Source organism: Pseudomonas sp. NY8896 (assembly GCF_039634505.1).
This window is the reverse complement of record NZ_CP132350.1, coordinates 5,713,252-5,827,215: the sequence shown is the minus strand read 5'-3', so window position 1 is coordinate 5,827,215 and position 113,964 is coordinate 5,713,252. Positions and strand designations below refer to the sequence as shown.

Below are 113,964 nucleotides of genomic sequence, written 5' to 3'. Positions count from 1 at the left end.
CTGGGCCGCCGAATGGGTGGAAGGCCGCCTGCTGCATGAAGGTGTCTCCATTGGCCCGGACGAGAAGGCCGCGATCTGGTCGGCACTCGGCAGCCTCGCCGGCGCGCCGGTGGAGCAGCGCACGCTGACGGGCCTCTCGGTGCTGCTGCAATCGAACGCACTGCGCCAGGCGCTCGCGCCCTATGTGCTGGGTGGTGCCCACGGCAAGCTGCTGGACGCCGATTCTGATCGGCTGGGTTCCGGCAGCGTGCAGGGCTTCGAGATGGAAGAGCTGATGCACAGCAAGGCGGCAGTGCTGGCCGTGCTGGGCTACCTGTTCGCCCGCTTCGATGAACGCTTCGACGGCGCGCCCACGCTGTTGATCCTCGATGAAGCCTGGCTGTTCCTCGATGATCCGGTGTTCGCTGCCCGCATCCGCCAGTGGCTCAAAACGCTGCGCAAGAAGAACGTCAGCGTCATCTTCGCCACGCAGTCGCTGGCCGACATCAAGGATTCAAGTATTGCACCGGCAGTGATCGAAAGCTGCGCCAGCCGGATTTTTCTCCCTAACCCACAGGCGACCGAGCCTCAGATCCGCACGATCTACGAGGGCTTCGGCCTCAACAGCCGCCAGATCGAGATCGTGGCGACCGCGCAGCCCAAGCGTGACTACTACTACCAATCGCGCCTGGGCAATCGCCTGTTCGACCTCGACCTGGGGCCAGCAACTTTGGCCTTCGCCGGGGCATCCACTCCGCAAGACCAACGCGACATGGATCGCGTGCTGCTGGACGCAGGCACACCGGGCTTCGCCGGTGCCTGGCTGCGTCATCGTGGCCTCGATTGGGCCGCTGATCTGCTGCCGTCCTCGCCGGCGGCAGCGTCCTTCCTCGCTTCTCAACCCCAGGAGGTTTCACCATGAAAACCCAACCCCGTTTGCGGTCCGTCTCGCTCGCCGCCGTGCTGTCGGCATCGCTGCTGGCCGTGCAGCCTGCATCCGCGCTGACGGTGTTCGACCCGTCCAACTTCGTGCAGAACACGCTGACCGCCGTGCGCACGCTGGAGCAGATCAATAATCAGATCAACCAGCTTCAGAACGAAGCGCAGATGCTGATGAACCAGGCGCGCAATCTGACGAATCTGGACTTCAACATCGTCAATCGCCTGCGCTCGACGCTGGCGACCACCGAGCGGCTGATCGCCGAGGCTCGCGGCCTGGCCTACGACGTGCAGAGCATGGATGCCACCTTCGCCCGGCTGTACCCGGAGCAGTACGCCGCGACCGTCAGCGGCGACCAGATGCTGCGCGACGCGCAGGAACGCTGGAAGAACACCTTGAACGGCCTGCATACCGCGATGCGGATGCAGGCGCAGGTGTCGCAGAACCTGGCGCAAGACGAAAGCGCGCTGTCCGACCTGGTCAGCCAGAGTCAGTCCGCCACCGGCGCACTGCAAGCCATGCAGGCGACCAATCAGCTTCTGGCCTTGCAGGCCAAGCAGTCGATCCAGGCGCAGCAGCTCCAGATCACGCAGGAACGCGCCGCCGCGCTGGAACTGGCACGCCAAGCAGCGGCTGTCGAACGCGGCCGGGAAGTGACGCGCCGCTTCCTAGGCGACGGCACGCCATACACGCCGCAGCGCGTGGATTTCTACGGCAACTGACGGGAGACGGCCATGCGATGCGTTTCCTTGCTGCTGCCCGTGCTGCTGGTCGCTTGCAGCCAGCAGCCGACCGAAGACCTGGCCGCAGCCTTGGCTGCCAATCCCGCGCGGCTCAAGGTTTTGCGTGCGCAGTGTGCAGCCGACCGGGCTACGGCAGGCGAAGACGCTTGCCTGGCTGCGGCTGAAGCCTTCCGGCGGCGCTTCTTCGCCGGTGAAACCGGGCCTGACGAGTTCCACACGCTGGCCGATCTGCCGCCGATCCCACCGAGCTTCGACACACCCATCAGTGACCAGGACGCCATGCCCTTCGAGGGGGACGTGCCATGAATGACGTGACAGTGATCGACCGATTCCTCGCTACCTTCTCGCGCTACATCGACTCGGGCTTTGGGCTGCTGCAGGGCGAAGTCGCGTTCCTGACCGCCACGCTGATCGTCATCGACATGACCATCGCTGGGCTGTACTGGGCGATGAGCCACGCCACCGGCCAGGGCGATGACTTGATCGCAAAACTGCTGCGCAAGGTGCTTTACGTCGGCGCCTTCGCCTACATCATCAACAACTTCAACTGGCTGGCCAGCATCGTCTTCCGCTCGTTCGCGGGCCTGGGCCTAACGGCCAGCGGCTCGACGATGAGCATGGGCGAATTTCTGCAACCGGGCCGCCTGGCCAAGACCGGCATCGACGCGGCAGCGCCGATTCTTGAGCAGATCAGCGACATGGCGGGCTTCCCCGAGGTGTTCGTGAACATGACGCCCATCGTGGTCATGTTCCTGGCCTGGGCCGTGGTGATCCTGTGCTTCTTCGTGCTGGCGATCCAGCTTTTCATCACGTTGATCGAGTTCAAGCTGACCACGCTGGCGGGCTTCGTGCTGGTGCCTTTCGCCTTGTGGAACAAGACCTCGTTCCTCGCCGAAAAGGTGCTGGGCAACGTGGTGTCCTCGGGCATCAAGGTGCTGGTGCTGGCCGTCATCGTTGGCATCGGCTCGGGCCTGTTTGCCGAGTTCCAAGTGCATCCGGCCGAGCCGTCCATCGACCATGCGGTGGTCATCATGCTGGCCTCGCTCACGCTGCTGGCGTTGGGGATCTTCGGGCCGGGCATTGCCACCGGGCTGGTATCCGGTGCACCGCAGCTTGGCGCAGGCGCGATGGCTGGTGCTGCGATTGGTGCCGCAGGCGCGGCGGTTGCCGTAGGTGCCGCAGCCACCGGCGTGGGCGGTGCTGTGATGGCCGGTGCGCGCATGGCACCGGCTGCCGCCAAGCTCGCCGGGTCTGGTGCGCGGGCTGCAACCTCGGCGGCTGGCAGCGCGAAGTCGGCTTTCCAGGCCGGTTCCGCCGCTGCGGGCGGCGGAGCCAAGGGCGCGATGGCCGGGCTGGGCAGTGTTGCCAAGGGCGGCGCACAGGCCGCTGGCCAGCGCGCTGGTGCTGGCATCAAGGCAGCAGCGGCCAAGGCTGCAGCGCCATTCAAAGCAGGCTGGCAAGGCTCTGGTGCCGATGGCGGCTCAGGCGGTGGCACTGCGGGGCCAGCCGCCGCAGGCGATGCCGCTGGCAACACAGCCAACGCGCAAAAACAAGAGCAGCCCGGTTGGGCCAAAAACCTGCAACGCCGCCAACGACTCATCCAGGCCACCACTACGGCCGCGCACACGCTGCGCGGTGGCGACGGCGGCGGTTCGGGCCAAGGCCCGAGCCTGCGGGATTCCGATAGCTGACTTTCAAGGAGAACTCCATGCGATTCAAAAGACCGCAGGTGCGCTATGCCGATACGCCGCAGCCTGCCACTCCGTATCAAGCCGCTGCCCAGGTGTGGGACGAGCGCATCGGCTCGGCCCGCGTGCAGGCCAAGAACTGGCGGCTGATGGCCTTCGGCTGCCTGGTGCTCGCATTGCTGATGGCCGGCGGCCTGGTGTGGCGCTCGGCCCAATCCATCGTCACGCCCTATGTCATCGAGGTCGATCAGTCCGGCCAGGTGCGCACCGTGGGCGAAGCGGCCACGCCGTATCGGCTCACCGATGCGCAGACGGCACACCACATCGCGCGCTTCGTGACGCTGGTGCGCTCGCTGTCCATTGACCCCATCGTCGTGCGCCAGAACTGGCTCGATGCTTACGACTACACCACCGATCGTGGCGCGGCGGTGCTCAACGACTATGCGCGGGTGAATGACCCGTTTGCCCGCATCGGCAAGGAATCGGTGACGGTGCAGATCACCAGTGTGGTTCGCGCCAGCGAGGCGTCGTTCAACGTGCGCTGGACAGAGCGCCGCTACGTCAATGGCGCGGCGACCGGGCTGGAGCGATGGACGGCGGTGGTGTCCATCGTGCAGCAGACCCCGCGCACCGAAGAACGCCTGCGCCGCAACCCGCTGGGCATCTACGTCAATGGCTTGTCGTGGAGCCGTGAACTGGATTCTTCTGAAGGAGCCAAACCATGAATGCACGTTTCCGTAAAACCGCATTGCCGGTGATCCTGCTGGCATCGACTGTCCTGTTTGCGGGCTGCGCCACGCAGGGCAAGCCGCCGCCGGTGATCTCGCTCGATGAGCCGGTGCAGGCTCAGCCATTGCCCGAGCCGCCCACGCCCATCGAAGTGGTGGCAGTGCCCGAACCGTTGGCATTGCCCGGACAGTTGAAACCGCTGCCGGACGTTGATGCGACCCCGGCTTCACCGGAGCCTGCCGACGAGAAGGTGCGCGTTTCGCGTGCCAATGCCGAGGCGCGCATTGCGCCGACCCGTGAGGGCTACGTCAATGCGATCCAGGTCTGGCCCTTCACTGACGGCGCGCTGTATCAGGTCTATGCGTCCGTGGGCCGCGTGACCGTGATCGCGCTCCAGCCCGGCGAGGAACTGGTGACGGTCGCTGCGGGCGATACCGTGCGCTGGATCGTGGGCGACACCTCCAGCGGCAGCGGGGCCGATCTGCGCGTCAATGTGCTGGTCAAGCCTATCCGTTCCGGGTTGAAGACCAATCTGGTCATCACCACCAGCCGCAGGACGTACCTGCTGGAACTGACTTCGACCGACAAGGCATGGATGGCGTCCGTGTCCTGGGACTATCCCAAGGATCGAATGCTGGCCTTGCAGCGCCAGGCCCAAGCCGCCAACGCTGCCGCGCCGGTCGATGCAGGCTTGTCGCTGGAGAACATCCGGTTTCGCTATGCAATCAGCGGCAGCAATCCACCGTGGAAGCCGCTGCGCGCCTTCGACGATGGCGAGAAGGTCTATATCCAGTTTCCTGCAGGCATCGCCCAGGGCGAGCTGCCGCCGCTGTTTGTCATCGGCGCGCAGGGCCATGGGCAACTGGTGAACTACCGCTTCCGCTCGCCGTACTACATCGTGGATCGGCTGTTCGGTGCGGCCGAACTGCGCCTAGGGGCCGACAAGGGCGACGTGGTGCGCATCGAGCGCACGGATGGCATTGCTGGGAGGAACTGAGCATGAGCCAGGACGATACCCCCGACCTTGACGCGCCGCAGGCGGACAAGGTGGCACCCGAGGCGGTGGCGCTGCGCGCCCAACCGCGCCCGGTCACGCGCCTGAACCGGCGCACGCTGGCCATCCTCTCCGGCGGGCTGTCGGTCGGCCTGATGGGCGCACTGATCTGGTCGCTGCAACCGCAGCAACGCAGCGCGAGCGAGTCTACCGAGCTGTACAACGTGGATCGCGTGTCCAAGTCGGAAGGGCTGGATGCGCTGCCGACGGACTATTCCAAGCTGCCAGCGCTGCCGCCCGACGTGCCGGAGCTCGGGCCACCGCTGCCGGGCGATTTAGGGCCAGCCATCGTCAATTCGCAGCAGCCAGTTGCCGCCACCTATGCCGCGCCCGGCTACGACCCCAACGATGCGCTACGCAAGGAAGAAGAAGCAGCGGCAGCTTCATCGGTGTTCTTCCGCACGGGTTCCCCGCAGGCTGCGCCCGTGGCGCAGTCGCAGGTCGCTGCCGCGGCAGGCTTCGCTGCCAATGCCGCTTTCGATCCGCTGGCCGCTGGCCCAGCCTCGACGGCGGCCCAGCCTGCTGATCCGACTGCCGTGCAGAACCGGCAAGACCAGAAAGAGGCGTTCCTGACAGGCGGCTCTAGGGAAACCCGTAACTCCGGCAACCTGCAAATGCCCGCATCGCCGTACCAAGTCATGGCAGGAACGGTGATCGCAGGTGCGCTGGTGACGGGCATCAAGTCAGACCTGCCGGGCGACGTGATCGCCACGGTGACGGAGCCGATCTACGACACGGCCACAGGCAAGTTCCTGCTGATCCCGCAGGGTTCGCGCATCCTGGGCAAGTACAACAGCCAGGTCAGCTACGGCCAGAGCCGCGTGCAGGTGGTGTGGAACCGCATCATCCTGCCGGACACGTCTTCGCTCACGCTCGACAACCTGATCGGCACCGACCCGGCGGGCTATGCCGGTCTGGAAGACGACGTGGACTGGCATTGGGATCGGATTTTTGCCGGTGCCGTGCTGACGACGCTGCTGGGCGTCGGTGCCGAACTGGCCGCACCCGAGAACCGCCAGGACGGTGATCGCGTCATCATCGCCGGGCGCGACAGCCTGCAGGACACGGTGAACCAAGTCGGCCAGGAAGTGACCCGGCGCAACCTCAACATCCAACCCACGCTGACCAGCCGTCCCGGCTTGCCAGTGCGCATCATCGTGAACCGCGATCTGGTGCTGCGGCCCTATCAGCCGCTGTTCTTCAACAAGGGGACTTCGCGATGAGCTCGACCAGGAAACTGCGGCTGGGGCCGCTGCCCAAGACCGAAAGCGTCAAGCTGACCTTCGCTTGCTCGGCCAGCTTGAAAGCCGATCTCGACCGCTACGCCGCGCTGCATGCGCAGGCGTATGGCGAGGCGGTCGATGCCTCGACGCTGATCCCGCACATGCTGGAGGCGTTCATGGCGGGGGATCGGGGATTCAGGAAAGGAAACGCCAACAAGTCCTTGCCGCCGAACCCAAGCTGAAGGTGCACCGGAACCAGATTGACCATCACTCGAACGCGCAGCCCAACGCTGCGCGTTCTTCGTTCTGGATAGGCTGCGAGGGAATGGGCTAAAGTGACCGAGCAGGCCTGCCAGTTCTTGGCAATCTCCATCGCTACAACGCGACTCGGCTTGCTTTCTACAGGCTCTTATGTGGCCCCCAGTCCACAACACCGCATCCCCTGCAAGCGGCATAAAACAGAGCTAACCTATTGCCCCATATATGGTTTCAAGCCTCCCGTGTTTTGCACGAAAGGCTTGACGCTGGCCATTTTTTATGGGTGTTTTCCAGTGTCGGCCTCTTCGCGGATGAACCAGAGGTCAGTCCTGAAACATAGATTTCGTATTTTCAAAAAATACGTCTGAAAAAATATATATAAACAGGAAATCTTCCTTTACAGATATCCTGTTTCGGCATTATCTTCTGATTCAGGCCGCCACATCGGCCAGCGTCGCTCGGACGGTTCCGGGCGCTTACGTACTCAGAGGAAGCCATGGCCATCCCAGGTTCGCCGCGCCGCTTTGCGCGCATCGATCGTCTCCCCCCTTACGTCTTCAACATCACTGCCGAACTCAAGATGGCTGCCCGCCGCCGTGGCGAGGACATCATCGACCTGAGCATGGGCAACCCCGATGGCGCCACCCCGCCGCACATCGTCGAGAAGCTGGTGCAGGTTGCCCAGCGTGAAGACACCCACGGCTACTCCACCTCTCGTGGCATTCCGCGCCTGCGTCGGGCCATTTCCAACTGGTACAAGGAACGCTACGAGGTCGACATCGACCCGGAAAGCGAAGCCATTGTCACCATTGGCTCCAAAGAAGGCCTGGCCCACCTGATGCTGGCCACCCTTGACCAGGGCGACACGGTGCTGGTGCCCAACCCCAGCTACCCGATCCACATCTACGGTGCGGTCATTGCCGGCGCTCAGGTGCGTTCGGTACCACTGGTGCCGGGTGTGGACTTCTTCAACGAACTCGAACGGGCCATCCGCGAGTCGATTCCCAAGCCGAAGATGATGATTCTCGGTTTCCCGTCCAACCCCACCGCCCAGTGCGTGGAGCTGGACTTCTTCGAGCGCGTGGTGGCCCTGGCCAAGCAGTACAACGTGCTGGTGGTACACGACCTGGCTTACGCCGACATCGTCTACGACGGTTGGAAGGCCCCGTCGATCATGCAGGTGCCTGGTGCCAAGGACATTGCGGTGGAATTCTTCACCCTGTCCAAGAGCTACAACATGGCAGGCTGGCGGATCGGCTTCATGGTCGGCAACCCCGAATTGGTCAACGCCCTGGCGCGGATCAAGAGTTACCACGACTACGGCACCTTCACCCCGCTGCAGGTGGCAGCCATCGCTGCGTTGGAAGGCGACCAGCAGTGTGTACGCGACATTGCCGAGCAGTACCGCCAGCGCCGCAACCTGTTGGTGAAAGGTCTGCACGAGCTGGGCTGGATGGTCGAGAACCCCAAGGCATCGATGTATGTGTGGGCGAAGATCCCCGAGCAATACGCGCACCTGGGTTCGCTGGAGTTTTCCAAGAAGCTGCTGGCCGAGGCCAAGGTCTGCGTCTCGCCGGGGATCGGCTTTGGTGACTATGGCGATGACCATGTGCGCTTCGCCCTGATCGAGAACCAGGACCGTATTCGCCAGGCCATTCGCGGGATCCGGCAGATGTTCCGGGCTGACGGGCTGACCAACAAGTAATTTTCAGGGGGCCGCTTTGCGGCCCCCTTTCTTCAGGTGAGAGCTTTCCGCCTGCATTCCATCGATCTGCCTACCTATCTTCAGCACTCATTTCTCACCACAGAGATCTACGAATGAGTGTCTTCACCGCCTATTTCTGCGGCACCGGCTCCCACCGCTTCGACGATACCAACCCCAACTTCTGGAACGGCGAGCTGGTCTCGACCCTGGCCAGCAACGACCAGGGCCGCGAATTCGCCCACTGGATCGCCGTAGACGGCCCTGGCAGCGGCAACCTGCAGGATGACAACCTGTTCGTCGAGCCCGGCGGCTACTTCAACTGGACGGGCCAGCTGTTCGGACGCGGCTGGGAAGAGAACGTCAACCATGTGCTGCAGGTGATTAGAGGGGAGAGCAGCTGGCAGCGCACCAAACTCAGCGAAGAGGATTACGAGCGGCTGAAGAGCGCCGGCGTACCCATCCCGGACCCTTCCTCCACAGCCTCCTGGTTCTGGCGCACTTACGACTACGGCGAGCGCCACCCAACCCCGCAGGAACTGCAAGAGCGCATCATCAGCATGTTCCGCAAACCACGCATTCCAACCCAGGTCAACCTGGTCGGCTGGAGCAGGGGAGGAATCAGTTGCCACATGCTGGCCAATGCCATGGCGCAAGACCCTGTACTGCGCGCCATCCCGGTGAACATATTTGCCATCGACCCGGTGCCTGGGGTCGGCAATGTGCAAACCGAGCGCGTCACTTTGGCTGATAACGTCAAAGAGTACGTCGGCTTCTACTCGCGGGATGAACGGTCCAAAGGGTTTGCCTGCGTGATCCCGTCAATTGCCAGTGGCACGCGGATCTGCGTTTACCCGATGCCGGGGCGCCATGCCACGCTGGTGGGTAATGCATCCGGCGATGGTGCGAGCGACGGCAAAGTGCTCAAGGAACCGGGGCTGATCGTTCGCCATCTCGCCGAAGTCTGCCTGACCCGTTGGGGTGTTCAGCTGGGCAAGCGGCTGGCCTTGAACGACACGCAACTGATGGCGTACCACCAGGCCATGGCCGCTGCCGAGGGGCAGTACCAAGCCATGCGAAGTAAGTCGTACACCGTACTGACCGAGGGTGACAAGCACGACCGGTTGGTACATTGCGGCGAGACCCGCACGGGTTTCAGCAAGGTGTGTGGTGATGACTACGATCCGATCGAGGGCCTAGCCCTGCAGCGTTGGGATACCACGACCTACAAGGCACTGCGATAAATGAAACGGGCGGCCGGATCAGTGGCAATTTTTTTTGCAGGCGCCCTCTATCCAGCCGCCCCGGATTCGATTGAAAATGGCGCAGCGGGCCAGCCCCGATAACAACAACCTTCCCTCCGTGACATCATGTCTGAATATAACCCTTGCCTTGACTGCGGCGCCTGCTGCGGGTACTTCCGTGTGTCCTTCTTCTGGGGCGAATGCCAGTCTGCCGGGGGCGTTGTGCCGGATGACCTGGTGGTGCAGATCAACCCCACCCGCGTTGCCATGATCGGCACCGATGCCAAGCCATGCCGCTGCGTCAGCCTTGATGGCGAGATCGGCAAGGAAGTGGCTTGTACCATTTATGCCAACCGTTCCAGCCCTTGCCGTGAGTTCGAGGCGTCGTGGGAAGGCGGGGTGCACAACCCAAGCTGCGACGATGCACGGGCGGCGTATGGGCTGCCACCGCTCACGCCGCCAGGGGCCAACGAGCCGCATTGGCCGGATGATGGCGCTGAGGTGGCCTGATACTGCAAGGTTGCCAGTAACGGCTGGCATGTGCATGTCGGAACGTTTGCGGGGATTTTGAAATCGAGCGCCGCCCGCGCGACGCTCGATCTCTGCATCACCAAAAGACCCAAGCCATGCCCATCCACCCCCGCATGTAGTTAAACTGTCATCTCCCCAGCAATGGACAGGAGATCCGGCGTGACCCCACCCCGCAGTTTCCCCAGTGACCTCTGCCTCGACAGCCCGCGCCTGCAATTGCGCCCCATGCGCCATGCCGATGCCGCGCAGTGGCTGGCGATCATGGCCGACCCCGAGGTCATGCGTTATTGGCACCATGCCCCCTGGCAAGACCTGGCCGAGGCCGAAAGCGCTCTGGCCGCAGACCGTGAAGCCTATGCCAATGGCGACCAGCTCAAGCTCGGCATGTACCGCCGTGACAACGGCGAGCTGATCGGCATGGTCCAGCTGTTCAACATCGATGACGTCTCCCGCCGTGGCGAAATCGGCTATTGCCTGGCCAGCGCGGTGCAGGGCAGGGGCTACATGGACGAAGCATTGACTTGCTTCATCGACTACCTTGCCCACACCCTGCACATGCGCCGCCTTGAAGGCGAAATCGACCCGCGCAACCAGGGCTCGGCCCGCACCCTGGAGCGCCAGGGCTTCGTGCTCGAAGGCACCCTGCGGGCGCGCTGGTGCGTGGCCGGCGAGCTGTCCGACTCGGGTATCTACGGCTTGTTGCTCGAACCACCTGTTGCATAGTCTTACGGCGAATAGCTACTATTCGGGAACAATTCTCACTTGTGTCCCGGTGCCCCATGCCCGTAGCCGACTCACCGAGCCCGTACCCGCTCGAACAGCTGTACAGCGAGCACCACGGCTGGCTGTTCAGCTGGCTGCGGCGCAAGCTGCGCTGTTCGCATAGCGCAGCCGACCTTGCCCAGGACACCTTCGTGCGTATCCTGGCCTCGCGCGATGCCCTGCTGGGCATGCGCGAGCCTCGCGCCTACCTCAGTACCACCGCGCGCCGCCTGCTGATTGACCAGGCCCGTCGGCGGCAGATCGAAGAGGCCTATCTCAGCGAGCTGGCCCTGACTGCCGAGTTGCTGGAAGGGCATCAGCCCCCCGAAAACATCCTCATCACGCTCGAGGCGCTGGAACAGATCGCCTTCCTGCTTGAAGGCCTGCATGTAAACGCACGCGAAGCATTCGTGGGTTACTACCTGGACGAGCTGACCCAGCCACAGATCGCCCAGCGCCTGCAGATTTCCCCGCGTATGGTGCGCAAGTACCTGGCCCAAGCCCTGATTCATTGCCACCGCACGCTGGACATTGCCGCACCGTGAACCCGTCCCGTATCGAGCAGGAGGCCGCCGAGTGGGCCCTGTGCCTGGGGGAGGGCGAACTGGGTGCCACCGAGGCGCGTGAGTTCGAGGCCTGGCTGCAGGCCGACCCGCGCCACGGTGCGACCTTGCGGCGCATGCAAGGGGTGATCAGCCAGATGCATGCCCTGCGCCAGCAACGCGGGCCGGTTGGCGCAGGGTTACGCGCCGGCATGCAGCCCTCGGCGCCACGCTCGGTGGCGCGGCGCACCTTGCTCGGCCTGGTGCTGGCGGGTTCGTTGCTGGGCACCTTGCCGCTTGCCGGTGTGTCGCCACGAGACTGGCTAGCCGACCTGCACACCGCGCCGGCCGAGTGGCACAGTCAAACCCTGAGCGATGGCTCGCAACTGACTTTGGCGGGCAATTCCGCCGTGGATGTCGAGTTCAGTGCTGGCGAGCGGCGTATCCGCCTGCTGCACGGCCAGGTACTGGTGGATGTCAGCCATGACCCGGCGCGGCCGTTCGTGGTGCAAACCGACGAGGGCAGCTTCAAGGCCTTGGGTACTCGCTTCGTGGTCGGCCAAGGGCGCGAACGCAGCGAGCTGACCATGCTCGAATCCCGTGTCGAGGCGCGCAGTGCCGTGTCCGGCGATCAACTGGTCGCGGGGCGCGGTGAGCGGGCCTGGGTGGCACGCGACGGGCTTGGCCCGCTGCCGGCTATCGATCCGGCACGTGTGGACCAAGCCTGGCAGCGTCACCAATTGGTGGCCGAAGGCGTGCCGCTCGATCAGGTGTTGGACGCGTTGTCGCAGCAAAGGCGCGGCGTGCTGCGCTTCGACCGCCAGGCAATGCAGGCCATCAAGGTGTCGGCGGTACTGCCGCTGGATGACAGCGAACGCGCCCTGAGACTGCTGGCCGAAGCGCTGCCGATTCGCATCGGTGGTTTTGGTCGCTGGTGGACCACGGTCGAGCCAGCGCCGCGAGAAAATTGATCAAGGTGGTTCCGCTTCTGTGCGCTGGCCCGTCAAACAAGAGGCCAACCGATCAAGAACAAGGAGCCGATCCACCATGCGCCGATTTCCTGGCCACCCCGTCCTCAGCCCGCTAGCCCTGGCCTTGCGCCTGTCCTGCGCCGGGCTGGTCTTCTCCGTTGCGGCCTTGCCGGCCGTGGCCGAGGAGGCCGCCCGCCGTAGCTTCGATGTGCCTGCCGGCAACCTGGCCGAGGCCCTTGGCAGCTATGCCCAGCAAGCCGCCGTGTCGCTGGCCTTCACCCCCGAAGCGCTGGCCGGTTTGCAAAGCAATGGCCTGCATGGCCTGTATTCGGTGGACAGCGGTTTTGCCGTGCTGCTGGCTGGCAGCGGCTACCGGGTGGCACGCAGCGACAACGGCTACCGGCTGGTGGCAGAGCCGCTGGTGGCCGTGAGTGGTGACGCGCTGGAACTGGGCGTGACCACCGTGGCCGGGCAGGGCATGGGCGAGAGTACCGAGAACACCGGCTCGTATGCGCCAGGCTTGATCAGCGTCGGCTCCAAGAGCCCCACCAGCCTGCGCCAGACGCCGCAATCGGTGTCGACGGTGACCCGCCAACTGATCGAAGACCAGCAACTGACCGACATCAACCAGGCGATGAAAGTAACGCCGGGCATCGTCACCCAGAGCACCACCTTCCGTACCCAGGACTTCCTTTCACGCGGTTTCAGCATCCAGAACCTGCAGATCGACGGCGCTGCGCCGCAGGCGTTGGGCACCGCCATGGGCTCGTTCTACTCGTCGAACATCTTCGAGTTGGCCGAGTTCGACCACATCGAAGTGCTGCGAGGTACCGCTGCACTGTATGGCGGCTCGGGTGACCCGGGCGGCATCATCAACATGGTGCGCAAGCGGCCCACCGTCTACAACCAGCTCAAGCTGACCCTGTCGGCCGGCAGTTGGGACAACTATCGCCAGGAGTTCGACCTGTCCGGCCCGCTGGGCTGGGATGGCCGCCTACGTGGGCGCTTGGTGATGTCCAATACCGACCGACAGTACTTCACCGACAACCGCGCCACCGAGCGGCCGCTGGTGTATGGCGTGCTTGAGGCGGACGTTACCGACGACACCATGCTTACCTTCGGCGCCCGTTACAACAAGTCCCACGAAACCGGCAGCAACAGCGCGGTGCCGCGCTATAGCAACGGTGCTGATCTGAACCTGCCGCGGCACACTGGCCTGACCAAGAACTGGGCCTACCTGGATGCCACCGCGCGCGAGTACTTCGCCAAGGTAGACCACCGCTTCAACGACGATTGGAAGCTCAATCTCAGTTACACCAACACTTGGGACCTCGGGCTGTTCAAGACCGCCACCACCCTGAACGCGGTGGACCCGGTGACCAATACCGGCGCGACCTGGTACGGCACGTCGACCCGCCAGGAGAACGAGCAGCACCTGTACGACGCTAACGTGTCCGGGCACTTCCAGGCCTTTGGCCTGGACCACGAAGTGGTTTTCGGGGCCGACTACCAGAAGATCGACAGCCGTTGGCTGGGCACCGCCCCCTACGCTGCATCGGGCTCGCCGGCCAACGTGTTCGACCCCGACAGCTCGGCGTTCGACGACCCTGGCAACGGGCGTGACTACAAACGTGACTACAGCCCCAATTCGCAACGCCAGTATGGTTTGTATGGCAGCCTGCGCCTGCAACTGGCCGAGCCGCTGCACCTGATCGTCGGGGCGCGTGCCCAGCGCTTCCACTTCTGGCAGACCTACACCAATGCCTTGACCACTAATGTGTCCAGGACCAGCCCCGAGCAGCGCATTGGCACCAAGGTCACGCCGTTCGGTGGCCTGGTGTACGACCTGGACGATCAATGGTCGGCCTATGCCAGCTATTCGGAGATCTACCGGCCGCAGTCCAGCAAGATCAGCGGCCCCGCCGAAACCGGTACGGCGCTTGAGCCTATGACCGGAAAAACCTACGAGACCGGCCTAAAGGGCGAGTTGTTCAATGGTGCGCTCAATGCCAGCGTGGCGCTGTACTACACCACCCGCGAAAACGAAGCGGTCCAGGACCCGAACTTCCCGGCGAGTTTCGCCGGCTTCTCCGGTAGCTGCTGCTATGTGCCCAACGGCAAGGTCGTGAGCAAGGGCATCGACATGGAGCTGTCCGGCGAGCTGTTGCCTGACTGGATGCTGGTGGGTGGCTACACCTTCAACCTCAACCGTAACCGCAGCTCCGACGCCCCGCTGAGCACGGTAATGCCCAAGCACCTGTTCAAGCTGTACACCACTTACCGCCTACCGGGCCTCTTCAGCGACTTCAAAGTGGGTGGAGGTGTGCAGGTGCAAAGCGCTACCTACGCCACTGGTGAAGTCAACCGCTACGACAGCAGCGGCAAGCTGGTGCAACAGAATGTGCCCTTCGATTTCGACCAGAGCGGCTACGCCATCTGGAACGCCCTGGTCGAATACCGTGTCGACGACCATTGGAACGTCACGCTCAACGGCAACAACCTGTTCGACAAGAAGTACTACGAAACCGTGGGTACTTCGACCTACGGTAATTACTATGGCGAGCCACGCAACTTCATGGTGACCCTGCGCGGCACTTATTGAAGGTTTGGAAGCGGGGCAGGGCCTGAGTTAAGGTCGTAGGCTGTCCCGCTTCCCCAGGTATGTCCCTTGCCCGTTTTCTACTTGAGCATCAGCCTGCTGCTGTATCTGCTCGCCCTGTTTTTCGATGGCGCGCTGCTGAGCGGCGAGCGCCACATGCCGGCCTTGCAGATGCTGCTGTACGGGCCATGGGGCATGCCCTTCGGTTTGTACCAATGGTTCGCCAACCCGCTGCTGGCCCTGGCGGTTCTTGCCCACCGACGGTTCCGCAGGCTGGCCTTGCTGGCAGGGCTGGCTGCTGTCTACCTGGCCGCCAGCAGTTTCGGAATTGACCGCTTGCCGGACAACCAGAGCTACGCGTTTCATGAGCGGGTCGGCTTTGGCGCCGGTTTCTACCTGTGGCTGGCGGCAATGGGGGTGTTCTGCCTGGGCCAGGCCTGGCATTGCTGGAAGGCGCGCAGCGCCGACGACATGCCGGGCTGGAATTGGCTCGATGTGGCGTTGATTGCGGCGCTGGCCGTTGCGCTCTACTGGGCAACGCAGATACCGTCGCTGCGCTTCGAGCCGGGCAAGGTGTTGATGCCGCCAGAACAGCCGCAGTCGCTTTGATTCCCACAAGGAGGGTTAGCATGATCAAGCATTACCTGGCAGGCCTGGCACTGGCCTGCGTGCTGCCGCTGGCCGTGGCAGAAGATTATACGGCGGCCTACGGGCAATGCATGGACAAGGCTTCCAGCACGGTGGCCATGAGCGCGTGCATCAACGCTGAAACGCAAGTACAGGACCAGCGCCTGAACCGGGTGTACAAGCAATTGATGGGCAAGCTGGAGGCCGGGCAGCAGAAGAACCTGCGGGAGGTACAACGCAAGTGGATGGCCTACCGCGATGGCAATTGCCAGTTCCATGTGCAGGCCAGTGGCGGGACCCTGGCGCAGCTCGAAGGCGGTACCTGCGTAATGAGCATGACCCGCGACCGGGCTGCGGAGCTGGAACGGGTGCTCAGCCCGGGGCAATGAGGTGGCCTGCACCGGCCTCTTCGCGGGTAAACCCGCTCCCACAGGTAGGGTGCAGTTCTCAAGTGCAGCGCGGTCCCTGTGGGAGCGGGTTTACCCGCGAAGCAGGCGACGCGGTTGATGAGTTCGGCTCTACCGGTGTTAATGGTGAGGTTGTCGCCGCGCCCGTGCCTTCAGGTACTCGCGCACTTCCACTGCATCCCCGGCAAACTCGATGCGCTCGGCCTTCGCCGCACGCTGGTAGGCATACATCGGGTCGTAGTACTCGTTCAGCAAACCTTCGATCCAGCCCCGGTGCAGGTCCACAGCACCGCTGCGCTGCTGTTCTTCCAAGGCCAGGCGCAGGATCTCCGACAGCCGCTGATAACGTTCGCCACCCAAGCGCTTGTAGATGTTGGCCATGCTTTGCAGCATGCGCTCGGCGAACAAGCGGCGGCCATCTTCCTCGCCATGCACGGCGATAAACTCGGCACTCAGGTTGACCACGTAGTCGCGCAAGATGCGCTCAACGCGGTTGGCAAAGCTGTCCTCAAGCCACACCAGCGGGTATTGCTGCATGCCTTGGTACAACTCCAGCGGCACAGTGCAACTGCCGACGATGCGGCCTTCATCTTCCAGCACGAACTGCTCGCAGCCGCGGGCGCGTTTTTTCAGTACATCGATGGCCAGCTGGTTTTCGAAATCGATCTGCGCCGGCTGCGCAGTGGCGCGCTTGCCGAAGCTGGAACCGCGATGGTTGGCGTGGCCTTCCAAGTCGAGCACGTTGTCCAACTGGTGCAATACATCGGTCTTGCCGGTACCCGTCAGGCCGCCCAGCAATACGAAATCGCATTGCGCCACTGCCTGTTGGGTGGTCTCCAGCAAGAAGGTGCGCATGGCCTTGTAGCCACCTTTGACACGGGGGTACTGAATGCCCGCCTCATCGCGTAGCCAACCTTGCACGATCTGCGATCGCAGGCCACCACGGAAACAGTACAGGTAACCTTGCGGGTTGGCCTGGGTGAACGCCACCCAGGCGTCCATGCGTGCCTGTTTGGTGGTGCCGCTGACCAGCTGGTGGCCAAGGGCGATGGCGGCGGCCTGGCCCTGCTGTTTGTAGCAGGTGCCGACCTTTTGCCGCTCCTGGTCGTTCATCAGCGGCAGGTTGACGACACCGGGGAAGGCGCCCTTGGCGAATTCGACGGGGGCACGCATGTCCATCATCGGCACGTCGTCGAGGAATAGCTGACGGAAGTCGGTGCAGTCGGGGCGCATCAGATCACCTCGACCGCGTGGCTCTGTCGCTCGACCAGCTTGCCGATCGGCGACAACTGCAGGCCCAGTTCGGCGGCCACGGCAAGGAACTCGGCTTCGCCCTTCGGGGTAACGGCCACCAACAGGCCACCGCTGGTTTGCGGGTCGCACAGCAGGTGCTTCTGCTCGTCGCTGAGGGCGCCGATCTTGTGCCCGTAACTGTCGTAATTGCGCAGGGTTCCGCCGGGGATGCAGCCTTCGGTCAGGTAGTGCTCGACGCTGGGTAGACGCGGCACGGCGGTGTAGTCCAGGTGTGCGGTGAGGCCACTGCCTTCGGCCAGTTCCACCAGGTGGCCGAGCAGGCCGAAACCGGTGACGTCGGTCATGGCCTTGACCCCGTCGAGCTTGCCGAAGCGGCTGCCGGGGGTGTTGAGGGTGCACATCCAGTCGCGGGCCAGGCCCTGGTCCTGCGCGCGCAGCTTGGCCTTTTTCTCGGCGGTGGTGAGGATGCCGATGCCCAGCGGTTTGGTCAGGTACAGCTGGCAGCCGGCGCTGGCGGTGTCGTTGCGCTTGAGATGGCGCTTGCTGACCACACCGGTGACGGCCAGGCCGAAGATGGGCTCAGGGGCGTCGATGGAGTGGCCGCCGGCCAGCGGGATACCGGCTTCGGCACATACCGCTCGGCCGCCGCGGATCACTTCGCGCGCCACTTCCGGTGGCAGCACGTTGACCGGCCAGCCAAGGATGGCGATGGCCATCAACGGGTCGCCGCCCATGGCGTAGATGTCGCTGATGGCGTTGGTGGCGGCGATGCGGCCGAAGTCGTACGGGTCATCGACGATCGGCATGAAGAAGTCGGTGGTCGAGACCACGCCGCGCTCGTCGTCCAGCGCGTACACGGCCGCGTCGTCGCGCGAGGCGTTGCCAACCCACAGGTTCGGGTCCAGGGCCTGGGCACCGCTTTCGGCGAGGATCACGTCCAGCACCTTGGGGGAGATCTTGCAGCCACAGCCGGCACCGTGGCTGTACTGGGTCAGGCGAATCGGCTCGCTCATACGTACCTCAGCAGGTCAAATTGTTGCGCGATTGTAGCAAAGCTGGCCTTTGGGCCTTTGCCTCTTATAATTCCCACTGTCGGCGGACTTGTCGGCGGATTTGTTGGCATCGTCCCGTTATTGAACCGGAGAACACCCATGCTCAAACGCCCCCTGGCGCTCGCCGCCGGCCTTGTGTTGTCTTGCTGCGCCGTTGTCGTTCAGGCCGCTGAAACCTTGCGGGTCAGCGCCATACCCGACGAAGCACCGACCGAATTGCAGCGCAAGTTCAAGCCCTTGGGCGAATACCTGGCCAAGCAGTTGGGCATGGACGTGAAGTTCGTACCGGTGGCCGATTACCCGGCGGTGGTCGAGTCGCTGGCCGCGGACCGCCTCGACCTGGCCTGGCTGGGCGGCTTCACGTTCGTCCAGGTGCACTTGAAGGACCCAACCGCCACACCGCTGGTGCAGCGTGAACAGGACGCGCAGTTCACCTCCAAGTTCATCACTGCCAACCCCGACGTGAAAAGCTTGGCGGACCTTAAGGGCAAGTCGTTTGCTTTTGGTTCCATTTCGTCCACGTCGGGCAGCCTGATGCCGCGTTACTTCATGCTCAAGCAAGACAACATCAAGCCTGAAGAGTACTTCAGCCGCGTGGCCTATTCCGGCGCCCATGACGCCACCGTGGCCTGGGTACAGGCTGGCAAGGTCGATGGTGGCGTGCTCAACGCCAGTGTGTGGCAGAAGCTGGTGGATGCAGGCAAGGTCGATACCAGCAAGGTGAAAGTGTTCGCCACCACCCCGACCTACTTCGACTACAACTGGACCGTGCGTGGCAACATGGACCCGGCGTTGAAAGAGAAGATCAAGCAAGCCTTCCTTGGCCTCGACCCGGCCAACCCGGAGCACAAGGCGATCCTCGACCTGCAGGCCGCCAGCCGCTTCATCGAAACCAAGCCTGAGAACTACGTGGGCACCGAACAAGCCGCACGCGAGGCCGGCCTGCTCAAGTGACCGCTTCGAACGTGGCAATCCATCTGCACGCTGCCAGCCTGCGCCATGGCCAGGTACGTGCGCTTGAAGCGATCAGCCTGCGCATCGGGCAGGGCGAACGCATCGCCATCATCGGGCCGTCGGGGGCGGGCAAGTCCAGCTTGCTGCATGTGATGGCCACGGCCATCCAGCCCAGCGGCGGGCGCCTGGAACTGCTCGGTGAGCAGCCTTGGGCGTTGTCGGCAAGGGCTCGTCAGCGCCTGCGCGCGCGGGTTGGCCTGGTGCATCAGGCGCCGCCTTTGCCGCCGCGTCAGCGGGTGGTGACAGCGGTGTTGGCTGGCCGCCTGGGGCAGTGGGGTGTGCTGCGCGGTTTGCTTAACCTGCTATACCCCAGCGATGTGCCGGGTGCGCGCCAGGTGTTGGCCGAGCTGGGCCTGGCCGACAAGCTGTTCGTGCAGTGTGGGCAATTGTCGGGTGGCCAGTTGCAGCGGGTGGGCATTGCCCGCGCGTTGTATCAGCGGCCGCAGGTGTTGTTGACCGACGAGCCGGTGTCGGCCATGGACCCGGTGCTGGCCGATCACAGCCTGGCCTTGCTCAATCGCCATGCCCAGGCTAACGGCGTGACCCTGGTGGCAAGCCTGCATGCCGTCGAGTTGGCGCTGGCGCATTTCCCGCGGGTGATCGGTATTCGTGAAGGTCAGGTGGTATTCGACTGCCCGGCCCAAGCGGTTACCGAGCACATGCTCGATGCACTGTACGCCAACGAACAACTGGCTTCGCCACCAACCCAGGGGCCTACCCTGACCGTGCAGATCCCGAGATGTTGAGGGCCGACGCCCGCGACCCGGCATCGTTGCCACGGTTGCTGCTGGCCTTGCTGGCCGTGGCGGTGCTATGGCCGGGTATCCAGTTGAGCGAACTGAACCCTTGGGTGCTGTTGCAGGCGGACAACCGTCAGCAGATCGCCAGTTTCACTAGCGCCTTCTGGCCGCCGGCACATGATGCTGATTTTATCGCGCTGTTGTATGAAGCCACGCTGCAGACCCTGGCCGTGGCCACCGCTGGCATGGCGTTGGCGTTGCTGCTTGCAGTCCCGACAGGGCTGCTGGCCAGCCGCGCCTTGTCGTTGCGCGCCGCCTCTCGTGGAGGTCGCGCTGGGTTGTGGTCGCGGCTGCTGCGCCTGCCGGTGCGCGGGTTGTTGATTTTCCTGCGTAGCGTGCCGGAAATTGTCTGGGCGCTGTTGTTCGTACGGGCCGTGGGGCTGGGGCCGACGGCGGGTGTTCTGGCGATCGCCATCACCTATAGCGGCATGCTCGGCAAGGTTTACGCCGAGATTTTTGAATCGGTGGACCAGCGTCCGGCCCACGCGTTGTTGCAGGCGGGCAGTGGCCGGCTGGCGGCGTTTCTATACGGCATCCTGCCCAATGCCGCTTCCGAAGTTGTGTCGTACACCGTGTACCGCTGGGAATGCGCGGTGCGGGCTTCGGTGGTGATGGGCTTTGTCGGCGCTGGCGGCCTGGGGCAGCAGATCGACCTGTCGATGCGCATGTTCGCGGGTGCGGAGGTAGCCAGCATGCTGCTGACGTTCCTGCTGTTGGTGATTCTGGCCGACCTGCTGAGCCGCCTGTTGCGCTGGAGGCTGGCATGAACCGGGTGATCAACCTGTTGCTGCTGGCTGCAATCGTGGCGTCGGTGGTGGCTTCGTTCACTTACCTGGAGCTGGACCTGCAAGCCCTGGTCGGCAACGGCGGGCTGGGGCAGATGGGCGAATACGCCGGGCGTTTTCTGCACCCGGACCTGTCTGCCGGGCACCTGAAGGCAGTATGGCGTGGGGCGCTGGAGACACTGGCCATGTCTGGCCTGGGCACCTTGTTGGCGATGGTATTGGGGATGTTGCTGGCGCTGCCGGCGGCTGGCCGCTTCGGTTGGCCGTTGCAGGGCGCCGCGCGGTTGCTGCTGAATGCTCTGCGCGCCATTCCAGAGCTGGTGTGGGCCGCGCTGACGGTATTGGCGGCCGGCCTTGGGCCCAATGCCGGTACCCTGGCTTTGGCGCTGCACACCGCTGGTGTGCTGGGGCGCTTGTTTGCCGAGGCCTTGGAAAATGCGCCGCCGGAGCCTGCGGCGGCGATCCGCCTGCAGGGCGGTAGCCAGGTGGCGGCGTTCTGCTTTGGTACCTTGCCCAACCTGTGGCCGCAATTGCTGGCCTACAGCTTGTACCGCTGGGAAAACAACATCCGCATGGCCAGCGTGCTGGGGTTTGTCGGTGCCGGTGGGTTGGGGCAGATGTTGTACACCACCTTGAGCCTTTTCCAGGAGGCCCAGGCCAGCACGGTGATTATCGGGATGCTGGTGCTGGTGTTGCTGGTGGACGCGTTGAGCGATGTGCTGCGCCAGCGTTACGTGCGGGCCTGACCAATAACCGGGCCCTAAGCCAGCTCCCCATGCTGCGCCTCCCGCTGCATCGACTCCAGGTTGCGCTCGATCGTTTCGCAAATGGTGTCCATCTGAATCTGGTGCTCACTGAACCTGAACGGGCTCTGCAAATCAGTCCCGATCCGCTCGATAGCCAGCAGCATGAAGCCAACTACCGTCGACGCCAGGGGGGTGAACCAGCCCAGCGACTCCACGAGCCCCACCGGCACGATCAAGCAGAACAGGGTGATGAAAAGCCGTGGGAAATACACATAGGGGTAGGGCAGCGGTGTGTTGGCAATCCGCTCCATGCCACCCTGGGCATTGGACAGGTCCACCAGGGTCGATTCCAGCCGGGCCAGGCGGATGCTGTCCAGCCGCCCGGCCTGGTATTCCCGCGCCAGCAAGGCCGCCGAGCCGCCGAGGATGTCGTTGGCGAAGTTGTTCGAGCGGTTGCGCCGTTCGAACTCCCCTGGCGGTATGAAGGCCATCAGTTCGTCCGGGCATTTTTCGCCCTTCAAGTGCGCCGCCAGGCAGTTCACATAAGCGATATGCCGGCGCAGCAGGGTAGCTTTGACCGGGTTCGGGCCTTCATCCGGGTCATCGATCAGGGTCAATGTCTGCCGGGCGAAGCTGCGCGAACCGTTCACCAACGCCCCCCACAGCGTGCGGGCTTCCCACCAGCGGTTGTAGGCGCTGCTGTTGCGAAAGCTCACCAGTACCACCAGCGCTGAGCCCAGCAAGGTCAACGGGATCAGCGGCAGGGTGAACTTGCTGTTGAAGAACAGCATGAAATCGATGGTGACCAGCACATCCCAGATCAACAGCCAGAACAGCGACCAGCCGATGTAGCCGATGGTCTTCACGACCAGGCGGTACTTGCGAGTGATGATGTCTTTCACGCGGAGGGCCTCGAAACGCGGGGGATGCAGGATCGGACGTCGAGGCGGGGGCATGGTTCGGTGCTGTTCGTCGAGGTGTGTGAGCAAACGTATCTTCTAGCTGAATATTTGTTTCATCTGCACCAATGCCACCCGTGTGCCGTCCCACGCTTGCCGCTGCTCGATGCCGCACGGCACAAAGCCCAGTTGTGGATAAAGCAGCAAGCCCGCTGTGTTGTGGTTGAAGCAGGACACCCACAGTTCTTGGGCTGCGAATTGCTCCCGAGCCAGATCGACCATGGCGGTCACCAAGTAGCGTGCTACACCGTGGCCACGGGCGCCAGGTGCCACTACCACGTTGCCCAATGCACATACGCCGCCATGTTCGGCTTTGTAGAAGTTGGCAAAGGCCAGAATTGCGCCGTTGCCTTCCACCACTGTGGAGCCGCTGCGTTGGGCGACGGCGTCGCTCAACTGTGCGGGAGTGAGTGGGTAGGTGGCTTTGGGGAACATGTAGAACAGTTCGTCCGGGCTCTGCGGGAAGCCGCAGATGACAGGGATGTCCTCAGGCCGGACAGGGCGGTGGGTCAGATGCATGGCAGGTCCTTCGTGCGCTGGCGGGTAGGCCCTATTGGCGGGCAAGCCCACGAACAGGTCATCAGCCTTGCATCATAAGCCGCTTTGCATCGGCATATTCAACTCAAGGTTTGGCCGCCACCGCCACGTAGCCTTTGACCGAAGCCGGTGCCTGGGGCTTGGCCTTGTGCGCCAGCAGGTACTGATAGCGCCGCCATTCCTTGTCGATTTCGTTGAACGACATGAATACGCTGATGCGCGCCTTGCCGGCCAGGTCCGGGCGCTTGCCGGCGTCGATCTCGCGGGTGGGAATGATGGCGACGTTGATGCCCACCACCTTGCCATCATCGGCGAACACCGGCCCGCCCGACATGCCCTTGGTGATCGGGCCGTCATGCACCGAGTAGAAGACGCTGCCCGGTGTACCTTCCAGCCGAACCAACGACGGCAGGGCATGGCCCTTGCCCTGCATCGGCATCATCAAACTGTTGAAACCTACCGCCGTCACCGCTTCCCCCGGCACGTACTGCCGCCACAGCGGCACGCTGCTGGCCTTGTGCTTGAAGAACACCACATCGCCGAGGCCCTCGTGGACCACGTTGCGCAGGAAGGGGGTGTGTTTGGCGGTTACTGCGTAATCCTCGTTCCACTGGATGGCGCTGGCCATCAGCAACATCGGCAGTGGGGCACCGGAGGTGACCACGAAAGCCTGGTTGTAGACAGGATCTGAAACGTACGACGTTGGCACTCCATTGCACCCACTGAGCAGCATCATTGCCGCCATGCAGGGCGCGATTGTTTTCATGAGACACACGGGGGTGGAGAAATGGGAGCGCAACTATGGCTAAGTGCTATTACGCTAACAATACTTTCGGCATATATCCGATGAATGACAGCTTAAGAGCTAATCCTGTGTGCGACCAATAGATTGCAGGTATGGCTGCAAGCCCTGAAGTCATTGGTGCGGCGTCAAATCCTGATGGCGCTGCGGCCGCTGTGAAGGCGCATTCAATGAATAATTGATCTGATAATCGTTATCATCTAAGGTGCTGTCCTCGCCCGGAGGGATACCCGTGATGAACGACGATCTGAGTCAGGTCTATGTCGAGCACAATGGATGGCTCAAGCAATGGCTCTACCGCCGGTTGGGCTGCTCGGCGCAAGCTGCCGACCTGGCCCAAGATACCTTCCTGCGTATTCTTCAGGCCCAGCAGAAGGCCGGCGCCAAGCTGAGCCTGCAGCGCCCCCGCGCCTACCTGGCAACGGTGAGCCGGCGGTTGGTCTACGACCATTTCCGCCGTCAGTCACTGGAACGCGCCTACCTGGAAATGCTCGAGCAACTTCCCGAGCTGTTCGCGCTGTCCGCCGAAGAGCAGTGGTCCATGCGCGAAACCCTGCAGCAACTGGACGCACTGCTCGACACCTTCAAACCGGTGGTGCGCTCGGTGTTCCTGCTGGTGCAGTTGGAGGGCTTGACCTACATCGAGGTGGCACGCCGCCTGGGCATTGGCGAGCGCACGGTCAAGCGGCACATGGCCAACGCCCTGCAAGCCTGCATCCTGTTCGAAGAAGACTTCTGATGCCCAACCAACAGCCTCGAATCACTGCGCAAGTGGCTCGGCAAGCAGCCAATTGGCACATGCTGATGCTCGAAGACGCCGTCAGCCCGGCCCAGCGTGCTGCCTGCAACCGCTGGCGTTCGGCTGCGCCCGAGCATGAGCGGGCCTGGCAGAAAGCGTTGCGGGTGCAAGCGCAGCTGGGCCTGCTGCCGCCACAACTGGCCATGGGCACCTTGAACCGCGAGCGCCGCCAGGTGATGAAACAGTTGTTGGCGTTGGCCATCGTCGCGCCACTTGGCTATGTGGGTTATCGCCAGCTTGCACCGCAGAACGCTTATGCAACCGACGTGGGCCAGCACAAACAGCTGACGCTGGCCGACGGCACATTGCTCGACCTCAATACCGATACTGCGGTGGATGTGAATTTCGATGCGCATCAGCGCCTGATCAGTCTGCGTCGTGGTGAGATCCTGATAGACAGCGGGCGCGACAGCAGCAGCCCTCAGCATCGGCCACTAAGGGTTGCCTGCGAGCAGGGGTTGCTGGAGGCCTTGGGTACGCGCTTCCTGGTCCGCCAGCGCGAGGGGGCGACCCAATTGACCGTATTTCAAGGGGCGGTGCTGGTCACGCCCAGCCATGGCCCACGGCAAACCCTCGACGCCGGCCAGCAAGTCACTTTCGATGCAGCAGGGCAGGGGGCCGTGACCCCTGCGCGGGAACAAGACAGCCAATGGATTCGTGGGCAACTGCTGGTCGACGAGATGCCGCTGCGCGAGTTCCTCGGTGAGCTGGGGCGTTATCGGCCAGGTTGGCTGCGCTGCCAATCCGATGTGGCGCAACTACTGATCAGCGGCGCTTTCCAGCTGGAAAACACCGACGCCATCCTGGCTGCGCTGCCCGCCACGTTGCCGGTTCAGGTGGATTACCGCACCCGCTACTGGGTTACCGTGAACAAACGTTAATGAGAATTGGCCCGATCTTGAAACTCATCAGTCCTTACCTGTGGAACTGCCACACATAAAGGGACAATTTCTCAATGATTCGCTCTTCTTCAGCGGTCGTCATGACCGATCGCAGCATGGGCAACGCTCGCGTGCCTGGTTATCGACGTGCGCTCGCCCTGAGTGCGCTGGCCATCGCCTTGCTGGGTGCTGGCGTGCACGCCCAGGCCGCATCCGTCCAGGCGCCACAAGCCTATAGCATCGCTTCTGGCAGCCTGGCCCAGGTGCTTGCCCGCTTCGCCAGTGAGGGAGGGTTTACCCTGCAATATACCTCGGAGCTGACCCGTGGCCTTTCTAGCCCTGGGTTGCAGGGGCAATACGGTATCGAGGAAGGTTTCCAGCATTTGTTGGCGGGCACCGGCCTGCAAGCCGTGCGTCGCGGCAATAACGTCTATGGCCTGCAGCCCTTGCCGCTGAGCGCGGCTTCTGGTGGCGAGGCGCTTAACCTGGAGCCGCTGAATATCAACGGTATCCAGGACAATGCAACCACCGAGGGCTCGGGCAGCTATACCGCCAATGCCGTCACCATCGGCAAAGGCACCCACCGCCTCAAGGATATTCCGCAGTCGGTCAGCGTGGTCACGCGCAAGGCCATGGACGACCAGCGCCTGGACACGCTGGATGAAGTGCTGGAAAAGACCACTGGCATCACCACCCTGCAGAGCCCATCGGGCGGCAAGTACATCTACTCCCGTGGTTTCGAGGTGGAAACCATTCAGTACGACGGCGTGCCGCTCGATCGCCGCTACTATGCAATCGGCAGCAGCTTCACCTCCGACACCTTGCTGTACGACCGTGTCGAAATCTTGCGCGGCGCCAACGGGCTGCTGCAGGGCAGCGGCAACCCTGGTGCGGCCATCAACCTGGTGCGCAAGCGGCCGAAAGCCGAGCCTTCGTTGTCGGTAACCGCCAGCGCCGGTTCGTGGGACACCTACCGGCAGACCATCGACGGCAGTGCCCCGCTCAACGCCGACGGCTCGCTACGCGGCCGCCTGGTGGCAGGCCATGAAGACCAGAACTACTTCTACGACACTGCCGAGAGCCGCAAGAACGTACTCTACGGCATCCTTGAATACGACCTCAGCGACCGCACCACGGTAGCGGCGGGCGCCAGCGTGGAAGACCTGCACTCAACGCCGTTCTTCAGCGGCCTGCCGCGCAACAAGGATGGCAGTGCGGTCAACGTCAGCCGGTCCACCTACACCGGTGCCGACTGGAACAAGTGGGATAACAAACAGACCACCTACTTCGCCGATGTTACCCACGATTTCAACGAAGACTGGCGCCTGAAAGCTTCTGGCAGCTACATGCGCGAAACCAACTACATCCTCTACAGCTTTGGCCGCGGCGCTGTAGACCCGGCTACCGGTAACGGCATGCGTTCGCGTGCCTACCTGTACGACTTCGAAAACATCAACAAGGGCGGCGACATCAACCTGACCGGCAAGTGGCGTGCATTTGGCCGCGAGCACGAAGTGGTGGTGGGGGCCAATGCCAGCGATCTGCAGACTGACGACCTGCAAGGCGGCTTCATCAACCTGGGCCCGATGAACATCTACGACCCGGTTTCGCCACAGCGCCCGACCATGGATCAGCTATTGGGTGCCGAAGGGACCAACACCTACCCCGGTACTTCCAAGGCCAAGATCCGCCAGAGCGGCATTTATGCGGTGACTCGCTACAAACTCAGCGACCCGCTGACGTTGGTGCTCGGTGGGCGTAGCAGCAACTACAGCTACGACTATGAGCTAAACCGGTTCAACGGTGTGTCGCCAACCCCGGCTCATTCGCGGGAAAGCGGCGAGTTCACCCCCTATGGTGGCCTGATCTATGCGCTGAACGAGCAATGGTCGGCTTATCTGAGCTACGCCGATATCTTCAAGCCGCAGACCGAGCTGAGCGTGGACAACGCGCCGCTGAAACCTATCGTGGGCTCCAATTATGAGATGGGGCTGAAGGGCGAACTGTTCGACGGCCGCGTCAATACCAGCTTCGCGTTGTTCCAGGTCGACCAGGAAAATCGCGCCCAGGCCACTCTGTGCGGCGATAATGGCGGCGAGAATTGCTACGTAGCGGGTGGCAAGGTGCGCACCCAAGGTTTCGATGCCGAAATCAGCGGTGAAGTGCTGGACCGCATGCAATTGTTCGCTGGCTACACCTACACCCATACCGAGTACCGCAACGACCCAGCCGATGGCGAGTCGGAGGCCGGCGGCACCTTCAACACCTATACGCCCAAGCACCTGTTCCGGTTTTGGGCGGATTACAACTTGCCTGGCGAACTGGACCCGTGGACCGTCGGTGCTGGCGCCAACATCCAGAGCCGCAACTACCACGGCAACTTTGGTGGTACGGACGGGGTAGGGAAGATCGAGCAGGCGGGGTACGCCATCTGGAACGCTCGGGTGGCCTACCAGATCAACAAGAACCTCAGCGTTTCGTTGAACGGCAACAACCTGTTCGACAAGAAGTACTTCTCCAGCGTCGGTTGGCTGTATGCGGCCAACTACTACGGAGATCCGCGTAATTACACCTTGACCCTGCGAGCGGATTTCTAAAGCCAGCCACGATTGAGCTGTGGGAGTGGGCGTGCCCGCTCCTACAGGGATTTGCTGAGGCAGCAGTTCAACAAAGTGCAGGCGAAAAAAAACCGACCATAAGGTCGGTTTTTTCCGGATTTTGGTGCCCCGAGGGAGACTCGAACTCCCTCAAAAACATCATAAGACCCAGCAATGCCGCGAGTTTAAAGGCTTTCAGTGGCTTTGGGTAGAAATTTTGGATAGAATTTTGGGTAGAAATGACTAGCCAAGGGCTGCTGCTATGACCGATTTTTTAGTCTTGAAATCTGGCACCTACCACGTCCGTCTTGACGTTCCAGAGGCTGCACGGGAAGCCTTCGCCGGGCGTAAGGTTCTGACTAAAAGTCTCAAAACCGGCAACCGCTCGGAAGCCCACGTTCTTAAATTAAGATGGTTACATCAATGGAAAGCCGAAATTGAAAAAGCCCGTAACGGTGAAATCGGTAATTTCCGTGATGATGTTCTTCAAATAGTTGAAAAGCATCAACGGGCAATAATTCTTGATAAAGTTCAAGGAAAACCCGCCACCAATGAAACAAAAATGGGTTTTGAAGTCATCCAGTATGCACATGACAAAAAGCTGAGTATCGACCTTGTTAATGAGGCGATTGATATAGCGGCAGGTCGCTCAGACTACTCACCCAAAACTCCATTTTTTAAAAGTCGCCTTGATGCTTTCTATAACTATGAATTAAATCAACGGAAAGTTGATTTGAATACCGTGGATAGGCATATTAAGAGAATTAAAGCACTTGATGCGTTTTTAAAGTCCGAAAACCTTCTTTTGGATTATGAAGCAGTTGCTTCATTCTTGATTTCAAAAAATCTCGAACCGAAGACAAAGAAACAATATTTGTTTTCGTTTAATGCCTTCTATAATTTCTTGATTAAAAAAGAACCACCATTCAAAGAACGTTACCCAATCAATCCTTTTAAAAGTCATGAGTTGAGTCAGGTCAGACGTGGAACGCTTAAAGAGGACGAAAGACGAGCATTTACGGCGGACGAGGTTGATACCCTACATAGTAAGGCAGTTGAAAAAGGAAAGCGTCAATTAGCAGATTTGATTGAGATAGCGGCCTACACGGGAGCACGGATTGAAGAAATTTGTCGTTTGAAAACATCGTCAGTTGTTAAAGAGGATGGTGTTGATTGTTTTCATATTACCGAAGGTAAAACACAAGCATCCGTTCGTTTTGTGCCAATCCATCCGGTTCTCATGAAAACAGTGAAACGGCTTGTCAGTTCATCGGATGATGGATATTTGTTGAAGACAAGCAAAGGCGGGAAGTATGAAACTAAATCGAAAGGTTTAGGTAATCAGTTTTCAATCTTCAAAACGGATTTAGGTTTTGATAAGAAATGTGTTTTCCATAGCATCCGGAAAACTGTAATCACTACATTAGAGCGTGCTGACGTTAAGAACCTTGTCATTATTTCTTTGGTTGGTCACAAAGCTGATGGATTGTTACGAATGACGTTCGATAGATATTCCGAAGGCCCAACCCCTGCATCAAAAATGGATGCTGTTAAATACCTACAATATAAATTCTCAGTCTAGTTTTTCATTGTTGCTGTCAATTATAAGGCTGCCGTTTAAGGTGGCCTTTTTAATGCCTGCTATACATTGCTATACATTGCTATACATTGCTATACGTTGCTATACGTTGCTATACGCTTTCATTTTTTGTTATCTGGCTTATTGAAAGCTATACAACTTGAAAACATTTTAATATATGTTAGCTTGATATTAGTAGTTTGAATTCTTTATATGCGAGCAATGTAAATGTATAGCACCTCACTTCGTTCGTTGCTTACATTTACGCTCGATTTTTCGCACTACGTTTGAAAAATGTATAGCAATCAATATGGAGGATTGTATGAATGACAAAGTTAGAAAAAGTAATCAGTTGAATTTTAGACTTCCACAGGAAGATATTTTACTGCTCGAAAAGCAGAGAGCTACATTAAAAATGACTCAGGTGAAATTCATTTCCCACGTTATAAATAATGGAGTAAATGAAATCATAGAAGTAAGCAGCCCAAAGTTAAGAGAGGATATAGTCACCATTGAAAAAATATTCAGTCAGATTGGCAATAACCTTAATCAAATAGCAGCAGCGTTGAATTCAGGGAAGCAACCAAACCAAGACGTTTTAGATGTTCTGAGCAAATTAGATAAGAACATGGGCGTATTGACAAATAGGCTTGAAAGTTTGAAAAAGGAGAAAATAACAATCAAAGGCGATATATGATTAGGAAAAGATTGAGCACCCAGAAAAGCAGGTCAGGAGTATATAAGGCTTCTAAATACTTTCACAAAGATGAAGGATGTGTATTGTTCGAAAGCAACATTTACACACCTATGAACTCATCCAAAAGACAAATTGCTAATGCCATTGCAACATCCATCGAAAGTGATGTCGCTGTTAGAACCAAAGGCAGAAAGCAGTCAGTTAGAAGCCAGCACGATATGGTCAGCTTTCATACCAATGATAACGTTACTCCTGAACAAGCGAAGCAGATAGTAAAAGAACTCTATGAAAAGACGCATAACCTTTCAAATAGAAAGTATGCGTTGGGTGTTCATATTGATACAGATGAGGTTCACGTTCATATTGTTTGGGGTTTGAAAGACTTCAATGGTAAGTGTTATAACGTTAGCAATGACTACCGAGTGATTGAAAGAGAATGCGAAAAGCTTGAACAGAAATACAATCTAATTATTCCAGAGAACCGAATATCAAGAGACATGGACGCACTTGATAAAAGAAAAGACTTATCACCAAAAGATAAGAAGGACATCATCAGCAAAAAATATAAAGACAAGCATCCGTCATCCAATGAAAGAATGCTTGATGTTCGAGGCATAACTTCCAACAAGCAGCAGATGAAAGACGCTTTAAACGTTTACCTTGTTAGTTCTTCAAGCCCTTCCGACTTTATCAATCAGATAACTGCAAATGGTTTTAATGTCATTCACAATGGCAAATCATCCTTCTCTATTCAATATGAAGACCAAATATTCAAAGCGTCCGAGCTTGCCCTATCTTACAAAGCACTTAAAGCAAAACTCGGTGAAGACACTAGCTTTGAGCAGACTTTGAAAAGTAAGCACAACGTTAAAAAATACGAAGACTGTTCTATTGCTTCCAATGAAGCAGAACCCGACTACATGAAAAAGATTAAACCGAACTCAGTGTTTGCCACCAAGTTCAAGTTTATTCAGCATAGTGACAAGGTTGAATATTTCTATAATTCAGCCAGCAGCAAGAAATCATTCGAATATTACAAAGACCCGTCAAAAGTTTCATTCCATGATTTATCAAGACAGTCAGCAAAGGCTGGCATTCAAAGGCTTGTTGCTGACGCCAAACCACCACAATCATTCACAGTGAATGGCCCTGATTTCTTTAAGAAAAATATATGGCTTGAATTTCAATTAATGGGATTGGAGGCGAAAGGTTTCAAGCTTGAAGGTTACAAACCTACCCCAGCAGATTTAGACGAATTGAAGAAAATTCAAGAGCAATATGCTTCGATGAATAAGAAGCCAGAACCTAAACCACAACCAGCACCAGAAGCCCCAACGGTGGCCGTAGAAGCACCTAAGCCAGTTGAGCCTGTCATTGCTCCACCCGTCATACCTACACCTGTTCAAACCACACCAGAGAAGCCAGCAGAACCAACAAAGCAGGTAGACCAACACAAGGTGGCAGCCACCAATGACGATTTGATAGATGAGTTGATGAGAGAATTTGAGACAGCCGACCATAAACCAGTCGCAGAAGCTCCTACAAAGGCTTCAGAGACACCTACACCAGTAGAGCCTGCCGTAGATGACCTTTACACACCGATGACACCGGAGCCGATTCCAGAGCCTGAAAACCATAAGGTCGATGGTGACTATTCAACATATTCGAATGATGAAATTGTTGAAGAATTTGAATGGTTGCAATCGAGACTAACGAAAAGCTTATTTCCGGGCAGCAGCACGCGAGACATTGCGGGGCATAGAGAAATGGACAACATTCCAGACAATCGTAATGGCATAAAAACTGGCGAGGTTAAGCGACAATATGAATTTAGACAGAAGCTGTATAATCTATTTGATGAAATTAAAGAAAGAGACCCATCGGCAGCAAAACAGCTTGAACAAGCTTTTAAAGCACAGATGGCAAACAAAAGAGCGGTTACGTTTGACTTAAAACCACAGTTAACAAAATAGCCCTATCAGGGCTTTTTATTTGTCTTGGATTTGAAAGTTTCTAATTCCAACTTGTAGCGTTACATCTTTGTTGAACCCGTTAACTTTGCTTACATTTAAGTATTCTTTCATACAATCATTTATAAAGCGTGACAACGGAAATTTGTGAGTATTGGCAATTTCTCTAAATTGATTATGTGTTTCAGCGTCGAGTGTGATGGTGCAAACTTTAAGATTTGCTTTTGCTTTTGGTTTTTTCATTAGTGTCCCTTTCTTATTTATATATATTTATTAGAGCACAAATAAAAGCAAAGTCAAATAAATGCATATTTTTCTTGACAAAATTCAGGCACAAAAAAACCAGCATTAGCTGGCTTTGTTATAAGTCTCTTATACATTCGTCTTGATATTCGTAAGGAACTCTACTTTGGTCTACCAGCACCTTGAATGTGTAATCTAATGGGTCAAAAATCAAATGACAAACACTTTTGTCATGTGCATTCTTAACATCTTTATATAAACCATAAAGGCCTAGTTTTTTTGTATATTTTAAGATTTCTTTTCTTTTGCTAGTTACCCTTATTAGTTGCATGCTCATAATCTCCTGTTCTTGATAACAATATAACATGCGATTATAAATAATCAATAGATAAGTATTTATTTATTGCAGCTCGGCAGCATCAAGCAATGCAGTATCAACAATTTTGTAATTTGCTTTTATATCAATCATTTCTTTTGTGCTCAAATCAATTATGTATTTACCTATTAGTCTTTTTCCGAAAACATCACCGAGCAGGTCATTCTTAAATACTTGTATTTTGCTGTATAGCCTCATTATTTTTAGGTTTCCATTTACAAATATAGAGAACCCAATGAAATCGTTCTTGTCCACAAATGCGAACGCCTTATCAATAACGTCATTCTTGCCTTTCAAGAATGATTTTCTTTTCAGCTCTCTCCACAATGAAAGCGTATTCTTAACGCCGAACATTGCATATCTACGCACAGACCACAGTGCTTGAACTGCTCTAACTTTTTTGTGATTTGAGATTTCCAACTTATCTACATTTAGGACGCCGCCTTTTAACTGGAAATCCAAATTGAATGACTTAGTTAGATACTTCATCACGTATGATGTTGCCTTGCTTTTCTTTGCGTCAATTTCTTCAATTCTTACGGCGTTTTCCGAGTGTCTAAAATGCTTGTTAATCAAGATTACTAATTCGTCATAATGTGTCTTATTAACATACATTAAAGCGTGCTTATGAAAGCACTGGTCTTTGTGAGGTTCGACTGCCCAGAAACCATTCATCTCAATCTTATGTCTATGGATGTCTTTTCTAAAAGCATTCCATAAGCCTTTCAAGTAATCATTGCTATCCTTTGGGGTTGAACCGTCCCAAGAACTAACGCCTTTCGACGGCTTTGGATGAAATCTTGCCGGAGCGGTAAAAGTTATGAAAAGAGGCTTATAGTCAAGTTGTTTGGCATAGGCGTCCAGCGATGAGACTTGGATAAATATCTCAGCAAATCTTTGCTTTTCAGTGCTTGCTACTTTCCATAGTGGGATTTTCTTGTTGTTTTCATTAACAAGAGATTTCTTCATTATGTAATCAAGCTGGCTGGCTTCGTCAGCTTCTCTATTGCGAACAACTTCATCACTACAAATCTCAAATGTTCGACCTGAGCCAATCAACCCTGAGTGCAGCTTCATAAGTTCGTTTCTTTGTTTTTGTATTCTTTTTATTTGTGATTTAAGTTTTCTTTCATCGGCAATATTGATGAGCTTGTCTTTTATAGCTGACCCTTTAATATCCTTTATTTTGATACCATAACCAATATCCCAATCATTTTTTATGCGTGAAAAAATACTCTCGCCGAATTCATCGTTTTTAAGGTTTCTCTGCTTTATTATCAGTTGCTCTTGAATTCTCTCGAAAACAAACGCGATATTTTTTACAATTTCGTTCAAGTCGCCATTAAGAACGTATTTATTTTGTATTTTCCAGCATTTATATTCGCCGCAATTGGCAACCCAGTTGAACTTATCCTTAATGCTTTTTATTTCCTTGGCTAATCTTGAACATTTTCTTTTTGATGAGTTATTTAGCTTATTTTCAAAATACTCTTTTGAAGTCATCTTTTTTTCGATGGCTCGCTCAAAAAAATACTGCCTTTCACATTCCGCAAAGAAAAATTCAGGAGTAAGACTTTTAAGGATTATGCGTTGTGGAATAAATATCATGAAAGTTATTATTGTTCGTTACTAATACAAATACCATGCCGTGCATGGTTGTCAAATAAATAAATATTTTTACTTTCTAACCTGTAAAAAAGCTGATTTTTTTAAAAATCAAAAACGGTCAGAAAACCTTGTAAAATCAGCTTGCGACACTTATTTAAGAGTTATCCAAGAAGAGCGTAAAAAGCATAAAGCCGCCCTAGGGAATCTCCGAACAAGCCTTCAGTTATGCGAGAATCCCCGCAACACCTGATCCGAGCCGCCCATGAGCCAGATGAGCTTTTCCGACTTTGAGTACGCCGGCAAGCGCAAGCAAACCCGCCGAGAGCGCTTCCTCGCCGAAATGGATCAGGTGGTGCCCTGGGCAGGCCTGCTGGAGCTGATCGAACCGTTCTACCCCAAGGCCGGCGGCGGTAGAAAACCCTATCCTCTGGAAACCATGCTGCGCATCCATCTGTTGCAGAACTGGTTCTCCCTGAGCGACCCGGCCATGGAAGAAGCGCTCTACGAAATCACGCCCATGCGCCAGTTCGCACGCCTGACGCTGAGCGCGCCAATCCCCGAAGACACCACGATCATGAACTTCCGGCACTTGCTGGAGAAGCATCAGCTCGCACCGGCAATCCTTGCGGTCATCAATGGTTATCTGCAGGAAAAAGGCCTGTCGCTGCGCCAAGGCACCATCGTCGATGCCACCATTATTCATGCCCCCAGCTCGACCAAGAATAAAGAAGGCAAGCGTGATCCCGAGATGCACCAGACCAAGAAAGGCGGTCAGTATTTCTTCGGGATGAAGGCGCACATCGGTGCCGATGTCGAGTCCGGCCTGGTGCATCACGTCCATGGCACCGCTGCCAATGTGGCCGATGTCACGCAGGTGGCTGAACTGCTGCATGGCGAAGAAAACGCCGTGTATGCAGATGCCGGTTACACCGGTGTCGAAAGGCGCGAAGAGCATGAAAATCGGGGGGTGATCTGGCAGATTGCAGCGCGTCGCAGCACCTATTCCAAGCTGAACCAGCGCAGCGTACTGTACAAAGCCAAGCGCAAGATCGAGTTCTGCAAGGCTCAGACACGGGCCAAGGTCGAGCATCCGTTTCGCGTGATCAAGCGGCAGTTTGGTTACGTGAAAGTACGTTTTCGTGGGCTGATGAAAAACACGGCTCAGTTGACCACGCTGTTCGCCCTGGCAAACCTGTGGAGGGTTCGAAAACAGCTCATGGGTATGGGTGAGGTTCGCGTTTAACACGGAGAACCGGTCGAAAAAGCTCTCCGTACATGATTTTTCGGTCACTTTTCGTCCAATGACGCTGTAGGTGCCTGGAAAATTGCAACTTGCCGCGGCTGCACGACAAGTTGATCGGAGCATCCCTAGCAGGCGAAAAGCTTCTGGGTATTGCGAACAAAGTTCGCATATGAAAATCAAAAGCGTAAAGCTCAAAATTTAATTCCAAATACATTTGGAGCAACAAAACTTTTAAATATCAAAACTTATGAAACGGCTGTTTTTAGACGATTTACCATCTTATTCGTATGGTAATACCTAGAATTAAAACACGCCGTTTTTAACGTGTTTTTGTTAGTGCCCTAAAAAAGAGCGTTGATTTTTTTGCACGTTTTCATGTCAGTTTTTTGAGTTTTCATTTTCTTGGACAGCCGTTTTTTGGCTTAAAAACAATGAAATTCGTTGTCAATAGAAAATTGAAAATATATTTAAGGTGCAACCTTAATCATCAAATAGAGTTCAACCTTATTCTTTAAATTTCTCAAAATTGAAAATGACCATCTGAAAATCTGTATGAAGAAACGTCGCGTTCATCTGGTCATTTATCACGCTTGAACAAGTTCAGCCGCTAAAAACGACCTTGACGGGTGTGTGAACCATTCACAGAGCATAGCCATATCTGATACTATTTAACAAAATTATGACGCGATGACCTTAACTCTGGATGATTAATCAATGGCTTTATTTGATTTTTTCAAAAAAAAGAAAACCCAAGAAAAAGAACCCAAAAGATACCCCATAACACCTGAAATGACTGATGGAGTTTCTTTTGTATACTCTTTAATTAAGGACCAATTTTTTTTAATTGAGAAGTCTGGTGTGAAAACGCCGCCGCTTCTTTACAAAGGAGATAATGGGGATTACGAAATTAACCAATGGCTTGCTGGGTATATTTCTGGATTTTATGACGCTTTTCTTCAGTCTAAAAATCAGAAATATGACCTCAACGCTCTTGAATTGATTTTCAGCGTATTATACGGCGAGGAAGTCGCGGAAGAAGGTATAAAACAATGCATCGTAGCCATGATGACACTAGGGGACAAAAGCGATAATCTTTTCAAAGTCGCGTTTGAAGAGTTTGACGATGGTCTATATGCAGGAGGGAATAACTTTTTTGATTGGAAAGATAAAAAGATATTTGCTCCATTAGGTATCTATAACAAATATGCTATGTAATTTTCCTTGACGAGCCTGTGAAGGATTTTTCACCTGTTATATAGCATGGCCATAGGTGTTAGCGGCCCTAGTCCTGCTTACAAAAAAAGGTGTTTAGTCCTTCACCGATAGTATCGGGTATGGTCCTTGTCCACTCTGCACGTTTGTTGGACGTGTGATTTAACGTTTTTCCTGAAAAATCATAATCAATGCTTTCAGTAACCCTAGATGTTCCATTATTACAATTGATCTCGTAAAGGTTCATCGAAATTTCAATTTCACCATCTTTTTCGTTGTCGCAGATGACCCTGTCCATAGGGCTTTTCATAAATAGGTTTCCGCCACAGCTTTTGGGTTGTGGGTATTCGACTTTAAACCAAAGCTCATAGCGACCTTTATCGTGTCTTAGAACACCTTTCGTGAATACCTTCTGGCCGTTAACGCCATCACTAAATTGGTGCCAAGGGTCGTTTGCTACGAACTCTTGGACGTTAGAAGGAGCAGCAGCCGCTACCCCTAGTGGGAGAACGGCAGCCAAGACGAGTGCTAACCTCATTTGGCTAACAGCCCTCCGACTTCTTTCCGCAATTGTTCAACGACCACGTCAAGCATTTGAGGGAAAGTCTCTCCGAAAAATTTCGCCTCAGTCTTAAAGGGGTGGCCCATTGACGCCTTGTTGACGCCGAAGGCTTCACCTTGATCGGTCAATTTCCTGAATGACTTCATCACACCGTTGCCGGTGGTGCTCGCATACTCAAAGCTTTCCGCGTAACCAGCTTTCAGCAGAGCATTCATGATGGTGCTCGCGTCGAATGAGACGCCGTGGTCAGCAATCAAGGCTTTGAGGGATTTTGCTTGCATGTGGCTTTCCTTGCGTGGTGGCGTTTTGCCTAAGCTAATCCTCGCCTGAGCCACACATCTATGCAACCCATGGTTGACCCTTTTACGCACTGCTGCAGAGCCGCAGCACTTCAAACGGTCTGGATCAGAAAGGATGGCTTGAACGCACAGTCTCTCGCGTGAATGCAAAGCAAGAAGACCACTGCCGGGAGGCAGTTTTTCCCAAGAAAAGGGTATGAGAAGGGTAGATTTTTTGGATAGAAAAAGGGGTAGAAATTTCTTTCTACCCCTTCTCTAAGTCCTTGATTTACAAGGAAAATGTTGGTGCCCCGAGGGAGACTCGAACTCCCACTCCTTTCGAAAACGGATTTTGAATCCGCCGCGTCTACCAATTCCGCCATCAGGGCAGTGGCGCGCAGTATAGAGAGCTGCCGCTGGTCGGTCAATCGGCTTTCATGGTCAATTTTCACACATTGGGCTAAACTTCCCGGCCCTGCCGAACCGAACATCATCATGCGCGTCGCCGATTTCTCCTTCGAACTCCCTGATTCCCTGATCGCCCGCCACCCGTTGGCCGAGCGCCATGGCAGCCGTCTGCTGGTGCTCGATGGGCCGACCGGCGCGCTTTCGCACCGGCAATTCCCCGACCTGCTCGACTACCTGCGCCCCGGCGACCTGATGGTGTTCAACAACACCCGGGTGATCCCAGCGCGGTTGTTTGGCCAGAAAGCCTCCGGCGGCAAGCTGGAAGTGCTGGTCGAGCGCGTGCTCGACAGCCACCGGGTGCTGGCCCATGTGCGTGCCAGCAAGGCGCCGAAAGTGGGCGCGGTCATCCTCATCGATGGCGGTGGCGAGGCCGAGATGGTCGCGCGTCACGATACGCTGTTCGAACTGCGCTTCACCGAAGAAGTGCTGCCGCTGCTCGACCGTGTCGGCCACATGCCGCTACCGCCGTACATCGACCGGCCCGACGAGGGCGCCGACCGTGAGCGCTACCAGACTGTGTACGCCCAGCGCGCCGGTGCGGTCGCCGCGCCTACCGCAGGCCTGCACTTCGACGAGGCGCTGCTTGAAAAGATCGCCGCCAAGGGCGTCGAGCGAGCCTTCGTCACCTTGCACGTGGGCGCCGGCACCTTCCAGCCGGTGCGGGTCGACAAGATCGAAGACCACCACATGCATAAAGAGTGGCTCGAAGTGGGCCAGGATGTGGTCGATGCCATCGAGGCCTGTCGGGCCCGTGGTGGTCGAGTGGTTGCGGTCGGCACCACCAGCGTGCGCTCGCTGGAGAGCGCCGCGCGCGATGGCGTGCTCAAGGCCTTCAGTGGCGATACCGACATCTTCATCTACCCGGGCCGGCCGTTCCATGTGGTCGATGCCCTGGTCACCAACTTCCACCTGCCGGAGTCCACGCTGCTGATGCTGGTCTCGGCCTTCGCCGGCTACCCCGAGACCATGGCCGCCTACGCGGCGGCGGTCGAGCACGGGTACCGCTTCTTCAGTTACGGTGATGCCATGTTCATCACCCGCAATCCGGCGCCACGCGGCCCCGAGGATCAAGCATGAGTCGCACCTGTCGAATGTCCTTCGAACTGCTGGCCACCGACGGCAAGGCCCGTCGTGGTCGCATCACCTTCCCACGCGGTACCGTGGAAACCCCGGCGTTCATGCCGGTGGGCACCTATGGCACGGTCAAGGGCATGCTGCCACGCGATATCGAGGCCATTGGTGCCGAGATGATCCTCGGCAACACCTTCCACCTGTGGCTGCGCCCAGGTACCGAGGTGATCAAGAAGCACAACGGCCTGCACGATTTCATGCAGTGGAAAGGCCCGATCCTCACCGATTCCGGTGGCTTCCAGGTGTTCAGCCTGGGTGCCATGCGCAAGATCAAGGAAGAGGGCGTGACCTTCGCCTCGCCGGTCGATGGCTCGAAGGTGTTCATGGGCCCTGAAGAGTCGATGCAGGTGCAACGTGACCTGGGCTCGGACGTGGTGATGATCTTCGACGAGTGCACCCCGTACCCGGCCGAGCACGATGTGGCGCGCACCTCCATGGAGCTGTCGCTGCGCTGGGCTCAGCGTTCGAAGAACGCTCACGCCGACAACACCGCGGCGTTGTTCGGCATCGTTCAGGGCGGCATGTACCAGGACCTGCGCATGCGCTCGCTCGAAGGCCTGGAAAACATCGGTTTCGATGGCCTGGCCATCGGTGGCCTGTCGGTGGGCGAGCCCAAGCACGAAATGATCAAGGTACTGGACTACCTGCCGGGCCAGATGCCTGCTGACAAACCTCGTTACCTTATGGGGGTAGGCAAACCGGAAGATCTCGTTGAGGGTGTGCGCCGCGGCGTCGACATGTTCGACTGCGTGATGCCGACGCGTAACGCGCGCAACGGTCATCTGTTCGTCGATACAGGGGTGATCAAGATCCGCAATGCGTTCCATCGCCATGATGAATCGCCGCTGGATCCGACCTGTGACTGCTACACCTGCACCAACTTCTCGCGCGCCTATCTGCATCACCTGGACAAGTGCGGCGAAATGCTGAGCAGCATGCTGAATACCATCCACAACTTGCGCCATTACCAGCGCTTGATGGCCGGTTTACGCGAGGCTATTCAACAGGGTAAATTGGCCGCCTTTGTCGACGCCTTCTACGCCAAGCGCGGGCTTCCTGTTCCGCCCTTGGACTGACTGTCCGCATCCATTATTAGAAAATTACATTAGGAGTGCCCAATGAGCTTCTTCATCCCCGCCGCATACGCGGACGCTGCAGCACCTGCCGCTGGCCCAGCCGGTACCGGCTTCGAGTGGATCTTCCTGGTCGGTTTCCTGGTCATCTTCTACCTGATGATCTGGCGCCCACAGGCCAAGCGCGCCAAAGAGCAGAAGAACCTGCTGAGCAACTTGCAGAAGGGTGACGAAGTTGTCACCAACGGCGGCATCGCCGGCAAGATCGTCAAGGTTTCCGATGACTTCGTGGTACTGGAAGTGTCCGACACCGTCGAGCTGAAGTTCCAGAAGGGCGCGATCGCTGCGACCCTGCCAAAAGGTACGCTCAAGGCTATCTGAGTTACCGGTTTTATTTTCCAGTCGGGGCGCGCAACGCGCCCCGCGTCTTGAACGGGCGGCGTGATGCTGAACAAATACCCTCTGTGGAAATATGCACTGATCGTGCTGGTACTGGTGGTCGGTTTCATTTATTCCGCTCCCAACCTTTACCCGGATGACCCGGCAGTACAGATCAGCGGTGCCAGCTCGGCGCTGCAGGTGAACCAGGCCGACCTCGATCGCGTCAGCAAGGCGCTGGTCGATGCCAAAATCACCGTCAAGGGCGCCAGCCTGGGTGAGAAGGGCAGCGGGCTGATCCGCCTGACCAATCAGGAAGACCAACTGCCAGCCAAAGATGTCGTGCGCAAGGCACTGGGCGATGATTACGTCGTGGCCCTCAACCTGGCTCAGACTACCCCGCAATGGCTGCGCAACCTGGGTGCAAGCCCGATGAAGCTGGGCCTGGACCTGTCCGGTGGTGTGCACTTCCTGCTGGAAGTGGACATGGACAAGGCCATGACTGCCCGCATGAAAGTCTACGAAGGCGAGGTCAAGACCTTGCTGCGCAAAGAGCGCATCCGCTACCGCAGCCTGCCTCAGCAGGATGGCGGCATCATGCTGGGCTTCGCTGACGATGCTACCCGCGAACAGGCACGTGTCCTGATCCGCAAGAATTTCAATGATTTCGACCTGACCACCACCGAGCGCAACGAGCTTGCGGTGCTGCGTCTGGCGCTGACCCAGGCGAAAGTCGCCGAGATCCGCGAATACTCGATCAAGCAGAACCTTACCACCGTGCGCAACCGCGTGAACGAGCTGGGCGTGGCCGAGCCGCTGGTACAGCGCCAGGGCGCCAACCGCATCGTGGTCGAGCTGCCAGGCGTGCAGGACACTGCCGAAGCCAAGCGTATCCTCGGTAAAACCGCCAACCTGGAGTTCCGCTTCGGTGCCGAGCCGGGCGCTTCCAAGGCCACTACCGAAGTGTTCGAGTTCCGTGAAGGCGGCCGTTCCGCCCCGGTCGAGCGCGGCCTGATCATTACCGGTGACCAGGTTACCGACGCCCAGGCCAGCTTTGACGAGCACGGCCGCCCGCAAGTGAACATCCGCCTGGATGGCCACGGTGGCGAGCTGATGAGCCGCGCTACCCGCAGCAACGTCGGTCGCAGCATGGCGGTGATCTTCATCGAGCAGAAGCCGGTCACTCGCTATGTGAAGCAGACCGTCGACGGCGTCGAGAAGGACGTTGCCGTACAAAGCTTCGTGGAAGAGAAGAAAATCATCAGCCTGGCGACCATCCAGTCGCCGCTGGGCAGCCAGTTCCGCATCACCGGCCTGAACGGCCAGGGCGAATCGTCGGAGCTGGCCCTGCTGCTGCGTGCCGGTGGTCTGGCCGCGCCAATGTACTTCGCTGAAGAACGTACCATTGGCCCAAGCCTGGGTGCTGACAACATCACCAAGGGTATCGATGCGTCGCTGTGGGGCATGTTGTTCGTCTCGCTGTTCATCATCGCCATCTACCGCGGCTTCGGCGTGATCGCCACCATCGCCCTGGCGGGCAACATGGTGCTGCTGCTGGCGCTGATGTCGCTGCTGGGTGCCACCCTGACCCTGCCGGGTATCGCCGGTATCGTGTTGACCATGGGTATGGCGGTGGACGCCAACGTGCTGATCTTCTCGCGTATTCGCGAAGAGCTCAAAGCCGGCATGTCGGTGCAGCGCGCCATCCACGAAGGTTTCAACCGCGCCTACACCGCGATCATCGACGCCAACCTGACCAGCCTGCTGGTCGGCGGCATCCTGTTCGCCATGGGGACCGGCCCGGTCAAGGGCTTTGCGGTCACCATGTCTCTCGGGATTTTCACCTCGATGTTCACCGCCGTCATGGTGACCCGTGCAATGGTCAACCTGACCTGCGGCGGGCGTGACATCAAGAAGCTGTGGGTTTGAGGGAGCTGCGATGAAAACCATCAATTTCATGGGCGTACGCAATGTCGCGTTCGCCATTACCGTGCTCCTCACCGTGCTGGCGCTGTTCAGCTGGTGGCAGAAAGGCCTGAACTTCGGCCTGGACTTCACCGGTGGTACGCTGATCGAGCTGACCTACGAGCGCCCGGCCGACCTCAAGGCGGTGCGGGCCGAGCTGGTCGATTCGGGCTTCCACGAGGCGGTGGTGCAGAGCTTTGGCGCTACCACCGACCTGCTGGTGCGTATGCCGGGCGATGACCCACAGCTGGGCAACAAGGTAGCTGCCGCGCTGCAGAAGGCTGGCGGCGACAACCCGGCAACCCTCAAGCGTGTCGAGTTCGTCGGCCCGCAGGTGGGTGAAGAGCTGCGCGACCAGGGTGGCATGGGCATGCTCCTGGCCCTGGGCGGCATCCTTATCTACCTGGCCTTCCGCTTCCAGTGGAAGTTCGCCGTGGGTGCGATCATCTCGCTGATCCATGACGTGGTGGTGACCCTGGGTATCCTGTCGTTCTTCCAGATCACCTTCGACCTGACGGTGCTGGCAGCGGTGCTGGCGATCATCGGCTACTCGTTGAACGACACCATCGTCGTGTTCGACCGTGTGCGTGAGAACTTCCGCGTCATGCGCAAGGCCTCGCTGATCGAGAACATCAACGTTTCCACCACCCAGACCCTGCTGCGTACCATCGCTACCTCGGTTTCGACCTTGTTGGCCATTGCCGCGCTGCTGTTCTTTGGTGGTGACAACCTGTTCGGCTTCTCGCTGGCCTTGTTCATCGGCGTCATGGCCGGTACCTACTCGTCGATCTACATCGCCAACGTGGTACTGATCTGGCTGAACCTGAACAGCGAAGACCTCATCCCGCCGACCAAGGCAGAGGGCGTGGACGAGCGTCCATAAGCTTCTGTTCCACGCCGTTTGGCGGCCCGAAAGGCGCGAGTATTGAACTCGCGCCTTTTTTTTTGCTCCAAGGCTGGGAGAAGCGGGTGGGACCCGCAAGTATGATCAGGAGGTTCATGTGAACAAATCAATGCTGGTGGGTGCGGTACTGGGTGCTGTCGGTGTGACTGCCGGAGGTGCTGTCGCGACCTACAGCTTGGTCAACAAGGGGCCTGAGTATGCGCAGGTTACCGACGTGCAGCCGATCAAACAGCAGGTAAAAACCCCGCGCGAGGTCTGCAAGGACGTCGCCGTCACACGCCAGGCGCCGGTCAAGGACCAGCACCAGATTGCAGGTACCGTGGTGGGTGCCATTGCCGGCGGCCTGCTGGGTAACCAGATTGGTGGCGGTACCGGCAAGAAAATCGCCACCGTGGCTGGTGCGGTAGGTGGTGGTTATGCCGGTAACAAGGTGCAGGAGGGCATGCAGGAGCGTGACACCTACACCACCACGCAAACCCGCTGCAACACGGTCAACGACATCAGTGAGAAGGTGGTGGGCTACAACGTCACCTACTCCATTGGTGATCAGGTAGGCAAGGTGAAGATGGACCGTGAGCCGGGCTCGACCATTCCGCTGGACAAGAATGGCAAGTTGATCCTGAGCGAAGCGGGTCAGTAAGCCGTACGCCGTTTGCCCCCACAAGTATCGCGCAAGGCCGGGGGAGAGGGCGCCGGGCACAAAAAAAGCACCCCGAGGGGTGCTTTTTGCGTTTCGGCAATCTGCGGTTAGCGCTTCATGCTTTCTGGCAGGTGCGGCTGGATAGCGGTCAGCACGGCCTTGAAGCACTTGATGTTGCCTGCAACGATGTGGCCCTTGTCGAGGAAGTCGTGGCCACCGTTGAAGTCGCTCACCAGGCCGCCGGCTTCCTGGATCAGCAGTACGCCAGCTGCCATGTCCCATTCCGACAGGCCCGACTCCCAGAAGGCATCGAAGCGGCCAGCGGCCACATAGGCCAGGTCCAGGCTGGCGGAGCCTGCACGGCGGATGCCGGCGGTCTGGCCAGTCAGGGCGCGGAACATGCCCAGGTAGTTGTCCATGTCGGCCATCTGGCCGTCACGGAACGGGAAACCGGTACCGAGCAGGGCGCCTTCCAGGCTGGTGCGCGAGCTGACACGCAGGCGACGACCGTTGAGTTGGGCGCCACGGCCACGGCTGGCGGTGAATTCTTCCTGGCGTACTGGGTCGAGTACCACGGCGTGTTCAAGGCGACCGCGGTATTTGCACGCGATGCTGACGGCGAAGTGGGGGATGCCGCGCAGGAAGTTGGTGGTGCCGTCCAGTGGGTCGATGATCCACAGGTAGTCTTTGCCTTCTTCGCCGGTGCCCGCGTGCATGCCCGTCTCTTCACCCTGGATGGAGTGGTTCGGGTAGGCCTTGCGCAGCGCGTCGACGATTTTCTGCTCGGCGGCACGATCAACCTCGGAAACGTAGTCCTTAGCCTCTTTCTCGTCCACCTTGATGCTATCCAGGCGTTCGATGGAGCGGAAAATCAGTTCACTGGCGCTGCGAGCGGCGCGCAGGGCGATATTCAGCATAGGCTGCATGGGCGGGTCACCTGGAGATGTTAAAGAAGAAAGCCGATCATTCTAGCAGAAAACTTTGGCGGCAGAAGTGTCACATTTGCTTTCATAGCGTTACGTCTGTCGGTTCTGTAAGATCGAAGGCCTTGATTCCTGCATCTGTGAGCACAACACCTTGCTGCAAAATATTCGTGTTGTTCTGGTCAATACCAGCCACCCCGGCAACATCGGCGGCGCTGCGCGTGCCATGAAAAACATGGGCTTGTCGCGTCTGGTGCTGGTGCAGCCGAAAGAATTCCCCGCCGTGGATGCCAGCGCCCGTGCATCGGGCGCCGACGATGTGCTGGATAACGCCCTGGTGGTCGACAGCCTCGAACAGGCACTGGTCGGCTGCAACCTGGTGATGGGCACCAGCGCCCGCGAGCGCAGCATTCCCTGGCCGTTGATCGGCCCGCGCGAGTGCGGGGCCAAGGCGGTGGAGCATGCCAATGGCGGCGAGGAGATCGCCCTGGTGTTCGGGCGTGAGCACGCCGGCCTGACCAACGAAGAACTGCAGCGATGTCACTTCCACGTGCACATTCCCTCCAACCCCGACTTTAGTTCGCTGAACCTGGCCGCTGCTGTGCAGGTGCTCTCTTACGAGGTGCGCATGGCCTGGCTGGCTGCCGGTGAAGCACCCGAAAAAGTCGAGAAGGTTGACGCCACCGAGCTGGCGACCATGGACGAAATGGAGCTGTTCTACGACCACCTGGAGAAAACCCTGGTGGGCATCGGCTTCCTCGACCCCGAAAAGCCCAAGCACCTGATGCCGCGCCTGCGCCGGCTGTATGGGCGGGTGGCGGTCGAGCGTTCGGAAATGAGCATTTTGCGCGGCATCCTGACCGAGACCCAGAAAGTGGTCCGGGGCGAGCCGCATAAACGGAAGGACTGATAGATGTTCGAACGCCTGCGTGAAGATATTCAAAGCGTATTCCACCGTGACCCGGCTGCGCGCAATGCCTTCGAGGTGCTCACCTGCTACCCCGGCATGCACGCCATCTGGCTGCACCGCCTGGGCAACGCCCTGTGGAAGCGTGATTTCAAATGGCTGGCCCGCCTGGTGTCGAACTTTGGCCGTTGGCTGACCGGCATCGAGATCCATCCCGGCGCCACCATCGGTCGGCGCTTTTTCATTGACCACGGCATGGGCATCGTCATTGGCGAAACCGCCGAAATTGGCGATGACGTCACCCTTTACCAGGGTGTGACGCTGGGCGGTACCAGCTGGAATAAAGGCAAGCGCCACCCCACCCTGGAAAACGGTGTGGTGGTAGGGGCGGGGGCCAAGGTGCTGGGGCCGTTCACCGTCGGTGCCGGGGCCAAGATCGGCTCCAACGCCGTGGTGACCAAGGCGGTGCCGGCCGGGGCCACGGCGGTGGGTATTCCCGGGCGAATCATCGTCAAGAGCGAAGACACCGAAGTCGAGGCCAAGCGCAAGGCCATGGCCGAGAAGATCGGCTTCGATGCCTACGGTGTCAGCGGCGACATGCCCGACCCGGTGGCGCGTGCCATCGGCCAGATGCTCGACCATCTGCAGGCGGTCGACGAGCGGTTGGAGGGTATGTGCGGTGCCCTGACCAAGATGGGCAGTGACTACTGTGCCAAGGAACTGCCGGCCTTGCCGGAGGATGACTTCACCGAAGCCGCCCTGGTGGCCAAGCGCGACACTCAGTCGCATTGATTGCGCCGCACTGAAATCATAGTGACATACGGGGCGTGTGCTCACGCCCCTCGTCTGCTACAATCGCGCCCGCCTCCCGATGCCAAACCCGACTAAAGCACTAGGTCTAATAGTTGACTTAAATGCTCGGGAATCGCATACTCGCACACATCCCGAAACTCCCGTGGTACCCAATAGCCATGCGACTGACTACCAAAGGCCGATACGCCGTGACCGCCATGCTTGACCTGGCGTTGCACGCGCAGCATGGGCCGGTGTCTTTGGCCGACATTTCCGAGCGCCAGGGCATTTCCCTCTCTTATCTGGAGCAGCTGTTCGCCAAGCTGCGCCGCAGCAGCCTGGTTTCCAGTGTGCGCGGTCCAGGCGGTGGCTATCAGCTGTCGCGAGGCATGGAAACCATCCAGGTGGCCCAGGTCATCGATGCGGTCAACGAATCGGTCGATGCTACCCGCTGCCAGGGTCTCGGGGACTGCCATGCCGGTGATACCTGCCTGACCCACCACTTGTGGTGCGACCTCAGCCAGCAGATCCATGAATTCCTCAGCGGCATCAGCCTGGCCGACCTCGTCATGCGCCGTGAGGTGCAGGAAGTCGCCCAGCGCCAGGACCTGCGTCGTGTCGCAGGCCGAACCGCCCAGTTGGACAAGATTGAGACGTCCGCCGTCGATTGATCCCTTTGGGACGACGAGCGACGCCACCGCCTGATAGGAGAGACAAATGAAGTTGCCGATCTACCTTGATTACTCCGCGACCACCCCGGTCGACCCACGCGTGGCCCAGAAGATGGCCGACTGCCTGCTGGTTGACGGGAACTTCGGTAACCCGGCTTCGCGTTCCCACGTATTCGGCTGGAAAGCCGAAGAAGCGGTCGAGAACGGTCGCCGCCAGGTTGCCGAGCTGATCAATGCCGATCCGCGCGAAATCGTCTGGACCAGCGGTGCTACCGAGTCCGACAACCTCGCACTCAAAGGCGTCGCGCACTTCTATCAGACCAAGGGCAAGCACATCATCACCTCCAAGATCGAGCACAAGGCGGTCCTGGATACCGCTCGCCAGCTGGAGCGTGAAGGTTTCGAAGTCACCTACCTTGAGCCAGGCGAAGACGGCATCGTCACCCCGGCCATGGTAGAGGCGGTGCTGCGCGACGACACCATCCTGGTCTCGCTGATGCACGTGAACAACGAAGTTGGCTCGATCAACGACATCGCCGCCATCGGTGAGCTGACCCGCTCGCGCGGCGTACTGTTCCACGTCGACGCCGCCCAGTCGGCCGGCAAGGTCGAAATCGACCTGCAAAAGCTCAAGGTCGACCTGATGTCGTTCTCGGCTCACAAGGTCTACGGCCCTAAAGGCATCGGTGCGCTGTACGTCAGCCGCAAGCCGCGTGTACGCCTGGAAGCCATCATTCACGGTGGCGGCCATGAGCGCGGCATGCGTTCGGGCACCCTGCCAACCCACCAGATCGTCGGCATGGGCGAAGCGTTCGCCATCGCCAAGCAGGAAATGGTTGCGGAAAACGCGCGCATCAAGGCCCTGAGCGACCGCTTCTTCAAGCAGGTCTCGGACCTTGAAGAGCTGTACGTCAACGGCAGCCAGACTGCCCGTGTTCCGCACAACCTGAACCTGAGCTTCAACTACGTCGAAGGTGAATCGCTGCTGATGTCGCTGAAGGACATCGCCGTATCGTCCGGTTCGGCCTGCACCTCGGCATCGCTGGAGCCGTCGTACGTACTGCGCGCTCTGGGCCGCAACGACGAGCTGGCGCACAGCTCGATCCGCTTCTCCTTCGGCCGTTTCACCACCGAAGAAGAAGTCGACTACGCCGCGCAGAAAGTCTGCGAGGCCGTCAACAAACTGCGTGAGCTGTCGCCGCTGTGGGACATGTACAAAGACGGCGTTGACATCTCCAAGATCGAGTGGGCCGCCCACTAAGCAGTCGCCGGCAAGAGCGGCTCCCTGATGAGGAAGGAATTGCACCATGGCATACAGTGAAAAGGTCATCGACCACTACGAAAACCCACGCAACGTCGGCAAGATGAATGCCGAGGACCCGGATGTCGGTACCGGCATGGTCGGCGCTCCAGCGTGCGGTGACGTGATGCGTCTGCAGATCAAGGTCAACGAGCAAGGCGTTATCGAAGACGCCAAGTTCAAGACCTACGGCTGCGGTTCGGCCATCGCTTCCAGCTCCCTCGCCACCGAGTGGATGAAGGGCAAGACCCTGGACGAAGCCGAAACCATCAAGAACACCCAGCTGGCCGAAGAACTGGCGTTGCCGCCGGTCAAGATCCACTGCTCGGTACTCGCCGAGGATGCCATCAAGGCAGCCGTGCGCGATTACAAGCAGAAGAAAGGCTTGATCTAAGTCGCCTGCGAGGTAAGGAGTTCTGATGGCTATCAGCATGACAGAAGCCGCCGCCAACCACATTCGCCGCTCCCTCGACGGGCGCGGCAAAGGTGAGGGCATTCGCCTGGGCGTGCGCACCACCGGTTGCTCGGGCCTGGCCTACGTGCTGGAGTTCGTCGACGAACTGGCGGACGAAGACCAGGTGTTCGAAAACCACGGCGTCAAGGTGATCATCGATCCCAAGAGCCTGGTCTACCTCGACGGCACCGAGCTGGATTTCGTCAAGGAAGGGTTGAACGAAGGCTTCAAGTTCAACAACCCCAACGTGCGCGGTGAGTGTGGCTGCGGCGAAAGCTTCAACGTTTGAGGCTGGCTGTGGGTACTCCTTGTCATTACGCATTGTTTGACCTCCAGCCAAGCTTCCGCCTGGATCTCGACAAGCTGGCCACTCGCTATCGCGAGCTGGCCCGCGAAGTCCATCCCGACCGCTTTGCCGACGCCTCCGAGCGAGAGCAACGTATAGCGCTGGAAAAATCCGCGGCCCTCAACGACGCCTACCAGACGCTGCGCAGTGCGCCGCGTCGCGCGCGCTACCTGCTGGCCATCAGCGGCCACGAAGTGCCCCAGGAGGTCACGGTCCACGACCCCGACTTCCTGCTGCAGCAGATGCAGTGGCGTGAAGAGCTCGAAGAGCTGCAGGACGAAGCCGACCTTGATGGTGTCGGTGTGTTCAAGAAGCGCCTGAAGTTCGCCCAGGACACGCTGAACGAGGACTTTGCCGCCTGCTGGGATGCCCCAGGCGAGCGCGACAAGGCCGAGCGCCTGATGCGCCGCATGCAGTTCCTCGACAAGCTCGCCCAAGAAGTGCGCCAACTGGAAGAGCGCCTCGACGATTAACCCGGTGCTGCCCGTGATGGCACCTAAGGTATTCAGATAAGCATGGCCCTACTGCAGATTGCCGAACCCGGTCAAAGCCCTCAGCCGCACCAGCGCCGCCTGGCGGTGGGGATCGACCTGGGTACCACCAACTCTCTGGTCGCTGCATTGCGCAGCGGTCGTAGCGAGCCCCTGCCTGACGCGCAGGGTAACGTCATTCTGCCGTCCGCGGTGCGCTACCTCGAAGGGCGCAACGAAGTGGGGCAGGCAGCGCGTGATGCCGCTTCCAGCGACCCGTTGAACACCGTGCTGTCGGTCAAGCGCCTGATGGGGCGCGGCCTGGCCGACGTCAAGCAACTGGGCGAGCAGCTGCCGTACCGCTTTGTTGGTGGTGAGTCGCACATGCCGTTCATCGACACTGTCCAAGGGCCGAAAAGCCCGGTGGAAGTGTCTGCCGATATCCTCAAGGTGCTGCGCGAGCGCGCCGAAGCGACCTTGGGTGGCGAACTGGTAGGTGCGGTGATTACCGTGCCCGCCTATTTCGATGACGCCCAGCGCCAGGCCACCAAGGACGCTGCGCGCCTGGCGGGGCTGAACGTGCTGCGCCTGCTCAACGAGCCCACTGCGGCTGCAGTGGCCTACGGCCTGGACCAGAACGCCGAAGGCGTGGTGGCCATCTATGACCTGGGCGGCGGCACCTTCGATATTTCCATCCTGCGCCTGACCGCTGGTGTCTTCGAAGTGCTTGCCACCGGTGGTGATACCGCCTTGGGTGGCGACGATTTCGACCACGCCATTGCCGGCTGGATCATCGAGGAGGCTGGCTTGTCGTCCGACTTGGACCCAGCTACCCAGCGCGCATTGTTGCAAACCGCCTGCGCGGCCAAGGAAGCGTTGACTGACACCGATGTGGTCAGTGTCAGCCATGGCGCCTGGCAGGGTGAGCTGAGCCGCGCCGCCTTCGAAGCCATGATCGAACCGCTGGTTGCCCGCAGCCTCAAGGCTTGCCGCCGCGCCGTGCGCGACAGTGGCGTCGAGCTGGAAGAAGTCAGCGCCGTGGTCATGGTCGGTGGTTCGACTCGCGTCCCGCGTGTGCGTGAAGCCGTGGGTGCGTTGTTCGGGCGCACCCCGTTGACGTCGATCGACCCCGACCAGGTGGTGGCCATCGGCGCCGCCATCCAGGCCGACACCCTGGCTGGCAACCGCCGTGAAGGTGGTGAACTGCTGCTGCTCGATGTCATCCCGTTGTCGCTTGGCCTTGAAACCATGGGCGGGTTGATGGAGAAGGTGATCCCGCGCAACACCACCATTCCGGTGGCCCGCGCCCAGGAGTTCACCACGTACAAGGATGGCCAGTCGGCCATGATGATCCATGTGCTGCAGGGCGAGCGCGAGCTGATCAGCGACTGCCGCTCGCTGGCCCGCTTCGAGCTGCGTGGTATTCCGGCCATGGTGGCCGGCGCGGCAAAAATTCGCGTTACCTTCCAGGTGGACGCCGATGGCCTGCTCAGTGTCGCCGCCCGCGAGCTGGGTTCGGGCGTGGAAGCCAGTATCCAGGTCAAGCCGTCCTATGGCCTGACCGACGGCGAAATCGCCCGCATGCTGAAAGACTCCTTCGAGCATGCCGGTTCCGACAAGCACGCCCGCCAGTTGCGCGAGCACCAGGTGGACGGCGAGCGCCTGCTCGAAGCGGTACAGGGCGCCCTGGACGCCGATGGCGAACGCCTGCTCAGCAGTGACGAGCGCGACGCCATTGCATTCCAGATGCAAGAACTACGTGATTTGCTGGCCGGCACCGATGGCGCTGCCATCGAGCAACAGACCAAGCGTCTGTCGCAGGTGACCGATGCTTTTGCCGCCCGTCGCCTTGATTCGACGGTCAAAGCCGCACTGGCCGGGCGCAACCTGAATGAGATCGAGGAGTAACCGATGCCGCTGGTGACATTCCTGCCGCATGAGAAGTTTTGCCCGGAAGGGCTGACCGTGGAGGTGCCGACCGGGACCAACATCCTGGAACTGGCCCACGATCATCACATCGAGATGGAAAGCGCCTGCGGCGGTGTCAAGGCCTGCACCACTTGCCACTGCATCGTACGCAAGGGTTTCGACTCGCTTGAAGAAGCCGACGAGCTGGAAGAGGACATGCTGGACAAGGCTTGGGGCCTGGAAGCGCAGTCGCGCCTTGGCTGCCAGGTGGTCGTCGCTGACGAAGACCTGACCATCGAGATCCCCAAGTATTCGCTCAACCACGCTGCCGAAGCACCGCACTGAGGATCTGTACATGAGTCTGAAATGGGTTGATGTACTTGAGATCGCAATCCAGCTTGCAGAAAGCAAGCCGGAGGTCGATCCTCGTTATGTGAATTTCGTAGACCTGCACCGTTGGGTGCTGGCATTGCCAGAATTCAGCGACGATCCGTCACGCGGCGGTGAGAAAGTGCTCGAGGCCATCCAGGCTGCCTGGATCGACGAAGCCGACTAAGCGTCACTTGCAGGTTAGGCAATCCCCCAGAACCCGCGTATAATTCGCGGGTTTAATTTTTCGTAACACTCATATTCTGGAGTTTTCCATGGCTGTTCAACGTACTTTCTCGATCATCAAGCCTGACGCCGTTGCCAAAAACGTCATCGGCAAGATCACCACTCGCTTCGAAGAAGCTGGCCTGAAAATCGTTGCCTCGAAAATCAAGCAACTGTCCAAAGCCGAAGCCGAAGGCTTCTACGCTGAGCACAGCGCTCGCGGCTTCTTCGGTGACCTGGTTGCCTTCATGACTTCCGGTCCAGTTGTTGTTCAGGTTCTGGAAGGCGAAAACGCCATCGCTCTGAACCGTGAGCTGATGGGCGCTACCAACCCTAAAGAAGCTGCTGCCGGCACCATCCGTGCTGACTTCGCCGAGTCGATCGACGCCAACGCCGTTCATGGTTCGGACTCCGAAGCTGCCGCTGCTCGCGAAATCGCTTACTTCTTCGCTGCTACCGAGGTAACCACTCGCTAAGCGAAAGCTTACGGGTGAGGGTGAATCCATGACGACATCTACTGGCAAAATCAACCTGTTGGGCCTGACCCAGCCGGAAATGGAACAATTCTTCGACTCTATCGGGGAGAAGCGCTTCCGTGCCGGCCAGGTGATGAAATGGATTCACCATTTTGGCGTGTCCGACTTTGCGGCCATGACCAACGTAGGCAAGGTCTTGCGCGAAAAGCTCGAGGCCGTTGCCGAGATTCGCCCACCGGAAGTGGTCAGTGAAGACATTTCCGCCGACGGCACCCGCAAATGGGTGATCCGCGTTGCCTCCGGCAGCTGCGTCGAGACCGTCTACATTCCTACCGACGACCGCGGTACCCTGTGCGTATCGTCGCAAGCCGGCTGTGCCCTGGACTGCAGTTTCTGCTCCACCGGCAAGCAAGGCTTCAACAGCAACCTCACCGCCGCCGAAGTGATCGGCCAGGTGTGGCTTGCCAACAAATCCTTCGGGACCGTCCCTGCCAAAGTCGACCGCGCGATTACCAACGTGGTGATGATGGGCATGGGCGAGCCCTTGCTGAACTTCGACAACGTCATCGCCGCCATGAAAATCATGATGGATGACCTTGGCTATGGCATTTCCAAGCGTCGCGTCACGCTGTCCACCTCGGGCGTGGTACCGATGATCGACGAACTGGCCAAGCACATCGACGTGTCGCTGGCCCTTTCGCTGCACGCGCCGAACGACGAACTGCGCAACAAGCTGGTTCCGATCAACAAGAAGTACCCGCTGAAGGTGCTGCTGGAATCGTGCATGGGCTACATGTCTACCTTGGGCGGCAAGCGCGTGCTCACCGTCGAGTACACCTTGCTCAAGGACGTCAATGACCAGCCTGAGCATGCCGCGCAAATGATCGAGTTGCTGCGCGACGTACCGTGCAAGATCAACCTGATCCCGTTCAACCCGTTCCCGCATTCGGGCTACGAGCGGCCGAGCAACAACGCCATTCGTCGCTTCCAGGACCTGCTGCACCACGGTGGTTTCAACGTCACCACCCGCACCACCCGTGGCGACGACATCGACGCTGCCTGCGGCCAGCTGGTTGGCCAGGTCAACGACCGTACCCGCCGCAGTGAACGCTATATCGCTGTTCGCCAGCTTTCCGCAGACGTCGAGCTGCAAGACAGCGCCGCCAGCCACTGACCGGGACCTCGCCCATGAGCCTGCGCACCGCGCTGTCGATCCTTGCGCTTTCGCTGCTGGCCGGCTGCGTGTCGGGTGGCGTGGGCGACCCCCTGGCCAGTCGCCAGGGGAGGGTGGAAGCGGGGCGAGCTTATGTGCAGCTTGGCCTGGGTTATTTGCAACAGGGTTTGACCGAGCAGGCCAAGGCACCACTGGGCAAGGCCTTGGCGCTGGATGGGCGGGATGCCGACGCGCACGCTGCCCTGGCGCTGGTGTTTCAGGCCGAAGGCGAACCGGCGCTGGCCGAAACGCACTTTCGCAAGGCCCTGCAGATCAGCAGCGGCGACACACGAATTAGCAACAATTACGGCAGTTTCCTTTATGCTCAGGGGCGATTTGCCGAGGCCGAGCAGATGTTTCGCCTGGCCAGTGCCGATACCCTGTATCCTGAGCGCTCACGGGTGTACGAGAACCTGGGCCTGACCGCCCTCAAGCTCGAGCGCCGCGACCAGGCGCATGCCTATCTGTTGAAAGCGTTGCAACTCAACCAGCGGCAACCGAAAGCGTTGCTGGAAATGGCTGAGTTGTCCTACGAAAACAGGCATTATGTGCCGGCCCGGGACTACTACGATCGTTTCAGCCAGTTGAGCGACCACGACGCCCGTAGCCTGCTGCTGGGCAGCCGCCTTGCCAGGGTGTTCGACGAGCAGGGCGCACTGGCCGAACTGGGCCAGCAATTACAACGACTTTATCCCGGTACGCCGGAATACCAGCAATACCTGTCGGAGCAACGATGAACGCCGCGCATCCCGAAGTAGCAGTAGCGCCTGGCCAGAACCCCGGTGAGCTTTTGCGCCTGGCCCGTGAGAAACGGGACTGGTCTCAAGCCGAGGTGGCCCGCAAGCTCAACCTCACTGTCAGTTCGTTGAACCACGTGGAAACCGGCGCCTTCGACAAGCTGCCCGGGCATACCTTCGCGCGTGGCTATATTCGCGCCTATGCCAAGTTGATGGAGCTCGACCAGGCCGCCCTGGTAGAGGCCTTCGACCGCTACACCGGTACTCACGCCAAGGGCAGCGAAGTGCATTCGCTGGGCCGCATCGAAGAGCCGGTGCGCCTGTCGCATAACATCCTGCGCGGCGTCAGCCTGCTGTTGCTGGTGGCCGTGGTCGGTGGCGGCTTCGTCTGGTGGCAGGACCAGGGCAGCCTGCGTGGCAAGGACCTGGCCAAGATTGCCCTGGAGCACGTCGAAGTCGAAAGCGCCGACGGCACCACCCAGATTCACCCGCTCGATGAGCCTGAAGACCAGGCCGTTTCCGTCGGCCAGCAGGCCGAAAGCGCGCCGTTGGCGCTGGAGCAGGGCGCAACCGAGCAGCCTGCCGCGGCCGCTGAACAGGCGCCGACCAGCGCGGCCCCAGCCGCTGCCGCAGTGCCGGCCCCGGCAGCGGGCCAGCAAGCACCCGCGCAACCCGCGCCTGCTGCTGCGCCTGCCCCGGTAGCACCGGTTACCCCAGCACCTGCCGCTGTTGCGCCTGCGGCGCCCGCGTCTACCGTGGTCGCCGCCGAGCCTGCCGCAATACCGGCTGGCAGTGCCAAGGTTGCCATCCAGTTCACCGCCGATTGCTGGACCCAGGTCAGCGACGGCAACGGCAAGGTGCTGTTCAGCGCCATCAAGCGCAAGGGGGACAACCTCGAGCTGACCGGCAAGCCGCCGTTCGCGGTGCGTCTGGGCTTTGCCCGTGGCGCCCAGGTCAGCTACAACGGCCAGGCCGTCGATGTTGCCCCGTTCACCAGTGGCGAGACCGCTCGCCTGAAGTTGGGACAGTAAGTCATGCACGGCGAATCTCCGATCAAACGTCGCGAATCCCGCAAAATTTGGGTCGGCAATGTGCCGGTGGGTGGTGACGCACCCATCGCGGTGCAGAGCATGACCAACACCGATACCAACGATGTAGCCGCCACCGTGGCGCAAATCCAGCGCCTGGTCGATGCCGGCGTGGACATCGTACGTGTCTCGGTACCGGACATGGACGCCGCCGAAGCCTTCGGCAAGATCAAGCAGCTGGTCAGCGTGCCGCTGGTCGCCGACATCCATTTCGACTACAAGATCGCTCTGCGCGTTGCTGAGCTGGGCGTCGATTGCCTGCGTATCAACCCAGGCAACATCGGCCGTGAAGACCGTGTGCGCGCCGTGGTCGACGCCGCCCGCGACCGTGGTATCCCGATCCGTATCGGGGTCAACGCCGGTTCCCTGGAAAAAGACCTGCAGAAGAAGTACGGCGAGCCAACCCCGGCAGCGCTGGTCGAGTCGGCCCTGCGCCACGTCGAGCACCTCGACCGCCTGGACTTCCAGGACTTCAAGGTCAGCGTCAAGGCCTCCGACGTGTTCATGGCCGTCGAAGCCTACCGGCTGCTGGCCAAGCAGATCGTGCAGCCGTTGCACTTGGGCATCACCGAAGCCGGTGGCCTGCGTTCGGGGACGGTGAAATCTGCCGTCGGCCTCGGTATGCTGCTGGCCGAAGGCATTGGCGATACCATCCGTATCTCGCTGGCGGCCGACCCGGTCGAAGAAGTGAAAGTCGGCTACGACATCCTCAAGTCGCTGCACCTGCGTTCGCGTGGCATCAACTTCATCGCCTGCCCGAGCTGCTCGCGGCAAAACTTCGATGTGGTCAAGACCATGAACGAGCTGGAAGGGCGCCTGGAAGACTTGCTGGTGCCGCTGGACGTGGCGGTGATCGGTTGCGTGGTCAACGGCCCAGGTGAAGCCAAGGAAGCCCATGTAGGCTTGACCGGCGGCACGCCGAACCTGATCTACATCGACGGCAAGCCTGCGCAGAAACTGACCAATGACAACCTGGTCGATGAGCTGGAAAAACTCATCCGCCAGAAAGCGGCCGAAAAGGTCGAGGCCGACGCGGCGCTGATCGTCCGTGGCTGACACACAGAATTCGTAAGGACTTTTCGTGAGCAAATCGCTGCAAGCCATCCGTGGCATGAACGACATCCTGCCAGAACAGTCGCCACTGTGGCGCTACTTCGAAGGCACCGTGGCCGGCCTGCTGGACACCTACGGGTACAGCCAGATCCGCACGCCGATCGTCGAGTTCACCGAGCTGTTCAAGCGCTCGATCGGTGAAGTGACCGACATCGTCGAAAAAGAGATGTACACCTTCGAGGACCGCAACGGCGATTCGCTGACCCTGCGCCCTGAAGGCACCGCGGCCTGCGTGCGCGCTGTGCTCGAACATGGCATCACCGGCAACGGCCAGGTGCAGAAGCTGTGGTACATCGGGCAGATGTTCCGCCATGAGCGCCCGCAGAAGGGCCGCTACCGCCAGTTTCACCAGATTGGCGTGGAAGTGTTCAACCTGGACGGCCCGGACATCGATGCCGAGCTGATCATGCTGACCTGGCGCCTGTGGGGCCTGCTGGGTATCCAGGATGCGGTCAAGCTCGAACTCAACAGCCTGGGCACCAGTGAAGCCCGTGCACGCTACCGTGACGCGTTGGTCGAGTTCCTCTCGGCGCGCCTGGAGCAGTTGGACGAAGACAGTCAGCGCCGCCTGAAGAGCAACCCGCTGCGCATTCTCGACAGCAAGGACCAGAACACCCAGGCGGTGCTGGTTGGCGCTCCGAAGCTGGAAGACTACCTGGACGAAGAATCCCGCGTGCACTTCGAAGGCCTCAAGGCCCGCCTGGACGCCGCCGGTATTCCGTTCGTGATCAACACCAAGCTGGTGCGTGGCCTGGACTACTACAGCAAGACCGTGTTCGAGTGGGTGACCGACAAGCTCGGTGCCCAGGGCACCGTGTGTGCCGGTGGCCGCTACGATGGCCTGGTCGAGCAGATGGGCGGCAAGCCAACCACGGGTGTTGGTTTCGCCATGGGCATCGAGCGCCTGATCCTGCTGCTGGAAACCCTGGGCAAGGTGCCAGAGTCCATCAGCCGCCAGATCGACGTTTACCTGTGCGCCTTCGGCGAGCAGGCGGAACTGGCTGGCCTGCGCCTTTCCGAAGGCCTGCGCGACCGCCTGCCGGGCCTGCGCCTGGCAGTCAACGCCGGCGGTGGCAGTTTCAAAAGCCAGTTCAAGAAAGCCGACAAGAGCGGCGCGCTGTTTGCCCTGATCCTCGGCGACGACGAATTGGCCAAGCAAGAGATTGGCTTGAAGCCCCTGCGTGGCCAGGGCGAACAACAGAACATTGCCTGGGATGCTCTTGCAGAGCACCTGGAAACCGCGATCGCGCAGGCGTAACGCGGTTCAACAAGCGAATAGGCGAAAAGGAGTATTGGGGTGTCGAGTACCGATGATGATGACCTGGCAGGGGTCAAGGACTGGTGGAACCGCAACGGCAAGCCGCTGCTGACCGGCGCATTGCTGGCTGGCGTGGTGGTGCTGGGCTGGAATACCTGGCACAAGTACCAGAACAACCAGTCGCAAGGTGCCTCGCAGCTGTATCAGGCTTTGCTTGAAACCAGCCTGACGCCGACTGGCCAGCCAGACGCCACCAAGGTCGCGGAGCTGTCCGGCAAGCTCAAGAGCGAGTTCGGCGGCACCGCCTACGCCCAGTACGGCAGCCTGTTCGTGGCCAAGGTAGCGGTCGAGACCGGCAAGCTCGACGACGCTGCCGCCGAGCTGAAAAGCGTGCTGGACAAGCCGGCCGACGTGACCCTGGGCGAGATTTCGCGCCAGCGTCTGGCTCGCGTACTGGCCGCCCAGAACAAGGCCGAGGACGCCCTGAAGCTGCTTGACGGCGACGCCGACAAAGCCTTCCTGGCCAGCCGTGAAGAGTTGAAGGGTGACCTGCTGGTACAGCTGGGTCGCGCCGACGACGCGCACAGCGCTTACGAAAAAGCCAAGGCTGCGCTGTCCGATGACGCGGCGGTCGGTGGCCTGCAATTGAAGCTGGATGACCTGGCTAAAGGGGACGCGTAAGTGATCGGTTGGAAACATGCAGCAGTGCTGACCCTGGCCGTACTGGCCGCAGGTTGCAGCAGCAACAGCAAGAAGGAACTGCCCCCGGCCGAGCTGACCAAGTTCACCGAGGAAGTGGTGCTGAAAAAGCAGTGGAGCCGTTCGATCGGTGACGGCCAGGGTAAAACCTACAACACCTTGGTACCGGCCATCGAAAACGACCGTATCTACGCTTCCGACGTCAATGGCGAAGTCTTTGCCCTTGATCGCATCACCGGTGACGTGGTGTGGAAGAAAGACCTGGAGCTGCAGGTTTCCGGCGCTGTTGGCGTGGGCTACGGCCTGGTCATGCTCGGTACCCTCAAGGGTGAAGTCATTGCCCTGGACTCCAGCACCGGTGAAGAGCGCTGGCGCTCCCGCGTGACCAGCGAAGTGCTGGCACCACCGGCCAACAACGGTGATGTGGTGGTGGTACAGACCCAGGACGACCGCCTGATCGGCCTGGATGCCGCCACTGGCGACCGCCGCTGGATCTACGAAAACACCCCGGCCGTACTGACCCTGCGTGGCACCGGTGCGCCGATCGCCACCAACCGTCTGGCCATTGCCGGCCTGTCCACTGGCAAGGTGGTCGCGGTGGACATCAACAACGGCGTGCCGGTGTGGGAAAGCCGCGTGGCCATCCCGCAGGGCCGTTCCGAGCTGGACCGTGTGGTCGACATCGACGGCGGTCTGCTGCTGTCCGGTGAAACCCTCTACGTCAGCACCTACCAGGGCCGCGTAGCGGGCCTGGACCTGGAAAGCGGCCGCGTGCTGTGGCAGCGCGATGCCTCCAGCTATGTGGGTGTCGCCCAGGGTTACGGCAACGTCTATGTCAGCGAAGCCTCGGGTACTGTCGAGAGTGTCGACGAGCGCTCTTCCAGCGCCCTGTGGAGCAACGACACCATGGCCCGCCGTCAGCTGTCGGCACCGGAAGTGTTCTCCAGCTACGTGGCTGTAGGGGACTTCGAAGGCTACCTGCACCTGCTGAGCCAGGTCGATGGCCGCTTCGTCGGCCGTGAGCGTATCGACAGCGATGGCCTGCGCGCCCGGCCACTTGTGGTCGGTGACACCATCTACGTCTTCGGCAACAGCGGCAAGCTCGAGGCACTGACCGTCCGCTGAAGCTATGCTTGGAGCCTTGGCGGGCTTCAAGCCGCGGCGTAGGAAACGCCGCCCGTACTCCGGCCGCTGCCTTGCAGCGGCCTTTGCATTTTCAAGAATTCGAGAGTGGAGAGCCGATGGTTCCCGTAATAGCCCTGGTGGGCCGCCCGAACGTCGGCAAATCCACCATGTTCAACCGCCTGACCAAAACCCGCGATGCCATCGTCGGTGACTTGTCGGGCCTGACCCGTGACCGCCAGTACGGTGACGCCACCTGGCAGGGTCGTTCCTTCATTTTGATCGACACCGGTGGTATCACCGGTGACGAAGTGGGCATGGACGAGAAAATGGCCGAGCAGTCGCTCATGGCCATCGAAGAAGCCGACTATGTGCTGTTTCTGGTCGATGCCCGTGCGGGCATGACCGCAGCAGACCAGATGATCGCCGAGCACCTGCGCAAGCGGAACAAGTCGGCGATTCTGGTTGCCAACAAGATCGACAACATCGACCCCGACGTTGCCCGCGCCGAATTCTCGCCAATGGGCATGGGTAACGCCATTCCGGTGGCGGGTTCCCAGGGCCGTGGTATCAATGCCCTGATGGAAGCCGTGCTCGGCCACCTGCCGCGTGATGCCGAAGACGAAGCCCTCGACCAGGAAGTCGCCGAAGGCGAGGAAGCCGTGCGCATTCCTGGCCCAAGCGAAAAGGATGGCATCAAGATCGCCATCATCGGCCGCCCCAACGTTGGTAAGTCGACCCTGGTCAACCGCATGCTCGGCGAAGAGCGTGTGGTGGTCTACGACGAGCCAGGCACCACCCGTGACAGTATCTACATCCCGTTCGAACGCGATGGCGAGAAGTACACCTTCATCGACACCGCCGGGGTGCGTAAGCGCGGCAAGATCCACGAGGAAGTCGAAAAGTTCTCGGTGGTGAAGACGCTGCAGGCGATCAAGGACGCCAACGTGGTCATCTTCGTCATGGACGCCCGCGAAGGCGTGGTTGACCACGACCTCAACCTGCTGGGCTTCGCCCTGGAAGCCGGCCGCGCCATCGTCATCGCCCTGAACAAGTGGGATGGCATGGAACCGGGCGAGCGTGCCTACGTGAAGACCGAGCTGGAGCGCCGGCTGTTCTTCGTCGACTTCGCCGACATTCACTTCATTTCCGCCTTGCATGGCACAGGTGTAGGCAACCTGTACAAGTCGGTGCAGGCCGCGTTCAAGTCGGCGGTCACCCGTTGGCCGACCAGCCGCCTGACGCAGATCCTCGAAGATGCCGTGAGCGAGCACCAGCCGCCGTTGGTCAATGGCCGCCGCATCAAGCTGCGCTATGCCCACCTCGGGGGTGCCAACCCGCCGCTGATCGTGATCCACGGCAACCAGACCGAGAGCATTCCCAAGTCGTACTCGCGTTACCTGGAAAACACCTACCGCCGCGTACTGAAACTGGTCGGTACGCCGATCCGTATCGAGTACAAGGGCGGTGAGAACCCGTTCGAGGGCAAGAAGAACACCCTCACCGACCGCCAGGTCAACAAGAAGCGCCGCTTGATGTCGCACCACAAGAAGGCCGAGAAGAAGCGCCGCGACAAGCGCTAGCAGTGATAACGGGGCCGCTATGCGGCCCCGTTTTTGATCCACCGCAATCCCCCTATTGTTTCAACCTTTTTCCTGACCGCTCGATCCGCTATGCTCGGACTCCACCCCGTGCCGGATACACCCCAGGAAAGAGGGCTCCATGATCCGCAGCAAACTGCCGAATGTCGGCACGACCATCTTCACCACCATGTCCCAGCTCGCCGTGCAGACTGGCGCGCTCAACCTGTCCCAAGGCTTCCCCGATTTCAATGGCCCGCAGGCACTGCTCGATGCGGTAGGCCGGCACGTGGCCGCCGGGCATAACCAGTATTCGCCGATGACCGGCTTGCCGGCCCTGCGCCAGCAGGTGGCGGCCAAGGTCGAGCGCCTGTATGGCGCCAGGGTGGATGCGGACCAGGAAGTGACCATCACCCCGGGTGCCACCGAGGCGATCTTTTGTGCCATCCAGGCGGTGGTGCATGCCGGTGACGAGGTGATTGTCTTCGACCCGTGCTACGACAGCTACGAGCCGTCCGTGGAGCTGGCCGGTGGCCGCTGTGTGCATGTGCAACTGAGCGACGGCAATTTCCGTATCGACTGGCAGAAGTTCAGCGATGCGCTGAGCCCGCGCACGCGCATGGTCATCCTCAACTCGCCGCACAACCCCAGCGGTGCCTTGATCACCCGCGAAGACCTTGACCAGCTGGCAAAGCTCGTTGCCGACCGCGATATTTACCTGGTCAGCGATGAAGTGTACGAGCACCTGGTTTATGACGGCGTTCGCCATGCCAGCGTGCTGGCCCACGAGCAGCTGTACCAACGTGCCTTCGTGGTCAGCTCGTTCGGCAAGACCTACCACGTTACCGGCTGGAAGACAGGCTACGTGATCGCTCCGCCCGCGCTGAGCGCAGAGCTGCGCAAGGTGCACCAGTACGTCAACTTCTGCGGGGTGACACCGCTGCAGTGTGCGCTGGCCGACTTCATGGCCGAGCACCCCGAGCATATCGATGAACTGCCGGCGTTCTATCAGGCCAAGCGCGACCTGTTCTGCGGTTTGCTGGAGGGCTCGCGCTTCAGCTTTGCCCGCACGGCGGGCACTTATTTCCAGCTGGTGGATTATTCGCAGATCCGCCCGGACCTGAACGATGTCGACATGTCGCTGTGGCTGACCCGTGAGCACGGCGTGGCGACCATCCCGGTGTCGGTGTTCTACCAGCAACCCATCCCCGAGCAACGCCTGGTGCGCCTGTGCTTTGCCAAACGAGAGGAGACGCTGCGTCAGGCAGCGGAACGACTATGCGCGATCTGAGCACACTGCCGAACCTGAGAGTCGCCCTGGTGCAAACCACCCTGGCCTGGCACGACCGCGAGGCCAACTATGCACACTTCGAGGAGTTGCTGGAGCAGGTGGGCGAAGTGGACCTGGTGATCCTGCCGGAAATGTTCACCACCGGCTTTTCGATGCAGTCGGAAAGCTTGTGCGAGCCGGAGAACGGCCCGACCTACAAATGGCTGAAAGCCCAGGCGAAGAAATACAGCGCGGTGATTACCGGCAGCGTAATCATCCAGGCCGCTGATGGTAGCCACCGCAACCGTCTGTTGTGGGCGCGACCGGACGGCGAGATCCTGCATTACGACAAACGCCACCTGTTCCGCATGGCCGGTGAGCACAAGCATTACACCCCAGGCGAGCGCCAGGTGCAGTTCGAGGTAAAGGGCTGGCGGATTCGCCCGCTGATTTGTTATGACCTGCGCTTCCCGGTGTGGAGCCGCGATGCCCAGGACACCGACCTGCTGCTGTACACCGCCAACTGGCCGGCAGCGCGCCGCCAGCACTGGAACCGCCTGTTGCCGGCGCGGGGTATCGAGAACCTGTGTTATGTGGCTGCGGTGAACCGGGTGGGCACGGATGGCAAAGGCTTTGCGTATTCGGGTGACAGCCAGGTGCTGGACTTCCAGGGCGAGAGCCTGCTGAGCGCCGGCGAGGCGGACGGGGTATTTACTGCTGTGTTGAGTGCGGCGGAACTGGCGGCGTACCGGGCCAAATTCCCGGCCAACCTGGATGCCGATACCTTCGAGTTGCACTGACAGCAGGTCAGGCCCCTTGTAGCACAAGGGGCCTGATGCCTTTACATCAATGTCTGATCAGTAGACATCCCGCCGATACCGCCCATCCTCGATCAGTTGCTGCACAGCGGCTTCCCCAAGCATGCCGTTTAGCGCCGCATCTACCCCCGCAGCCATGCCTTGCAGGCTGCCGCAGACATACACACAGGCACCCTCAGCGACCCAGCGTTTGAACGCGTCAGCCTGCTGCAGCAACACATCCTGCACATACACCTTCTCGGCCTGATCCCGCGAAAACGCCAGGTCCAGCCGTGCCAGGTCGCCGCTGTCCAGCCAGCCCTGCAGTTCATCCCCACACAACAGGTCATGCGCTCGGTTACGCTCGCCAAACAGCAGCCAGTTGCGCTGCTCACCTGCATTTGCCCGGGCCCGGATCAAGCTGCGCAGGCCGGCAATGCCTGTGCCGTTGCCGATCAGGATCAGTGGGGCAGCGGTTTCGGGCAGGTGGAAGCCACTGTTCCTTCGCAGGCGCAGGCTCAATGTGCCGTTCAACGGCAAGTACTCGGTCAGCCAACCGGAACCCAGGCCCAGGTGGCCGTCGGCGTGGCGTTCCTGGCGCACGATCAGCTCCAGCACACCATCACTGGCGATCGAGGCAATGGAGTATTCGCGGCTGCCGATTGGCACCAGTGCGTCGATCAGCGCTTGCGGCTGCAAGCCGATCAGGTGATCGCGGCGTGTTGGCAGCTGGCGGCCAGCCAGGGCTTGGGCCAGTGTTTCGCTCAGGCCATTCACTTGCACCTGGGTGTTGGAGTCCAGTGCCATGCCCTTGAGGAACGCGTCGATCCGTGGCTGACCATTGAGCGGCAGTATCTCCACCAGGTCACCGGCTTCCCAGCTGGCAGGCGCCTCTGGGCGCAGGCCAAGCAGGTACACCGGTTGGCCCTGACTGCCCGGGTTGAGCAGTTCGCGGTGCACCAGCGACCAGTTGCCAAAGCTCGGCGGTTGCCATGCAGCTACCGGCTGGGCACCGGTTAGTTGTGCCAGTTCCTGCTGCCACTGCTGCAGGGCAGCCTGGTCGGCGTTGTCCACTTCCACCGGGCTGAAGGCGCTGCTGGCACCGCGCTCACCCAGCCACGCCTGCAGGCGTCGAGCAAAGCCGCAGAAGTGCGGGTACTGGCGATCACCGAGGGCGAGCAGGGCATAGCTGAGGTCGTTCAGTACCCAGGGCTGGCCGAGCACCTTGCGCTCGAAGGCGCGGGCGCTGTCGGGGGCTTCGCCATCGCCGAACGTGCTGACCACGAACAGCGCACGGCGAGCCTGGCGCAGGTCGTTTTCGCCCAACTCGGCCAGGGCGCGCACTTGCACTGGCAGGCCGGCGGCTTGCAATTGCCCGGCACTCTGCCAGGCCAGCTGTTCGGCAAAGCCGCTTTGGCTGGCAAAACCGATCAGCCAGCTATCGCCACTGCCGTTGCTACTGGCGACGTTGCCACGGGCCTCACGTACCTGGCGCTTTTTGCGGCGACGGTCGAGGTACAGCAGCCAGCCGGTGACGAAGAACAACGGCATTGTCAGGCTGGCGATGGTGACGATGATGCGCCCCGGCAGGCCAAAGTACTCACCGACGTGCAGGGCGTAGACGCTTTGCAGCAGCTGGGCCTTGAAGGATTTGTCGGTGTAGCGGTCGTGGTTTTTCACCTGGCCGGTGGTCGGGTCCAGCACCAGGGTGTTGAAGGCGCGAGGGTGATCGGCGTTGTCCAGCAGGTAGAACAGGTTGGCCGGCTGGCCGCCAACCGGTGGCAGGCGCAGGTTGTAGGCGGCAAGGCCTGGGCCTGCGGCGTCCTTGAGGTTGGACCAGATGGCGTCGTAGTCGACCACCAGCGGCGGGGCATTCTTGTCGACTTTCTGCGGCCCGTGGCGGCCACGGCCTTCGCCGCGCTTCTGCTGCTGGCCGGCTGCTGGCGCGTCGGCCAGCAGCTTGTTCAGGCCTTCGCGGTACCATTCATAGGACCAGAACAGCCCGGTCAGGGCGAACAGCAGATAGAACAGCAGGCACCAGGTGCCGGCCACGGCGTGCAGGTCCCAGTTGAAGGCACGGCCTTTCTTGGCCCAGTCGAAGGTCAGCCAGGTGCGCCAGTCCAGCGCCTTGCGCGGCCAGCGCAGGTACAGGCCGGACAGGCAGAAGAACACCAGCATCAGGGTGCAGGCACCGGTGATCTGCCGGCCAGTGTCGCCCATGGCCAGGAAACGGTGCAGGTTGAGCATGAGATTGAAGAAGCCTTGCCCGGCTACTTCGCCTTTTAGTTCGCCAGTGTACGGGTCGGCATAGCGCAGCTCGCCACGGCGTTCGCCCGGTGGTGGCATGAAGAAGATGCGTGCGGCATTGCCTTCGCGCACGTCCACCCACAGCATCGACACTTTGTCATGTTGCTGGGCTTCGACCCGCTGCACCAGTTCGGCCGGTGGCAGCACGCCTTCGGCGCGCACTTCTACCTTGAGCACATCGGCATTGAACGCACGCAGCAGTTCTTCCTGGAACGAGTACAGGGCGCCGGTAATGCCCATCAAGGCCAGTACCAGGCCTGCGGTGATGCCAAAGAACCAGTGCAATTGGAACAGCGTCTTCTTCACCACATCGATCACCTTGTCTTACTGCCGCACACTGCGCGGCGTGCATTATGCCTTGATACGCAAAAGCCCCGCTCACAGGAATGAACGGGGCTTGAGGGTGTTTCGTCAGAAGTGGACGCTGGTGGTCAACAGTGCAGTCCGCCCGGCCGCCTGGTTGGCGAAGTGGGTGGAGAAGGCCTTGTCGTAGTACACCTCGTTGGTCAGGTTCTGCACGTTCAACTGCAGGTCGACGTTCTTGGTCAGCTTGTAGGCGGCCATGGCGTCGTAGCGTACGTAGCTGTCGACCATGGTGGTGTTGGCCACGCTGCCGTACACGTCATCCACGTAGAAGGCACCGCCACCGACGGTCAGCTTCGGCGTGATCGAGTAGGTCGTCCACAGGCTGGCGCTGTTGTTCGGCGTGTTCGGCAGCTGGTTGCCGTCGTTGGCCTTGCCCAGCGGGCCGCCGTCGATCTGGCGAGCCTGCATGTAGGTGTAACCGGCGAATACCTGCCATTTGTCGGTGATCTTGCCGCTGGCCGACAGTTCGATACCTTGCACGCGGGTTTCGCCGACGTTTTCGTAGGTGGTGGTGTCCACCTGGACGCGGGCGTTTTCCTTCTCGGTGCGGAACAGTGCGGCGGTCAGCGACAGGCGCTGGTCGAGCAGGTCCCACTTGGTGCCGATTTCGTAGTTGGTGGTTTCTTCCGGCTCCATGTCGCTGCTCAACAGGTTGCCGTTGCGGTCAGTGCTGTTTGGTGGCGGGTTGCCTTCCATGCCTTCGCCAAGCATCGCGCCTGGAGGTGTCGCGGAGGTGGCATAGGAAACGTAGATGCTACCGTTCTCGGCTGGCTTCCAGACCAGGCCAAGTTGGCCCGTTACGAATTCACTCTTGTCTCGACCTTTGGCTGCGATTCCTTTGGTGTTCACGACGGTCGCGCCAGCAGCGTCATAAGTACGGTACTGGGTGTCGAAGTGGTCGTAGCGCAGCCCCATGTTCAGCAGCCAATCAGGCGTTAGCTCCAGGGTGTCGAACACATACAGGGCGCGCGTAGTGCCTTTGGTATCGGTGCCGGCGTAGTTGCGCGAGATCGCGCCGTTCCATGGGTCGTCCGGGTTCGGGTTGCCCAGCGAGGTGCAGTTGTAGCCGCTGTTCGCGCCGATCAGGCTTGGGTTACAGGTGGTGGCGGTCGAGCCACGGGTATTGGTGTCGACGTTGTAGGTGGAGCGCTTGCTCTCTTCACGGCTCAGTTCGATACCGGTGGAGAAGCTGTTCTTCAGGCCGCCCAGGTAGAACTCGCCGAACAGGTCGGTCTGGTTGGTGGTGGTGGCGGTGTTGCCGACACGGGTGTTGGCACGGCGCCAGACGCTACCGTTGTTGACGTTGCCCTTGCTGTCGTCAGGCTGGGTCAGGATGTAGTCCTGCATGCTGTTGCCGTGACGCAGGGTGTTCTTGATGGTCAGCGAGTCGGTCAGGTCGTGCTCGATGGCGAAGGTGGCGATGTCCACGCGGCTCTTGCGGAAGTCGCGACCGGTCAAGCCATAGAAGTTATCGCTGTCGCCGCCGTCGTCCGGTTTGCTCGGGTGCGCCGAGGTGCGTCCACCGCTGCCATTGGTCGGAATGCTGTACGGGATGCCCGAATCCGGCAGGTCGTCGCTTTCCAGGTGATAGTAGTCGAGGTTGACGCGGGTCGGGGTGCCCAGGCCGAAGGCCAGCGATGGGGCGATACCCCAGCGGTCGTAGTTGACCTTGTCGCGGCCGGCGACGTTGCTTTCGTGGGTCATCAGGTTCAGGCGGCCGGCAACGGTGTCGCTGAATTGGTAGTTGCCGTCGAAGGTGTAGCGTTGGGTCTGGTCGCTGCCCCAGGTCCAGGCGCCGTCCAGCGAGTTGCCCAGGTGCGCACGCTTGCTCACCAGGTTGATGGTGCCGCCGGCCGCGCCGCGGCCACCGATGGCCGAGTTCGGGCCCTTGGCCACTTCAACCGATTCGATGGCAAAGATTTCGCGGGTTTGCGCGCCAGTGTCACGCACGCCATCCAGGTAGGTATCGCCTTGGGCGTCGAAGCCGCGAATGAACGGGCGGTCACCTTGCGGGTTGCCGCCTTCGCCGGCACCAAAGGTGATGCCCGGCACAGTACGCAAGGCGTCCTGCAGGGTCAGGGCATTGGTGTCCTTGATCACTTGCTGCGGGATCACGGTGACCGAGCGCGGGGTGTCCACCAGCGGCGCGGTGTACTTCTGCGAGGCGGCCTTCTCGACCTTGTAATCGGTGCTGGCTTGTTCAGCCTTGCCGTTGACGCTGGTGGCATCGAGGGTAATGGCGCTGCTGGCGGCCGGGTCGGCGGCATACACCGACGAGGCGCTAAGGGCGACACCGATGGCAGACACGATCAGGCGTGGCGAACTCACTGCAGATGGTACGTACTGGCGCATTGCTTAGGACCTTCCCCAAGGTGTTGAGGCGGCGGATACTAATGTAAGCAATTGTGACTAACAATTGAGAGTCGTTACCATTCGTGAAGAATTTACAATCTTTACAATTTGCCCTTACGGTTTCATACAGCTGAAACGTCTTAAGCGGCGAACGGGGCTTGTGCAGCGCAAAAGGGAATCAATATCATTGGCGCCTTTACATTTCCTAACGGTGCTGCCGCCATGCTGCTTCACATCCCAGGCCTGTTCGACGCTGATGAACTGGCCCGTATCCGCGAGGCGCTGGAGCAGGCCGACTGGGCCGATGGCAAGGTCACGGCTGGTTATCAGTCGGCCAAGGCCAAACACAACCTGCAGTTGCCGGAAGGGCACGCGCTGGCCAAGGAGATCGGCTCTGCGCTGATCGACCGCTTGTGGAAAACCCCGCGCTTCATGTCTGCAGCGTTGCCGCACAAGGTGTTCCCGCCGCTGATCAATTGCTACCGCGAAGGTGGCAACTTCGGTTTCCACATCGACAACGCCCTGCGCCAGCCCAAGGGCAGCCCGGAGCGGGTGCGTACCGACCTGTCTTCCACGCTGTTCCTCAGCGACCCAGACAGCTACGACGGCGGTGAGCTGGTGATTCAGGACACCTATGGCGTGCAGCAGGTCAAGCTGGCCGCCGGTGACCTGGTGCTGTACCCCGGCACCAGCCTGCACAAGGTCAACCCGGTGACCCGTGGGCAGCGCTATGCCGCATTCTTCTGGGCCCAGAGCCTGGTGCGCGAGGACAGCCAGCGGGCACTGCTGTTCGAGATGGACAACGCCATCCAGCAACTGACTGCCGATGTGCCAGACCATCCTTCGCTGCTGCAACTGACGGGCACCTACCACAACCTGCTGCGCCGCTGGGCTGAGGTCTGAGCCGTGTCCTATCTGTTGCGACGTGAAGAAGTGGTGGATGTGGCCGGCTTGCAGGCCATGCTCGAAGAAAGCCCCGGCAAGGCCGCCCAGGCGATCTTGGCGGCGGCGGGGCAGGGCGCGGTCGAGGCGCAGTTGCTGTTGGGGCAGATCCTGCTGGATGGCCGCGGTATTGAAGAAGATGCAACCGTGGCCCGGCGTTGGTTTGGCATCGCCGCACAGGGCGGCAGTGCCATGGCGCACAACATGCTCGGGCGTTGCCTGGAACATGGCTGGGGTGGCGAGGTGAGTTTGTCGCAAGCGGCCGTTCACTATGCGCGTGCCGCCGACGCGGGGCTGGACTGGGGCCTGTACAACCTGGGCAACCTACTGGCGACCGGGCGCGGTGTGCCGGCCAATCAGGGGCAGGCACTGATGTGCTACGAGAAGGCTGCGCAAATGGGGCATGCCAAGTCGATGAACCTGTATGGGCGTTACCTGGAGCAGGGCATTGCCACGGCGCCCAGCCCGGCGCGGGCGGTACGCTGGTATCGGCGTTCGGCCGAGGCGGGGGATTTCCGTGGGATGTTCAGCCTGGCGCTGGTGCTGGTCGAGCGTGGGCAACTGGCCGAGGCTGGGCAGTGGCTGGAACACGCGCGGGTTGAAGGGAACATGAACTTCCTGCGCGCTGCGTTGGTAACCTTGCAGGCCGCCGGGCCGGTGTTGATGGCTTTTGCGGCGCGGTATGCCGAGGAGATCGAGCGGCGCGGGGCGTGATGGCGCGGCCCGAAGGGCTGCCCGGTACCTGTGGGCGCCGGTAGCCGTTCCACATTACCTTCGGTGCGCGTGATGATCATGCTGAAAGCCCATTTCCCGAGGGGCTGACATGTCATTCATTCAAGAACGTTCTTTCATTGCCACGCTGACTTCCACTACGCCTGGCTACCAGGGCATTCTCGATTCTGTCGAGTTCAAAACTATGCCTGCCTCGCGTTGTAACAACTGGCTCACCGTTGCATCACCGTATTCAGTCCGGGCACAGCAACGCTTTTGGTTTGGTTACTTCGAGGGCGACAGGCCTGGTTACAGGATTGTCACCGTGGAGTCGGAGGCGGGGGCGTCCCATCGTGATACCTGGGACCTGGGCAGCGGAAATTGCGTGGGTTACTACCCGAAAGTCGCCAAGCCATTGTTATGGCGCATTTGGGTCAGTGGCCAAGCGCTGGCGATCCCAGAGGTTTCCGAGTATTCAGGGGTGACGATTGCCGCAGTTGGTAGCGTACCGCTGGGGGTTCGTGATCGTAAATCGTGGGAGGATCACTATGTCAGCGCAGGTGCGCCGAACAAACTGATCATGCAGATGTGTATCAGCGAGGTGAACGTGCCGTACTTCGACAGCTATTCAATGTTTCGGCGCTGAGCGAGCATTGAAAACGGGGCCTTGCGGCCCCGTCTTGCATTACAGGTAGTAAGCCTTCAGCGGCGGGAAACCGTTGAATTCCACTGCGCTGTAGCTGGTGGTGTAGGCGCCGGTCGACAGCCAGTACAGGCGGTCACCGATGGCCAGGTTCAACGGCAGGCCGTACTTGTAGTTCTCGTACATGATGTCGGCGCTGTCGCAGGTCGGGCCGGCGATGACCACTTCTTCGGCTTCGCCTTTTTTCTCGGTCCAGATCGGGAACTTGATGGCTTCGTCCATGGTTTCGATCAGGCCGGAGAACTTGCCCACGTCGGTGTAGATCCAGCGCTCGACGGCGGTACGCGACTTGCGCGCCACCAGCACCACTTCGCTGACCAGGATGCCGGCGTTGGCGATCAGCGAACGGCCTGGCTCCAGGATGATTTCCGGCAGCTCGTCACCGAAGTCTTCCTTGAGGAAGCGAATGATTTCTTCAGCGTAGGTTTCCAGGCTGTTGGTGCGGGTGATGTAGTTGGCCGGGAAGCCGCCACCCATGTTGATCAGCTTCAGCTCGATGCCGTCTTCTTCTTTCAGGCGCTCGAAGATCACCTTGACCTTGGCGATGGCGGCGTCCCACACGCTGATGTCACGCTGCTGCGAGCCCACATGGAAGGAAATGCCGTAAGGTACCAGGCCCAGGTCGCGGGCGAGGATCAGCAGGTCCATTGCCATGTCGGTCTGGCAGCCGAACTTGCGGGACAGCGGCCAGTCGGCAGTGGTGGAGCCTTCGGTCAGGATACGCACGTACACTTTCGAGCCCGGTGCGGCCTTGGCAATGTTGCGCAGGTCGGCTTCGGAGTCGGTGGCGTACAGACGCACGCCCTTCTCGTAGAAGTAGCGGATGTCCTTGGACTTCTTGATGGTGTTGCCGTAGCTGATGCGGTCGGCGCTGACGCCACGGTCCATCACCTTGTCCAGTTCGTAGATCGAGGCGATGTCGAAGCTCGAACCTTTCTCTTTGAGCAGGTCGATGATCTCGACGGCCGGGTTGGCCTTGACCGCGTAGTAGACCTTGGCGAATTCGAAACCGGCGCGCAGGTCGTCATAGGCCTGGCTGATCATCTGGGTATCGATGAGTACGAACGGGGTTTCCTGCTTGTCGGCGAACGCCTTCATTTTCTGGAAGGTGTCACGCGCGAAATAGTCTTCGACCTGGATCGACATGCTCAGGGACTCCATGGGCAAACTGAAAGATTAAGTGGCTGCAAACTGAACGTCCTCCGTATCCCCACTTTGGTTCGCCTACTCAGTACTTGAGCCGGATGGATCGTTTCCAGCATGGACGTTCGGCGCGCACTTTAGGGCGTGAAGAATGCAGAATCAACAGGCAATCCGGGCGTGATCGGCGTGGATCGACGACCAGCCATTTGAATAACCGACTCGTGTGACCGGCTGATGTTCCCCACGATGTTTCAAGCGTAAAAAATTGTGGAATGGACCCTGTCGGCCCCCGCGCGGGTAAACCCGCTCCCACAGGGTTTTTGCTGTTCCTGTGCCTACATGTCTACCCGTGAAGGGGGCGTAGGTGTTCATATTTATGGCCACATTTTCCTGGTACCCACGTACAGGAAATGGCCCATAAATTTTTTGTTACCGACTGGCGGATTTGCTGGTTTTGATGAGAAACATTACTATTCGCACCCTTATCCGCCTCCCTGATGACCCAGACCGTGTCCGGACACAAAGGCTTCTTCGACCATTACCATGAGCTTATAGGCACCTGGACGCGCAAGCTGCGCTGTCGTCAGCAGGCCGAAGACCTCACCCATGATGCCTTTGTCCGGGTACTGGAAAACCCGCGGGAGCAGGTCGAGCAGCCACGCGCCTACCTGCACCAGACCGCACGCAACATTGCCGTGGATGGTTTTCGCCGCGAAGACCGCCGCCAGGCCCTGGCGCTGGAAGCCTTTGACGAGGGCAGCACCGGCAGTGGTGACCCAGAGGCCTACGTGCATGCGCTGGAGCTGGCCGACAGCGTCGAGCGGGCATTGGCCGAGTTGCCGCTCAACTGCCGGCAGGTGTTCATCTGGCAGAAGCTCGAAGGCCTGACCCAGGCCGAGATCGCCGAGCGCATGGGGTTGAGCAAGAACATGGTCGAAAAGTATATGATCCGCACGCTCCGGCATTTGCGTGAGCACCTGGATGTGTCGGCATGATGAGTCAGGAGACCTTTTCGATGAAACAGCACGGTACCGATACCGTCCGCGAGCAGGCGGCCGCATGGTTTGCCCGCGTGCAGGATGCGCCTCGGGATGCCGGGCTGCAGAAACAGTTGCGTGCCTGGCTGGCGAGCGACGAGCGCCACCGGGAAGAATACGAACACCTCGACCGCGTGTGGCAGGCCGCCGCTTTCATTCCACGCCAGCGCCTGGAGGCGCTGTGCCAACCAGACCCGGTGCAGCAGTTGCCACGTCGGCGTTTCGTGCGCCAGGCGTTGGCCGCCAGTGTCGCGGTATTGGCACTGGGCCTGGGTTGGGGCGGTTGGCACTATCAGCAGCTGAACCATCAGGGCAGCTTGCAGACGGCTTTCAATGAGCGTCGTCAGGTCGAACTGCCGGATGGCTCGCAGCTGGAGCTCAATGGCAGTACACAGGTGCAGGTCGACTTCAGTGCCGGCCAGCGGCATATTCGCCTGAATGCCGGTGAGGTCATGTTCAGCGTCGCCCACGACAGTGACAGGCCGTTCGTCATCGACACCGCTCAAGGCCGCGTGACGGTAACCGGTACCCGCTTTGACGTGCGCCTGGACCCGGCCAGCACCCGTGTGGCGGTGGAGCAGGGTTCAGTGCGTGTGCAGGGCAAGGGTGCCTCGTTGGCGCAGCTCACGGCAGGGCAGGGCTCGCATATCGATGCACAAGGCCTGGTCACCGCACCCTACGCAGTCAATGCCGCCACTGTGACGGCCTGGCGCCAGGGCAAGCTGGTGTTCGACAACGCCACCCTCGCCGAAGTCGTGGCCGAAGCCTCGCGCTACCGTAGCCAGCCATTACGGGTCGCCCCTGGTAAAGTCGCCCAACTGCGCCTGTCCAGCACCTTCAATGTCGATGACACCGACGCCCTGTTGCGGGCCTTGCCGAGCATCCTCCCCGTGGCCATCAAGGCCCATGAAGACGGCTCCAGCGAAATAATCGCGAAATAGATTCAGGTTTTTTTTCGCTCGTTCGTCTTCCTCGCCAGCTGCAACTGCCAAGCATTTCCATTTGCATGCGGTTGGCGTTTATTCCGCTCTCCAGGATGTTTCGACGACGTGAACAACAACAAACCCTTCCCACGCTTGCGCGCCTTGGCGCTGGCCCTGGTGGTCAGTGCCGTGGCCGTCAACAGCCAGGCCGCAGAGGCCGGCAACACCATCCAGATCCAGGCCCAGCCGTTGGGCTCGGCGCTGACCCAGCTCGGTCAGCAGACCAGCCTGCAGCTGTTCTTCAGCCCCGAGCTGGTCGCCGGCAAGCAGGCCCCTGCGGTGTCCGGCAACCTGGCGCCGGTGCAGGCGCTGCAACAGTTGCTGCAAGGCAGCGGGCTGACCTTCGAGATGTCCCAGGACACCGTTGTAATAAAGCCTCTGCCGACCACCCTTGAGCTGGGCAGCGGCAGCCTGGAGCTGGCACCCACCGACATTAAAGTGGTCGGTGACTGGCTGGGTGATGCCCAGCAAAGCGTGGTGCAGAACCACCCTGGCGCACGCACCGTGGTGCGCCGCGAGGCGATGGTGGAGAAGGGCGCAATGAACGTGCGCGACGTGCTGCGCGGTATCCCCGGCGTGCAAGTGCAGGACTCCAACGGCACCGGCGGCAGCGACCTGTCGCTGAACGTGGGTGTGCGTGGCCTTACTTCGCGCCTGTCGCCGCGCTCCACGGTACTGATCGATGGCATCCCGGCTGCTTTCGCACCGTATGGTCAGCCACAGCTGTCGATGGCGCCGATTTCCTCGGGCAACCTCGACAGCATCGATGTGGTGCGGGGGGCCGGCTCGGTGCGCTATGGCCCGCAAAACGTCGGTGGGGTGATCAACTTCGTGACCCGGGCAATCCCCGAGAAAGCCTCGGCGGAGTTGTCTACCACCCTGGAAACCTCCCAGCACGGCGGCTGGAAACACACCGAGTCGGCCTTCGTCGGCGGCACGGCGGACAACGGCATGGGCGTGGCGCTGCTGTACACCGGGGTTAACGGCAACGGTTACCGTGAAAGCAACAACGGCAACGACATCGACGACGTCATCCTCAAGACTCACTGGGCGCCCACCGACGTCGACGAGTTCTGGCTCAACTTCCATTATTACGATGGCCGTGCCGACATGCCCGGCGGTTTGACCCAGGCCCAGTACGACAGCAACCCGTACCAGTCCCTGCGCGACTACGACTACTTTGCCGGCCGGCGCAAGGATGTATCGTTCAAGTGGCAGCGCCAGCTCGACGATGCCACCCAGTTCGAAGTGCTGACCTACTACACCGACAGCTTCCGCGGCAGCGCCATCGCCTCGCGGGACATGAAGACCCTGTCGTCGTACCCGCGCAACTACCACACCTTCGCCATCGAACCCCGCGTCTCGCGAATCTTCTTCGCGGGCCCGACTACTCAGGAAGTCAGCGTGGGCTATCGCTACTTGAAGGAAGCGATGCGCGAGCAATCGACGCGCCTGGCGCTGATCGACAACGTGCCCACGTATACCCCGACTTCCGATGGCCACGTGTTCCAGGACCGCAGCGGCGGCACCGAGGCCAGTGCCTACTACATCGACGACAAGATCGACGTGGGTAACTGGACCATCACCCCTGGCGTCCGATTCGAGCACATCAACACCGATTGGCGCGACCGCCCGGTGCTGGATGCCAACAACCGCCCGGTGCCGGAGAAGAAGCGCAGCATCACCAGCAACGAGCCGCTGCCGGCGCTGAGCGTGATGTACCACATCTCCGATGCGTGGAAAGTGTTCGCCAACTACGAGACTTCGTTCGGCAGCCTGCAGTACTTCCAGTTGGGCCAGGGCGGTAGCGGCAACAACACGGCCAATGGCCTGGAGCCGGAGAAGGCCAAGACCTACGAAATCGGCACGCGCTATGACGATGGCGGCTTTGCCGGTGAGCTGACCGCGTTCTACATCGACTTCGATGACGAGCTGCAGTACATCAGCAACGATGTGGGTTGGACCAACCTCGGCGCCACCAAGCACCAGGGTATCGAGGCCTCGGTACGTTATGACCTGGCCGGGCTGGACCCGCGCCTGGACGGGCTGTCGGTGAGTGGTGGCTACACCTACACCCGTGCAACCTATGAAGGGGATATTCCGGGCTTCAAGGGGCGTGACCTGCCGTTCTATTCACGCCAGGTGGCGACTGCCGGGGTGCGTTACGCGGTCAACCGCTGGACCTGGAACCTGGACGCCTACGCCCAATCCAAGCAGCGTGCGCCGGGCACCGGGATCAATGCCGATGGCAGCTTCAATGGCGACTACATTACCGAGCCGAGTGCCGATGGGCAGTATGGCGATATTCCGGGCTATGTGACCTGGCATGCCCGTGGCGGGTATGAGTTCGGGCCAGAAATGTCCAACCTGAAGCTGGCGGCGGGGGTGAAGAACTTGTTCGACAAACAGTACTTCACCCGCTCCAGCGACAACAATGCCGGCATCTATGTGGGTGAGCCGCGGACCTTCTATGTGCAGGCCAGTGTAGGGTTCTGACACCGCGTCGCCTGATTCGCGGGCAAGCCCGCTCCCACAGGATTGCGCAAAGCCTAGGGTAAGCGCGAACCCTGTGAGAGCGGGCTTGCCCGCGAAGAGGCCGGTTCAGGAAATTACTGCTTCAGCCGGCGACACGATCGAAGTCTTCGCCCCGCGCGACCTTCCTGAACTCAGGTAGGCCGCAATCGACTCCTGCGTCACCTCGCCCAAAAACACCTGTTCGGCATCCAGCACTGGCAACCACGCCCGGTTGAACTCGTACATGCGCGACAGCAGGATGCGCAAATGTTCATCGTGCGATGCCGTGGCATTGAACGGCCGTAGGAAGTCGCCACAGGTGCCTTGCTGGCGGTGCATGTCGCGCCGGCGCACATAGCCCAGCGCCTTGTTCTGCGCATCGGTCACCACCACATAGCGGCGGTCGTGTTCATCAAGCAGTTCCAGTGCATCGTTTACAGGCGTTTCCGGGCTTACCGACGGCGCGTTGTCTGCGGCATCCTCGGCACGCACCAGCAGCAGGCGCTTGAGGGTGCTGTCCTGGCCAACGAAGTTGCTGACGAACTCATCGGCCGGGTGGGCCAGCAGGGTGTCCGGGTGGTCCAGCTGCAACAGCTTGCCGGCACGGAAGATGGCAATCTTGTCGCCCAGCTTGATCGCTTCGTCGATGTCGTGGCTGACCATGATCACCGTCTTGTTCAGCGCCCGCTGCATTTCGAAGAACTCGTTCTGGATCATTTCGCGGTTGATCGGGTCGACCGCGCCGAACGGCTCGTCCATCAACAGTACCGGTGCTTCGGCAGCCAGCGCGCGGATCACGCCAATGCGCTGCTGCTGGCCACCGGAAAGTTCGCGTGGGTAGCGCTGCAGGTACTGTTTAGGTTCGAGCTTGATCATGTGCATCAGCTCGCGGGCGCGTTCATGGCACTTTTGCTTGTCCCAGCCAAGCAGGCGCGGCACTACGGTGATGTTCTCTTCGATGGTCATGTTGGGGAACAAACCGATCTGCTGGATCACGTAACCGATGTGCCGGCGCAAGGTCACTTCGTCCAGCCCGGTGGTGTCTTCGCCATTGATGAACACTTGTCCGGAGGTCGGTGTGATCAGGCGGTTGATCATTTTCAGCGTGGTGCTCTTGCCGCAGCCCGAAGGGCCGAGGAACACGCAGATTTCCCCTTCGTTGACCGTAAGGCTTACCGAGTCGACGGCTTTGACGTCCTTGCCGTTGACGTTGAAGGTTTTGCTGAGGTTCTTCAGTTCGATCATGAGCGCAGTCCTTCTGGAGTCAGGGCACGTTGCAGGGTTTGCAGCAGCAGGTCGGCGATGATGGCCAGCAGGCTGACCAGCACGGCGCCGACCAGCAGCATCGACATGTCGCTGCGGCTGATGGAGGTGAGGATGAGCACGCCCAGGCCACCGGCGCCGATGGTGGCGGCAATGGTCATGACGCCAATGTTCATCACCACGGCGGTGCGCACACCGGCGAGAATCACTGGTACGGCGATGGGCAGCTCGACCATGCGCAGGCGCTGGCCGAAAGTCATGCCGATGCCGCGTGCGGCTTCACGGATTCCGGGCTCGACATTGGTCAGGGCCAGGTAAGTGTTGCGCAGGATTGGCAGCAGCGAATACAGGAACACCGCAGTAATCGCCGGCAACGGCCCCAGGCCCTGGCCGAACTTGGAGTAGAACGGCAACAGCAAGCCGAACAGGGCGATAGAAGGGATGGTCAACAGCACCGTGGCGCTGGCTTGCAGCGGGCCTGCGAGGGTTGGGAAGCGGGTCATCAGGATGCCCAGCGGCACCCCCACGAGGATTGCCAGGCTTACGGCAATGCCCACCAGGGTGATGTGCTGCCAGGTCAGTTGCAGCACCTGTGCCCAGTCCAGGTGGCTGAAGGTATCGATCAGGTTCATGGCTGGCCCTCGCTGTTCAGTGGGTGCTCACGCAGGAAAGTGGCGGCCACGGCGGTGGGGTTCTGGTGCTCGACATCGACCTTGGCGTTGAGCTGGCGCATGGTTTCGTCGTCCAACTGCTCGGCCAGCGGCTTGAGCAGGGCGACCAGCTGCGGGTTGGCGTCGAGCACGGCTTTGCGCACAACGGGTGCTGCGGTGTAGTCGGGGAAGTAGTGCTTGTCGTCTTCCAGCAGCTTAAGGTCGAAGGCGTTAAGGCGGCCGTCGGTGGTGTACACCAGGCCGGCGAACACCTGGTTGTTGCGCATGGCGGTGTACACCAGGCCCCCGTCCATCTGGCGGATATTGCGCCGGTCCAGCGGCAGGCCGTACATCTCGCGCAGGCCGACCAGGCCGTCGGGGCGGTTGGCGAACTCGGTGTCCAGCGCCACCAGGTGGGTACGCTGGCTTTCGTCGCGCAGCACCTGGTTGAGGTCGCTGATGGTGTTGACCTGCGGGTAGGCGTCAGCCACTTGCTTGGGCAGGCCCAGCGCGTAGGTGTTGCTGAACTTCGACGGGGTCAGCCAGATCAGGTCCTTTTTCGCATCCAGCGCCTTCACCCTGGCGAAGGTGGCTTCGGCACTGGGCATGCGCTCATCGATGTGGTTGTACGACACCAGCGACACGCCGGTGTATTCCCACATCAGGTCGAGCTGGCCGGTTTCCTGGGCCTGGCGCGCGATGTTGCTGCCAAGGCCGGTGGTGACGCGCACGTCGAAGCCGTTGGCGCGCAGGTATTGCGCGGTGATTTCGGCAAGCACGGTCTGTTCGGTGAACACCCGCGCGCCGATGCGGATCAGCGGTTTTTCCGCCGCCTGGGCAAATCCTGCGAACAGCAGGGCCGCGCCCAGCAGCAAGGCGATTCTCTTCTTCATAGCGTTCCCTATCCTTATTGGGCCAGGCCACGTTCCAGCCAGCGCTTGCTGGAGAAACTCACCGCCGCATCCAGCACCAACGCCAGCAGTGCGGTGCACGCGGCACCCAGCAGCAGCTGCGGCTGGTTGTTCAGGGCGATGCCGGGGAAGATCAGGCTGCCCAGGCTGTTGGCGCCAATCAGGAACGCCAGCGGTGCGGTACCCACGTTCAGCGCCAGGGCCACGCGTACACCACCGACGATGATCGGCACCGCGTTGGGCAGTTCCACCTGCCACAGTTGCTGGCGTGGGGTCATGCCGATGCCGGTGGCGGCTTCCTTGAGTGATGCAGGGACGTTTTTCAGGCTCTCGTAGGTGTTGCGCACGATAGGCAGGAGGGAGGCGAGGAACAGTGCGAAGATCGCAGGCCCGGCGCCGATGCCCAGAATACTCAGGGCGATGGCCAGAACGGCCAAGGGGGGGATGGTGTTGCCAACGTTGAAAAACTGCATGAAGCGCTCGGCTTTGTCGACCCGGTGCGGTCGACTCAACGCAATGCCGGCGGGGATGCCCACGGCCAACGCCGCCGCCATCGAAGCCAGCACCAGTATCAGGTGCGCTTGCAGGTAGAACCCAAGATCGTCGCGATAACGCGCGATCGTGTCGATGCCGATCCAGTGGATCAGCAGGGCCAGGATGACGAGCACGGTGGCGCATCCCAACAGCCCTTTACCGTAGCGTTTAGCCACAGGCGGACTCCTTGTGTTGTCGGCGAGCACACTTCTTTTTTGCCGGCCAGTCCTGGCGACGATTGGTGTGTTCGCGAGTAGCAGCGTGACGCACGCCGAAGGCTGCGATCAGGCCATGAGCCGAACCCCGTCGGGCCCGAAAATGCTGATGAAACCAGTCCCCAACCGAAGCGGGTTGCAGGGGAGTGGACGTCTCCGTGGGCGTAAAGGTTCCCATCTGAGGCGGCATTTGGCCAGCGTTAATCACTGGGTGGTGGGTTTTTTGGCGAGAAAAAACAGCGGCTTAATGCACTGTAGGCGTTGAAATAACTGCGCTGCGGCCATCTGTCGTGATAAAGCGATTGCCTGTTGAATTTGTTGTGCCTGTCCCGGCCCCTTCGCGGGCACGCCCGCTCCCACAGGGCTCACTATTGTCCTCAAGGCTTTTGCAGAACCTGTGGGAGCGGGCGTGCCCGCGAAAGGGCCGGGACAGGTGTCACTGGTTCAGCAAGTTTTGGTCTGGGCCCAACTTCAGGTATGATATCGCCCCTTTTTGAATCCCCCAGTCAGGCGATTTCCCATGACCAACCAGGCCGCCGAAGTCGCGAAGCGCCGCACTTTCGCAATTATTTCCCACCCCGACGCTGGTAAGACCACCATCACCGAGAAGCTGTTGCTGATGGGCAAGGCCATTGCCGTCGCCGGTACCGTGAAGTCGCGCAAGTCCGACCGCCACGCCACCTCCGACTGGATGGAAATGGAGAAGCAGCGCGGCATCTCCATCACCACCTCGGTGATGCAGTTCCCGTACCGCGAGCACATGATCAACCTGCTCGACACCCCCGGCCACGAAGACTTCTCGGAAGACACCTACCGCACCCTGACCGCGGTGGACTCGGCGCTGATGGTGCTCGACGGCGGTAAAGGTGTAGAGCCGCGTACCATCGCCCTGATGGACGTGTGCCGCCTGCGCGACACGCCAATCGTCAGCTTCATCAACAAACTCGACCGAGACATTCGCGACCCGATCGAGCTGCTCGACGAGATCGAAGCCGTTCTGAAGATCAAGGCCGCGCCAATTACCTGGCCGATCGGTTGCTACCGCGATTTCAAGGGCGTGTATCACCTGACCGGTGACTACATCGTGGTGTACACCCCAGGCCACGGCCACGAGCGCACCGAAGCCAAGATCATCCAGAACCTGGACTCGGACGAAGCCCGCGCCCACCTGGGCGACCAGTACGACTCGTTCGTCGAGCAACTGGAGCTGGTGCAGGGCGCCTGCCACGAGTTCAACCAGGACGAGTTCATCAACGGCCAGCTCACCCCGGTGTTCTTCGGTACCGCATTGGGCAACTTCGGTGTCGACCACGTGCTCGACGCGGTAGTCGACTGGGCGCCGCGCCCGCTGGGCCGTGTTGCCCACGAGCGTACCGTGGAGCCTGTGGAAGAGAAGTTCACCGGTTTCGTGTTCAAGATCCAGGCAAACATGGACCCGAAACACCGCGACCGTATCGCCTTCATGCGTATCTGCTCGGGCAAGTACGAGAAGGGCATGAAAATGCGCCACGTTCGCCTGAACAAGGACCTGCGTATCGGCGATGCGCTGACCTTCTTCTCCTCCGAGCGCGAGCAGTTGGAAGAGGCCTTTGCCGGTGACATCATCGGCCTGCACAACCACGGCACCATCCAGATCGGCGACACCTTCACCGAAGGCGAGGCGCTGGGCTTCACCGGTATCCCGCACTTCGCTCCGGAGCTGTTCCGCCGCGTTCGCCTGAAGGACCCGCTGAAATCCAAGCAACTGCGTCAGGGCCTGCAGCAGTTGGCCGAAGAGGGTGCGACCCAGGTGTTCTTCCCGGAGCGCAGCAACGACATCATCCTCGGTGCGGTGGGTGTGCTGCAGTTCGACGTGGTCGCCAGCCGCCTGAAGGAAGAATACAAGGTCGAGTGCGCCTACGAGCCGATCACCGTATGGTCGGCGCGCTGGATCAGCTGCGATGACAAGAAGAAGCTCGAGGAATTCCAGACCAAGGCCATGGAAAACCTGGCCATCGACGGTGGCGGGCACCTGACCTACCTGGCGCCGACCCGGGTCAACCTGGCGCTGATGGAAGAGCGCTGGCCGGACATCAAGTTCCGCGCTACCCGCGAGCATCATTGAGTATTGGAGTTGGGGCCGCGAAGCGGCCCCATTTCAATTTCCGGCTTTGATGCTGGTCCAGATCCGCGTCCTGATGCGGTCGATCTTCGCCGGCATCGCCTCCAGCGCATACAGCTTGCCCATCACCTCGTCGCTCGGGTAAATCATCGTATTACCCTTCATCGCCGGGTCCACCAACCCGTCCGCCTTGAGGTTGCCGTTGGCGTATTGCACATGGTTGCTGATGTTGGCCATCACTTCCGGCTGCAGCAGGTAGTTCATGTAGGCATACCCGGCCTTCTCATCCGGTGCATCGGCCGGCATGGCCACCATGTCGAACCACATCGGCGCGCCTTCCTTGGGTATCGAGTAACCCACCTTCACCCCGTTCTTCGCCTCTTCAGCCCGGTTTTTCGCCTGCAGCACATCCCCTGAGAAACCCACCACCACGCAGATATCGCCGTTGGCCAGGTCGCCGGTGTACTTCGATGAGTGGAAGTAGCTGATGTATGGCCGCACCTGCATCAACAGTGCCTTGGCCTTGTCGTAGTCGGCCGGGTTCTGGCTGTGGTGCGGCAGGCCCAGGTAGTGCAGGGCGATGGGCAGCAGTTCGGGGCCGTTGTCCAACACGGCGACGCCGCAGCTTTTCAGCTTGCTCATGTATTCGGGCTTGAAGATCAGGTCCCACGAGTCCAGTGGCGCGTTGTCGCCGAGCACAGCCTTGACCTTGTCGATGTTGTAGCCGATGCCGGTGCTGCCCCACAGGTACGGGAAGCCGTATTGGTTGCCCGGGTCGTTCACTTCCAGCGCCTTGAGCAGTACCGGGTTGAGGTTTTTCCAGTTGGGCAACTGCGACTTGTCCAGGCGCTTCAGCGCCTTGCCCTGGATTTGCCGGGCCATGAAGTGGTTGGAAGGGAACACCACGTCGTAGCCGGAGTTGCCGGTCATCAGCTTGCCGTCGAGGGTTTCGTTGCTGTCGTACACGTCGTACGTCGGCACGATGCCGCTGGCGAGCTGGAAGTTTTTCAGCGTATCGGGAGCGACGTAGCTGGACCAGTTGTAGATCTTCACCGTTTCAGCGGCGCTGGCCACGCTGGCGGCCAGCATCAGGGGTGCGAGAAGGAGCGTGCGCATGTCGGGTTTACCTTGCTTTGTCTGTTGTTATCGAAGGCAGGCGATCAGCGGATCAGAAAATTAGTACGTAGGTCTTGCGCACGGTCTCCTGGATGTCCCAGATGCCGGTGCTGTTGGCCGGTAGCATCAGTGCGTCTCCGGCTTCTATGTAGAGGGTCTCGCCACCGTCGGGGGTGAAGGTGCAGCGGCCCTTGATGAAATGGCAGAACTCCTGCTGCACGATCTGCCGCCGCCAGCGCCCGGGGGTGCATTCCCAGATGCCTGTTTCGACGCCATCGCTGCGCTCCACGCAGGTGACCGAGGCCACTGCAATGGGCTCGCCGAGCGGTACCGCGACGGGGTTGGAACTGTCCAGCACGGCGCTGGCGGTGTTCTTGAACTGGGTGATGCTCATGACCGGTGGATCCTGTGCAGGTGATAAGGGAAGTCAGTGCATGAAGCCTTCCATGAAGTCCGCAAGCGAGCTGGCCAGGCGCCGCCTCCACGGCGCGCTGGCGGGGTTGGCGAGGGTCCGGTCCTCGTGGACGAAACTTTGGATGATTGCGTTGTAGCCCAACCAACGGCAGGGCTCGGGCGGCCAGCTGGCCAGGCTGGAAAGCGGGCGGTTGTCGAGTACCCAGGGCTGTGCGGTCAGTTCGTTGTGCTGGTTGAGGATCAGCGCGGCCAGGGTGCGCCCGCCCAGGTTGGTGGCGCCCACGCCTTCGCCGCCGTAACCGCCAGCCAGGGCGATACCGCGTTGGCGGTCGCAAAGCATGTGCGGGCGGAAGCGCCGCGCCATGCCCAGATTGCCGCCCCAGGAGTGAGTGATGCGCACGTGCCTGAGCTGTGGGAACAGCTCGCCGAACAAGTAGCGACGCAGCTCGACTTCGTGCTCGTGGAGGTTGAAGTTTTCCCGCAGGCGTCCACCGAAGCGGTAACCTCCGCGGGCGCCGAACACCAGGCGGTTGTCGGCGGTGCGCTGGCCGTAGGTGACCTGGCGGCTGCTTTCGCTGAACGCTTGCCCCTGGCTCAGGCCGATCTGTGCCCAGGTGGCCTCCGGCAGCGGCTCGGTGGCCACCAGCAGGCTCTGTACCGGCAGCTGATGTTTGCCCAACGGCGGCAGGCTGGCAGCGTAGCCTTCCACGGCGGGCACCATCCACTGGCAGCGAATCCGTGCCAGTGGCGTACGCACCTCACCCGGCTGCCAGTCGATGGCCGGGGTGTTTTCGTAGATCGGTACACCCAGCGCCTCCACTGCCCGAGCCAGGCCGCGCACCAGTTTGGCCGGCTGGATAGTCGCGGTGTGCGGGCTGTAGATGGCGCCAAACGCATTACTGACCCGCAGCTGCGCGTCCAGTTGCTCGGGGCGTAGCCAGCGGTAGTCGTCCTCGGTCATGCCCTGGCGATACAAGTCGTCGAGGTATGCGCGCAGGCTGCGCTCCTGTTCCGGGTAGCGCGCAGCGCAGTACAGCACGCCACCTTTGCGGTAGTCGCAATCGATGCCTTCGCGTAGCAGCACGCTGTGCACTTCATCGGGAATACCGTGCAGCAGGTCGATGCTGGCACGGCGCTGTTGCGGCGACAGGGTGGCGAGCAGGCGGTCTTCGCCCAGCAGGTTACCCATCAGCCAACCACCGTTGCGCCCCGAGGCGCCAAAACCGGCGATGTTGGCGTCTATCACGGCGATGTTCAGCTGTGGCGCCTGGCGCTTGAGGTAGTAGGCGGTCCACAAACCGGTATAGCCGGCGCCAATGATGCACACATCCGCTGTCAGCTCTTCGCGCAGGGCCGGGCGGGCGCACAATGGCTCGTCAAGCTGGTCCATCCACAGGCTTAGTGTGCGCAGGGGTTGCATCGGGTTCGGCTCCACGTCCATCGAGGTCTGTGGGCGATCCTAGTGATGTCGGTAGGCGGCTGTCTTACGTGCGTGCACGCAGGGAAATTTGCTTCAGGTAGGCCTTGGGCGTGAGCCCGGTGTGTTCACGGAAGCACTTGTAGAACGCTGACAGCGAGTTGAAGCCGGCGCTGAACGCCAGCTCGTCGATCGTCGCCTCGACGCGGTCGTCGTCGAGGCTGGCCATCAGGTGCTGCAGGCGGGCCTGGTTGACGTAGCGGTAGAAGCTTTGCCCCAGCACTTGGTTCAGCAGGTAGGAGATTTGGTTGCGGCTATAGCCACTGGCGTCGGCCACTTGCTGCAGGTCCAGCTCCGGGTCCAGGTAGGGGCGCTGGCGCTGGAAGTAGTGCTCCAGGTCCTGGGCCATGGTCGACAACTGCCGGGGTGACAGGCCCAGGCGGCTGGTGGCCGGGCGTGGGCCGCTGCCGGCGTGGCCGCTGCCGTTCTGGCGAACAAGCGTGGCGTATTCGTTGACCCGCCAGATCAGCCCGTCTTTGACGGTGATGGCTTCGCTGGACTGGAACGCCACCAGGCCGTCGCCGCCCTGGACTGTGACCTGGTACTGGATGAACGCGGTGCAGCCATCGACGCGGATGCGGTCGCTGTGGACGATGTCTTCGCCGGCTTCGTGGGGCAGGCAGGCGCGTACGTAGTCGCGCAGCGCCTGGTAGCCGAGCACGCGGTTCTGGAAGAAGTCGTGGTACTGGATGTCGGGGTGGTACAGCGCAATGACGCCGTCGAGGTCGCGGTGCTTCCAGCACAGGTGGTAGCGCAGCACGGTGTCGGCGGTGAGCGGGGTTTGCTCGGGGCCGTCAGGAAGGGCGGTGGCGGTCATTGGGAGATAGTGCATTGCAGAACACCCAGGTGCAAGGGTGTGGATCCTGCATATTGCACGGTTCGCTCAAGCGGCCTTTGGAGTAAACCGTTGATTCATATGGATGTAATTTTTTGATACAGCTGGCATGGGGGCTGCACCTTTCTTGTCACCATCGAACAAGGAGAAAGGCCATGCGCTCGATACTGCTTTGGATGATTGGGGTGCCGATTCCGGTGATCATTCTGATCTGGTTCTTCATGCATTGAGAACCTGGGGCCGCAAAGCGGCCCCAGCTATCTAAAGGCTAAAGGAACTGCTCGGCATAGTGACAAGCCACCTGCCGCGTACTCACCTGCCGCAACGCCGGCACCTCTTTGGCACACCGTTCCGTCGCATACGGGCAACGTTTGTGAAATGCACACCCATCCGGCGGGTTCAGCGGGTTGGGCAGCTCCCCGACAATGCGGATCTTCGGCTTCAGCGGGTCGGGATGAATGGCCGGTGTCGCCGACAGCAGCGCCTGGGTATAGGGATGCAGCGGCTTCTCGTAGATATCCTCTTTAGGCCCCATTTCCGCCGGCCGCCCCAGGTACATCACCAGTACCTGGTCTGCCACATGCCGTACCACCGCCAGGTTATGCGAGATGAACACGTAGGCGGTGTTGAACTCTTTTTGCAAGTCCATGAACAGGTTCAGCACCTGCGCCTGGATCGACACGTCCAGCGCCGAGGTCGGTTCGTCCGCTACCAGCACCTTGGGTTGCAGCATCATCGCCCGCGCCAGGGCGATACGCTGGCGCTGGCCGCCAGAGAACATGTGCGGGTAACGCTGGTAGTGCTCGGGGCGCAGGCCAACCTGTTCCATCATCTTCTGCACCTTGTCGCGGCGCTCGGCTTTGCTCAGCGAGGTGTTGATCAACAGTGGCTCGGCCAGCTGGTCACCAATCTTTTGCCGTGGGTTGAGCGAGGCGTAGGGGCTCTGGAACACCATCTGCACATCGCGGCGCAGTTGCTTGCGCTCAGCCTTGCTGGCGCCTTTCACTTCGGTGCCATCAATTTGCAGTGAGCCGGACGATGGCTCTTCGATCAAGGTCAGGGCGCGTGCCAGGGTCGACTTGCCACAGCCGGACTCGCCGACCACGGCCAGAGTCTTGCCCGCCTCCAGTTCGAACGACACGCCATTCAGCGCACGGACCAGCGCGTGGCCCTTGAACAGCCCGCGGGAGACTTCGTAATGCCGGGTAAGCTCCCGGGCGGATAGAACGACGGCCATTACGCCACCTCCTGGTTCAGCGGGTAGAAGCAACGCACCAGGCTATGGGCCTGTGGGTCGAGAGGCGGGCGCTGGCGCCGGCATGTGTCCTGCACGTACGGGCAACGCGGCGACAGCAGGCAGCCGACAGGGCGGTCGTAGCGCCCAGGGACAATGCCAGGCAGGGTGGCCAGGCGTTCGGCGCCGATGCTGTGCTCGGGGATTGCTGCCAGCAAGGCTTCGCTGTACGGGTGGGCGGGCACGTCGAACAGCTCCGGCACCTGGCCCACTTCCACGGCTTGGCCGGCGTACATCACGCACACCCGCCTGGCGGTTTCGGCGACCACGGCAAGGTCGTGGGTGATCAGGATGAGCGCCATGTTGCGCTCTTTCTGCAGGTTGACCAGCAGCTCCATGATCTGCGCCTGGATGGTCACGTCCAGCGCGGTGGTCGGTTCGTCGGCGATCAACAGCTTGGGCTCGCCGGCAATCGCCATGGCTATCGCCACACGCTGGCTCATGCCGCCGGACAGTTGGTGCGGGTAAGCATCCAGGCGACTTTCTGCAGCCGGGATCTCGACTTTTTTCAACAGTTCGAGGGCACGCTGGCGCGCGGCCTTGCCCTTCAGGCCCAGGTGCTGGCGCAGCACTTCTTCGATCTGGAAACCCACGGTATAGCTGGGGTTGAGCGCGGTCATCGGGTCCTGGAAGACCATGGCGATATCCTTGCCAACCACTTTGCGTCGTTGCCGGCCGCTGAGCTTGAGCATGTCCGTGCCATCGAAGGTGAGGGCGTCGGCGGTAATACGCCCAGGGGCTTCGATCAGGCCCATCAAGGCCATCATGGTGACCGATTTGCCCGAGCCGGACTCGCCGACGATGGCCAGGATTTCGCCGGCCTCCACCGCCAGGTCCAGGCCGTCGACGACCGGTACCGCATTGGCGTCGCCGAAGCGCACGTTGAGGTTGTTGATCTGCAACAGTGACATGGCGTTCTCCTCAGGCGGCGTTCTTGAGTTTAGGGTCCAGCGCATCGCGCAGCCCGTCGCCCATCAGGTTGATTGCCAGCACACTGAGCAGAATGGTCAGGCCGGGCAGGCTGACCACCCACCAGGCACGCTCGATGTAGTCTCGGGCCGAAGCCAGCATGGTGCCCCACTCGGGGGTTGGCGGTTGTACGCCGAGGCCAAGAAAGCCCAGCGCGGCGGCGTCGAGGATGGCCGAGGAGAAACTGAGGGTGGCCTGCACGATCAGTGGCGCCATGCAGTTGGGCAGCACGGTGACGAACATCAGCCGTGGCAGGCTGGCACCGGCCAGGCGTGCGGCGGTGACGTAGTCGCGGTTCAGCTCGCCCATCACGGCGGCGCGGGTCAGGCGCACGTAGGAGGGCAGGGACACGATGGCGATGGCGATCACCGTATTGATCAGGCCAGGGCCGAGGATAGCGACGATGGCCACCGCCAGCAGCAGCGACGGCAACGCCAGCATCACATCCATCAGGCGCATGATCGATGGGCCGAGCAGTTGCGGGAAGAAACCGGCCAGCAGGCCGAGGAAAATGCCAGGGATCAGCGACATCACGACCGACGACAGGCCGATCAGCAGCGACAACCGTGCACCCTGAATCAGCCGCGAAAGCAGGTCGCGGCCAAGTTCGTCGGTGCCGAGGATGAACTGCCAGGTGCCGCCTTCCAGCCACACCGGCGGGGTCAGCAGGAAGTCGCGGTACTGCTCGCTCGGGTCATGCGGGGCGACCCACGGCGCGAACAGGGCGCAGAACACCACCAGGCACATGAAGGCCAGGCCCATCACCGCGCCCTTGTTGCGCGCGAAGGCTTGCCAGAATTCTTTGTACGGCGAGGGGTAGAGCAGGCTCTGGTCCACCGGGCTGGCCGGCGACACGGATTTTGCAATCGGGCTAGTCATGGCAAGGGCCTCAGCGCTGATGACGGATGCGTGGGTTGGCCAGGCCGTAGAGGATGTCTACGACGAAGTTGACCAGAATCACCAGGCAGGCGATCAACAGGATGCCGTTCTGGACCACGGGGTAGTCACGGGCACCGATGGCTTCGATCAGCCACTTGCCGATGCCCGGCCAGGAAAAGATGGTTTCGGTCAGTACCGCACCGGCCAGCAGCGTGCCGACCTGCAGGCCGAATACGGTCAGCACCGGGATCAGGGCGTTGCGCAGGCCGTGCACGAACACCACGCGGGCTGGCGAAAGGCCTTTGGCGCGTGCGGTACGGATGTAGTCTTCGCGCAGCACTTCGAGCATTGACGAGCGGGTCATGCGGGCGATCACCGCCAGCGGGATGGTGCCGAGCACGATGGCCGGCAGAATCAGGTGCATCACCGCGTCCTTGAACGCACCATCCTCGTCGCTGAGCAAGGTATCGATCAGCATGAAGCCGGTCTTCGGCTCGATGTCGTAGAGCAGGTCGATGCGCCCGGACACCGGCGTCCAGCCCAGGCTCACCGAGAAGAACATGATCAGGATAAGGCCCCACCAGAAAATTGGCATCGAATAGCCGGCCAGTGAAATGCCCATTACACCGTGGTCGAACAGCGAACCGCGCTTGAGTGCGGCGATCACCCCGGCCAGCAGGCCGACAATGCCGGCGAATAGCAAAGCGGCGAAGGCCAGCTCCAGGGTGGCCGGGAACAGGGTGAGAAACTCGTTCCACACACTTTCGCGGGTGCGCAGCGATTCGCCGAGGTCACCTTGGGCCAGCTTGCCGATGTAGTCCAGGTACTGGACCGGCAGTGGCTTGTTCAGGCCCAGGCGCTCCATGGCCTGGGCATGCATTTCGGGGTCGACCCTGCGCTCGCCCATCATCACTTCCACCGGGTCGCCGGGGATCAGGCGTATGAGCGCGAAGGTCAGCAAGGTGATGCCGAAAAAGGTCGGTATCAGCAGGCCAAGGCGCCGGGCAATAAAACTCAACATTGTCGGGGTTACCTCATCAGGCCGTGGGGCGATCAGCCCGGTACGGCAGTGCCGCCGGTGCCCGTGTGGGTTGCCGGCGGTCGTTGTTGTTCTACTTCACCTTGGTGGTGGCGAAGTTGTTGTTGGTCAGAGGGCTGATCACGTAGCCCTCAACGTTGTCACGCATGGCGGTGAACATCTTCGGATGGGCCATGCTGATCCAGGGGTGGTCGTCATCGTACACCTTCAATGCCTCGCTATAGAGCCTTGCACGTTCGTCGTTGTCGATCACCTCGCGGGCGCGGGTAATCAGTTCCTGGAATTTCGAGTTGCACCAGCGGGCGTAGTTCTCGCCGGTTTTGGCCGCGTCACAGCTGAGCAGCGGGGTAAGGAAGTTATCCGGGTCACCGTTGTCGCCTGCCCAGCCGGTGGACACCAGGTCCGCTTCGCCCTTCTTGGCGCGGCGCAGCATTTCCGCCCACTCCATCACGCGGACATCCAGCTTCAGCCCGATCTGTTTCAGGTCGGCCTGTAACATCTCGGCGGACAGGCGCGGGTTAGGGTTGGTCATGCCGCCACCGTTGCGGGTGAACAGCGTGATCACCGTGCCTTCCGGAACGCCAGCTTCCTTGAGCAGGGCGCGTGCTTTGTCGAGGTCGCGCGGCGGGTTCTTGTTACTGGTGTTGTAACCGATCATGGTCGGCGGGTATGGATTGACGCCCACTAGCGCGTTGCCCTTGCCAAACAGCTGATCGACGTGGGTCTGGCGATCGAAGGCCATGTTGATGGCTTTGCGCACGCGCACATCGCTCAGGTATGGGTGCTCGGTATTCATGGCGATGTAACCGGTGACCAGCGCTTCGATCTCGGCCACCTTGAGCTTGGGGTCAGCCTTGATCGACGGCACATCATCCGGTTTGGGGTAGAGCGCGACCTGGCATTCGTTGGCGCGTAGCTTTTGCAGTCGTACGTTGCTATCGGTAGCGATGGCGAAGACCAGGGCATCGGCGGGTGGTTTGCCGCGGAAGTATTCGGGATTCGGTTTGAAACGGACCTGTGCATCCTTGTTGTAGCGCTGGAAGATGAACGGCCCAGTGCCGATCGGCTTGCTGTTCAGCTCGGCCGTTTTGCCAGCTTCGAGCAACTTGTCGCCGTACTCGGCGGAATAGATCGAGGTGAAGCCCATTGCCATGTCATGCAGGAACGGGGCTTCCGGGCGGGTGAGGGTGATCATCACGGTGTTGTCGTCGCTCTTGCTCACAGACTTGAGCAGTTCCTTGAAGGCCATGCTTTCAAAGTAGGGATAGCCCACGCTGGTCTTGTCATGCCATGGGTGATTCGGGTCAAGCTGGCGATTCAGGCTCCACAGCACATCGTCGGCATTGAATTCGCGAGTTGGCTTGAAGTAGTCGGTGGTGTGGAACTTCACCCCGTGACGCAGGTGGAAGGTGTAGGTCAGGCCGTCTGGCGAAATGTCCCAGCGTTCGGCCAGTGCCGGCTGGATGTCGGTGGTGCCGGGCTTGAAATCGACCAGGCGGTTGAACACGGTTTCGGACGATGCGTCGAAAGTGACCGCCGTGGTGTACTGAACAACGTCGAACCCTTCCGGGCTGGCCTCGGTACACACCACCAGTGGTTTGGCGGCCAGTTGCGTGGTGCTGCCCAGCACCAGGGCGGCCAGGGCCAGGCGTAGCGGTAGCGATTTCATGAAAGCTCTCTGCATGGGTTGAAGGCTCCCTGCTTGCATTGATTCCAGCGTAGTCGCCACGGCCCGCTGCGAAGTGGGCCGTGGCGCCGGCGGTCAGAGAATGTTGAATGGGATGGTGGTCACCACGCGGAACTCATCCAGGCTGCCATCACCCTGGGCCTTGCTGGCGCGGTGGGTGGTGTAGGTGGCGCGGATGCTGGTGTCTTTCAGCGGCCCGCTCTGCACCGCGTAACTGGTGCCGATCCCCCACTCGTAGTGGGTTTCGCCATCCAGGCCATTCACGTCGTAGGCTGTACCGCGATAGTGAGTGCCATCGATGCCCCAGCCGCGGGCGTTGTACAGGTTGAACTTCAGGCCTGGTACACCGTAGGGCGCCATGTTCAGTACGTAGGAGATCTTCAGCGATTTTTTGTTGGGGCCGTTGAAGTCCGACAGCAGTGAGTTGGCCAGGTAGATGCCGTTGGTTTCGTGCAGGTAGTCGAAGTACTCGTTACCGTTGACCTGCTGCCAGGAGGCACCGAGGGTGTGGGCCTGGTGGGTCAGGTCGAACGACAGGCTGTAGGTGTCGTTGTCGATCTTGCCCATTTTCTGGCTGCCGGCGTCGACGGTCTTGTAGTAGTTCAGGCCGGTGCTCAGGCTGAGCACTGCGCTGTCGCCGAGCACGTGGTTGGCGCCGAAGTAGTACTGGTTCCAGAAATCGTCGACCTTGGTGGCGTACAGGCTGGTGCTCAGGCTCTTGAACGGCTGGTAGTTGATGCCGGCGGTGCTGGCGCGGTCGGTTTCCACGCCAGTGGCGCTGTATTCGCTGCGGAACTTGCTGAGGCTCTGCTCGGTACGTGGCGAGACGCGGTCGAAGGTGCCCAGGTCGAAGCTGAGGTTATCGAACTCGGCGCTGTGCAGGAACGCGCCCTGGAAGCTCGACGGCAGGGCACGGTTGCCGATGTAGGCGATCATCGGGGTGTCAACCGACTGGCGGCCGAGGGTAAGGGTAGTGTTGGACACCCGTGCCTTGATGTTGCCCAGGCCCAGTTTGCTCCACTGGCCAATGGGGTCGCCATCGCTGTGGGTCAGGGTGCGGTTGTTGGGGCCGGCGACAGCTTCGCGGCTCTGTTGCAGGGCGATGGCGTTGTAGCCAGCGGCCTCGACGGCGATGCCCACGGTGCCTTGGGTGAAGCCGGAGCTGTAGTTGAGGATGCTGCCTTGTACCCAGTTTTCCCGGCTGTGGGTGGGGTGGCGGGTGCCGTCGCTTTTGTAGTACTTCCACAGCGGGGCGCGTGCGGCGCGTTCGCGGGCGTACCAGTTGCGGGTGCTGCCAGACAGGCTCTGGCCGTCGATGAAGCCGCTGGCCTGCGCCTGCTCGCTGCTGCCTTTGAGGGTGAGCGGGATGTAGGCCTGGCTTTGCGGGTCGGCCTGGGCCACGGTGGATAAGGCACTGATGGATAACGCCAGTGCGGTCAGGGTGAATATTCTCAAGGTTGAAGCTCCCATTGTTTTCTAGTTATTGCCGGCCTTGTGGGCCGGGTGGGTGTTGCGGTGTTGCCTGGGTTGCCACGGGATCGCCGGGCTGAGTTGGGGGGGCGTGCTGCCTGTGCTGGCCTTTTCGCGGGTAAACCGCTCCCCCAGGGATCTGCGCAGACGCCTGGTTTGTGAAGATCTCTGTGGGAGCGGGTTCACCCGCGAAGTGGCCCTTGAGGGCTAAAGATCAGTCAACACTCACACCGGAAAAGTCATTGCGCCCAAACGGGCTGACCTTGAATTCGGAAACCTTGACGCTGAGCGGTTGGTTCACCGTGGAATGCGCCACCGGGGTAATCGGTACCTGCTGCTTGAGCCGCTGCTGGGCCTGCTGGTACAGGGCGGTGCGCTGCGTACGGTCGGTCACCTGCTTGGCCTGCTTGACCAGGCTGTCGTACTGCGGGTCGCACCACAGCGAATAGTTGTTGCTGCCGATGGCATCGCAGCTGTAGAGGGTGCCCAGCCAGTTGTCCGGGTCGCCGTTGTCACCGGTCCAGCCGATCAGGGCGATGTCGTGCTCGCCGCTTTTCATGCGCTTGAGGTATTCGCCCCATTCATAGCTGACGATGCGTACCTTGAAGCCGAGCTTGTTCCAGTCGGCCTGAAGCATTTCGGCCATCAGCTTGGCGTTGGGGTTGTATGGGCGCTGCACCGGCATGGCCCACAGGGTGACCTCGGTGCCAGGTTTGACACCGGCCTGCTGCAGCAGCTGTCTGGCCTTTTCCGGGTTGTAGGGGGCGTCCTTGAGGCTTTCGTCATAGGACCACTGGGTGGGTGGCATGGCGTTCACCGCCAGTTGGCCGGAGTCCTGATACACCGCCTGGATGATGGCTTGCTTGTTCACCGCCATGTCCATTGCCTGGCGCACTTCCAGGCGGTCGAATGGTGGGTGCTGGGTGTTGTAGGCGATGTAGCCGAGGTTGAAGCCTGGTTGCTGCAACACCTGCAACGTGCTGTCGGCCTTGAGCGCCGGCAGGTCGGCCGGGCGCGGGTGCAGGGTGACCTGGCACTCATTGCGGCGCAGCTTCTGGATGCGCACCGAGGGGTCGACGTTGATCGAGAACACCAGGTTGTCGATCTTCACCTCATTCGGTGCCCAATAGTCCTTGTTGCCCTTGTAGCGGATCTGCGAATCCTTCTGGTATCGCTGGAACACGAACGGCCCGGTACCGATCGGCTGCTGGTTGATGTCGCTGGGGCGCCCGCTGGCCAGCAACTGGTCGGCGTACTCGGCGGAGAGGATGGAGGCGAAGCTCATGGCCAGGTTCTGGATGAACGCAGCATCGACCGTGTTCAAGGTGAACACCACGGTCAGCGGGCCGGCCTTCTCGATGCTAGCGATATTCTTGTCCAGGCCCATGCTGATGAAATAGGGGAACTCGGTAGGGTAGGCCTGGCGGAACCGGTGACCCTTGTCGAGCATGCGGTTGAAGGTGAACAACACATCGTCGGCGTTGAACTCGCGGCTTGGGTTGAAGGCCTTGTTGCTGTGGAATTTCACCCCTTCACGCAGGTGGAAGGTGTAGCGCAGGCCGTCGTCGGACACTTCCCAGCGAGTTGCCAGGGCAGGCTGCACGGCGGTGCCACCCCGTTCGAACTCGACCAGCCGGTTGTAGATGGGTTCGGCGGCGTCGTTGTCGGTGGCGCTGGTGTACTGAGCGGTGTCGAAGCCGGCTGGGCTGCCCTCGGAGCAGAACACCAGGTTGTTGGCCAGCAGGGCCGGGGACTGGCTGATCAGGCCCAGGGCCAATAGGGTCGAAAGGCGGGTAGCGTGACGCATGGCAAGTCCTTTTTCGTCTGTTTGCGCCGCCTCGTTGTACGAATGACGGCAACAGTTCGCCGCTCCCGCGGCGGATAGCAGCAGGACGACATGAAAGGGTGGCAAGGATGGAAGGGCACCCGCCGCTCAGCGGGTGCCCGGGTCAGCCTACTTGTCCACGCTGACGCCGTAGAAGGAGTTCAGTCCGAATGGGCTGATCTTGTAATCCTTCACTTTGGCGCTCATGGGCTGGTAGACGGTGGAGTGAGCGATCGGTGTGATCGGTACCTGCTCCTTGAGGATGTGCTGCGCCTTCTGGTACAGCTCGGTGCGCTTGGCCTGGTCGGAAGTGGCCTTGGCCTGCTTGATCAGGTCGTCGTAGGGCTTGTAGCACCACTTGGAGAAGTTGTTGCCATCCACGGCATCGCAGCCGTAGAGGGTGCCCAGCCAGTTGTCCGGGTCACCGTTGTCACCGCTCCAGCCAATCAGCATGGCGCCCTGTTCGCCGCCTTTGGAGCGTTTGATGTACTCGCCCCATTCGTAGCTGACGATCTTCGCCTTGATACCGATCTTGGCCCAGTCGGACTGGAGCATTTCGGCCATCAGCTTGGCATTGGGGTTGTACGGGCGTTGCACCGGCATGGCCCACAGGGTGATTTCGGTGCCTTCCTTGATGCCAGCCTCCTTGAGCAGTTGCTTGGCTTTTTCGGGGTCGAACGGGGCGTCCTTGATGCTGGTGTCATAGGACCATTGCGTAGGTGGCATGGCATTGACTGCCAGCTGGCCGGCACCTTGGTAGACCGACTCGATGATCTTTTTCTTGTCCACGGCCATGTCCAGCGCCTGGCGCACTTTCAACTGGGCCATGGGGTTGGCGTCGTTGCTGCCCTTGATCTTGTCCATCACGTTGTAGGCGATGTAGCCAAGGTTGAAACCGGCCTGGTCAGGCATTTTTAGCTTGGGGTCTTTCTTTAGTGGCTCGATGTCGGCCGGGCGGGGGAACAAAGTGACCTGGCACTCGTTCTTTTTCAGCTTCTGCATGCGCACCGAGGCATCGGTGGTGATGGCAAAGATCAGGTTGTCGATCTTCACGTCATCGGGTTGCCAGTAGTCCTTGTTGCCCTTGAAGCGGATCTGCGCGTCCTTCTGGTACTTGCTGAACACGAACGGGCCAGTGCCGATAGGCTTCTGGTTGATGTCGGCGGCCTTGCCGTCCTTGAGCAGCTGGTCGGCGTATTCGGCGGACTGAATCGAGGCGAAGCTCATGGCCAGGTTCTGGATGAACGCGGCATCGACTTCGTTGAGGGTGAACTTCACCGTGTGCTCGTCGAGCTTCTCCACTTTGGCGATATTCTTGTCCATGCCCATGTCGGTGAAGTACGGGAACTCGGTGGGGTAAGCCTTGCGGAACGGTTGCTCCTTGTCGAGCATGCGGTTGAAGGTGAACAACACGTCGTCGGCGTTGAACGGGCGGCTGGGCTTGAAGTAGTCGGTGGTATGGAACTTGACCCCTTCGCGCAGGTGGAAGGTGTAGGTCTTGCCGTCGTCGGACACTTCCCATTTGGTCGCCAGGCCCGGGATGACGGCCGTGCCACCACGTTCGAACTGGGTCAGGCGGTTGAACACGGTCTCGGCCGAGGCGTCGAAGTCGGTCCCGGTGGTGTACTGCCCCGGGTCGAAACCGGCCGGGCTGCCCTCGGAGCAGAACACCAGGTTGGACGCGGCCAAGGCCGACGGTGCACCGGTGAGCAAGCCTGCGCCAAGCAGGAACGGAATGACTGCGTGTTTGAGCATGGTGGCCTCATTGTTGTCATTTTTTGGATGAGGTGGCCTCGTGAGCCGACCTGCGGATACTTATGCAGGGGGTGTTCCCAATGCAACAGGAAGAAGGATAGTTGGCGCCGGAAAAGTGGTACGGCCGTACATGGATGTCGCATCGGTATAACTTTCGGCGAAGTTAAACGTTTGCGCGGGCAAAATGATGGCATTTTGCAGGATGTTTCGAGGCGGGAGTATATGTAGGAGGCATCTTAATGGTGCGTAGGAAGCTTCTGAAAATCTGTTTGACGCGATGCCTGGGAGAGCGGGCGCAGCCGCTCCCACAGGTGTTTCGTGAGCCCGTTAAGGCATCTGCACTTCGATCAGGCCATCGGCATTCATGCTCACTTCACTGGTGCCTGCTTCGATATCCGGCGCTGGTGCCGCTTCATCAGCCCCCATGGCCTTCATCGCCATCGGTGCGCTACGCAGGTACGGGCGTGGGTAGCCGCTGCTGTTGAGGTTCAGGTTGACCACTTTGTAGCCCTTGCCGCCCAGCGCTTCTGTGGCCAGCTGCGCGCGTGCCTTGAAGGCATCGACCGCATCCTTGAGCAGTGCATCTTCGCTGGCCTTGCGCGTGGCCGGGGCGATGGAGAAGTCCATGCCGCCCATTTTCAGCTCTTGCAGCAGGTCGGCGGTCAGCTGGGACAAGGCCGGGAAGTTGGCGCTTTCCAGGCGCAGTTCGGCGCGCTCGCGCCAGCCGGTGATCTTCTGGCCCTTGCTGTCATATACCGGGTAGCTGTTGCGGCTTCCCTGGCTGATCTTCACGTCCTTGACCTGACGCGACTGCTGCACGGCCTTGTTCATGGTTTCGGTGATCTGCTTGGCGAGCTTGCCCGGGTCGCTGTTCTGCGCTTCGCTGTACAAGGTCACGACCATCAGGTCGCGCGCCACTTCCTTGCTGACTTCGGCACGCAGCGATACCTGGTTGAAACGCGGTTCATCGGCCGCCAGCGCCGGCAGGCTGGCGAGCAGGCCGCAAGACAGGATGAAGGCGGTGCCGCGACGTGGGATTTGCATGTGGTACTCCTTGGCAATAAAAGGCGTGGCGTCTGGTTGTCCATTCCACGCATGGCCCATCAGACCGGCAACAGTGTAGTGGGTTCAAAAGTGCCATCATCAACCTGTGACAAAGTGTGGCGCTTTGCCGCATCGCTGCAGCTAGGCGCCAGGCTTCGGTATACTCCAGCCGATTTTCTGGAGCACTCATCAGGAGAGCTCATGCTCGCTGCCGTACAACCGTTGTCCGCTACCCGTCAGAACCTCTGGCGCCTGACCGTCATTCGGGTCCTGGTCCTGGCTGCCCAGGCTGGCTCGGTGGGCGTTGCCTACTGGACCGAACTGCTGCCGTTGCCCTGGCTGTCGCTGGCCGGCACCTTGGCCTTGTCTTCGCTGCTGTGTGCCTTCACGGCCCTGCGCCTGCGCTTGTCGCTGCCCGTCACCGAAATGGAGTATGCCCTGCAGCTGGCTTGTGACCTGCTGATCCACAGCGCCTTGCTGTATTACTCCGGCGGTTCGACCAACCCGTTCGTTTCGTATTACCTGGTGCCGCTGGCGATTGCTGCGGTGACCTTGCCGTGGCTGTATTCGCTGATCCTGTCTGGCATCGCCCTGACGGCCTACAGCCTGCTGCTGGTGCAGTTCTACCCGCTCGAAGGCTTGCCCATGGCGCGGGACAAGATGCAGGTCTACGGCATGTGGCTGAGTATTGCCCTGGCGGCGGCCGTGATCACCTTCTTTGCCGCGCGCATGGCCGAAGAGCTGCGCCGCCAGGAGCAGCTGCGTTCCGAACGGCGTGAAGAAAGCCTGCGCGACGAGCAGTTGCTGGCCGTGGCCACCCAGGCTGCCGGTGCCGCCCATGAGCTGGGTACGCCGCTGGCGACCATGAGCGTGCTGATCAACGAAATGCGCCAGGACCATACCGACCCGCTGTTGCAGGAGGACCTGCAGATCCTCCAGGACCAGGTAAAGCTGTGCAAGGAAACCTTGCAACAGCTGGTGCGCGCTGCCGAAGCCAACCGACGCCTGGCGATCGTCGAGCAGGATGTGACAGCATGGCTGGACGAAGCGCTGAACCGCTGGCACCTGATGCGCCCGGAAGCCAGTTACCGCTTCCAGCGTCTGCGCGACGGCAAGGTGCCTCGGTTGACACCGCCACCGGACCTTACCCAGGCGCTGCTGAACCTGTTGAACAATGCTGCCGATGCCTGCCCCGATGACCTGGAAGTGCGCCTTGACTGGGACGCCCAGGACATCGTCATCAGCATCCGCGACCACGGCCCCGGCGTGCCGCCGGCCATTGCCGAAGCCATCGGCAAACCCTTCATTACCACCAAGGGCAAAGGCTTCGGCCTGGGCCTGTTCTTGAGCAAGGCCAGCGTGACCCGTGCGGGCGGTTCGGTAAAACTCTATAGTCATGAACAGGGTGGCACCCTGACCGAACTGCGCCTGCCCTATGGCAAGCGAGGAGATGAATGATGAGCGAAGAAAACCAGGTCGAAAGCGAAGAGCTGCCGCACCTGCTGCTGGTGGATGACGATGCCACCTTCACCCGGGTCATGGCCCGGGCCATGAGCCGTCGCGGTTTCCGCGTGAGCACTGCCAGTTCTGCCGAGGAAGGCTTGATCCTGGCTCAGCAGGACCTGCCGGACTACGCCACGCTGGACCTGAAGATGGACGGCGACTCGGGCCTGGTTCTGCTGCCCAAGCTGCTTGAGCTGGACCCAGAAATGCGCGTGGTGATCCTGACCGGCTATTCGAGCATTGCCACTGCGGTGGAGGCGGTCAAGCGCGGTGCCTGCAACTACCTGTGCAAGCCGGCTGACGCCGATGATGTGCTGGCAGCACTGCTGTCGGAGCACACCGACCTGGATACGCTGGTGCCGGAAAACCCGATGTCGGTCGACCGCCTGCAGTGGGAGCACATCCAGCGCGTTCTGAACGAGCACGAGGGCAATATCTCCGCCACCGCGCGGGCGCTGGGCATGCACCGGCGGACCTTGCAGCGCAAGCTGCAGAAACGGCCGGTTCGACGCTGATTCTTTGCTCAAAGGGCCGGCTTCTTCGCGGGTTTATCCGCGAAGAAGCCGGCACTGACAGAAATTTATGTATAACACCCCGCGATCCCCGCAAATTCCGGCCGTTGGCGTATTATTAGCCGCCTAACGGCAACCCCCTCCAGGATCGCTTGCGCATGCTCGCCCTTCTTATCCAGACGCTGAACATCACGGCACCGGTTTTCGCCATGCTGTTCATGGGCGTGCTGCTCAAACGCATCCACCTGATCGACGACAACTTCAACCGCGTCGCCTCGCAGCTGGTGTTCAACGTGTGCATGCCGGCGCTGCTGTTCCTCGGTATCTATCACGCCGACCTGGCCGCAGCAGTCAAACCCGGTGTCATGCTGTACTTCATCGCTGCCACCCTGGTCGGCTTCGCCATTGCCTGGGGCCTGGCCATCTGGCGCAGCCCGCTGGCCGACCGGGGCATCTATACCCAGGGCGCATTTCGCGGCAACAACGGCGTGATCGGCTTGGCCCTGGCCGCCAGTTTGTACGGTGACTATGGTATTTCCCTGGGGGCGGTGCTCGCGGGCCTGGTCATCCTCATGTACAACTCGCTGTCGGCGGTGGTGCTGGCGGTGTACAGCCCGGACCTCAAGTCCGACCCATGGAGCATCTGCAAGAGCATTTTCAGCAACCCGTTGATCATCAGCGTGCTGGTGGCTACCCCGATGGCTTACGGCCAGGTGCCGTTGCCCAACTGGCTGCTGACCTCGGGCGACTACCTGGCGCAGATGACCCTGCCGCTGGCGCTGATCTGCATCGGTGGCACCTTGTCGCTGGCGGCGCTGCGTGACTGTGGCCGGCTGGCCATCGATGCCAGCCTGGTGAAGATGGTCTGCTTGCCGTTGCTCGGTACCCTGGGGGCTTGGTTGTGTGGCTTTCGCGGTGCGGAGTTGGGCATCCTGTTCCTCTACATCGGCAGCCCGACCGCTGCGGCCAGCTACGTGATGGCGCGGGCGGCCAATGGTAACCATGAGCTGGCGGCGTCGATCATCGTCATTACCACGCTAATGGCGGCAATCACCACCAACATTGGTATTTTCATCTTGCAGTGGGGCGGATGGATCTAGATCCTTGACTGCAAATAACAGCAACAGCACTGCCTCACTGAGCTAAAGGACACTTCATGCAAGACCAGAGCACGCCCGAGCGGTTACAGCGCGGGCTGAAGAATCGCCATATCCAGCTGATCGCGCTGGGCGGGGCCATCGGTACCGGGTTGTTTCTGGGCATCGCCCAGACCATCCAGCTGGCCGGCCCCTCCGTGCTGCTGGGCTATGCCATCGCCGGTCTGATGGCCTTTCTGATCATGCGCCAGTTGGGCGAAATGGTCGTGGAAGAGCCGGTCGCCGGTAGTTTCAGCCACTTCGCCCACCAGTACTGGAGCGAGTTCGCCGGCTTCGTTTCGGGGTGGAATTACTGGGTGGTGTACGTGCTGGTCGGCATGGCCGAACTGACGGCGGTCGGCATCTACGTGCAGTACTGGTGGCCGGAGTTTCCTACCTGGGCCACCGCGGCGATCTTCTTCGTGGCGATCAACCTGATCAACCTGACGCAGGTGAAGGTCTACGGCGAGATGGAGTTCTGGTTCGCCCTGGTCAAGGTGGTGGCCATCGTCAGCATGATCGGCTTTGGCGCCTGGCTGTTGAGCAGCGGCCATGGCGGCCCGGATGCCAGCGTGGCCAACCTGTGGCAGTACGGCGGCTTCTTCCCTAACGGCGTCAGCGGCTTGGTGATGGCCTTGGCGGTGATCATGTTCTCGTTCGGCGGCCTGGAGCTGGTGGGTATCACCGCCGCCGAAGCCGACAACCCCCGCCAGAGCATCCCCAAAGCCACCAACCAAGTGGTGTACCGCATCCTGATCTTCTACATCGGTGCCTTGGCGGTGCTGTTGTCGCTGTACCCGTGGCAGAAGGTAGTGCAGGGCGGTAGCCCGTTCGTGATGATCTTCCATGAGCTGGACAGCGACCTGGTGGCGACCATCCTCAATATCGTGGTGCTGACGGCTGCGCTGTCGGTGTACAACAGCTGTGTGTACGCCAACAGCCGCATGCTGTTCGGCCTGGCTAGCCAAGGTGATGCGCCGCGCCAGCTGCTGAAGGTAAGCCGCAGCGGTGTACCGCTGACCGCGCTGGGCGTGTCGGCCTTCGCGACCGGCCTGTGCGTGCTGATCAACTACCTGATGCCGGGCGAGGCCTTTGGCTTGCTGATGGCGCTGGCGGTGTCGGCGCTGGTGATCAACTGGGCGAGCATCAGCATTACTCACCTGAAATTCCGCAAGGCCAAGCTGGCTGCCGGCATCATCCCCTTCTACAAAAGCCTGGGGCACCCGCTGACCAACTACCTGTGTCTGGCGTTCATCGTGCTGATATTGGTGGTGATGTACCTGACCCCGCCGATTCGCATCTCGGTGATGCTGATCCCGGCTTGGATTGCCGTACTGTGGGTGGCCTTCAAGCTGAAGAAGGCTCGCCAGGCCAAATAGGCAAGGCAGTACCAGCCTCTTCGCGGGCGTGACCGCGAAGAGGCCGGTACTGGAAAAGGCTGCGTCAGCCTTGGTAGCTGTCGATCACTTCCTGCGCGGCCCTGAAGGCATCAATCGCCGCCGGCACGCCCGCATACACTGCACAATGCAGCAACGCCTCGCGGATTTCCTCGACCGTACAGCCATTGTTCAACGCCCCGCGCACATGCCCCTTGAGCTCCTGCGGGCACTTCAGTGCCGTCAGCGTGGCCAAGGTAATCAGGCTGCGAGTCTTCAGAGGTAGTCCGTCACGCGCCCACACACTGCCCCAGGCATGTTCATTGACGAAGTCCTGCAGCGGCTGGGTGAAGTCGGTGGCATTGCCCAGTGCGCGATCGACGAATGCATCGCCCATTACCTGACGGCGAATTTGCTCGCCGGTCTTGTTGCTATCAGCCATGTTGTTTTCCTTAGTGTTGGCGGCGCCAGGCACGTACGGTGGTGTACAGCAACACCATGGCGAGCACTGGCAGTACATAGAACAGCATCAATCGTTCCAGGCGGCCGGCCAGCGGCATGCCCATGGTAAAGGCTGCCACATGCAGGCCATAGACCAGGTACAGGCAAAGAAACACCAGGCCTTCGGCGCGGGTGATGCGGTAGCCGGAATAGAACACTGGCAGGCTCAATAGGGCAACGCCGAGCATTACAGGCAAGTCGAAAGACAGCGCGTTGGGCGAGATCGACAGCGGCTCTGGGGCGATCAGCGCGGTCAGGCCCAGCACGGCCAGCAGGTTGAACAGGTTGCTGCCGATGACCGTGCCCACGGCAATCTCCCGTTCGCCACGCAGGGCGGCAATCAGCGCTGCGGCCAGCTCCGGCAGGGAGGTGCAGACGGCGACGACTGTCAGGCCGATGATACGCTCGGACAGGCCCAGGTCGGTAGCCACCTCGACGGCGGCTTCCAGCAGTAAGTGGCCCGCCAGGCTCAGCAGGCCAAGGCCGACCAACACCTGCAGCAGCGTGCCTGACCAGAAGCGCCCGGCGCTGGACCTGGCAGCATCCGGGGCGGGGTAAGTGCGTGCATAGTGGCGGGACTGGTGCCAGAGCATTGCCAGGTAACCAGCCAGGCCCAGCAGTAGCAGTGCCCCTTCCACTCGGCCCAGGTGGCCGTTGGTGGACAATGCGTACACCAGCCCGCTGGCGATGATCATCAACGGAATGTCCAGGCGCACCAGTTGGCGTGACACGCGCAGCGGGATGATCAGCGCGGCCAGGCCAAGAATGACCAGGATGTTGAAGATGTTGCTGCCGACCACGCTGCCGACCGCCACATCGGGCGCTCCCTGGTAGGCAGCCTGCAGGCTCACGGTCAATTGTGGCGCGGTACTGCCGAACGCCACCAGGCTCAGGCCGATGATCAGCGGGCGCACGTGCAGGCGCTGTGCCAGGCGCAACGCGGCGCGCACCAGTAGCTCGGCGCCGCCGATCAGCAACAGCAGGGCAATGCCCAGTTGCAGCAGGCTAAAGGTGGGAAGGGTGGCCAGGTCGAAAATGGTCGGACTCCTGTCGCGTCAGTCGCTAAGCCCTTGTACTCGCACGCGCGCTGTTCCGCTACGGAGCATGCCGATTTTTTCTGCTGCGGCGCGAGACAAGTCGATCAATCGGCCACGGGTGTGCGGGCCTCGGTCGTTGATGCGTACCACCACGCTGCGCTGGTTGGCCATGTTGGTGACCAGTACGCGGGTACCGAAAGGCAGGCTGCGGTGGGCGGCGGTAAGGCCGTGCTGGTTGAATGGTTCGCCGCTGGCGGTGCGTTTGCCGTGGTGGCGCGAGCCGTAATAGGAGGCGGTGCCCGTCTGGTCGTAACCGCGTGGGTCGATGTCGTGGCTGGCGCAGCCGGCCAGGAAGGAGAAGAGGGCCAGTGTGCCGAGGGATCGTTTTAGCAAGTCAGGTGCTCTCCTAGTGCGGCCATTCGCGGCAACAGCCGCTTCCAAAGCTACGGCGCAGCCCTTGGGCGCGTCGCCGTAGCTTTGGAAGCGGCTGTTGCCGCGAACGAGGGCAAAGCCCTCGCAGCATTACGGGGGTAAAACAATCACCCTTCGAGCTTGGCTTTGAGCAATTGGTTCACCTGCCCCGGGTTGGCCTTGCCTTTGGAAGCTTTCATGGCCTGGCCGACGAAGAAGCCGAACATCTTGCCGCGTTTGGCCTCATCGGCTGCGCGGTACTGTTCGACCTGCTCGGCATTGGCTGCCAGCATTTCGTCGAGCATCTTGTCGATCGCACCGGTGTCGGTAACCTGTTTCAGGCCCTTGCTGTCGATGATGCTGTCGGCATCGCCTTCACCGGCGGCCATGGCCTCGAACACGGTCTTGGCGATTTTGCCGCTGATGGTGTTGTCGCGAATGCGCAGCAGCATGCCGCCCAGTTGCGCGGCGCTGACCGGCGCCTGGTCGATTTCGACACCCAGCTTGTTCAGCAGGCTGCCCAGTTCGACCATGACCCAGTTGGCCGCCAGCTTGGCGTCGCCACCGATCTTCACTACTTCTTCGAAGTAATCTGCCTGTTCGCGGCTGGAGGCCAACACGTTGGCGTCGTATGCCGACAGGCCGTACTGGCTCTGGAAACGCTCGACTTTCTGTGGCGGCAGCTCTGGCAGGCCGGCGCGAATGGTGTCGAGGAAGCTGTCCTCGATCACCACCGGCAGCAGGTCCGGGTCGGGGAAGTAGCGATAGTCGTTGGCTTCCTCCTTGCTGCGCATGGAGCGGGTTTCGTCTTTGTTCGGGTCGTACAGGCGGGTTTCCTGCACCACCTTGCCGCCGTCTTCGATCAAGTCGATCTGGCGTTGGATTTCGCTGTTGATCGCGCGCTCTATGAAGCGGAACGAGTTGACGTTCTTGATCTCGCAGCGGGTGCCGAACTCGGTCTGGCCTTTCGGGCGGATCGACACGTTGCAGTCGCAACGCAGCGAACCTTCGGCCATGTTGCCATCGCAGATGCCCAGGTAACGTACCAGCGCGTGGATCGCCTTGACGTAAGCCACGGCTTCCTTGGCGCTGCGCATGTCAGGCTCGGAGACGATTTCCAGCAGTGGCGTGCCGGCACGGTTCAAGTCGATGCCGGTGGAGCCGCTGAAGTCTTCGTGCAGGCTCTTGCCGGCGTCTTCTTCCAGGTGCGCACGGGTTACGCCGATGCGCTTGATGGTGCCGTCTTCCAGGGCGATGTCCAGGTGGCCCTTGCCGACGATCGGCAGGTCCATCTGGCTGATCTGGTAGCCCTTGGGCAGGTCCGGGTAGAAGTAGTTCTTGCGCGCGAACACGTTGCGCTTGCCGATTTCGGCGTCGATGGCCAGGCCGAACATGCACGCCATGCGCACGGCTTCCTGGTTCAGCACCGGCAGTACACCGGGCATGCCCAGGTCAACCAGGCTGGCCTGGGTGTTCGGCTCGGAGCCAAAGGTGGTGGCGCTGCCGGAGAAAATCTTCGACTGGGTGGCGAGCTGAGTGTGGATTTCCAGCCCGATCACAACTTCCCATTGCATGTGTGAATTCCTCAGAAGCCGTTGGGGGCGCGGGTGTGCCAGTCGGTCACTTGCTGGTAGCGGTGCGCGACGTTGAGCAAGCGGCCTTCCTGGAAGTACGGCGCCAGCAGTTGCACGCCGACTGGCAGGCCGTCGACGAAGCCAGCGGGCATCGACAGGCCCGGCAGGCCCGCCAGGTTGGCGGTGATGGTGTAGACGTCTTCCAGGTAGGCGGCGACCGGGTCGCTGCTCTTGGCGCCGAGCTTCCAGGCCGGGTTTGGCGTGGTCGGGCCGAGGATCAGGTCGACATCGTTGAAGGCGGCCATGAAGTCGTTCTTGATCAGGCGGCGGATTTGCTGCGCCTTCACGTAGTAGGCGTCGTAGTAGCCCGCCGACAGCGCGTAGGTGCCGACCATGATGCGGCGCTGTACTTCAACGCCGAAGCCTTCGCCGCGGGAACGCTTGTACAGGTCGGTGAGGTCTTTGGGCTCCTCGCAGCGGTAGCCGAAGCGCACGCCGTCGAAGCGCGACAGGTTGGAAGAGGCTTCAGCCGGGGCGATCACGTAGTAGGCCGGGATGGCGTGCTGCATGTTCGGCAGGCTGATTTCCTTGACCACCGCACCGAGCTTTTCCAGCTCCTTGACGCTGGCCTGGACCAGTTCGGCGATGCGTGGGTCGAGGCCTGCGCCAAAGTACTCTTTCGGCAGGCCGATGCGCAGGCCCTGCAGCGAAGCGTTCAGGTTGGCGCTGTAGTCCGGCACCGGCTCTTCGATGCTGGTGGAGTCCTTGGCGTCGAAACCGGCCATGCCTTGCAGCAGCAGGGCGCAGTCCTCGGCGGTGCGGGCCAGCGGGCCGCCCTGGTCGAGGCTGGAGGCGTAGGCGATCATGCCCCAGCGCGACACACGACCGTACGTCGGCTTGAGGCCGGTGAGGTTGGTCAGTGCAGCTGGCTGGCGGATCGAGCCGCCGGTGTCGGTACCGGTGGTGGCGGGCAGCAGGCGCGCGGCCACTGCAGCGGCCGAGCCACCGGACGAGCCGCCGGGTACGTGCTCGAGGTTCCACGGGTTCTTCACCGCGCCGTAGTGGCTGGACTCGTTGGCCGAACCCATGGCGAATTCGTCCATGTTGGTCTTGCCCAGGGTGACCATGCCGGCTTCGGCCAGCTTGGCGACCACGGTGGCGTCATACGGCGCCTTGAAGTTGTCGAGCATCTTCGAGCCGCAGCTGGTGCGTACGCCGTTGGTGCAGAACAGGTCTTTGTGGGCGATCGGCGCCCCCAGCAGCGCGCCGGTTTCGCCAGCGGCGCGACGGGCGTCGGCGGCACGTGCCTGGCCCAGGGCCAGGTCTTCGGTGACGCTGATGAAGCTGTTGATCTGCGGGTCGAGCTGTTTGATGCGCGCCAGCAGCGCGCGGGTCAGCTCTTCGGAAGAAAACGATTTGTCGGCGAGTCCGCGGGCGATCTCGGCCAGGGTAAATTGATGCATGGCAGGTTCTATCCCTTACTCGATGACTTTGGGAACCAGGTACAGACCGCTTTCGGTCGACGGTGCGATCGCCTGGTAGGCGTCGCGCTGGTTGCTTTCGGTGACCTGGTCAGGGCGCAGGCGCTGGCTGGCCTCCAGCGGGTGGGCCAGTGGCTCGATGCCAGTGGTGTCGACCGCTTGCATCTGGTCTACAAGGCCGAGAATGCTGTTCAGGGCGTCGGTAATGCGTGGCAGTTCGCCATCATTGAGGCCCAGGCGGGCCAGATGGGCGATCTTTTCCACGTCGCAGCGTTCAAGCGCCATGAGGATCTCCAAGGGAAACAAAGAACGGAATTTAGGTCCGTAGTGAGGAACATGTCAGCTTTCTGGCGGTCTAACGGCCGCGAAATTCTGCTGGCGTGCTCGGAAAAACAGCCAATTTAACATATTGGCTCCTTGCCCAAAATCCCTGCCATTGTTAGAGTTTGCCGCACTTTTTTACCCACGCTTTCCCCAGGGTCACTTTCCCATGTTCAAGAAACTGCGTGGCATGTTTTCCAGCGATCTTTCCATCGACCTGGGTACTGCCAACACCCTTATTTACGTGCGTGAGCGCGGTATCGTCCTGAATGAGCCCTCGGTTGTTGCCATCCGTACCCATGGCAACCAGAAAAGCGTCGTCGCCGTCGGTACCGAAGCCAAACGCATGCTGGGCCGTACGCCTGGCAACATTGCTGCCATTCGTCCGATGAAGGACGGCGTCATCGCCGACTTCAGCGTGTGCGAAAAAATGTTGCAATATTTTATCAACAAGGTTCACGAGAACAGCTTCCTGCAGCCAAGCCCACGCGTGCTGATCTGCGTGCCGTGCAAGTCGACCCAGGTCGAGCGCCGCGCCATCCGCGAGTCGGCTTTGGGTGCCGGTGCCCGTGAAGTGTTCCTGATCGAAGAGCCGATGGCTGCTGCCATCGGTGCCGGCCTGCCGGTCGAAGAGGCTCGCGGATCGATGGTCGTCGATATCGGTGGCGGTACCACCGAAATCGCCCTGATCTCGCTGAACGGCGTGGTCTATGCCGAATCCGTGCGCGTTGGCGGCGATCGCTTCGACGAAGCCATCGTCACCTACGTGCGCCGCAACTACGGCAGCCTGATCGGCGAATCCACCGCCGAGCGTATCAAGCAGGAAATCGGTACGGCCTACCCCGGTGGCGAAGTACGTGAAGTCGACGTTCGCGGCCGCAACCTGGCCGAAGGCGTACCGCGTGCCTTCACCCTGAACTCCAACGAAGTGCTCGAAGCGCTGCAAGAGTCGTTGGCGACCATCGTCCAAGCGGTCAAGAGCGCCCTTGAGCAATCGCCGCCGGAGCTGGCCTCGGACATCGCCGAGCGTGGTCTGGTGCTGACCGGTGGTGGTGCGCTGCTGCGTGACCTCGACAAACTGCTGGCCCAGGAAACCGGCCTGCCGGTGATCGTCGCCGAGGACCCGCTGACCTGTGTCGCCCGTGGCGGCGGTCGCGCCCTGGAGATGATGGACAAGCACGCGATGGACTTGCTCTCCAGCGAGTGATCCCACTCGCTGTTCACGAGCGCCCGGTTTACAGGTAGTACGCACAGTGCTACCTGTATGTGCTGGGCTGGCGCCCGTTTGGGGCGCCGTATCCGTCAACCCGCAACCAGGCTGGTGCGTTGTCCCATGTCCAATGACCTCCTGAGTCGTCCACGAGGAACGGCCCATTAAACCGCTTTTCTCCAAGGGCCCTTCGCTGGGCGTTCGCCTGCTCGTTCTGGTGGTGATGTCGGTCGCGTTGATGGTTGTCGACGCGCGCTTCGACGTGCTCAAGCCCGTGCGCAGCCAGATGGGCCTGGTGCTGATGGAATCGTACTGGATCACCGACTTGCCGCAGCGTGCCTGGCAAGGTGTGGCCGGCCAGTTCGGCAGCCGCACCGAGCTGATAGCCGAAAACGAGAAGCTCAAGACCGAAGCCCTGCTGCTGCAGGGGCGCCTGCAGAAGCTGGCGGCCCTGACCGAGCAGAACGTGCGGCTGCGCGAGCTGCTCAATTCATCGGCCCTGGTCAACGAAAAGGTCGAAGTGGCCGAGCTCATCGGTGTGGACCCCAACCCGTTCACCCACCGCATCCTGATCAACAAGGGGGAGCGTGATGGTGTGTTCCTGGGCCAGCCAGTGCTCGATGCCCGTGGCCTGATGGGCCAAGTGGTCGAGTTGATGCCCTACACCTCGCGGGTGCTGTTGCTGACCGATACCACCCACAGCATTCCGGTGCAGGTCAACCGCAACGGCCTGCGTGCCATCGCCAGCGGCACCGGCAACCCGGAGCGCCTGGAGTTGCGCCATGTGGCCGACACCGCCGACATCAAGGAAGGCGACCTGCTGGTCAGTTCCGGCATGGGGCAGCGCTTCCCGGCCGGTTACCCGGTGGCTACGGTCAACGAAGTGATCCACGACTCCGGCCAGCCATTTGCCATTGTCCGTGCCATCCCCACCGCCGCACTCAACCGCAGCCGCTATATGCTGCTGGTGTTCAGTGATCGGCGTAGCCCGGAGCAGCGTGCCACCGATGCCGCCATTGCCCAGGAAGAGGCCGACCGCAAGGGCAACGCGCCTGCTGGCCAGCCGGCCGCTACCGGCGAGCAGGCTGCACCTGCCGTGCCAGCCACCCCGGCAGCGCCGGCTACACCGCCCGCGCAGTCAGCAGCCCCAGCTGCTGCACCTGTCACGCCGGCCGCACCCGCTCACACCCGGAGGCAATGATGGCTGCATCACGCCGCAACAATGGCTGGGTCATCTGGCTGACGTTCGCCATCGGCTTGCTGCTCAGCGTTTCGCCCATGCCGCAGTTCATGGAAGTGTTCCGGCCCATGTGGCTGGCATTGCTGGTGTCGTTCTGGACCCTCGCCGTGCCGAACAAGGTCGGCATGACCACCGCGTTTTTGCTGGGCCTGGCCGAGGATGTGCTGTACGGCACCCTGCTGGGGCAGAACGCGCTGATCCTTACCCTCATCACCTTCCTGGTGCTGTCCCTGCAGCAACGCCTGCGCATGTTCCCCATGTGGCAGCAAAGCCTGGTCATCCTGGTGATCTTCGGCATCGCCCAGCTGATTCAGCTGTGGCTCAGCGCACTGACCGGCAATCGCCTGCCTACCCTGGCGCTAGTCTGGTCGGCGGTGATCAGTGCCTTGCTCTGGCCGTGGATCAGTTTCGCCCTGCGCGATTTGCGCCGACGTTTGCATATCAATTGACGGCGACGCGCCACTGACAGGGAGATGTCTGCATGAACCCGCTATACCTGGCCTCCGGCTCGCCCCGTCGTCGTGAACTGTTGACCCAGATCGGTGTGCCGTTCAGCGTCATCAGCGCCCCCATCGATGAAACCCCGCTAGCCAACGAAAGCGCACCGGCCTACGTCGAACGCCTGGCTCGGGCCAAGGCTGCGGCCGGCCTGGCCAGTGTCGATGGCCCCGCTGTAGTGCTCGGCGCAGACACTGCCGTGGTGCTCGATGGTCGTATTCTCGGCAAGCCGGAAAACCGCGAAGATGCCTTGGCCATGCTGGCAGACCTTTCAGGCCGTGAGCATCAGGTGCTGACCGCTGTCGCCCTCGATGATGGCCAGCGCGTGCACAGTTTTTGCGTCACCAGCACAGTACGTTTTCGCACTATCAGCGCCGATGAAGCGCAGCGCTACTGGGCCAGCGGCGAGCCAGCGGACAAGGCTGGCGGCTACGCCATCCAGGGCCTGGGCGCGGTGTTCGTCACCGACCTTTCCGGCAGCTACTCGGCGGTGGTTGGCTTGCCGCTCAGTGAAACGGCCGACGTGCTTGGCCAGTTCGGCATCGCCTGCTGGCAAGCGCCCGTGCATACGCCAGAGGTAACAAACCCGTAGTAGCCAGCAGTGCATACGCCATCCATCATTACAAAAGACCTTTGACGAGAGCCTGCCATGAGTGAAGAGATCCTGATCAACATCACGCCGATGGAGTCACGTGTGGCGGTGGTGGAAAACGGGGTGCTGCAGGAAGTGCACGTCGAGCGCACCCAGCGCCGTGGCATCGTCGGCAATATCTACAAGGGCAAGGTGGTACGCGTGCTGCCGGGCATGCAGGCGGCCTTCGTCGACATCGGCCTGGAGCGCGCAGCGTTCATCCATGCCTCGGAAATTTCCCAGCGCGAAGGTTCGGCGGTAGAGAACATCACCGCACTGGTACACGAAGGCCAGGCCCTTGTGGTGCAGGTGACCAAGGACCCGATCGGCACCAAGGGTGCACGCCTGACCACTCAGCTGTCGATCCCGTCGCGCTACCTGGTGTACATGCCGCGCAGCAGCCATGTCGGTATTTCGCTGAAAATCGAGGACGAAGCCGAGCGCGAGCGCCTCAAGCAGGTGGTCAGCGATTGCATGGACAGCGAGAACATCAAGGATGCCGGAGGGTTCATCCTGCGCACCGCAGCCGAGGGCGCGCGTGCCGAAGAAATCTTGCAGGACATCCGCTACCTGCGCCGCCTGTGGGAGCAGATTGGCACCCAGATCAAGACCTGCGGCGCGCCCACGGTCATCTACGAGGACCTGGGCCTGGCCCTGCGTACCCTGCGTGACCTGGTCAACCCGAAGATCGAAAAGATCCGCATCGACTCGCGGGAAACCTTCCAGAAAACCACGCAGTTCGTCGGCGAGCTGATGCCGGAAATCGCCGACCGCCTCGAACACTACCCAGGCGAGCGGCCTATCTTTGACCTGTACGGCGTCGAAGACGAGATCCAGCGTGCCCTGGAACGCAAGGTGCCGCTGAAGTCCGGCGGCTACCTGGTGGTCGACCCGGCCGAAGCGATGACCACCATCGACGTCAACACCGGGGCGTTCGTGGGCCATCGCAACCTCGAAGAAACCATCTTCAAGACCAACCTCGAAGCCGCCACCGCCATCGCCCGGCAACTGCGCCTGCGCAACATTGGCGGCATCATCATCATCGACTTCATCGACATGGAAGACGAAGAGCACCAGCGCCAAGTGCTGCGGACCCTGGAAAAGCAGCTGGAGCGCGACCACGCCAAGACCAACATCATCGGCATCACCGAGCTGGGCCTGGTGCAGATGACCCGCAAGCGTACGCGGGAAAGCCTGGAGCAGGTGCTGTGCGAGCCGTGCCTGGCCTGCCAGGGGCGCGGCAAGCTGAAGACTCCCGAGACCATCTGTTACGAAATCTTCCGCGAGATCCTGCGCGAGGCCCGTGCCTATCAGGCCGAGGGTTACCGTGTGCTGGCCAACCAAAAGGTGGTCGATCGCCTGCTGGATGAAGAATCGGGCAACGTGGCGGAACTGGAAGCCTTCATCGGCCGAACCATTCGCTTCCAGGTCGAGTCGATGTATTCGCAGGAACAATACGACGTGGTGCTGCTCTGAGGTCTTCTCGAACACGCCGCTGGATGGTCTGGCTGGCAAAACCGGCACTACGGGCCATCATGGATAAACGACTTGGAGGGCCATGGCCATGGGACGTCTGACCCGCGTTCTTGTCGCCCTGACCCGCTGGGGGCTGGGCGTATGCGCCCTGTTGGCGGTTTTGGTGGCGCTGTATGTCAGCCTCGGCCGCGAACTGGTGCCGCTGGTCGCCGAGTACCGCGCCGATGTAGAGCGCAAGGCCGAGCAGGCGC

109 protein-coding genes and 1 tRNA gene (2 of these 110 cut by a window edge) are annotated in these 113,964 nt (G+C 60.6%); 73 read left to right on the top strand and 37 right to left on the bottom strand.

What is annotated here, in order from left to right; genetic code table 11:
- The 17 genes from trbE to Q9451_RS26275 form a co-directional block, all read left to right on the top strand.
- On the top strand, window positions 1-901 hold the 3' end of the coding sequence (gene trbE, locus Q9451_RS26355) for a conjugal transfer protein TrbE (protein WP_019043465.1). The gene continues 1,550 nt to the left of window position 1, outside the view; 901 of the gene's 2,451 nt are visible here — the last part of the coding sequence; the start codon falls outside the window, past its left edge; its stop codon occupies window positions 899-901.
- The gene (gene trbJ / locus Q9451_RS26350) at window positions 898-1,641 is read left to right on the top strand and encodes a P-type conjugative transfer protein TrbJ (protein ID WP_023083101.1); all 744 of its coding nucleotides are present in this window, start codon (window positions 898-900) and stop codon (window positions 1,639-1,641) included. Before trbE ends, trbJ begins: the two co-directional genes overlap by 4 nt.
- A gap of 12 nt (window positions 1,642-1,653) precedes the next feature.
- Window positions 1,654-1,968 carry a hypothetical protein gene (locus Q9451_RS26345; RefSeq protein WP_023083100.1) on the top strand — a complete coding sequence of 105 codons (315 nt, stop codon included), beginning with the start codon at window positions 1,654-1,656 and terminating at the stop codon, window positions 1,966-1,968.
- Complete coding sequence (trbL, locus tag Q9451_RS26340) at window positions 1,965-3,353, top strand: P-type conjugative transfer protein TrbL (protein ID WP_019043468.1); 1,389 nt, start codon at window positions 1,965-1,967, stop codon at window positions 3,351-3,353. Before Q9451_RS26345 ends, trbL begins: the two co-directional genes overlap by 4 nt.
- Before the next feature lie 17 nt (window positions 3,354-3,370).
- The gene (trbF, locus tag Q9451_RS26335) at window positions 3,371-4,075 is read left to right on the top strand and encodes a conjugal transfer protein TrbF (RefSeq protein WP_060446476.1); all 705 of its coding nucleotides are present in this window, start codon (window positions 3,371-3,373) and stop codon (window positions 4,073-4,075) included.
- A complete protein-coding gene (gene trbG / locus Q9451_RS26330; protein ID WP_023083099.1) occupies window positions 4,072-5,076 on the top strand; it encodes a P-type conjugative transfer protein TrbG in 1,005 nt (334 codons plus the stop codon). The genes trbF and trbG overlap by 4 nt, the downstream gene beginning before the upstream one ends.
- Before the next feature lie 2 nt (window positions 5,077-5,078).
- Entirely contained in the window at window positions 5,079-6,356 is a 1,278-nt protein-coding gene (locus tag Q9451_RS26325) for a TrbI/VirB10 family protein (protein ID WP_019043471.1), read from the top strand.
- The gene (locus Q9451_RS26320) at window positions 6,353-6,598 is read left to right on the top strand and encodes a DUF2274 domain-containing protein (protein WP_019043472.1); all 246 of its coding nucleotides are present in this window, start codon (window positions 6,353-6,355) and stop codon (window positions 6,596-6,598) included. The genes Q9451_RS26325 and Q9451_RS26320 overlap by 4 nt, the downstream gene beginning before the upstream one ends.
- 512 nt (window positions 6,599-7,110) lie before the next feature.
- Window positions 7,111-8,319: an alanine transaminase gene (gene alaC / locus Q9451_RS26315; protein WP_012270562.1), complete on the top strand. Its 1,209-nt coding sequence runs from the start codon at window positions 7,111-7,113 to the stop codon at window positions 8,317-8,319.
- Window positions 8,320-8,432: 113 nt separating this feature from the next.
- Window positions 8,433-9,560: a hypothetical protein gene (locus tag Q9451_RS26310; RefSeq protein WP_012270563.1), complete on the top strand. Its 1,128-nt coding sequence runs from the start codon at window positions 8,433-8,435 to the stop codon at window positions 9,558-9,560.
- A gap of 126 nt (window positions 9,561-9,686) precedes the next feature.
- Entirely contained in the window at window positions 9,687-10,070 is a 384-nt protein-coding gene (locus Q9451_RS26305) for a YkgJ family cysteine cluster protein (RefSeq protein ID WP_012270564.1), read from the top strand.
- Between the two features lie 180 nt (window positions 10,071-10,250).
- Complete coding sequence (locus Q9451_RS26300; RefSeq protein WP_012270565.1) at window positions 10,251-10,814, top strand: GNAT family N-acetyltransferase; 564 nt, start codon at window positions 10,251-10,253, stop codon at window positions 10,812-10,814.
- Window positions 10,815-10,870: 56 nt separating this feature from the next.
- Complete coding sequence (locus Q9451_RS26295) at window positions 10,871-11,398, top strand: sigma-70 family RNA polymerase sigma factor (protein ID WP_012270566.1); 528 nt, start codon at window positions 10,871-10,873, stop codon at window positions 11,396-11,398.
- Window positions 11,395-12,366, top strand: coding sequence for a FecR domain-containing protein (locus Q9451_RS26290; RefSeq protein WP_012270567.1), 972 nt, complete (start codon window positions 11,395-11,397; stop codon window positions 12,364-12,366). The genes Q9451_RS26295 and Q9451_RS26290 overlap by 4 nt, the downstream gene beginning before the upstream one ends.
- Before the next feature lie 76 nt (window positions 12,367-12,442).
- Entirely contained in the window at window positions 12,443-14,968 is a 2,526-nt protein-coding gene (locus Q9451_RS26285) for a TonB-dependent receptor (RefSeq protein WP_012270568.1), read from the top strand.
- A 66-nt stretch (window positions 14,969-15,034) separates the two neighbouring features.
- The gene (locus Q9451_RS26280) at window positions 15,035-15,574 is read left to right on the top strand and encodes a hypothetical protein (RefSeq protein ID WP_012270569.1); all 540 of its coding nucleotides are present in this window, start codon (window positions 15,035-15,037) and stop codon (window positions 15,572-15,574) included.
- A gap of 20 nt (window positions 15,575-15,594) precedes the next feature.
- The gene (locus Q9451_RS26275; RefSeq protein WP_012270570.1) at window positions 15,595-15,981 is read left to right on the top strand and encodes a lysozyme inhibitor LprI family protein; all 387 of its coding nucleotides are present in this window, start codon (window positions 15,595-15,597) and stop codon (window positions 15,979-15,981) included.
- Between the two features lie 138 nt (window positions 15,982-16,119).
- Here Q9451_RS26275 and mnmH read toward each other — a convergent pair whose 3' ends face one another.
- Together mnmH and selD are read right to left on the bottom strand one after the other, a co-directional pair.
- Complete coding sequence (gene mnmH, locus Q9451_RS26270) at window positions 16,120-17,232, bottom strand: tRNA 2-selenouridine(34) synthase MnmH (protein WP_012270571.1); 1,113 nt, start codon at window positions 17,230-17,232, stop codon at window positions 16,120-16,122.
- On the bottom strand, window positions 17,232-18,266 hold the full coding sequence (selD, locus tag Q9451_RS26265) for a selenide, water dikinase SelD (RefSeq protein ID WP_012270572.1): 1,035 nt from the start codon (window positions 18,264-18,266) through the stop codon (window positions 17,232-17,234). Before selD ends, mnmH begins: the two co-directional genes overlap by 1 nt.
- Window positions 18,267-18,404: 138 nt before the next feature.
- On the opposite strand from selD, the gene Q9451_RS26260 reads away from it, so the two are divergent.
- The 4 genes from Q9451_RS26260 to phnE are packed head-to-tail and all read left to right on the top strand — an operon-like array spanning window position 18,405 to window position 21,650.
- Window positions 18,405-19,259 (top strand): putative selenate ABC transporter substrate-binding protein, encoded by an 855-nt coding sequence (locus Q9451_RS26260; RefSeq protein WP_012270573.1) that lies wholly within the window; start codon window positions 18,405-18,407, stop codon window positions 19,257-19,259.
- A complete protein-coding gene (locus tag Q9451_RS26255; RefSeq protein ID WP_041166375.1) occupies window positions 19,256-20,065 on the top strand; it encodes an ATP-binding cassette domain-containing protein in 810 nt (269 codons plus the stop codon). The genes Q9451_RS26260 and Q9451_RS26255 overlap by 4 nt, the downstream gene beginning before the upstream one ends.
- Window positions 20,059-20,886, top strand: a complete 828-nt coding sequence (locus tag Q9451_RS26250; protein ID WP_012270575.1) for an ABC transporter permease — start codon at window positions 20,059-20,061, stop codon at window positions 20,884-20,886. Before Q9451_RS26255 ends, Q9451_RS26250 begins: the two co-directional genes overlap by 7 nt.
- Window positions 20,883-21,650 (top strand): phosphonate ABC transporter, permease protein PhnE, encoded by a 768-nt coding sequence (gene phnE / locus Q9451_RS26245; RefSeq protein ID WP_012270576.1) that lies wholly within the window; start codon window positions 20,883-20,885, stop codon window positions 21,648-21,650. Before Q9451_RS26250 ends, phnE begins: the two co-directional genes overlap by 4 nt.
- A 14-nt stretch (window positions 21,651-21,664) precedes the next feature.
- On the opposite strand, the gene Q9451_RS26240 is transcribed toward phnE, so the two are convergent.
- The 3 genes from Q9451_RS26240 to Q9451_RS26230 all read right to left on the bottom strand — a co-directional run bounded on the left by Q9451_RS26240 (window position 21,665) and on the right by Q9451_RS26230 (window position 23,879).
- Window positions 21,665-22,552, bottom strand: a complete 888-nt coding sequence (locus Q9451_RS26240) for a bestrophin family ion channel (RefSeq protein WP_012270577.1) — start codon at window positions 22,550-22,552, stop codon at window positions 21,665-21,667.
- A gap of 96 nt (window positions 22,553-22,648) precedes the next feature.
- Complete coding sequence (locus Q9451_RS26235; RefSeq protein WP_012270578.1) at window positions 22,649-23,128, bottom strand: GNAT family N-acetyltransferase; 480 nt, start codon at window positions 23,126-23,128, stop codon at window positions 22,649-22,651.
- Between the two features lie 103 nt (window positions 23,129-23,231).
- Complete coding sequence (locus tag Q9451_RS26230; RefSeq protein ID WP_041166376.1) at window positions 23,232-23,879, bottom strand: trypsin-like peptidase domain-containing protein; 648 nt, start codon at window positions 23,877-23,879, stop codon at window positions 23,232-23,234.
- A 304-nt stretch (window positions 23,880-24,183) separates the two neighbouring features.
- On the opposite strand from Q9451_RS26230, the gene Q9451_RS26225 reads away from it, so the two are divergent.
- The 6 genes from Q9451_RS26225 (at window position 24,184) to Q9451_RS26200 (ending at window position 32,474) form a co-directional block, all read left to right on the top strand.
- Window positions 24,184-24,687, top strand: a complete 504-nt coding sequence (locus Q9451_RS26225) for a sigma-70 family RNA polymerase sigma factor (RefSeq protein WP_041166377.1) — start codon at window positions 24,184-24,186, stop codon at window positions 24,685-24,687.
- A complete protein-coding gene (locus tag Q9451_RS26220; protein WP_012270581.1) occupies window positions 24,687-25,628 on the top strand; it encodes a FecR domain-containing protein in 942 nt (313 codons plus the stop codon). The genes Q9451_RS26225 and Q9451_RS26220 overlap by 1 nt, the downstream gene beginning before the upstream one ends.
- A 101-nt stretch (window positions 25,629-25,729) precedes the next feature.
- Window positions 25,730-28,225: a TonB-dependent receptor gene (locus Q9451_RS26215; protein ID WP_071890837.1), complete on the top strand. Its 2,496-nt coding sequence runs from the start codon at window positions 25,730-25,732 to the stop codon at window positions 28,223-28,225.
- A gap of 262 nt (window positions 28,226-28,487) precedes the next feature.
- Window positions 28,488-29,807 (top strand): tyrosine-type recombinase/integrase, encoded by a 1,320-nt coding sequence (locus Q9451_RS26210; protein WP_169907662.1) that lies wholly within the window; start codon window positions 28,488-28,490, stop codon window positions 29,805-29,807.
- A 319-nt stretch (window positions 29,808-30,126) separates the two neighbouring features.
- The gene (gene mobC / locus Q9451_RS26205) at window positions 30,127-30,501 is read left to right on the top strand and encodes a plasmid mobilization relaxosome protein MobC (RefSeq protein ID WP_207040535.1); all 375 of its coding nucleotides are present in this window, start codon (window positions 30,127-30,129) and stop codon (window positions 30,499-30,501) included.
- A gap of 83 nt (window positions 30,502-30,584) precedes the next feature.
- Window positions 30,585-32,474 (top strand): relaxase/mobilization nuclease domain-containing protein, encoded by a 1,890-nt coding sequence (locus tag Q9451_RS26200; protein WP_345960804.1) that lies wholly within the window; start codon window positions 30,585-30,587, stop codon window positions 32,472-32,474.
- A gap of 15 nt (window positions 32,475-32,489) precedes the next feature.
- On the opposite strand, the gene Q9451_RS26195 is transcribed toward Q9451_RS26200, so the two are convergent.
- Window positions 32,490-32,714, bottom strand: coding sequence for a hypothetical protein (locus Q9451_RS26195; protein WP_143129380.1), 225 nt, complete (start codon window positions 32,712-32,714; stop codon window positions 32,490-32,492).
- Between the two features lie 400 nt (window positions 32,715-33,114).
- Window positions 33,115-34,698 (bottom strand): replication endonuclease, encoded by a 1,584-nt coding sequence (locus Q9451_RS26190; RefSeq protein ID WP_207040537.1) that lies wholly within the window; start codon window positions 34,696-34,698, stop codon window positions 33,115-33,117.
- Window positions 34,699-34,960: 262 nt separating this feature from the next.
- Here Q9451_RS26190 and Q9451_RS26185 point away from each other — a divergent pair, with 262 nt between their 5' ends.
- Window positions 34,961-35,941: an IS5-like element ISPa41 family transposase gene (locus Q9451_RS26185; protein ID WP_014003920.1), complete on the top strand. Its 981-nt coding sequence runs from the start codon at window positions 34,961-34,963 to the stop codon at window positions 35,939-35,941.
- A 714-nt stretch (window positions 35,942-36,655) separates the two neighbouring features.
- Window positions 36,656-37,156 (top strand): hypothetical protein, encoded by a 501-nt coding sequence (locus tag Q9451_RS26180; protein WP_207040538.1) that lies wholly within the window; start codon window positions 36,656-36,658, stop codon window positions 37,154-37,156.
- A gap of 67 nt (window positions 37,157-37,223) precedes the next feature.
- On the opposite strand, the gene Q9451_RS26175 is transcribed toward Q9451_RS26180, so the two are convergent.
- From Q9451_RS26175 to Q9451_RS26165, 3 genes are all read right to left on the bottom strand, one after another.
- Complete coding sequence (locus tag Q9451_RS26175; protein WP_130207430.1) at window positions 37,224-37,673, bottom strand: surface-adhesin E family protein; 450 nt, start codon at window positions 37,671-37,673, stop codon at window positions 37,224-37,226.
- A 14-nt stretch (window positions 37,674-37,687) separates the two neighbouring features.
- Window positions 37,688-37,996, bottom strand: coding sequence for a hypothetical protein (locus Q9451_RS26170; RefSeq protein WP_130207432.1), 309 nt, complete (start codon window positions 37,994-37,996; stop codon window positions 37,688-37,690).
- 301 nt (window positions 37,997-38,297) lie between these two features.
- Window positions 38,298-38,382: transfer RNA gene (locus tag Q9451_RS26165), tRNA-Leu, on the bottom strand.
- 106 nt (window positions 38,383-38,488) lie between these two features.
- Between Q9451_RS26165 and queA the strand changes: the two genes are divergently transcribed.
- From queA to Q9451_RS26135, 6 genes are all read left to right on the top strand, one after another.
- On the top strand, window positions 38,489-39,538 hold the full coding sequence (gene queA, locus Q9451_RS26160; protein WP_012270583.1) for a tRNA preQ1(34) S-adenosylmethionine ribosyltransferase-isomerase QueA: 1,050 nt from the start codon (window positions 38,489-38,491) through the stop codon (window positions 39,536-39,538).
- A gap of 14 nt (window positions 39,539-39,552) precedes the next feature.
- A complete protein-coding gene (gene tgt, locus Q9451_RS26155) occupies window positions 39,553-40,668 on the top strand; it encodes a tRNA guanosine(34) transglycosylase Tgt (protein ID WP_014589748.1) in 1,116 nt (371 codons plus the stop codon).
- A gap of 42 nt (window positions 40,669-40,710) precedes the next feature.
- Window positions 40,711-41,046 carry a preprotein translocase subunit YajC gene (gene yajC, locus Q9451_RS26150; RefSeq protein ID WP_003248556.1) on the top strand — a complete coding sequence of 112 codons (336 nt, stop codon included), beginning with the start codon at window positions 40,711-40,713 and terminating at the stop codon, window positions 41,044-41,046.
- A gap of 63 nt (window positions 41,047-41,109) precedes the next feature.
- Entirely contained in the window at window positions 41,110-42,972 is a 1,863-nt protein-coding gene (gene secD / locus Q9451_RS26145; RefSeq protein ID WP_012270585.1) for a protein translocase subunit SecD, read from the top strand.
- Window positions 42,973-42,982: 10 nt separating this feature from the next.
- Entirely contained in the window at window positions 42,983-43,891 is a 909-nt protein-coding gene (gene secF / locus Q9451_RS26140; RefSeq protein WP_012270586.1) for a protein translocase subunit SecF, read from the top strand.
- A gap of 118 nt (window positions 43,892-44,009) precedes the next feature.
- Window positions 44,010-44,552, top strand: a complete 543-nt coding sequence (locus tag Q9451_RS26135; RefSeq protein WP_041166378.1) for a glycine zipper 2TM domain-containing protein — start codon at window positions 44,010-44,012, stop codon at window positions 44,550-44,552.
- 107 nt (window positions 44,553-44,659) lie between these two features.
- On the opposite strand, the gene suhB is transcribed toward Q9451_RS26135, so the two are convergent.
- Window positions 44,660-45,478 carry an inositol-phosphate phosphatase gene (gene suhB, locus Q9451_RS26130; RefSeq protein WP_012270588.1) on the bottom strand — a complete coding sequence of 273 codons (819 nt, stop codon included), beginning with the start codon at window positions 45,476-45,478 and terminating at the stop codon, window positions 44,660-44,662.
- 151 nt (window positions 45,479-45,629) lie between these two features.
- On the opposite strand from suhB, the gene trmJ reads away from it, so the two are divergent.
- From trmJ to Q9451_RS26025, 21 genes are all read left to right on the top strand, one after another.
- Entirely contained in the window at window positions 45,630-46,385 is a 756-nt protein-coding gene (trmJ, locus tag Q9451_RS26125) for a tRNA (cytosine(32)/uridine(32)-2'-O)-methyltransferase TrmJ (protein ID WP_012270589.1), read from the top strand.
- Between the two features lie 3 nt (window positions 46,386-46,388).
- A complete protein-coding gene (gene cysE, locus Q9451_RS26120; protein WP_012270590.1) occupies window positions 46,389-47,174 on the top strand; it encodes a serine O-acetyltransferase in 786 nt (261 codons plus the stop codon).
- A 179-nt stretch (window positions 47,175-47,353) separates the two neighbouring features.
- Window positions 47,354-47,845, top strand: coding sequence for a Fe-S cluster assembly transcriptional regulator IscR (gene iscR, locus Q9451_RS26115; RefSeq protein WP_008092572.1), 492 nt, complete (start codon window positions 47,354-47,356; stop codon window positions 47,843-47,845).
- 46 nt (window positions 47,846-47,891) lie between these two features.
- Entirely contained in the window at window positions 47,892-49,106 is a 1,215-nt protein-coding gene (locus Q9451_RS26110) for an IscS subfamily cysteine desulfurase (RefSeq protein WP_012270592.1), read from the top strand.
- Window positions 49,107-49,152: 46 nt separating this feature from the next.
- The gene (iscU, locus tag Q9451_RS26105) at window positions 49,153-49,539 is read left to right on the top strand and encodes a Fe-S cluster assembly scaffold IscU (RefSeq protein ID WP_003248539.1); all 387 of its coding nucleotides are present in this window, start codon (window positions 49,153-49,155) and stop codon (window positions 49,537-49,539) included.
- A 25-nt stretch (window positions 49,540-49,564) separates the two neighbouring features.
- On the top strand, window positions 49,565-49,888 hold the full coding sequence (gene iscA / locus Q9451_RS26100) for an iron-sulfur cluster assembly protein IscA (protein WP_003248536.1): 324 nt from the start codon (window positions 49,565-49,567) through the stop codon (window positions 49,886-49,888).
- A gap of 8 nt (window positions 49,889-49,896) precedes the next feature.
- Entirely contained in the window at window positions 49,897-50,418 is a 522-nt protein-coding gene (hscB, locus tag Q9451_RS26095) for a co-chaperone HscB (RefSeq protein ID WP_012270593.1), read from the top strand.
- Window positions 50,419-50,460: 42 nt separating this feature from the next.
- Complete coding sequence (gene hscA, locus Q9451_RS26090) at window positions 50,461-52,323, top strand: Fe-S protein assembly chaperone HscA (RefSeq protein WP_012270594.1); 1,863 nt, start codon at window positions 50,461-50,463, stop codon at window positions 52,321-52,323.
- Between the two features lie 3 nt (window positions 52,324-52,326).
- Entirely contained in the window at window positions 52,327-52,668 is a 342-nt protein-coding gene (gene fdx, locus Q9451_RS26085) for an ISC system 2Fe-2S type ferredoxin (RefSeq protein WP_012270595.1), read from the top strand.
- A gap of 10 nt (window positions 52,669-52,678) precedes the next feature.
- The gene (iscX, locus tag Q9451_RS26080; protein ID WP_003248529.1) at window positions 52,679-52,879 is read left to right on the top strand and encodes a Fe-S cluster assembly protein IscX; all 201 of its coding nucleotides are present in this window, start codon (window positions 52,679-52,681) and stop codon (window positions 52,877-52,879) included.
- An 88-nt stretch (window positions 52,880-52,967) separates the two neighbouring features.
- Window positions 52,968-53,393 carry a nucleoside-diphosphate kinase gene (gene ndk / locus Q9451_RS26075; RefSeq protein ID WP_008092560.1) on the top strand — a complete coding sequence of 142 codons (426 nt, stop codon included), beginning with the start codon at window positions 52,968-52,970 and terminating at the stop codon, window positions 53,391-53,393.
- Between the two features lie 28 nt (window positions 53,394-53,421).
- Entirely contained in the window at window positions 53,422-54,567 is a 1,146-nt protein-coding gene (rlmN, locus tag Q9451_RS26070) for a 23S rRNA (adenine(2503)-C(2))-methyltransferase RlmN (RefSeq protein WP_012270596.1), read from the top strand.
- A gap of 14 nt (window positions 54,568-54,581) precedes the next feature.
- Complete coding sequence (gene pilW / locus Q9451_RS26065; RefSeq protein WP_012270597.1) at window positions 54,582-55,343, top strand: type IV pilus biogenesis/stability protein PilW; 762 nt, start codon at window positions 54,582-54,584, stop codon at window positions 55,341-55,343.
- Window positions 55,340-56,374, top strand: coding sequence for a RodZ domain-containing protein (locus tag Q9451_RS26060; protein ID WP_012270598.1), 1,035 nt, complete (start codon window positions 55,340-55,342; stop codon window positions 56,372-56,374). The genes pilW and Q9451_RS26060 overlap by 4 nt, the downstream gene beginning before the upstream one ends.
- A gap of 3 nt (window positions 56,375-56,377) precedes the next feature.
- A complete protein-coding gene (gene ispG / locus Q9451_RS26055; RefSeq protein WP_012270599.1) occupies window positions 56,378-57,487 on the top strand; it encodes a flavodoxin-dependent (E)-4-hydroxy-3-methylbut-2-enyl-diphosphate synthase in 1,110 nt (369 codons plus the stop codon).
- A 25-nt stretch (window positions 57,488-57,512) separates the two neighbouring features.
- Complete coding sequence (hisS, locus tag Q9451_RS26050) at window positions 57,513-58,802, top strand: histidine--tRNA ligase (protein ID WP_003248516.1); 1,290 nt, start codon at window positions 57,513-57,515, stop codon at window positions 58,800-58,802.
- A 39-nt stretch (window positions 58,803-58,841) separates the two neighbouring features.
- Window positions 58,842-59,483, top strand: a complete 642-nt coding sequence (locus Q9451_RS26045; RefSeq protein ID WP_012270600.1) for a tetratricopeptide repeat protein — start codon at window positions 58,842-58,844, stop codon at window positions 59,481-59,483.
- Window positions 59,484-60,626: an outer membrane protein assembly factor BamB gene (gene bamB / locus Q9451_RS26040; RefSeq protein ID WP_012270601.1), complete on the top strand. Its 1,143-nt coding sequence runs from the start codon at window positions 59,484-59,486 to the stop codon at window positions 60,624-60,626. It abuts the gene before it with no gap.
- A gap of 116 nt (window positions 60,627-60,742) precedes the next feature.
- Window positions 60,743-62,206: a ribosome biogenesis GTPase Der gene (gene der, locus Q9451_RS26035; protein WP_012270602.1), complete on the top strand. Its 1,464-nt coding sequence runs from the start codon at window positions 60,743-60,745 to the stop codon at window positions 62,204-62,206.
- A gap of 139 nt (window positions 62,207-62,345) precedes the next feature.
- The gene (locus Q9451_RS26030) at window positions 62,346-63,494 is read left to right on the top strand and encodes a pyridoxal phosphate-dependent aminotransferase (protein ID WP_012270603.1); all 1,149 of its coding nucleotides are present in this window, start codon (window positions 62,346-62,348) and stop codon (window positions 63,492-63,494) included.
- Complete coding sequence (locus Q9451_RS26025; protein WP_012270604.1) at window positions 63,482-64,273, top strand: amidohydrolase; 792 nt, start codon at window positions 63,482-63,484, stop codon at window positions 64,271-64,273. Before Q9451_RS26030 ends, Q9451_RS26025 begins: the two co-directional genes overlap by 13 nt.
- Before the next feature lie 57 nt (window positions 64,274-64,330).
- Here the strand turns inward: Q9451_RS26025 and Q9451_RS26020 are convergent, their stop codons facing one another.
- Entirely contained in the window at window positions 64,331-66,886 is a 2,556-nt protein-coding gene (locus Q9451_RS26020; protein ID WP_041166379.1) for a sulfite reductase flavoprotein subunit alpha, read from the bottom strand.
- A gap of 102 nt (window positions 66,887-66,988) precedes the next feature.
- Entirely contained in the window at window positions 66,989-69,295 is a 2,307-nt protein-coding gene (locus tag Q9451_RS26015; RefSeq protein WP_012270606.1) for a TonB-dependent siderophore receptor, read from the bottom strand.
- A gap of 222 nt (window positions 69,296-69,517) precedes the next feature.
- Here Q9451_RS26015 and Q9451_RS26010 point away from each other — a divergent pair, with 222 nt between their 5' ends.
- The 3 genes from Q9451_RS26010 to Q9451_RS26000 all read left to right on the top strand — a co-directional run bounded on the left by Q9451_RS26010 (window position 69,518) and on the right by Q9451_RS26000 (window position 71,594).
- Window positions 69,518-70,198, top strand: a complete 681-nt coding sequence (locus Q9451_RS26010; RefSeq protein ID WP_012270607.1) for a Fe2+-dependent dioxygenase — start codon at window positions 69,518-69,520, stop codon at window positions 70,196-70,198.
- 3 nt (window positions 70,199-70,201) lie between these two features.
- Entirely contained in the window at window positions 70,202-70,951 is a 750-nt protein-coding gene (locus tag Q9451_RS26005) for a tetratricopeptide repeat protein (protein ID WP_012270608.1), read from the top strand.
- A gap of 109 nt (window positions 70,952-71,060) precedes the next feature.
- A complete protein-coding gene (locus Q9451_RS26000) occupies window positions 71,061-71,594 on the top strand; it encodes a hypothetical protein (protein ID WP_012270609.1) in 534 nt (177 codons plus the stop codon).
- 39 nt (window positions 71,595-71,633) lie between these two features.
- Here the strand turns inward: Q9451_RS26000 and Q9451_RS25995 are convergent, their stop codons facing one another.
- Window positions 71,634-72,797 carry a type III PLP-dependent enzyme gene (locus Q9451_RS25995; RefSeq protein WP_012270610.1) on the bottom strand — a complete coding sequence of 388 codons (1,164 nt, stop codon included), beginning with the start codon at window positions 72,795-72,797 and terminating at the stop codon, window positions 71,634-71,636.
- A 494-nt stretch (window positions 72,798-73,291) separates the two neighbouring features.
- On the opposite strand from Q9451_RS25995, the gene Q9451_RS25990 reads away from it, so the two are divergent.
- The 3 genes from Q9451_RS25990 (at window position 73,292) to Q9451_RS25980 (ending at window position 77,310) form a co-directional block, all read left to right on the top strand.
- Entirely contained in the window at window positions 73,292-73,789 is a 498-nt protein-coding gene (locus Q9451_RS25990) for a sigma-70 family RNA polymerase sigma factor (RefSeq protein ID WP_012270611.1), read from the top strand.
- A 20-nt stretch (window positions 73,790-73,809) separates the two neighbouring features.
- On the top strand, window positions 73,810-74,772 hold the full coding sequence (locus Q9451_RS25985; protein ID WP_012270612.1) for a FecR family protein: 963 nt from the start codon (window positions 73,810-73,812) through the stop codon (window positions 74,770-74,772).
- Between the two features lie 108 nt (window positions 74,773-74,880).
- Window positions 74,881-77,310 (top strand): TonB-dependent siderophore receptor, encoded by a 2,430-nt coding sequence (locus Q9451_RS25980; protein ID WP_012270613.1) that lies wholly within the window; start codon window positions 74,881-74,883, stop codon window positions 77,308-77,310.
- 105 nt (window positions 77,311-77,415) lie between these two features.
- Here the strand turns inward: Q9451_RS25980 and Q9451_RS25975 are convergent, their stop codons facing one another.
- From Q9451_RS25975 to Q9451_RS25960, 4 genes are read right to left on the bottom strand one after another with little or no spacing between them, the layout of a single operon-like run.
- Window positions 77,416-78,573, bottom strand: coding sequence for an ABC transporter ATP-binding protein (locus Q9451_RS25975; protein ID WP_012270614.1), 1,158 nt, complete (start codon window positions 78,571-78,573; stop codon window positions 77,416-77,418).
- Complete coding sequence (locus Q9451_RS25970; RefSeq protein WP_012270615.1) at window positions 78,570-79,223, bottom strand: ABC transporter permease; 654 nt, start codon at window positions 79,221-79,223, stop codon at window positions 78,570-78,572. The genes Q9451_RS25975 and Q9451_RS25970 overlap by 4 nt, the downstream gene beginning before the upstream one ends.
- Entirely contained in the window at window positions 79,220-80,134 is a 915-nt protein-coding gene (locus tag Q9451_RS25965; protein ID WP_012270616.1) for a glycine betaine ABC transporter substrate-binding protein, read from the bottom strand. The genes Q9451_RS25970 and Q9451_RS25965 overlap by 4 nt, the downstream gene beginning before the upstream one ends.
- 14 nt (window positions 80,135-80,148) lie before the next feature.
- Window positions 80,149-80,862 carry an ABC transporter permease gene (locus Q9451_RS25960; RefSeq protein WP_345960803.1) on the bottom strand — a complete coding sequence of 238 codons (714 nt, stop codon included), beginning with the start codon at window positions 80,860-80,862 and terminating at the stop codon, window positions 80,149-80,151.
- A gap of 559 nt (window positions 80,863-81,421) precedes the next feature.
- On the opposite strand from Q9451_RS25960, the gene Q9451_RS25955 reads away from it, so the two are divergent.
- Window positions 81,422-83,005, top strand: coding sequence for a peptide chain release factor 3 (locus tag Q9451_RS25955; RefSeq protein ID WP_012270618.1), 1,584 nt, complete (start codon window positions 81,422-81,424; stop codon window positions 83,003-83,005).
- Between the two features lie 33 nt (window positions 83,006-83,038).
- On the opposite strand, the gene Q9451_RS25950 is transcribed toward Q9451_RS25955, so the two are convergent.
- From Q9451_RS25950 to Q9451_RS25890, 13 genes are all read right to left on the bottom strand, one after another.
- Entirely contained in the window at window positions 83,039-84,118 is a 1,080-nt protein-coding gene (locus tag Q9451_RS25950; protein WP_012270619.1) for a polyamine ABC transporter substrate-binding protein, read from the bottom strand.
- 52 nt (window positions 84,119-84,170) lie between these two features.
- Window positions 84,171-84,512 carry a cupin domain-containing protein gene (locus Q9451_RS25945; protein WP_012270620.1) on the bottom strand — a complete coding sequence of 114 codons (342 nt, stop codon included), beginning with the start codon at window positions 84,510-84,512 and terminating at the stop codon, window positions 84,171-84,173.
- Window positions 84,513-84,545: 33 nt separating this feature from the next.
- Entirely contained in the window at window positions 84,546-85,952 is a 1,407-nt protein-coding gene (locus Q9451_RS25940) for an FAD-dependent oxidoreductase (protein WP_041166638.1), read from the bottom strand.
- A gap of 64 nt (window positions 85,953-86,016) precedes the next feature.
- Window positions 86,017-86,841: a nuclear transport factor 2 family protein gene (locus Q9451_RS25935; protein WP_012270622.1), complete on the bottom strand. Its 825-nt coding sequence runs from the start codon at window positions 86,839-86,841 to the stop codon at window positions 86,017-86,019.
- Between the two features lie 271 nt (window positions 86,842-87,112).
- On the bottom strand, window positions 87,113-88,081 hold the full coding sequence (locus tag Q9451_RS25930; protein ID WP_012270623.1) for a peptide ABC transporter ATP-binding protein: 969 nt from the start codon (window positions 88,079-88,081) through the stop codon (window positions 87,113-87,115).
- Window positions 88,081-89,049: an ABC transporter ATP-binding protein gene (locus Q9451_RS25925; protein WP_012270624.1), complete on the bottom strand. Its 969-nt coding sequence runs from the start codon at window positions 89,047-89,049 to the stop codon at window positions 88,081-88,083. The genes Q9451_RS25930 and Q9451_RS25925 overlap by 1 nt, the downstream gene beginning before the upstream one ends.
- A gap of 10 nt (window positions 89,050-89,059) precedes the next feature.
- Complete coding sequence (locus tag Q9451_RS25920; RefSeq protein WP_012270625.1) at window positions 89,060-89,986, bottom strand: ABC transporter permease subunit; 927 nt, start codon at window positions 89,984-89,986, stop codon at window positions 89,060-89,062.
- Between the two features lie 10 nt (window positions 89,987-89,996).
- Window positions 89,997-91,007 carry an ABC transporter permease subunit gene (locus Q9451_RS25915; RefSeq protein ID WP_012270626.1) on the bottom strand — a complete coding sequence of 337 codons (1,011 nt, stop codon included), beginning with the start codon at window positions 91,005-91,007 and terminating at the stop codon, window positions 89,997-89,999.
- Window positions 91,008-91,098: 91 nt separating this feature from the next.
- Window positions 91,099-92,709, bottom strand: coding sequence for an ABC transporter substrate-binding protein (locus Q9451_RS25910; protein WP_012270627.1), 1,611 nt, complete (start codon window positions 92,707-92,709; stop codon window positions 91,099-91,101).
- Window positions 92,710-92,787: 78 nt separating this feature from the next.
- On the bottom strand, window positions 92,788-94,167 hold the full coding sequence (locus Q9451_RS25905; RefSeq protein ID WP_345960802.1) for an OprD family porin: 1,380 nt from the start codon (window positions 94,165-94,167) through the stop codon (window positions 92,788-92,790).
- 229 nt (window positions 94,168-94,396) lie between these two features.
- Window positions 94,397-95,989: an ABC transporter substrate-binding protein gene (locus tag Q9451_RS25900; RefSeq protein ID WP_012270629.1), complete on the bottom strand. Its 1,593-nt coding sequence runs from the start codon at window positions 95,987-95,989 to the stop codon at window positions 94,397-94,399.
- A gap of 147 nt (window positions 95,990-96,136) precedes the next feature.
- Window positions 96,137-97,762, bottom strand: coding sequence for an ABC transporter substrate-binding protein (locus tag Q9451_RS25895; RefSeq protein ID WP_012270630.1), 1,626 nt, complete (start codon window positions 97,760-97,762; stop codon window positions 96,137-96,139).
- Between the two features lie 327 nt (window positions 97,763-98,089).
- Window positions 98,090-98,806, bottom strand: coding sequence for an SIMPL domain-containing protein (locus Q9451_RS25890; RefSeq protein ID WP_012270631.1), 717 nt, complete (start codon window positions 98,804-98,806; stop codon window positions 98,090-98,092).
- A 201-nt stretch (window positions 98,807-99,007) separates the two neighbouring features.
- On the opposite strand from Q9451_RS25890, the gene Q9451_RS25885 reads away from it, so the two are divergent.
- From Q9451_RS25885 to Q9451_RS25870, 4 genes are all read left to right on the top strand, one after another.
- Entirely contained in the window at window positions 99,008-100,264 is a 1,257-nt protein-coding gene (locus tag Q9451_RS25885) for an ATP-binding protein (protein WP_012270632.1), read from the top strand.
- The gene (locus tag Q9451_RS25880) at window positions 100,264-100,824 is read left to right on the top strand and encodes a response regulator (RefSeq protein WP_003255244.1); all 561 of its coding nucleotides are present in this window, start codon (window positions 100,264-100,266) and stop codon (window positions 100,822-100,824) included. The genes Q9451_RS25885 and Q9451_RS25880 overlap by 1 nt, the downstream gene beginning before the upstream one ends.
- A 155-nt stretch (window positions 100,825-100,979) precedes the next feature.
- A complete protein-coding gene (locus Q9451_RS25875) occupies window positions 100,980-101,921 on the top strand; it encodes an AEC family transporter (RefSeq protein WP_012270633.1) in 942 nt (313 codons plus the stop codon).
- 56 nt (window positions 101,922-101,977) lie between these two features.
- Window positions 101,978-103,336 carry an amino acid permease gene (locus tag Q9451_RS25870; RefSeq protein ID WP_012270634.1) on the top strand — a complete coding sequence of 453 codons (1,359 nt, stop codon included), beginning with the start codon at window positions 101,978-101,980 and terminating at the stop codon, window positions 103,334-103,336.
- A gap of 64 nt (window positions 103,337-103,400) precedes the next feature.
- Here Q9451_RS25870 and Q9451_RS25865 read toward each other — a convergent pair whose 3' ends face one another.
- The 6 genes from Q9451_RS25865 to gatC form a co-directional block, all read right to left on the bottom strand.
- The gene (locus Q9451_RS25865) at window positions 103,401-103,775 is read right to left on the bottom strand and encodes a carboxymuconolactone decarboxylase family protein (RefSeq protein ID WP_012270635.1); all 375 of its coding nucleotides are present in this window, start codon (window positions 103,773-103,775) and stop codon (window positions 103,401-103,403) included.
- 10 nt (window positions 103,776-103,785) lie between these two features.
- On the bottom strand, window positions 103,786-104,829 hold the full coding sequence (locus tag Q9451_RS25860) for a calcium/sodium antiporter (protein WP_041166382.1): 1,044 nt from the start codon (window positions 104,827-104,829) through the stop codon (window positions 103,786-103,788).
- 60 nt (window positions 104,830-104,889) lie between these two features.
- A complete protein-coding gene (locus Q9451_RS25855) occupies window positions 104,890-105,264 on the bottom strand; it encodes a septal ring lytic transglycosylase RlpA family protein (protein ID WP_012270637.1) in 375 nt (124 codons plus the stop codon).
- Between the two features lie 146 nt (window positions 105,265-105,410).
- The gene (gatB, locus tag Q9451_RS25850) at window positions 105,411-106,856 is read right to left on the bottom strand and encodes an Asp-tRNA(Asn)/Glu-tRNA(Gln) amidotransferase subunit GatB (RefSeq protein WP_012270638.1); all 1,446 of its coding nucleotides are present in this window, start codon (window positions 106,854-106,856) and stop codon (window positions 105,411-105,413) included.
- Window positions 106,857-106,867: 11 nt separating this feature from the next.
- Window positions 106,868-108,319, bottom strand: a complete 1,452-nt coding sequence (gene gatA / locus Q9451_RS25845) for an Asp-tRNA(Asn)/Glu-tRNA(Gln) amidotransferase subunit GatA (protein ID WP_060494444.1) — start codon at window positions 108,317-108,319, stop codon at window positions 106,868-106,870.
- A gap of 15 nt (window positions 108,320-108,334) precedes the next feature.
- Entirely contained in the window at window positions 108,335-108,622 is a 288-nt protein-coding gene (gene gatC, locus Q9451_RS25840) for an Asp-tRNA(Asn)/Glu-tRNA(Gln) amidotransferase subunit GatC (RefSeq protein WP_003255165.1), read from the bottom strand.
- Between the two features lie 205 nt (window positions 108,623-108,827).
- On the opposite strand from gatC, the gene mreB reads away from it, so the two are divergent.
- From mreB to Q9451_RS25810, 6 genes are all read left to right on the top strand, one after another.
- Window positions 108,828-109,865, top strand: a complete 1,038-nt coding sequence (gene mreB / locus Q9451_RS25835; protein ID WP_003255163.1) for a rod shape-determining protein MreB — start codon at window positions 108,828-108,830, stop codon at window positions 109,863-109,865.
- A gap of 226 nt (window positions 109,866-110,091) precedes the next feature.
- Window positions 110,092-111,069, top strand: coding sequence for a rod shape-determining protein MreC (gene mreC, locus Q9451_RS25830; protein WP_012270640.1), 978 nt, complete (start codon window positions 110,092-110,094; stop codon window positions 111,067-111,069).
- A complete protein-coding gene (gene mreD / locus Q9451_RS25825; RefSeq protein WP_012270641.1) occupies window positions 111,069-111,557 on the top strand; it encodes a rod shape-determining protein MreD in 489 nt (162 codons plus the stop codon). Before mreC ends, mreD begins: the two co-directional genes overlap by 1 nt.
- Before the next feature lie 32 nt (window positions 111,558-111,589).
- Window positions 111,590-112,198, top strand: a complete 609-nt coding sequence (locus Q9451_RS25820; protein WP_012270642.1) for a Maf family protein — start codon at window positions 111,590-111,592, stop codon at window positions 112,196-112,198.
- Window positions 112,199-112,255: 57 nt separating this feature from the next.
- Entirely contained in the window at window positions 112,256-113,713 is a 1,458-nt protein-coding gene (gene rng / locus Q9451_RS25815; RefSeq protein WP_012270643.1) for a ribonuclease G, read from the top strand.
- Between the two features lie 82 nt (window positions 113,714-113,795).
- Window positions 113,796-113,964 carry the start of a YhdP family protein gene (locus tag Q9451_RS25810; RefSeq protein WP_041166383.1) on the top strand. Its footprint extends 3,653 nt past the window's final position, so the window shows 169 of its 3,822 coding nt (coding positions 1-169); it begins with the start codon at window positions 113,796-113,798; its stop codon lies off the right edge, out of view.

What these genes read in the sequence shown, in the direction of transcription:
- Q9451_RS26210 (WP_169907662.1), top strand. Translation starts at nt 28,488, where the DNA reads ATGACCGATTTTTTAGTCTTGAAATCTGGCACCTACCACGTCCGTCTT.
- rlmN (WP_012270596.1), top strand. Translation starts at nt 53,422, where the DNA reads ATGACGACATCTACTGGCAAAATCAACCTGTTGGGCCTGACCCAGCCG.
- Q9451_RS25925 (WP_012270624.1), bottom strand. Translation starts at nt 89,049, where the DNA reads ATGTCACTGTTGCAGATCAACAACCTCAACGTGCGCTTCGGCGACGCC.
- Q9451_RS26230 (WP_041166376.1), bottom strand. Translation starts at nt 23,879, where the DNA reads ATGCTGCTCAGTGGGTGCAATGGAGTGCCAACGTCGTACGTTTCAGAT.
- mreC (WP_012270640.1), top strand. Translation starts at nt 110,092, where the DNA reads ATGTCGGTCGCGTTGATGGTTGTCGACGCGCGCTTCGACGTGCTCAAG.
- Q9451_RS26190 (WP_207040537.1), bottom strand. Translation starts at nt 34,698, where the DNA reads ATGATATTTATTCCACAACGCATAATCCTTAAAAGTCTTACTCCTGAA.
- secD (WP_012270585.1), top strand. Translation starts at nt 41,110, where the DNA reads ATGCTGAACAAATACCCTCTGTGGAAATATGCACTGATCGTGCTGGTA.
- Q9451_RS26225 (WP_041166377.1), top strand. Translation starts at nt 24,184, where the DNA reads ATGAACGACGATCTGAGTCAGGTCTATGTCGAGCACAATGGATGGCTC.
- Q9451_RS26185 (WP_014003920.1), top strand. Translation starts at nt 34,961, where the DNA reads ATGAGCCAGATGAGCTTTTCCGACTTTGAGTACGCCGGCAAGCGCAAG.
- Q9451_RS26305 (WP_012270564.1), top strand. Translation starts at nt 9,687, where the DNA reads ATGTCTGAATATAACCCTTGCCTTGACTGCGGCGCCTGCTGCGGGTAC.
- Q9451_RS26215 (WP_071890837.1), top strand. Translation starts at nt 25,730, where the DNA reads ATGACCGATCGCAGCATGGGCAACGCTCGCGTGCCTGGTTATCGACGT.
- trbG (WP_023083099.1), top strand. Translation starts at nt 4,072, where the DNA reads ATGAATGCACGTTTCCGTAAAACCGCATTGCCGGTGATCCTGCTGGCA.
- Q9451_RS25940 (WP_041166638.1), bottom strand. Translation starts at nt 85,952, where the DNA reads ATGCAACCCCTGCGCACACTAAGCCTGTGGATGGACCAGCTTGACGAG.
- Q9451_RS26030 (WP_012270603.1), top strand. Translation starts at nt 62,346, where the DNA reads ATGATCCGCAGCAAACTGCCGAATGTCGGCACGACCATCTTCACCACC.
- mreD (WP_012270641.1), top strand. Translation starts at nt 111,069, where the DNA reads ATGGCTGCATCACGCCGCAACAATGGCTGGGTCATCTGGCTGACGTTC.
- Q9451_RS25865 (WP_012270635.1), bottom strand. Translation starts at nt 103,775, where the DNA reads ATGGCTGATAGCAACAAGACCGGCGAGCAAATTCGCCGTCAGGTAATG.
- Q9451_RS26010 (WP_012270607.1), top strand. Translation starts at nt 69,518, where the DNA reads ATGCTGCTTCACATCCCAGGCCTGTTCGACGCTGATGAACTGGCCCGT.
- Q9451_RS25950 (WP_012270619.1), bottom strand. Translation starts at nt 84,118, where the DNA reads ATGCGCACGCTCCTTCTCGCACCCCTGATGCTGGCCGCCAGCGTGGCC.
- trbF (WP_060446476.1), top strand. Translation starts at nt 3,371, where the DNA reads ATGCGATTCAAAAGACCGCAGGTGCGCTATGCCGATACGCCGCAGCCT.
- Q9451_RS26220 (WP_012270581.1), top strand. Translation starts at nt 24,687, where the DNA reads ATGCCCAACCAACAGCCTCGAATCACTGCGCAAGTGGCTCGGCAAGCA.
- Q9451_RS26250 (WP_012270575.1), top strand. Translation starts at nt 20,059, where the DNA reads ATGTTGAGGGCCGACGCCCGCGACCCGGCATCGTTGCCACGGTTGCTG.
- Q9451_RS26260 (WP_012270573.1), top strand. Translation starts at nt 18,405, where the DNA reads ATGCTCAAACGCCCCCTGGCGCTCGCCGCCGGCCTTGTGTTGTCTTGC.
- Q9451_RS25885 (WP_012270632.1), top strand. Translation starts at nt 99,008, where the DNA reads ATGCTCGCTGCCGTACAACCGTTGTCCGCTACCCGTCAGAACCTCTGG.
- Q9451_RS25890 (WP_012270631.1), bottom strand. Translation starts at nt 98,806, where the DNA reads ATGCAAATCCCACGTCGCGGCACCGCCTTCATCCTGTCTTGCGGCCTG.
- Q9451_RS26310 (WP_012270563.1), top strand. Translation starts at nt 8,433, where the DNA reads ATGAGTGTCTTCACCGCCTATTTCTGCGGCACCGGCTCCCACCGCTTC.
- secF (WP_012270586.1), top strand. Translation starts at nt 42,983, where the DNA reads ATGAAAACCATCAATTTCATGGGCGTACGCAATGTCGCGTTCGCCATT.
- ispG (WP_012270599.1), top strand. Translation starts at nt 56,378, where the DNA reads ATGCACGGCGAATCTCCGATCAAACGTCGCGAATCCCGCAAAATTTGG.
- Q9451_RS25965 (WP_012270616.1), bottom strand. Translation starts at nt 80,134, where the DNA reads ATGAAGAAGAGAATCGCCTTGCTGCTGGGCGCGGCCCTGCTGTTCGCA.
- alaC (WP_012270562.1), top strand. Translation starts at nt 7,111, where the DNA reads ATGGCCATCCCAGGTTCGCCGCGCCGCTTTGCGCGCATCGATCGTCTC.
- iscU (WP_003248539.1), top strand. Translation starts at nt 49,153, where the DNA reads ATGGCATACAGTGAAAAGGTCATCGACCACTACGAAAACCCACGCAAC.
- pilW (WP_012270597.1), top strand. Translation starts at nt 54,582, where the DNA reads ATGAGCCTGCGCACCGCGCTGTCGATCCTTGCGCTTTCGCTGCTGGCC.
- trbJ (WP_023083101.1), top strand. Translation starts at nt 898, where the DNA reads ATGAAAACCCAACCCCGTTTGCGGTCCGTCTCGCTCGCCGCCGTGCTG.
- Q9451_RS25975 (WP_012270614.1), bottom strand. Translation starts at nt 78,573, where the DNA reads ATGATCGAACTGAAGAACCTCAGCAAAACCTTCAACGTCAACGGCAAG.
- Q9451_RS25970 (WP_012270615.1), bottom strand. Translation starts at nt 79,223, where the DNA reads ATGAACCTGATCGATACCTTCAGCCACCTGGACTGGGCACAGGTGCTG.
- Q9451_RS26295 (WP_012270566.1), top strand. Translation starts at nt 10,871, where the DNA reads ATGCCCGTAGCCGACTCACCGAGCCCGTACCCGCTCGAACAGCTGTAC.
- mobC (WP_207040535.1), top strand. Translation starts at nt 30,127, where the DNA reads ATGAATGACAAAGTTAGAAAAAGTAATCAGTTGAATTTTAGACTTCCA.
- Q9451_RS25910 (WP_012270627.1), bottom strand. Translation starts at nt 92,709, where the DNA reads ATGCAGAGAGCTTTCATGAAATCGCTACCGCTACGCCTGGCCCTGGCC.
- Q9451_RS26060 (WP_012270598.1), top strand. Translation starts at nt 55,340, where the DNA reads ATGAACGCCGCGCATCCCGAAGTAGCAGTAGCGCCTGGCCAGAACCCC.
- Q9451_RS25895 (WP_012270630.1), bottom strand. Translation starts at nt 97,762, where the DNA reads ATGCTCAAACACGCAGTCATTCCGTTCCTGCTTGGCGCAGGCTTGCTC.
- Q9451_RS25985 (WP_012270612.1), top strand. Translation starts at nt 73,810, where the DNA reads ATGAAACAGCACGGTACCGATACCGTCCGCGAGCAGGCGGCCGCATGG.
- Q9451_RS26195 (WP_143129380.1), bottom strand. Translation starts at nt 32,714, where the DNA reads ATGAAAAAACCAAAAGCAAAAGCAAATCTTAAAGTTTGCACCATCACA.
- hscA (WP_012270594.1), top strand. Translation starts at nt 50,461, where the DNA reads ATGGCCCTACTGCAGATTGCCGAACCCGGTCAAAGCCCTCAGCCGCAC.
- Q9451_RS25995 (WP_012270610.1), bottom strand. Translation starts at nt 72,797, where the DNA reads ATGTCGATCCAGGTCGAAGACTATTTCGCGCGTGACACCTTCCAGAAA.
- fdx (WP_012270595.1), top strand. Translation starts at nt 52,327, where the DNA reads ATGCCGCTGGTGACATTCCTGCCGCATGAGAAGTTTTGCCCGGAAGGG.
- yajC (WP_003248556.1), top strand. Translation starts at nt 40,711, where the DNA reads ATGAGCTTCTTCATCCCCGCCGCATACGCGGACGCTGCAGCACCTGCC.
- Q9451_RS25945 (WP_012270620.1), bottom strand. Translation starts at nt 84,512, where the DNA reads ATGAGCATCACCCAGTTCAAGAACACCGCCAGCGCCGTGCTGGACAGT.
- Q9451_RS25915 (WP_012270626.1), bottom strand. Translation starts at nt 91,007, where the DNA reads ATGTTGAGTTTTATTGCCCGGCGCCTTGGCCTGCTGATACCGACCTTT.
- der (WP_012270602.1), top strand. Translation starts at nt 60,743, where the DNA reads ATGGTTCCCGTAATAGCCCTGGTGGGCCGCCCGAACGTCGGCAAATCC.
- Q9451_RS25880 (WP_003255244.1), top strand. Translation starts at nt 100,264, where the DNA reads ATGAGCGAAGAAAACCAGGTCGAAAGCGAAGAGCTGCCGCACCTGCTG.
- Q9451_RS26275 (WP_012270570.1), top strand. Translation starts at nt 15,595, where the DNA reads ATGATCAAGCATTACCTGGCAGGCCTGGCACTGGCCTGCGTGCTGCCG.
- iscA (WP_003248536.1), top strand. Translation starts at nt 49,565, where the DNA reads ATGGCTATCAGCATGACAGAAGCCGCCGCCAACCACATTCGCCGCTCC.
- rng (WP_012270643.1), top strand. Translation starts at nt 112,256, where the DNA reads ATGAGTGAAGAGATCCTGATCAACATCACGCCGATGGAGTCACGTGTG.
- gatA (WP_060494444.1), bottom strand. Translation starts at nt 108,319, where the DNA reads ATGCATCAATTTACCCTGGCCGAGATCGCCCGCGGACTCGCCGACAAA.
- Q9451_RS26285 (WP_012270568.1), top strand. Translation starts at nt 12,443, where the DNA reads ATGCGCCGATTTCCTGGCCACCCCGTCCTCAGCCCGCTAGCCCTGGCC.
- suhB (WP_012270588.1), bottom strand. Translation starts at nt 45,478, where the DNA reads ATGCAGCCTATGCTGAATATCGCCCTGCGCGCCGCTCGCAGCGCCAGT.
- Q9451_RS25820 (WP_012270642.1), top strand. Translation starts at nt 111,590, where the DNA reads ATGAACCCGCTATACCTGGCCTCCGGCTCGCCCCGTCGTCGTGAACTG.
- Q9451_RS26325 (WP_019043471.1), top strand. Translation starts at nt 5,079, where the DNA reads ATGAGCCAGGACGATACCCCCGACCTTGACGCGCCGCAGGCGGACAAG.
- Q9451_RS26110 (WP_012270592.1), top strand. Translation starts at nt 47,892, where the DNA reads ATGAAGTTGCCGATCTACCTTGATTACTCCGCGACCACCCCGGTCGAC.
- Q9451_RS25870 (WP_012270634.1), top strand. Translation starts at nt 101,978, where the DNA reads ATGCAAGACCAGAGCACGCCCGAGCGGTTACAGCGCGGGCTGAAGAAT.
- trbL (WP_019043468.1), top strand. Translation starts at nt 1,965, where the DNA reads ATGAATGACGTGACAGTGATCGACCGATTCCTCGCTACCTTCTCGCGC.
- Q9451_RS26000 (WP_012270609.1), top strand. Translation starts at nt 71,061, where the DNA reads ATGTCATTCATTCAAGAACGTTCTTTCATTGCCACGCTGACTTCCACT.
- Q9451_RS26235 (WP_012270578.1), bottom strand. Translation starts at nt 23,128, where the DNA reads ATGCATCTGACCCACCGCCCTGTCCGGCCTGAGGACATCCCTGTCATC.
- iscR (WP_008092572.1), top strand. Translation starts at nt 47,354, where the DNA reads ATGCGACTGACTACCAAAGGCCGATACGCCGTGACCGCCATGCTTGAC.
- ndk (WP_008092560.1), top strand. Translation starts at nt 52,968, where the DNA reads ATGGCTGTTCAACGTACTTTCTCGATCATCAAGCCTGACGCCGTTGCC.
- iscX (WP_003248529.1), top strand. Translation starts at nt 52,679, where the DNA reads ATGAGTCTGAAATGGGTTGATGTACTTGAGATCGCAATCCAGCTTGCA.
- queA (WP_012270583.1), top strand. Translation starts at nt 38,489, where the DNA reads ATGCGCGTCGCCGATTTCTCCTTCGAACTCCCTGATTCCCTGATCGCC.
- Q9451_RS25935 (WP_012270622.1), bottom strand. Translation starts at nt 86,841, where the DNA reads ATGCACTATCTCCCAATGACCGCCACCGCCCTTCCTGACGGCCCCGAG.
- Q9451_RS26015 (WP_012270606.1), bottom strand. Translation starts at nt 69,295, where the DNA reads ATGCGCCAGTACGTACCATCTGCAGTGAGTTCGCCACGCCTGATCGTG.
- Q9451_RS26320 (WP_019043472.1), top strand. Translation starts at nt 6,353, where the DNA reads ATGAGCTCGACCAGGAAACTGCGGCTGGGGCCGCTGCCCAAGACCGAA.
- Q9451_RS25990 (WP_012270611.1), top strand. Translation starts at nt 73,292, where the DNA reads ATGACCCAGACCGTGTCCGGACACAAAGGCTTCTTCGACCATTACCAT.
- Q9451_RS25920 (WP_012270625.1), bottom strand. Translation starts at nt 89,986, where the DNA reads ATGACTAGCCCGATTGCAAAATCCGTGTCGCCGGCCAGCCCGGTGGAC.
- phnE (WP_012270576.1), top strand. Translation starts at nt 20,883, where the DNA reads ATGAACCGGGTGATCAACCTGTTGCTGCTGGCTGCAATCGTGGCGTCG.
- gatB (WP_012270638.1), bottom strand. Translation starts at nt 106,856, where the DNA reads ATGCAATGGGAAGTTGTGATCGGGCTGGAAATCCACACTCAGCTCGCC.
- Q9451_RS25955 (WP_012270618.1), top strand. Translation starts at nt 81,422, where the DNA reads ATGACCAACCAGGCCGCCGAAGTCGCGAAGCGCCGCACTTTCGCAATT.
- gatC (WP_003255165.1), bottom strand. Translation starts at nt 108,622, where the DNA reads ATGGCGCTTGAACGCTGCGACGTGGAAAAGATCGCCCATCTGGCCCGC.
- Q9451_RS25875 (WP_012270633.1), top strand. Translation starts at nt 100,980, where the DNA reads ATGCTCGCCCTTCTTATCCAGACGCTGAACATCACGGCACCGGTTTTC.
- Q9451_RS26025 (WP_012270604.1), top strand. Translation starts at nt 63,482, where the DNA reads ATGCGCGATCTGAGCACACTGCCGAACCTGAGAGTCGCCCTGGTGCAA.
- Q9451_RS26170 (WP_130207432.1), bottom strand. Translation starts at nt 37,996, where the DNA reads ATGCAAGCAAAATCCCTCAAAGCCTTGATTGCTGACCACGGCGTCTCA.
- Q9451_RS25900 (WP_012270629.1), bottom strand. Translation starts at nt 95,989, where the DNA reads ATGCGTCACGCTACCCGCCTTTCGACCCTATTGGCCCTGGGCCTGATC.
- Q9451_RS26345 (WP_023083100.1), top strand. Translation starts at nt 1,654, where the DNA reads ATGCGATGCGTTTCCTTGCTGCTGCCCGTGCTGCTGGTCGCTTGCAGC.
- tgt (WP_014589748.1), top strand. Translation starts at nt 39,553, where the DNA reads ATGTCCTTCGAACTGCTGGCCACCGACGGCAAGGCCCGTCGTGGTCGC.
- cysE (WP_012270590.1), top strand. Translation starts at nt 46,389, where the DNA reads ATGTTCGAACGCCTGCGTGAAGATATTCAAAGCGTATTCCACCGTGAC.
- Q9451_RS26180 (WP_207040538.1), top strand. Translation starts at nt 36,656, where the DNA reads ATGGCTTTATTTGATTTTTTCAAAAAAAAGAAAACCCAAGAAAAAGAA.
- selD (WP_012270572.1), bottom strand. Translation starts at nt 18,266, where the DNA reads ATGAGCGAGCCGATTCGCCTGACCCAGTACAGCCACGGTGCCGGCTGT.
- Q9451_RS25930 (WP_012270623.1), bottom strand. Translation starts at nt 88,081, where the DNA reads ATGGCCGTCGTTCTATCCGCCCGGGAGCTTACCCGGCATTACGAAGTC.
- mreB (WP_003255163.1), top strand. Translation starts at nt 108,828, where the DNA reads ATGTTCAAGAAACTGCGTGGCATGTTTTCCAGCGATCTTTCCATCGAC.
- mnmH (WP_012270571.1), bottom strand. Translation starts at nt 17,232, where the DNA reads ATGCGCCCCGACTGCACCGACTTCCGTCAGCTATTCCTCGACGACGTG.